Raw genomic sequence first — 112,500 nt, 5'->3', positions numbered from 1 at the left:
CATCGCAGACGCCAGATCTCCTCGCGCCGCACGTCGTTCGGATCGCCCGTGCTGTTCAACCCCAACGCGTCGATCGGCGTTCGCGTCAGCGAGCGCTGGGCGGTCGAGGCAAGCTGGGAGCATTTCAGCCATGCCGGCCTGTTTTCCAAACGGAACCCCGGGATCGACAATATCGGCCTTCGGCTCGTGCGAACGCTGGGGCGATGAAGCGCCGAGCGATCGGTGGAGCCGTCCGCCAGTCCCTGGCTACTCGGCGATGCTGAGCAACAGCGCGCCGAGCTGCTCCAGCTGCTCCGGCAGTGCGGCGGCCGAGCCCTGTAGGGCGTCCTCGCGCGCCGCCTCGGAAGGATAGACCTCGCGCAGCGTCAGTCGCGTCGCCCCGCCTTCATCCTCGAAGACCACGGTGGTGACGGCGCCCTCCTCCCCCTCGTCGTTGGTCCAGACGATCAGCGCGTCTTGCACCACGTCCAGATATTTGCCGTGGAACACCATCGTGTCCGTCCCCCCGGCGCCGAATTCCAGGCGGTACGTGCCGCCGGTTCGGACGTCGAGGTCACACGCCATCAGCGCCACGCCGGGCATCGAGTCCGGTACCCACCAGCGCCGGAACAGCGCGGGCTCGCTCCACGCCCTGTACACCGTGGCGCGTGCAGCGCTGAACCGCCGCGTGACGACGACCGCCCGGTCGCCACTGCGTTCGACCGTCACGGCGATCGTGCCAGACCCGGGATGGTCAACGCGCGTATCCATCGGCTTGTCCTTCATCCAACCGCTGATGTCGTCCAATGCTGTGAGCTGATCTTCAAAGAGCGTTCGGTCCGCGTCGATCCCCTCCCCTGCGCGCCGCGGCCGGGCCGCCGAGCCTCGCTGCCCCCGCACGTCCGACGGTCCGCAGCGCGAAGAGCACCGTCCGCTCGAGGACTAGCATGCGCGGGTCGGTTTCAGTCTGCGCCATCGGGACCGTGTCGGCAAGACTGGTGCCGCATGTCCCACGCGGCTGACGTGGCCCGATCCCGCGGCGGTCGCCGGATCCCTTGCGTCGCGCGGGACTCGCGCGGACGTCGGGGTTCAACCCCGGACAAGGCGCAACAAAAAACCCGCGCCCGCCTGGCGGCGGACGCGGCTTTCGAAAACCCTACGGGATCCCGAGGATCAGTAGCGGTAATGGTCCGGCTTGAACGGGCCTTCGACCGGCACGCCGATGTACCCGGCCTGCTTGTCCGAAAGCTTCGACAGCTTCACGCCGAGCTTCTCGAGGTGGAGCATCGCGACCTTCTCGTCGAGGTGCTTCGGCAGGACGTAGACTTCGTTCTTGTAGTTCTCGCCCTTGGTCCAGAGCTCGATCTGCGCGAGCGTCTGGTTGGTGAACGAGGCCGACATCACGAACGACGGGTGACCGGTGGCGCAACCCAGGTTCACCAGGCGACCCTTCGCCAGGATGATGATCTGCTTGCCGTCCGGGAACTTCACCAGGTCGGTGCCCGGCTTCACTTCGGTCCAGTCATAGTTCGACAGCGCGGCGATCTGGATCTCCGAGTCGAAGTGACCGATGTTGCAGACGATCGACATCGGCTTCATCGCCTTCATGTGATCGGCGGTGATGACGTCGGCGTTGCCGGTCGCCGTGCAGAAGATGTCGGCGCGGGTCACGGCCTCTTCCATCGTCACGACTTCGAAGCCCTCCATCGCCGCCTGCAGTGCGCAGATCGGATCGACTTCGGTGACCATCACGCGCGCGCCGCCGTTGCGGAGCGACTGGGCCGAGCCCTTGCCGACGTCACCGAAACCGGCGACGCAGGCGACCTTGCCCGCGAGCATGACGTCGGTCGCGCGACGGATCGCGTCGACCAGCGATTCCTTGCAGCCGTACAGGTTGTCGAACTTCGACTTGGTGACCGAGTCGTTGACGTTGATCGCGGGGAACGGCAGCTCGCCCTTCTTGGCAATCTCGTACAGGCGGTGGACGCCGGTGGTGGTCTCTTCCGAGACACCCTTCAGGTTCTTGACGGTCTCGGTGAGGTAGCCGGGGTTCTTTGCGACATACGCCTTGAGCGCACGCTGCATCTCGACCTCTTCCTCGTTCTCGGGCTCGGGCATCGTGTGGCCGGCCTCGAGCTTGGCGCCCCAGAGCGCGAACATCGTCGCGTCGCCGCCGTCATCGAGGATGATGTTGGCGGTCTGACCCTCGACGTCGCGATCCCACGAGAAGATGTCGCCGACATAGTTCCAATAGTCTGCGAGGCTCTCGCCCTTGATCGCGAACACCGGCACGCCCGATGCGGCGATCGCGGCGGCGGCATGGTCCTGCGTCGAGAAGATGTTGCACGTCGCCCAGCGGACGTCGGCACCGAGCGCGGTCAGCGTCTCGATCAGCACCGCGGTCTGGATCGTCATGTGCAGCGAGCCGGTGATGCGCGCGCCCTTCAGCGGCTGCGCTGCGCCGAATTCGGTACGCAGCGACATCAGGCCGGGCATCTCGGTCTCGGCGATGTTGATCTCGGCGCGGCCGAAATCGGCAAGGCTGATGTCGGCGACGACGTAATCCGTCTTCGCGGGCGCTAGGGTGGTGGCCACGAGGATATCTCCTGGGAATAATCTTTGATCGGCGAGCCTCATGCCCGTGCCGGATACCGCATCTTAGGCGGTTGGCGGCGCCAGATCAAATATAAAGATATCTTTATATGACGACTCGGCGCCTCACGGGTAGTTCGCGCCCCCACAAACTATCCTCCCCCGCCAGGGGGAGGATCGGCTCACGCCCGCCCCGTCTCCGCCACCAACAACCGCGGATCCACGCCCGCCTGCGCAAACGCGTGAGTCCAGCGATCCTCCGCCCCGGTATCGAACAGCAGTCCGGTATCCCCGGCCACGTTGAACCACCCCGGTCGCGACAGCTCGCCCTCGAGCTGCCCGCCGTCCCAGCCGGCATAGCCCAGCGCCACCACCCACTGCGACGGCCCGCGCCCCTCGGCGATCGCGCGCAGCACGTCGACGGTGCTCGACAGCTTCCACCGCCCGGCGACGTCGACGCTGTCCTGCCCGCCCCAGTCGGACGAGTGCACGACGAACCCGCGCCGCGGCTCGACCGGGCCGCCGAAATGCACCGGCGCGTTGGGCGCATCGCCGGGCTCGATCCCGAACTGTTCGAGCAGGTCGTGAAAGCCCAGCCCGTCGATCGTCGCGCCCAGCCCGATGCCGATCGCGCCATTCTCGTCATGGCTGCACATCGCGATCACCGCCCGGGCAAAGCGCGGGTCGCTCATCCCCGGCATCGCGAGCAGGAATTGTCCGGAAAGAAAGGCCGTCTTGTCCATGCGTTGGAACATAGCGGCGCAGACGGGCGCCCGCCACGCTTGAAATACGTACGACTGAGTCCAAGGTACGGCTCGCGCGCGACCACCTCGCGGCGACAGGAGATTTCAGATGACGATCAGCGTCGGCGACCGGCTTCCCACCACCAACCTCGTCAAGGCAACCGCAGACGGCCCCGACCAGGTCGATACGGACAGCTTCTTCAAGGGCCGCAAGGTCGCGCTGTTCGCGGTTCCCGGCGCGTTCACGCCGACCTGCTCGGCCAAGCACCTCCCGGGCTTCGTCGAGAAGGAAGCCGAGCTGAAGGCCAAGGGCGTCGACGAGATCGCCTGCGTCTCGGTCAACGACGCGTTCGTGATGGGCGCATGGGGCAAGTCGGCGGGCGCCGGCGACATCACGATGCTCGCGGACGGCAACGGCGATTTCGCCAAGGCGATCGGGTTGACGATGGACGGCTCGGGCTTCGGCATGGGCACGCGCAGCCAGCGGTATTCGATGCTCGTCAACGACGGCGTGGTCGAGCAGCTCAACGTCGAGGCCCCCGGCGAGTTCAAGGTAAGCTCGGCCGAGCACCTGCTCAGCGAGATCTGATGTAGGAGGGCGGGCGCGATGCCCGCCCTTATTCCCACCCCGGCGAAGGCCGGGGCCCAATTGGCAGGATCGAGGTAACTTCGGGCTTCCCGCCGTTATATCTCTTCCCCAATTGGGCCCCGGCCTTCGCCGGGGTGGTTTCAAACCGGAGGTCGCCCGCAGTCTTGCCAGCGTAACCTCGCCCGCGTAACACTGCGCGATGACACTCGCATCCGACCTCGTCGCCGACCTCGACCGCCTCTACCGCGCCTCCGTCGAGCGCCTCCAACAGGCCATGAGCGCCTATATCGCGGACGGCACCGTCCCCGATCCCGCCAGCCGCACCGATGGCTCGTTCGCCTATCCCGAGATCCGGCTGACCTATAAAGGCGGCGTCGACCGTCCCACCCCGCTGCGCTCGTTCGGCCGCATGGTCACGCCCGGCGAGTACAAGATCAGCGTCACGAAGCCCGCGGTCTTCGCCGAATATCTGATCGAACAGCTCACCCTGCTGATCGAGGATTACGACGTCACCGTCGAAGCGGTCGAAGGCCGCCAGGAAATCCCGTTCCCCTACGTCATCGAACCCGGCCACGCGCTGAGCCTCGACGAGGTGTCCGCGACCGAATTGTCGCGCCACTTCCCCGCCACCGAGCTCGCGCATATCGGCGACGAGATCGCCGACGGTATCTGGGTCGCGCAGGACGATACGCGCCCGCTCGCGCTGTTCGACGGCCTGCGTACCGATTTCAGCCTCGCGCGCCTGCGCCATTACATGGGCACGCCCGCCGAGCACGCGCAGCGCTTCGTGCTGTTCACCAACTATCACCGCTATGTCGACGAGTTCGTCCGCTGGGCCGGCACGCAGCTGGGTGAAGGCAGCCGCTTCACCAGCCTGTCGGGCGCGGGCGGGATCACCATCTCGTCGGGCGACGATATCGACAAGATCATCTCCGACAGCGCGTGGCGGCGGCACCAGATGCCCGCCTATCACCTGATGGCGGACGACCGCACCGGCATCACGCTGGTCAATATCGGCGTCGGCCCGTCGAACGCGAAGACGATCTGCGACCATCTCGCCGTGCTCCGCCCCGAGGCGTGGCTGATGATCGGGCATTGCGGCGGCCTGCGCCCCAGCCAGCGGATCGGCGACTATGTCCTTGCGCACGCCTATCTGCGCGACGACCATGTCCTCGACGACGTGCTGCCACCCGAAATCCCGGTGCCGGCGATCGCCGAAGTCCAGGTCGCGATGGCCAAGGCGGCCGAGATCGTCTCGGGCCAGTCGGGCGAAGAACTCAAGCGCCGCCTGCGCACCGGCACGATCGTCACCACCGACGATCGCAACTGGGAACTGCGCTATTCGAAGTCCGCGCTGCGTTTCTCGCTGTCGCGCGCGGTTGGCATCGACATGGAGTCGGCGACGATCGCCGCGCAGGGCTATCGCTTCCGCGTGCCCTACGGCACATTGCTGTGCGTCTCGGACAAGCCGCTCCACGGCGAACTGAAGCTGCCGGGCCAGGCCAACCGCTTCTACGAACGCGCGATCAGCGAGCATCTGCGGATCGGCATCGAGACGTGCGAGCAGTTGCGGCTCGAGGGCGCCAAGCTGCACAGCCGCAAGTTGCGCGCGTTCGACGAGCCGCCCTTCCGCTAAGCGCGCACATACGGAGCGGATCGCGTACCAATGCGTTACGCATCCGCAATCATTTCTGAGGGAGCATAGCCGTGGCCGACACCGACCCACCCGAGACGGACAGCAAGAAGCCCGTCACCCGGCGCCGTGCCCCTCGCAAGACCAGCGCGCCGAAGTCGGTCGCGGCAACCTCGACCGCCAAGCCTGTCGCGCCGTCGAAACCGACTCCGGTGAGGCCCATATCCGAGGCAAAGTCGTCCGCGGAGTCGACCCCGCGAAAGGCCGTGCCGAAACCCGTCCCAAAACCACGCTCGACCAAGCGCAGCACGCCGCGGCCAGCCTCGGCACGCCCGATCGTGCCGCTCGCTCCGGTCGTAAAGCCGGAGCAAAAGGCGCGCGGCAAATGGGGTGCTGCGGCGATCTTCAGCGGTGTCGCCGTCGCCGGCGCCGCGATCGGCGCGCTGCTCACGCTGCGCGGCAGCACGCCGAAGCTCCCTAGACTGCCAAAGCCCGACCCGGCCCCCGAGCACTCCCATCAGGCCGACGGAACCGACTCGTCAAAGTCGTTCGCCGCCGGCATCGCCGATCCGGGCTCAGTCCCGGAATAACCGCCGTCGGATAATTGCCCCACGCTACCACCACCCCGGCGAAGGCCGGGGTCCAAGTGGAACGTCCCGAGTAAGGACGCACATCGCTCCGTTAGCCCGGTCCCCCCCAACTGGACTCCGGCCTTCGCCGGGGTGGTGGCAAGTCTCCAAGCACTTCGCATGTTCCCCCGCGGAGGCGGGGGCCCAGCTAAAACCAAACATTGCGCGCGTGGCCCTGGATCCCCGCCTTCGCGGGGAAACAGACAGGCTGCTCACCACCCAGTCGGCTTCCCCTTGTTCTGCACATCGAGCCACGCCTTCAACGGCGCGAAATACGCGACCAGCGCCGCGCCCGACATCTGCCGGCTGCCCGTGAACACCTGCAACGCATCCGGCCAGGGCTTCGACTGGCCCATGCTCAGCATCGCGTTCAGCTTCGTGCCGACCGCCTTGTCGTCGTAGAACGAGCAGCGATGCAGCGGCCCCTTCCAGCCCGACTGGTCGCACGCCGCCTTGTAGAACTGGAACTGCAGCACGCGCGCCAGGAAGTAGCGCGTATACGGCACCGCCGCCGGGATATGGTATTTGGCGCCCGCATCGAACTTGGTCTCGTCGCGCGCGACCGGTGGTTTGATCCCCTGATATTGCAGCCGCAGCTGGTCCCACGCCGCCTGATAACCGGTCGCCGGGATCTGCCCCGAGAACACGCCCCAGCGCCACTTGTCGATCAGCAACCCGAACGGCAGGAACGCGACCTTGTCCATCGCCTGGCGCAGCAGCAGCCCGATGTCCTTGTCCGCGCTCGGCACCTTCGCCGCATCGAGCAGCCCGATCTTGACCAGGTAATCGGGTGTGATCGACAGCGCGACGGTATCGCCGATCGCCTCGTGGAAGCCGTCGTTGGCGCCGTTCTTGTAGAGGAAGGGCTGCGCCTTGTACGCGCGCTGATAGTAATTGTGGCCGAGCTCGTGGTGGATCGTGACGAAATCGTCCGCGTTCACCTTCGTGCACATCTTGATCCGGATATCGTCCTGGTTGTCGAGATCCCAGGCCGAGGCATGGCAGATCACGTCGCGGTCGGCAGGCTTGGTGATCTGCGACCGCTTCCAGAACGTCTCCGGCAGCGGCGCAAAGCCCAGCGACGAATAGAACCCCTCGCCCTGCTTCACCATCTTGAGCGGATCATAGCCCTTCGCCTTGAGCAGGTCACCGGTATCATAACCGACGTCGCCCGCCCCCTTCGGTGCGACGATGTCGTAGATATTGCCCCATTCCTGCGCCCACATATTGCCGAGCAGGTCGCTGCGGATCGGCCCGGTCTTCGCCTGCACCGCGTCGCCGTACTTCTCGTTCAGCTTCCACCGCGTATAGGTGTGGAGCGCCATGTAGAGCGGCTCGACCTCTTTCCAGATCTTGTCGGTCAGCGCCGCGAACTGCTCGGGGGTCATGTCGTAGCCCGAGCGCCACAGCGAACCGACGTCCTTGTAGCCGAGCTCGCGCGCGCCTTCATTGGAGATCGCGGTCATCTTGGCATAGTCGCCGCGCATCGGCGCGCCGACCTTGTCGTTCCAGCTCGTCCACATCTCGGTCAGCTTGGCCGGATCGCGCACCGAGCCCATCGCCGCCTCGATGTCCGACCCGTTGATCGGCTTGCCGTCTAGCGTGCCCATGCCCTTGCCATAGGACGACGACATCTTGGTGGTGAGCGTCGACAGTTCCTCCGACGCGCCCGGCCGCGTCGGCGCGGGCAGCGTCAGTCCGCCGCGCAGCAGATCGAGCTTGCGCTTGGTATCGAACGACAGCCCCGGCAGCGACGCATAGCGCGCGGCCCCCAGCGCATACTTCACGCCGAGATCGGTCATCTCCGCGCCCGACTTCGCCGCCAGCGCATCGGTGTCGTCGGTGATGTACGTCGCGTTGACCCACGCCACGCGGCTCGCGTTGATCGAGGCGGCCGCCATCACCCGCTCGGCTTCGGCGACGAACGCATCCGCCTGCGCGACGGTCGGCTTGCCCGCTGGAGTCGGGGTCGCTGCAACGGCAGCCTGCGCGCCGGCGACGGACGGCACTGCGCACAGTGCCCCAGCCAGAGCGAACATCGAAACACTGAACCGAACCATCATCATCCCCTTTTATGCGGGGCACTGATGGCGGCTCGACCGCGCCGTGGTCAACCCGCGATCGGCAATGTCAGCCTCGCCTCAGCCTCGCCCCCGCCCCGCCCGCCCCCCGTCATCCTGACGAAAGTCAGGACCCAGAGCCAAGCACGGCGGCGCCCGTGATCCTAGGTCCTGACTTTCGTCAAGATGACGGAAGAGGTGGCGGAAAGGGTGCCAATCCCTGTGCGGGTCAGCGCGCCAGGAAGTCGGCGATCGCCTGCCCCAGCTCGGGCTTCACCACCGCGCTCATATGGCCGCCGGGCGTCTCGACATACTCGCCATGCGGCAGCGCCGCGGCCAGATCCGGGGCCGATCCGTTATCCTGGTCCTCCGCCCCGCACACGACCAGCGTCGGCTGCTGGATCGCCTTGACGGACTCGATCGGCGTGTCGACGAACGTCTCGAGGATCCCGAGCAACGCCACAGGATCGCCGCCGGTGGTCTTCAGGAACGCCTCGGCCAGCCACTCGGGCGTCCCCTGCACATGCTCGCCGAGCTTGGTCAGGATGTTGCGGAAATGGCCGGCACGACGCGATGTCTGCGTCAGCCCCGCAAGCCCCATCCCCGAGAAGATCACCCGCCGCGGCGTCGCCCCCGTCGCGAGCATCCGCGACGTCGTCCGCGCGCCCAGCGAGTAGCCGCCCAAATCATAGTCCGTCAGCCCGAGATGCGCGACCAGCGCGTGCCCGTCCTGCGTCAGCGCATCCGCCGGATACGCCTCCAGCCCATGCGGCTTGCCGCTTTCGCCATGCGCGCGCAGGTCCGGCATGATCACGCGAAAGCCGTTGGCGGCGATCTTCGCGGCGTGGCCGTAGCGGATCCAGTTGGTCTTCGCGTCGGAGAAATAGCCGTGGATCAGCACCACCGGCCGTCCCTCGCCAAGCTCGCGCCACGCCAGCCGCGTGCCGTCGAAGCTGTCGAAATATTGGGTCTCGCTCGGGGTGCTGGCCACGGTCTCATCCTGATATGGTTCGCCGCCAGTTCGTAGCGCGCGCGCCGTCTGTCAACGCCCGCGAACGAAAACGGGCGACCCGAAGGCCGCCCGCTCACGCCTATCTATGGGGGGTGTCAGAACTGATAGCCGATCCCCCCCGACGCCCCGGCCTTGCCCTGCGAGTCATAGGTGCCGCTCAGCTTCACCACGGTATGGCCGTCGTGGAACGCCTTCGACATGCCGACCGCGACCGCCGATTGCCCGGCATAGGTGCCGCCGCCGATCGCGAGCATGCCCTTGCCAGCCTCGTACGCCTGCGGAAGCCCGGCGGCGGCCAGCGCGCCCGACGTCCCCGCATAGCTGTCGCGGCGGACCGATCGGAGGTCGAAGTCGAGCGCCGCGATTCGCCCATCGGTATAGGCGTTGGCCTGGGTCACCGCCGAGTTGATGCCCGAATTGAGCTGCCCGACATTGACCGCGTCGGTCGTCGACACGCCCGCCGCGACGTTGCTCAGCACGGTCGCCGCACCGCCCGCATTGAACGTCACGTTGGTCCGCGACGGACCATATTGCACCGAGTTGCCGCCCAGCGCCAAGGCAGTGTCCGCCGTCCCCTGCGCAGCTGCGACCGCCTGGTTGGTCGTGTAGAGCTGCCCGCCATTCACCGCCTCGGCAGAGCCTGCCGCCAGCGTACCCGCCGCGACGTTCGCCACGGTCACCGGTGCCGCCGCATTACCGCCAGCCAGCGTCACGGTGTTGGTCCGCGCACCGGTCGCATCGGTGTTGTACGACACGGCATTCGCGGTGGTCAGCGCCAATGCATAGACCTGCCCGCCATTGACCGCGTCGGTTGATCCCGCGGCGATCGCACCACCGGCGACGTTGTGCAGGCCTACCGGCCCCACCGCCGCGCCGACCAGCGTCAGGTCGTTGGTCCTCGTGCCGCCGTTCGGCGTGGTGGCGCTGCCGGGGTTCGAATATTGGACCGGACCAGTGCCGCCATTGCTGATCTGGTTGCCCAGGTTGGTGATCGCGGTCGTGTTGTTCGCGACCTGGACGTTGGTGGCGTTCAGCTGCGATCCGTTGACCGCATCGGTCGATCCCGCCGCGAGGCTGCCCGCCGCGACGTTGGTGATCGTCGTGCCCCCGGCGCCGCCCAGCGTGATGCTGGTCTTGGCGCCATCGTCATACTGCACCGCGCTGGTGCCGAGCGCCGCGACCTGCGCTGCGACGCCGGCGACCTGCCCGACATTGGCGGCATCGGTCGCCGCGGTGCCTGCCGCGACGTTGGTGATCTGCCGCTCCGCACCCGCGGACCCGACCGACACTTCGCCGACCGAGTTCTGCACCCCGCCCAGTCCCAGCGCCGCATAGCCGAGCGTCCCGCCGCGCAATGCCGAGGCGCCGGTGCCGATCGCAACGCTGTTGGCCGCGCTCGCAGTCGCCTCCGGGCCGATCGCGAGGCTGTCGACGCCCGTCACGCTGCCGTCGCCGCGCGTCGAGAGCACCCGGAAGTACCGGATCCCCGCCCCGCCATTGACCGCGCCGTCGACCGCATCGAACACCGACTGGACGCTGCCATAGCGCACGCCGCCAAACCCGATCGAGGCCAGCACGCTGTTGGTCGCCGCGTCATAGGTCGACGCCCCGCCAAGGCTCGCCGCGACCGACGTCCCCAGCCCGACGAGCTGCCCGCCATTGACCGCCTCGGTCGATCCCGCCGCGAGCGTTCCCGCGGCCACGTTGCCCAGCACCACCGGTGCGGCCCCCGCCCCACCAAAAGTCACGCGTGACCGGCTCGGATCGTCATATTGTACCGCCAGCGCGGCCAGATTGCCGAGCTGCCCCGACACGCTCGCCAGCTGGCCGCCATTGACCGCATCGGTCGAGCCGGCCGCGACCACGCCATCGGCCACGTTGTGCAGCCCGACCGGCCCTGCCGCCGCACCGACCAGCGCGACGTCGTTGCTCGGCACGCCACCGTTCGGCACGGTCGGCGTGGCCGCGTCCGTATATTGCACCGCGCCGATCCCGCCATTGGTGATGCTCGTCGTCAGGTTCGTGACATTGGTGTTGGTCGCGAACAGCTGGCTGCCATTCACCGCTTCGGTCGATGCCGCCCCGAGCGTTCCGGGTGCAAGGTTGTCGATCGTGGTTCCCGCGGCTCCCGCCAGCGTCACGCGATCCTGCGCGGCGCTGTTATATTGCACGGCACCGGTTGCAAGCGTGCCGATCTGCGCCTGCACGCCCGCCAGCTGCCCGACATTGACCGCATCGGTCGCCGCGGTTCCGGCGGCGACGTTGGTGATCTGGCGTTCGAGCCCTGCAGAACCGACCGACACCTCGCCGGCCGAATTCTGCACGCCCGCGAGCCCGATCGCGGTGTAGCCGGCTTGCGGCGCACGCGTGGCGACGCTGCCAGCGCCGAGCGCCACGCCGTTGACGCCGGTCGCGCTGGCATCGGTACCGAGCGCGATGGCCCCGGTCGCACCCGCGCCGACCACCGCGCGAGTCCCGAACGCGATCGACCCCGCCGCGGTCGCCGCAGTCGCCGCCGAATTGCCGAACGCCACCGAGTTCGCCTCGCCCGCCACCGCGTCGAGACCCGTCGATCCGAGCCCGGTGATCCGGTTGCCGCCGATCGCGATCCCGGCGGGCGTCCGCAGCGAGAAACTGTCCGCCTGCGTGTCGCAGCGATCCGCCGGACCGACGACCGTGCCGTTGGCGTTCAGGACCTGCAGCGTGATCGGACTGCCGTTCGCCGCATTGTCCAGCAGGCCGGTCGCGTTGATGTTGAGGTTGGACACCGTCAGCGGCGGCACGAGCGCCGAGACGAGCGGCACGGAGATGACCGCGTTGACGCTTCCCAGGATCGGGTTGACCGTCGACTGGATCGGATCGACGACGCCGTTGATCACCGGCCGCAGGATGTCTGTCACCACCGACCGCGGCAGGCTGACGCCTGAGCACGCGCTGACGATGTTGGGCGTTACCGTCTGCGCCGAGGCGGTCTGCGCGGCGAACAGCGTGGTTGCCGCCACCCCGATCAGCGACACCCCGGCGCGCAGCCGGCGCAGCGCGCGGCTGCTCCTGCCAGCCCCCGCCACGGCGCTGGCGGAAGGCATCGTCGCGACGGCGCGGGACTCGGTAGCGGCGGCATGCGGGCGAACAAACGCTTGGTACATCGAACAATCCTCCACTGGCGGCTGCACAGGCAGCGCGAACACTTCCGGATGGCCGACCGTCTTCGGGTCCGACTACCGGAACAGGGCGATGTTCGATCCAACAATACTAACAGTAAGTTACTATAATAAATAAGCAAAATTGAGGAACTCAAAACTTACACCTCTGTTATTTGACACTCAATACTACTCAAAATGGATCCAAACCGAAACCGTTCCAGGTTTTACAGGGTTAAATTCATCAGCGATGCCGGCATCTCGTCTTGCAACGCTGCTCACTAATCAGGTCGAAGTGGCAGATATCACCGCATCCGGTTTTTATGCTGGCATAAGTGGTTGGATCCGCGTCGTTTCATCGAATCGGTCCGGCCGTCGACGACTCGCAAAAACACCGCGCCTTCACCCTGGGTGAGGACGCGGTGTCGAGGTCGCTTTCGAAGGAAACGGGGGCCCGCCCCCGCGGCGGTTACGCCTTTTGCAGATGCCTGCGCCCGAGCAATTCAGCGATCTGCACCGCGTTCAACGCCGCACCCTTGCGGAGATTGTCGCTGACGCACCACAGGTTCAGCCCGTTCTCGACGGTCGGATCCTCGCGCACGCGGCTGATATAGGTCGCGAAGTCGCCGACGCATTCGATCGGGGTGATGTAGCCGCCGTCCTCGCGCTTATCGACCAGCATGATGCCGGGCGCCTCGCGCAGGATGGTCTGTGCCTCCTCGGCCGAAATCTCGTTCTCGAACTCGATGTTGATCGCTTCCGAATGGCCGACGAACACTGGCACGCGTACGCAGGTCGCGGTGACCTTGATCTTCTTGTCGAGGATCTTCTTGGTCTCGACGACCATCTTCCACTCTTCCTTGGTCGAGCCGTCGTCGAGGAAGCTGTCGATGTGCGGGATCACGTTGAACGCGATCTGCTTGGTGAACTTCTTGGGCTCGGCCGGATCGCCGACGAAAATGTTGCGGCTCTGCTCGAACAGTTCGTCCATCCCCGCCTTGCCCGCGCCCGACACCGACTGATAGGTCGAGACGACGACGCGCAGGATCTTCGCCGCGTCGTGCAACGGCTTCAACGCGACGACCATCTGCGCGGTCGAGCAGTTCGGGTTGGCGATGATGTTGCGTGCCCGGTAGCCGTCGATCGCCTCGGGGTTCACCTCGGGGACGATCAGCGGCACGTCGGGGTCCATGCGGTACAGCGACGAATTGTCGATCACGACGCAACCGGCGGCGGCGGCGATCGGCGCGTAGACGGCCGTGCCTTCGGAGCCGATCGCGAACAGCGCCATGTCCCAGCCATTCCAGTCGAAATGCTCGATATTCTGGCATTTGATTTGGCGGCCAGTGTCGCCGTAATCGACCATCAGCCCCTGGCTGCGCGACGAGGCGACGCAGGCGATCTCGTCGGCGGGAAACTCGCGCTCCGCCAGGATATTGAGCATCTCGCGCCCGACATTGCCGGTCGCCCCTGCGACCACCACCCGATAACCCATGTCATAACTCCGATTGGACTTGCCCGCGCAGTACCGACGTTGCGCGGGCAGGTCCAACGGCTTTCGACTTGTTGCGCGGATAGCGGGGGTTGGGGGGGGGGGGGCGGGNAGCGCTGCGGCGGCAAACAGGCGAAGCGCGCTCATGCGCGGCCTCCCGACGGCACGACCTGGAAGGTCTTGGGCCCAATTGGAAGGTCGCAGTAACGAAGCGCAGCGCTCCGTTAACGCCGTCCCCCAATTGGGCCCCGGCCTCCGCCGGGGTGGTGACCTTGCGCGCCCTCAATCATGCGTCCGCGCCTGCCACGTGGCATGCTCGATCCGGTGGACCTTCGCGAGGTGATCCGTAATCGCATCCAGCTCCTCCGACGGCACATTCGTCGCCACCAGAGTCACCGCGATCTCCACCCGGTCCTCGCCGCGCTCGGTCACGTCGAGTTCCGCCACCTGCAGCTGCACCGCCTCGAGATGCTCCACCACCAGGTCGCCAATCGGCCCGGCATCCGCCGCCGCCGCGGTCACCATCACGCTGTAGGTCGCCTCGATCGTCCGCCCCTCGGTCGGGATCCGGTTAATCCCGTCGACCAGCGGCCGCAGCGCAGTGTTCGCCAGCAGCACGATGAAGGTCAGCAACCCCGCCTCCGCGATCATGTCGCTCCCCGCGCAAGACCCCACCGCCGCCGAGCACCACAAGGTCGCCGCGGTATTCAGACCGCGGACGTTCATCCCCTCCTTCATGATCACGCCCGCGCCAAGGAAGCCGATCCCCGACACGACATAGGCGATGATCCGGATCGACTCGACATCCCCGCCCAGCCGCTGGCCCAGATCGACGAACGCCGCCGATCCGAGCGCGACCAGCGTGTTCGTCCGCAATCCCGCAGTCCGCTGGCGATATTGCCGCTCCGCCCCGATCAGCGTCCCGAACACGAACGCGGCGGCATAGCTCACCACCGTGTCGAGGAACGGCCACAAATGAAACGTCTCGACGAACCGCACCGGCGCTTACTTCACCGGCGCCGACGCAGCTGCCTCGGGAACCGGCTTGTCCTTCACCGTCCGGTCGAGGAAGTTCAGGATCGTCCCCCAGACATGCTCGCTGATCCCCGGCCCCGCCACGCGGTGCGTATAGCCGGGGTAGAACATCATCTCGAACGGAGTCGCGGTCGCCTGCATCCGCGCGGCGACCTTGGTCGAATTGTCGAGGAACACATTGTCGTCCGCCATGCCGTGGATCAGCAGCAGCGGATCGACGATCCTGTTCGCGTCCTCGACCGCCGCCGAGGTGGAATAGCTCGCCGGGTCCTTCGCCGGATCGCCCAGATACCGCTCGGTATAATGCGTGTCGTACAGCTGCCAGTCGGTCACCGGCGCGCCCGACACCGCCGCCGCATAGACGCCCGGCGTCTTCTCCAGCATCTTGAGCGACATATAGCCGCCATAGGACCAGCCATAGGTCGCGATCTTGCTAGGTTCGACGAACGGCAGCGACTTCAGGTAGTTCGCGCCCGACAGCTGGTCCTCGACCTCGACCGTGCCCATCGCGTGATAGATCTGGTCCTCGAACGCCTTGCCGCGATTATACGAGCCGCGATTGTCGATCTTGAAATAGATCCAGCCGCGATCGACCAGATATTGCGGCAATCCGCCCTGCCAGCCGCGCGTCACCTGCTGGCCCGTGCCGGGGCCGCCATAATGTTCGAAGAACACCGGGTATTTCTTGCCGGGCTCGAGCGGCGGGGTGATCATCTCGTAATAGAGCGTCATCCCGTTCTTGGCCTTCAGCGTCCCGAACTTGGTCTCCTGATGGCTCTGCAGATACGGGTAATAGGGATGCCCCTCGACGACCGCATTCTCGTTGATCCACGACAGCCGCTTGCCCGTCGCGTCCGCCAGATAGACCTGCGTCGGCTGTTTCGGGTTCGAGCGCGAGATGATGAACCGGCTCGCGGCCGCATCCATCGTCGCGCTGTTCCACCAGCCCGCCTCGGTCAGCTTGGTGATCACGTTCGGCTTGGCGACATCGACCGAATAGAGCTGCTGCTCGAGCACGTCGTCCTTGTTGCCAAGGAAGAACAGCCGCCCTTTTGCCTCATCGACCCCCACCAGATCGGTGACGACCCAGTCGCCCTTGGTCATCTGCGTCCACTTGCCCGACGCGAACCGGTAGAGATGGCCATAGCCGCTACGCTCGGACCGCCAGATCAGGCTGCCGTCCTTGAGCACATGATAGGCATCGGACAGGTTGAGCCAGCTCTTCGCGCCCGATTTCTCGGTAAACAGCACGGTCGACTTGCCCGTCGCCGGATCGACGCGGAGCATCTCGAGCAGCTTCTGGTCGCGGCTCTGGCGCTGGACCAGCAGCATCCGGCCATCGGGCGTCCAGTCGACGCGCGCGAGATAGATATCGGGGTTGGTGCCGAGATCGACCTTCACCTGCCCCGAACCGTCCGGCTTCATGATATACAGCTCGACCAGCACGTTCGGCGTACCCGCGGCCGGATAGCGCTGCTCGTACACCTTGGTCCCCGTCGCGCCGATCGACGCGCGCGTGGCGGTGTGCACCGGCGCCTCGTCGAACCGCTCGACCGCGACATAGCGCTCGTCGGGTGACCACCAATAGCCGGTGCGGCGATCCATTTCCTCCTGCGCGACGAACTCCGCCTCGCCGAAATGCACCGTGCCGCCGCCGCCCTTGGTGACGGCCTGCGCGGCGCCACCCGCCAGCGGCTGGACGAACACGTTCTGGTCGCGGACGAACGAGACGAAGCCGCCCTTGGGGCTGACCACCGGGTTCAGCTCGCCGCCGGGGGTGTTGGTCAGCCTTGTGACCTTCCCGTCGAGCCCGGCGAGATACAGGTCGCCGTCGAGCGGCACGAGGATCGACTTGCCGTCGGGCGCCCAGTCATAGGCGACGATCCCCTTCTGCCCGCCGATCCGCGCGCGCTCGCGCTGCATCTTCTCGGCTTCGGTGAGTTCCGCGCCGCTGCCGACGCTCTTCGAATCGACCAGCATCCGCGCCTGACCGGTCGCGGTATCGACCGCCCACAGATCGAACCGCTCCTTCTCGTCGTCGCGGTTGCGCAGCGACGTCAGCAGCGTGCCGTCGGGCGACAGCCGCACCGCGCGCGGCTGCGATCCCGACAGGTCCGGATTGCCGAACACGCGCGCCATCGTCAGGTCGCCGGGCGCCGCCGCCTCGACCGGCCGCACCGGCGCAGGCTCAGCCACAGGCGCCGCCGCCGCCGGCTTTTGGGCCGGCGTCACTTGGTCAGCGGCCATTGCGGCGGTTCCGACCGAGGCAAGCGCAAGTCCGAGCAACCATGTTCGCATCCTGTAGACTCCGTGGGATCATCCCGCCGGATACCCCCCGACGGCCCGAAGATATTCGGTGGCGCGTTATCGCGACGGCATGCCGGGACGTAAAGGGCGCATCGCAGCGTCGATTTCGGCGCGGAGGACCGCCGCAATATTCGTCACCGCGTAAACCGTGTCTTTACGCGCATCGTGTAGAGCACCGGCAGGCACCATGCCGTGGACGATCGGTCCGCGGTCCAGCACGAGCGAAGTATGATGGTCTCGACCGCGATACCACAGGGCAGCGACGCCGCGGGCGTACCCAGCGCATGGCAGGCGCTCGTCCGGCTGGGCGAGGCCGATGGCAGCGCCGCGCACCCGCATTTTCGCCGGCTGGTGGGCGGCGAGCAGGGGCAGCGCAACCTGTCCGACGCGGTCCACGCGCTATGCGCGGTGCACGGCGACCATCCCGGCCTGATCGCCGACGTGATGGCACGCGCGGTCCAGCCCGAGGCCCAGGAATGGCTCGCCGCCGCCGCCGCCGGGTTCGTCGACGAACGGACCTATCTCGCGCAGCTCACCGCCGCGGTCGGCCCGCTGCCGTCGACGCCCGGCCAGGCGGAAACCGAATCGGCGCTCGTCGGCGAACGCCACGCGCTCGAAATGCTCGCCCGGTCCGAACGGCGCGGCTGCGCGACGGGCGCGGTCGCCGCGTTGTTGCGCGACTGGGCAGCGATCCGCGCGATGCTCGATGTCGCCGCCGACTATTTCGGCCTCGACGTGCCTGCGCCGACGCTCCCCAGCACGGCCGATACCGCCGCCGCCATCACCGACCTCGGCAGCGCCCCCGGCCCGCAACGCGCGATCCTGTTCGGCGCGCAACAGCTCTTCGCGCAACATCGCGGCCTGTGGGCGCTGCTCGAAGCACGAGCGAGCGCGCGTGGCGATCTCTAACGCGCTTGCGCTGGACGACGCTTCCCCTCTATCCATACCCGGTATTCAGAACCGGACGGGATATCGCATGAAGCGCTTCGAGGGCACCCAGAGCTACGTCGCGACCGACGATCTGAAGGTCGCGGTCAACGCCGCGGTCACGCTGCGCCGTCCGCTGCTGATCAAGGGCGAACCCGGCACCGGCAAGACCGTGCTCGCCTATGAGATCGCCAAGGCGCTCGGCGCGCCGCTGATCGAGTGGAACATCAAGTCGACCACCAAGGCGCAGCAGGGCCTGTACGAATATGACGCGGTCGCCCGCCTGCGAGACGGCCAGCTCGGCGACGAACGCGTCCACGACATCGGCAACTATATCCGCAAGGGCAAATTGTGGGAGGCGTTCACGCAACCCGCCCCGCCCGTCCTGCTGATCGACGAGATCGACAAGGCCGATATCGAGTTCCCGAACGACCTGTTGCAGGAACTCGATCGGATGGAATTCCACGTCTACGAGACCAAGGAAACCGTCCGCGCGGTCGAGCGCCCGATCGTCATCATCACCAGCAACAACGAGAAGGAACTGCCCGACGCGTTCCTCCGCCGCTGCTTCTTCCACTATATCAAGTTCCCCGATCGCAGCACGATGCAGGCGATCGTCGACGTCCATTTCCCCGGCATCCAGAAAATCCTGGTGAGCAAGGCGATGGACCTGTTCTACGACGTCCGCGACGTACCCGGCCTCAAGAAGAAGCCCTCGACCAGCGAGCTGCTCGACTGGCTGAAACTGCTCCTCCACGAGGACATGCCCCTCGACATCCTCCAGAACCGCGACCCCACCAAGGCGATCCCCCCGCTGCACGGCGCCCTGCTCAAAAACGAACAGGACGTGATGCTCTTCGAACGCCTCGCCTTCATGGCGAAGCGCCAGAAGAACCAGGGGTAAGGGCGCCGGACCGATCGCGAGAACGGTCCGTCCGCGGCACCACACGCGCCGACCTGCCCGAAAACCACGGTCGACGCATGCGTTAACTATAGCGCGAAACCGGCTAGTCACCTTGATCTGGGTAAGTCTTGGGGATGAAGCGAATCCCCCGATTGCTCCTCTGCCTTACCCTTGCCGCCTCCGCGGCGACGAGTGCCACTGCCGGTTCGCTGCTCAACTATGTCGGCGAGTGCGTGCCGTTCGCGCGCGCCGCGTCGGGGATCCAGATCTATGGCAATGCCTGGACCTGGTGGAGCCAGGCCGACGGCAAATACGAGCGGACGCACAAGCCCAAGGAAGGCGCGGTCATCGTCTTCGCCAAGACCGCGCGGCTGCCGATGGGGCATGTCGCGGTCGTCAGCCGCGTCGTCGAGAAGCGGGTCGTGATGCTCACCCACGCCAACTGGTCGCGACAGAACGGCGAACGCGGGCACGCCGAACAGGACGTGACGCTGTTCGACGTCTCCCCGCGCAACGACTGGAGCGACGTGAAGGTCTGGTACAAGGACGTCGACGGCCTCGGCGGCGGGATCTACCCCGTGTACGGTTTCATCTACGGCCACGCGCACGCGGCCGCCGAACTCACCAGCCGCAACCCCGATTATGTCGGCGCACTGATCGACGCCTATGTCCCCGGCAGCGGCGAGCCGGTCGCGCGGTAAGCGCTCTTACCGTCATCCTGCCCCCCCTACCGTCATTCTGCCCCCCCCTACCGTCATCCTGACGAAAGTCAGGACCCAGAGCCAAGAACCGCGCCGCCCGTAACCCTGGGTCATGACTTTCATCAGGATGACGGTGCGAGCGGTGTTGCCGCCACCCGCCAAACCGTGCCACCACCGTCTGCGAAAAGACGGTGAGGATGACGATGCGGTTCAAGGCTTTCACGACGATCACGCTCGCCCTGCTCGCGACGTCCGCGCCCTCGCTCGTCGGCGCGCAAAAGGAAAAAACCCCGCCCCCCGGTGGCGACATCCCCGCCAAGTTCGTCCCTGCCAACGCAAGCTTCGATTTCGACCGCCGCGAGGTCGATATCCCGATGCGCGACGGCGTCACGCTCCATGCGGTCATCGTCCAGCGCAAAGGCCTCACCGACGCGCCGATCCTGCTTCAGCGCACGCCCTACAATGCCGATAGCGTCGCCAGCCGATCGTCGAGTTCCAGCGGCGCGATGAACCTGCGTGCGTCCGACGCGATGTTCTTCGACGCAGGGTACATCCGCGTGTTCGAGGACGTCCGCGGGAAGAACGGCTCGAACGGCGCGTACATCAACGAACGCCCGCTGATCGGCCCGCTGAATAAAACCAAGGTCGACCACTCGACCGACGCCTACGACACGATCGACTGGCTGGTGAAAAATCTCAAGAATTCGAACGGCCGCGTCGGCATCATCGGCGGCAGCTATGACGGCATGATGGCCGCGATGGCGCTGGTGAACCCGCACCCCGCGCTCAAGGCCTCCGTCCCGATCAACCCCGTGATCAACACCTGGAAGGGTGACGACGACTTCCACGGCGGCGCGTTCCGCCAGATCGGTTACGACTATTACTACAGCCAGGACGCCGCAAAGGGCGAGGCCGGCGACCTGTGGCGCGACGCGTACGACGATTACGACACGTTCCTGCGCGCCGGATCGGCCAGCGATTTCGTCAAGAGCCGCGGCCTCGGCCAGCTCCCCTTCGTCAACCGGATGCACGATCACCCGACCTACGACTCGTTCTGGCAGGGCCAGGCGCTCGAGACGATCCTGCCCAGGCAGCCGCAGACGGTGCAGACGCTCTGGGTCGCCAGCCAATGGGACCAGGAGGACATTTACGGCGCGGTCGCAGCGTATGAGGCGGTGTCGAAGGTCGATCCCAACCACGTCAACCACCTCGCGCTCGGCCCCTGGGCGCATGGCGGCGCGAACGGCGACGGCTCGACCTTGGGCGCGATCCGCTTCGATGCCGACACCGCGCTCTGGTTCCGCAAGAACGTCCTGCTCCCCTTCCTCGACGGCGCGCTCAAGACCGGCGCGACGCCCGCACCGCTCGCCCCCGTCACCGCGTTCCAGACCGGCACCAACCAGTGGCAGACGCTCGCCGGCTGGCCGAGCTCCACCGCCACGCAAAAACTCTACTTCCAGCCCATGAGCGGCCTCGCCCCGACTGCGCCCACGCAGGACGGCCGCGACGACTATGTTTCCGATCCCGCCAAGCCGATCCCCTACCGCCTCCGTCCGATCCGCCCGACCTATGCGACCGGCTCGACCTGGCGGCAGTGGCTCGTCGACGATCAGCGTCCCTTCTCCGACCGCACCGACGTCCTGACCTACCAGACGCCGTCGCTGACCAGCGCGGTCGCGATCGCCGGCGCGCCCGTCGCGGACCTGATTGCCAGCACCACCGGCACCGACGGCGATTTCGTCGTGAAGCTGATCGACGTCTACCCGGCGGAATATTCCGACAAGCCCGACATGGGCGGCTACCAGCTCGCAGTCTCGATGGACATATTGCGCGGCCGCTACCGCGACGGCTTCGACAAGCCGACCCCGATCGTCGCCGGCCAGCCGACGCACTTCCGCATCGTCCTGCCCAACGCCAGCCACGTCTTCCTGCCCGGCCACCGCATCATGGTGCAGGTCCAGTCGAGCTGGTTCCCGCTCTACGATCGCAACCCGCAGACCTATGTCCCCAACATCTTCGACGCCAAGCCCGCCGACTATCGCAAGGCGACGATCAGCGTCTTCCACGCGCCGACGCAGGCCAGCGCGATCGAACTGCCGATCGCAGCGGCGAAGTGAGGAAATGACCCCATGTTCCTGAACTTCCTCGACGAACTGCGCAGCGCCGGCATCCCCGCCAGCCTCAAGGAGCATCTTCTCCTGCTCGAGGCGCTCGACGCCGAGGTGATCGAGCCGACGCCAGAGGATTTCTACTACCTCTCCCGCGCGGTGTACGTGAAGGACGAGGGGCTGCTCGACAAGTTCGACCAGGTCTTTGCCAAGGTCTTCCGTGGCCTCGCCACCAGCTACGGCACCGCCCCCGGCGAGGTGCCCGAGGACTGGCTGAAGGCGGTCGCGGAGAAATTCCTGACGCCTGAGGAAATGGCCGCGATCAAGTCGCTCGGCTCGTGGGACGAGATCATGGAGACGCTCAAGAAACGTCTCGAGGAGCAGAAGGAACGCCACCAGGGCGGCAACAAATGGGTCGGCACCGGCGGCACGTCGCCCTACGGCAATGGCGGCTACAATCCCGAAGGCGTCCGCATCGGCGGCGAAAGCACGCACAAGCGCGCGCTGAAGGTCTGGGACCAGCGCGAATTCCGCAACCTCGACAACACGCGCGAGCTCGGCACGCGCAACATCAAGGTGGCGCTGCGCCGCCTTCGCCGGTTCGCGCGCGACGGCGCCGCCGACGAACTCGATATCGACGGCACGATCGCCGGCACCGCGCGCCAGGGCTATCTCGACATCGTCATGCGCGCCGAGCGTCGCAACGCGGTCAAGCTGCTGCTGTTCCTCGACGTCGGCGGCTCGATGGATCCGTTCGTCAAGCTGTGCGAAGAACTCTTCTCGGCCGCGACGACCGAGTTCAAGAACCTCGAATTCTTCTATTTCCACAATTGCCCGTACGAGGGCGTGTGGAAGGACAATATGCGCCGCTTCGCCGAACGGACGCCGCTCTGGGACGTGCTCCACAAGTTCGGCCATGATTACAAACTCATCTTCGTCGGCGACGCGTCGATGAGCCCGTACGAGATCACGCATCCCGGCGGCTCGGTCGAGCATTTCAACGAGGAGCCGGGCGCGGTCTGGATGCAGCGGTTGACGACCACCTATCCGGCGGCGGCGTGGCTCAATCCGGTGCCCGAGGCGCAATGGGGCTATTCGCAAAGCGTCCGGATCATCCGCGAGCTGATGACCGACCGGATGTACCCGCTGAGCCTTGCCGGGCTCGACGACGCGATGCGCGAACTGACTCGCAAACGCTAGGCAGGCGGCCGTAACGGAACCGTCATGGTGGCGGTCGGTTTAACGTGCATCATTTCCAACCCAAGGAACGCCTGATGTCGTCGATCCCCAACTCCGCCATGCCGCATGCCAAGGTCCATCACGACGACGATCACAAGCCGAAGCCGCCAAAGCCCCCCAAGGCTGGCGCGAGCGACTGGGTCGAGGACGCGACCGACGCGGCAAAGGCCGGGCTAGCGACCGCGACGGACGCAGTAAAGTCGCACCCGAAGACCGCGATCGCGGTCGGCGCGACGGTGATCGCCGGGATTGCAGCGGCGATTGCAGCGCCAGCCCTGCGCGCCAAGGACTCGGCCGAGAAGAAGCCCGACCCGAAGAAGCCAGCGCCGCACAAGCCCGAGCCGAAAAAGCCGGCCAAGGCGAAGAAGCCGCACTGATACGCCCGCGCCCCCTCTAACACACCACCCCGGCGAAGGCCGGGGTCCAGTTGGAAAGGTCGCAGTAACGGAGCGCCCCGTTAGTTAGCCACGTCCCCCAACTGGACCCCGGCCTCCGCCGGGGTGGAAGAAGAAGCGGTGCAAGAGACGGGGGCGAGCGCTCTAACTCAGGCTCCCCCCGCCCCCTTGTTCTCCCGCGAAGGCGGGAGCCCAGTCTGGGCTCCCGCCTTCGCGGGAGAACATACTTTCTCCGAAGGGCTCCCCCACCCCGACTCAAACCCGGTCCACGACCCCGCCAGCCATCGCCACCGGCACCCCCGTCGTCCCTGGAAAACTGATCGGCAGCCCCCTGAGCGTCCGCACCGCCATATAGGCAAAGCCCTCCGCCTCCAGCGCATCGCCGTTCCACCCAAGCGCATCGGTCGGCTCGACCACCAGCCCGGTCCGTTCCGCAATCATCTCCAGCATCGTCGGATTGTGCCGACCACCCCCCGCCACCAGCAGCCGCACCGGCCGCGCGGGGAGATGCCGCATCGCCTCCGCCACCGTCGCCGCGGTAAACGCGGTCAACGTCGCCGCGCCGTCCGCCGCCGACAACCCCCGCGCTGGCTGGATCGTGAAGTCGTTCCGATCGAGCGATTTCGGCGGCGGCGCGTCGAAAAACGGGTGGTCCAGCATCGCCGTCAGCACCGTCTCGTCGACCCGCCCCGACGCCGCCAGCGCACCCCCCGCATCGTACCGCGCGCCCGTCTCCGCTTCGACCCAGCTGTCGATCAGCCCGTTCGCCGGCCCGGTATCGAACGCCACCAGTTCTTCCGCCCCGCCGGGAATGAAGGTGATGTTCCCCACCCCGCCAAGGTTCAGCACCGCGACCGGCCCCTCGAGCCCCGCTGCCAGCGCCGCATGATAGACCGGCAGCAACGGCGCCCCCTGCCCGCCCGCCGCGACGTCCGCAGACCGAAAATCCGAGACCGTCGTGATCCCCGTCGCGCGCGCGACCGCAGCGCCGTCGCCGATCTGCCACGTCCAGCGCCGGTCCGGCCGGTGCGCGATCGTCTGGCCGTGAAAGCCGATCACGTCGACATCCGCCGCCGCCACGCCCGCATCGGCGAGCAGCTTGTGCACCGCGAACACGTGCGCGCGCGTGATGAGTTCGCCCGCCGCGACGACCGGCGGGCTCGCCCGCGGCCGTTCGAACGTCAGCGCCATCCGCGTCGCCTCCGCGAGCTGAGCGCGCGCGGCATCCGAATAGGGCTCGCCGCGGAACGCGATCGGCCGCACGAAGGCCTCGCCGTCGGTCTCGATCAGCGCCGCGTCGATCCCGTCGAGCGACGTTCCCGACATCAGTCCAATGGCCAGCATTTAAAATCCTTCCCGGGCACCGCGTATCGCAATCGGCCCTCCCATGGATGATGCCCCTTGCACCGCCTAGAAAAAACCGAACTTTGCGCCTATGTGCGCGGGCTTCATGGCAACAACACTCCCCTCCCCGCCGAAAATCGGCATGGTCTCGCTCGGCTGTCCGAAGAACCTGGTCGATAGCGAACGGATCCTCACGCAGCTGCGCGGCGACGGCTATCAGATGTCGCCGGATTATGCCGGCGCGGACATCGTGCTCGTCAACACCTGCGGCTTCCTCGATTCGGCGAAGGAGGAAAGCCTCGAGGCGATCGGCGAAGCCATCGCCGAGAATGGCCGCGTCATCGTCACCGGCTGCATGGGCAAGGAAGCCGACGCGATCCGCGCGCGCTTTCCGCAGGTGCTCGCGATCACCGGCGCGCACGAATATGAGCAGGTCGTCGGCGCGGTCCACGACGCCGCGCCGATGCCGCCATCGGCGTTCCTCAACCTGATCCCCGACGCCGGGCTGAAGCTCACGCCGCGCCACTACAGCTATCTGAAGATCTCGGAAGGCTGCAACCACCGCTGCTCGTTCTGCATCATCCCGAGCTTGCGCGGCGACCTCGTCAGCCGCCGCCCCGACGCGATCCTGCGCGAGGCCGAAAAGCTCGTCGAAGCCGGCACTAAGGAACTGCTGGTCATCAGCCAGGACACGTCAGCCTACGGCGTCGACCTGCGCCACGCCAGCTGGCCGGTAAAGGCCGGCGGCCCAATGTCGCGCGGCGAATCGCGCGAGGTGCGCGCGCACATGACCGATCTGTCGCGCGAACTCGGCAAGATCGCCCCCTGGGTGCGCCTGCACTACGTCTACCCCTATCCGCACGTCGATCACGTCATCCCGCTGATGGCGGAGGGTCTCGTGCTGCCCTATCTCGACATTCCGTTCCAGCATGCCGCGCCGTCGGTGCTGCGCCGGATGAAGCGCCCCGGCAACGACGCCAAGGTGCTCCAGCGCATCCACAAATGGCGTGAGATCGCGCCCGACATCACGATCCGCTCGACCTTCGTCGTCGGCTTCCCCGGCGAGACCGAGGAGGATTTCCAGTATCTGCTTGACTGGCTCGACGAGGCGCAGCTCGACCGCGTCGGCGCATTCCGCTTCGAACCCGTCGAGGGCGCCGCAGCCAACGCGCTGCCCGACCATGTGCCCGAAGCGCTCAAGGAAGAGCGCTACGCCCGCATCATGGAAAAGACCGCGGCAATCTCCGCGGCCAAGCTGCAGGCGAAGATCGGCCGCACGCTCGACGTGATCATCGACGCGGTCGACGAAGAAGGCGCGACCGGCCGTTCCAAGGCCGACGCGCCCGAAATCGACGGCGAAGTCTTCCTGCGCGACGCCGGCCATCTGAGCGTCGGCGATATCGTACCGGTCACGATCGAGGACGCCGACGACCACGATCTCTACGGCGTGCCCGTATAAGTCTCCCGGGGTCGGGGCATCGGGATGCTATGCTGGATCGCCGTACCAGCCCGATCGCCCTAGACCTTCCGACCCGCTGTCCCGCGCAGCGCGGCGAGCGACCCGACCGCCGTGGCGGCGAATGCACCGCCGAAGAACGCCGTCGTCGTGACGGCGGTCAACCCTTCGGGCAGCAGCGTTCGGAAGAGACCGACGGCGATGATGCCGCCAATGCTGCCGATCACCCCGATGGCGAGGTCCCACCAGGGCTCCGGGTCAGGACCGGGGCCTGGATGCGGCCAGCGCCACCAGCCTGGCCACTTCGTTCCACACCAGCCGATCATCGCAAGATAGGCGTATAGCATACAACCTCCTTAGAGCCGAAAAGCCTGCAAGGTGGCTGTAACGGATCGATGGCAATCTTTGCATCTCGCGCGAGACTTGCAACATACAATGGGTTCGATTTGGCGGTGTCTTTGCAAACACCGCCGATCTCGATAGTTTTTAGTACAACCCATCGACCAATTTCATGGCATCGGCGATTTCGATTTGGGCATGTACTTGATCTTGTAAACCGACTGGCAATAACGCCATTATGCCGGTCAGACGACGTTGCGCCCGGTGAACAGCTTCACCAGCACGACGATGACCGCGATCACCAGAAGGATATGGATCAGCCCGCCGGCGACATGGAAGGCGAACCCGGCCAGCCAGAGAATAAGCAGGATGATGGCGATGGTATACAGCATGGTTCTAGTCCCCTCGGAAGTGACGGGCTCCCGGCCCCGCCATAAAACGTCGCTATATTGATCCATGTTCCGTCAACATTTCTGCCATAGCCTAACCCCCTCTACCGACGCGGTATTAAAATCACGGCGTTGCACCGACGACCCGGTTCTGCTTCGTTGCGGCGATGTTGACCCGCCTTCTCGCCGTCGCCGCGCTGCTGCCGGCTCCCGCCATCGCCCAGTCGCTCACCCCTGCCGAGACCGCGCAGATCGACACGCTCGTCGCCGGCGCGCTTGGCGACACCGGCGTCCCCTCCGCCTCGATCGCGGTCGTGCGCGGCGGGCGGATCGTGTTCGCCAAGGCGTACGGCAAACCCTCCGAGGCGATCGCGACGGCGGACCCGAAACTCCCCTACCAGATTGCCTCGATCTCCAAGCAGTTCACCGCCGCCGCGGTCCTGCTGCTCGAGGACGAAGGCAAGCTGTCGCTCGACGACACCGTCGCCAAATACATCCCCGGCGTCACCGGCGGCGACCGCATCACGATCCGCCAGTTGCTCAGCCACACCTCGGGCCTCCAGGACTACTGGCCGCAGGATTACAGCTTCGCCGCGATGGCCAAGCCCGTCACGCCGCAGCAGATCGTCGACCGCTGGGCCAAGAAGCCGCTCGATTTCGCACCCGGCACGCAGTGGCAATATTCGAACACGGGCTATGTCGTCGCGGGGATGATCGTCGAGAAGGTGACCGGCCAACCACTCCTGTCCTTCCTCCAGCAGCGCATCTTCAAGCCGCTCGATATCCGCGCGCTCGATCAGGACAAGGCGATCGGCAAGGCGTTCCCGCAAGGCTATGGCCGGTTCGCGCTCGGCCCCGTCCGCGCCGAGACGCCCAGCGCGGATGGCTGGCTCTACGCCGCCGGCGAACTCTCGATGAGCGCGCAGGATCTCGCCAAATGGGACGTCGCACGCCTCTCCCGCACCACCCTCCCCGCCGACGACTGGGCCGCACAGGAAACCCCCGTCAAGCTCGCCGACGGATCGAGCAACGGCTACGGCCTCGGCGTCTTCACCGGCAGCGCAGACGGTCGTCGTTATGTCGAGCATAGCGGCGAGGCGGTCGGCTTCCTGTCCGAGAACATCGTCTACCCCGACGACAAGGCCGCGATCGTCGTCCTCACCAACAGCTGGTTCAGCGACGCGGTCGGCCGCATTTCGAAGGGCGTCGCAAAGATCGTCCTCCCGCCCGCGACCGCCAGCGCAGAGGACACCGCCGCCCTCACCCGCGCGCGCGCCGTCTACGACCAGCTTCGCACCGGCACGCTCGACCGCAAGGGCCTCACCGAAGACGCCAATTACTACTTCAAGCCGGTCGCGCTCGCCGACTACAAATCGAGCCTCGGCATACTCGGCGAGCCCACCGCATTCGCACAAACCGGCAAGACGCGCTTGCGCGGCGGCTTCGTCAACCGCACCTATCGGATAACCTATTCCGACCGCACGCTCTCGCTCAGCACCTATGCCGAGCCAGGCGCGAACGGCCGGTACGAACAACTTCTGGTGGCACCCGCTTCATGACCGACTTCGCTTCGATGCTCCTGCCCGACCGCGGCCAGCCCGCGCGGACGATCCACGTCGTCCATCCCGACGCCTACGATGCCTGGCTCGGCACGCAGCCGCAGCGCGTCCGCACGACCGTCGCCGCGCACCGCCTGACCGGAAAAGCCGGCGACCGCGCAGTACTTCCCGGCGACAGCGCCGACGACTGGTCGATGCTGCTCGTTTGCAACGAAGCGCTGACGTCGCCATGGCGGATAGCCTCGCTCGGTGCGTCGCTGCCCGCGGGCACCTACCGCCTCGCGGACGGCCCGGTGGGTGCCGCCGGGCTCGGCTGGATGCTCGCCCAGCACCAGTTCACGCGCTACGTGAAGCCCGAGCCGACCGGCGCTCGCATCCTGCTGACCGCCGACGCCGCGTCGATCGACGAGACCGTGCGCCTTGCCGAAGCCACCGCGATGGTCCGCGATCTGGTCAACACCGGCGCCTCCGACATGGGCCCCGCCGACCTCGAAGCCGCCGCGGAGACGCTCGCCAAGCGCCACGGCGCGACCGTGACGACCACGCGCGGCGATGCGCTGGCAACCGGCTACCCGATGATCCACGCGGTCGGCCAGGCCGCTGCCAAGGACCGCGCCCCGCGGCTGATCGAGCTCGAATGGGGCGACCCCGCCCACCCGCGCATCGCGCTGGTCGGCAAGGGCGTCACCTTCGACACCGGCGGGCTCGACATCAAGCCGTCCGCCGGCATGCGGCTGATGAAGAAGGACATGGGCGGCGCCGCGCACGCGCTCGCGCTGGCGAGCCTCGTGATGGCCGCCAAGCTCCCCGTCCGGCTCCATTTGCTGATCCCCGCGGTCGAGAATGCCATCGCCGGCAACGCCTTCCGCCCCGGCGACGTGCTCGCCACGCGCAAGGGTCTGACGGTCGAGAACACCAACACCGATGCGGAGGGTCGCCTCGTCCTCGGCGACGCGCTCACCAAGGCCGGTGAGAGCAACCCGACGCTGATCCTCGACTTCGCGACCCTCACCGGCGCGGCGCGCGTCGCGCTCGGCCCCGACCTCCCGCCGCTGTTCACCGACGACGAGACGCTCGCCGCCGACCTGCTCGCGGCCGGGATCGAGCAGACCGACCAGATGTGGCGCCTGCCGCTCTGGAACGCCTATGACGAGATGCTGCGCTCGGACGTCGCGGACATGGTCAACGCCCCCGATGGCGGCTTTGCCGGCGCGGTCACGGCCGCGCTGTTCCTCCGCCGGTTCGTGCCCAAGGGGACGACGTGGGCCCACTTGGACGTGTTCGCCTGGCGTCCATCGGCGAAACCTGGCCGACCCAAGGGTGGTGAGGCCTACGCCCTGCGTGCCACCTTCGCGATGCTGGCGAAGCGGTTCGGCTAGACCGTTCCCGCCTTCGCGGGGGAACGGGCTACTGTAGGGATCGTCCCGGCAAAACCGCCAGCCCTTACCCCGTCGCGAACTGCCCGAACGGCAGCAGCTTGTCCGCCAGCGCCTTGGTCGCATCCGCATCGCCCGCGCGCAGCGGCACGAGCACCGCTGCCGCAGCCTTGCGCACGAACCCGTCGATCGCGGTCGGCGTCGGCGCCTTGCTCGCGGTCTCGACCAGCGCGCGACCCCGCGCATCGTTCGGATCGAGCTCCAGCCGCAGCAACCCCGCCAGCCCCGCGAACATCGCGCGATTGCCGCCGAGCGCCACCGACTTGTCGAGCGCCTCGAACCCGGTCGCCTTCTGCGCCCCCGCCACCGCCCGCCCGACGAACCGACCGAGCTTGGCGATCACCCCGACATGCCACGCACCGAGCGCCGCCTGCGCCTCGGCATTGCGCGGATAGCGGGTCACCAGCGCCTCATATTGTTTCCGCGCGGCGATCGCCTGCGCGCGGTTGCCGAGCAGCTTGGCGCGATAGCCGTTCGCCATCGCCTGCATGATCGCGGCTTCCTGGTCGCCCGGCGCACGACTGAGCGCCTGCCCCGCGACCGCGGCCGCCTTGTCGATCCGCGCCAGCGCCATCCCGCGGTCGCGATCGACGAACCCTGCCTGGGTCAGCAATTCGCGCGGCGTCTCCGCGCTGGCGGGGATCGCCGCCACCACCGCGCAGACTGCGATCGAGGCACCGACGCACCCGCGAAACCACTTGGCCATATCAATCCCCGCCCGAATTACAGCGTCACGCCGCTCAACGAATCACACATTAATCATAAGAGCACAGTGTTTATCGACACTTAACGCTGTTCGACGCAAGCCGTCACAGCGAAGCCGCCGCCTCGATGATCGGCACGAACTTGGCCGCAGTCAGGCTCGCACCCCCGACCAGCGCCCCGTCGACGTTCGGCGTATCGAGGATCGACGCCGCATTCGCGCCCGTGACCGAGCCGCCGTACAGGATCCGCACCCCGGCCGCCTTCTCGCCGATCAGCATCCGCAACTTCGCGCGCGCGATCGCGTGGATCGCCGCGATCTCCTCCAGCGTCGGCGTGCGCCCGGTGCCGATCGCCCAGCGGGGCTCATAGGCCAGCGTGAACCAGCTGCCGTCCGCATTGTCCGGCACCGACTTCTCGATCTGCGCCTGCACGACGCGTTCGGCCCGGTCCGCATCGCGCTCGGCCTCGGTCTCGCCGCAGCACAAAATGACGTTCAGCCCCTGCTTGTGCGCCGCCGCCGCCTTCGCCCAGGCGTCGTGGCTGGTCTCGTGCTGGTCCGATCGGCGTTCCGAATGCCCGACGATCGTGAACGACGCGCCGACCTCCTTGACCATCGATGCCGACACGCACCCGGTATGCGCGCCCGACTCCGCCTCGTGAACGTCCTCGGCACCGATCGCGAGGGTCGGCACCCGCTCGGACGCCGCCGCGATCAGCGTGAACGGCACCGCGACCGACACGTCGATCCCGGGCGCAGCGCCCGCCGCCGCGGCGATCGCATCGAGTTCGACGAGCATCGCCCGCGACCCGTTCATCTTCCAGTTTCCTGCTACCAGCTTGCGACGCATCACTATCTCCCGGATATTTCGCCCAGCGATAGCGCCGCACCCGCCCCGCACAAGTCCGCAACGTCCCCTATACGTCCGCACGCCCTTTGCAGCGCCTGACTTGAAGAGCTGCCCGCGCGCCCGTAAAGCAACGCCGTTCCCATCCCTGTCGATCGGCTGTCCATGCTCGCTTTCTTCCGCCGCCTTACCCATTCGAAGGTCGGCGTGATCATCACCTTCCTCGTGCTCGGCGTGATCGCGCTCGCCTTCGCGGCGGGTGACGTCACGGGGCTGAGCTCGATGACCGGTGGCGCAGGGATCACCGGCGGCGACGTGGCCACGGTCGGCAAGGCCAAGGTCAGCGCGAACGAGCTCAAGACGCAGGCGCAGACCCAGCTCGAAGGCTTCCGCCAGCAGCAACCGACGCTCGACATGGCGACCTTCGTCAACCAGGGCGGCTTCGAAGGCACGCTCGACCGGATCATCTCCAGCATGGCGCTCGAACAGTTCGGCCGCGCACAGGGCATGGTCGTCAGCAAGCGCTCGGTCGACGGCCAGATCGCCAGTATCCCCGCGCTCCAGGGCCCGACCGGCAAGTTCGACGAGAATCTCTATCGGCAGGTGCTCGCGCAGCGCAAGCTGACCGACGCACAGATCCGCAGCGACATCGTCCGCGATACCTTCGCACAGCAGCTCACCATCCCCAGCACCGGTGCGACGCAGGTCTCGAGCCAGCTCGCACTTCCCTACGCCTCGCTCCTGCTCGAGAAGCGCACCGGCACGATCGGCTTCATCCCCGCCGCCGTCGTCCCCGCCGGTGCCGCGCCGAGCGATGCCGATCTCAACACCTTCTACACGCGCAACATCGCGCGCTACACCGTGCCCGAGCGTCGCATCGTCCGCTACGCGGTCGTCTCGCCCGATCAGGTCAAGACTCAGGCCGCCGCGACCGACGCCGAAATCGCCAAGGCCTATCAGCAGGAACGCGCACGCTATGCGGCCACCGAGAAGCGTACGATCACGCAGGTCGTCGTCGCCGATCAGGCCGGCGCCACCGCGCTCGCCGCCAAGGTGAAGGCGGGCACCAGCCTCGCCGATGCCGCACGCGCCGCAGGCCTCGAAGCCTCGACCCAAGCGGGCGTCGAAAAGGCTGCCTATGCCGGCACCGCATCCGCGCAGGTCGCCGATGCCGTGTTCGCCGCCGCGAGCGGAGCCGTGATCGGCCCGGTCCGTACGCAGCTCGGCTGGACGGTCGCCAAGGTCGACAAGATCGAGAACGTCGCCGGTCGCTCGCTCGACCAGGTCCGCGGCGAGATCGCTGCTGCGCTCGGGATCCAGAAGGCAGCCGCCGCGCTGTCCGACATCCACGACAAGATCGACGATTCGCTCTCGAAGAACGCGACGTTCGACGAAGTGATCGCCGACCAGAAGCTCAAGCCCGTCACCACGCCCGCGCTGATCGCCAGCGGCATCAATCCCGACGACGCGTCCAGCAAGCCCGATCCCGCGATCGCGCCGCTCGTCGCCGCCGCGTTCCAGGCGGCTGATGGCGATGGCCCGCAGTTGGTCCAGCTCGGCACCGATGGCGGCTTCGCGGTCGTCGCGCTCGGCCGCGTCGTTCGCGCCACGCCGCGTCCGCTGGCGCAGGTTCGCGCCGCCGTGCTGCAGGACGTGACCGCCGAGCGCTCGCGTCAGGCCGCGCGCAAGGTCGCCGCCGACGTGCTGGCGCGCATCAACAAGGGCATGACGATCCAGCAGTCGCTCGCGCAGACCAAGCTGCCGATCCCCGCCGCTCGCCCGCTGACCGCGTCGCGTGCGCAGATCGCCGCCGATCCGCGCGGTGCGCCGCCCGCGCTCGCGCTGATGTTCAGCATGGCGCCGAACACCGCCAAGACGCTGGCCGCGCCCGACGACAGCGGCTGGTTCATCATCAAGCTCGACAGCATCGCCAGCGGTAATGCGGCGGGCAACGATGCCGCGATCAAGGCCGCGCGCGCCAATATCGGCCGGTCGGTCGGTCGCGAATATGTCGAGCAGTTCGCCAAGGCGGTCCGCGTCGATGTCGGCGTGAAGACCAACGCGACCGCGCTCGCGCGCACCCGCGCCGAGTTGCTCGGCCAGGCCGGTACGGCGAACTGATCCTCGCATGACGCCCCGTGAAGCCTTGGCCGATGGGCGCCCCGCGCTCGTCTGGCGTCGTCAGGTCGCCGACACCGAGACGCCGGTCGCCGCCGCGCTCAAGCTCATCGAGCCGGGGCGTGGCGACTTCCTCCTCGAATCGGTCGAGGGCGGCGAGACGCGCGGCCGCCATAGCCTGATCGGCCTCGCGCCCGATCTGCTGTTCCGCGCGCACGGCCAGCGCGCCGAGATCAACCGCCACTGGGCGACGGATCGCGACACGTTCGAGCCGTGCGGCGTGCCGACGCTCGACGCGTTGCGCGCGCTCGTCGCCGAATGTCGCGCGGACGTCCCCGCCGAACTCCCCCGCGCGCTCGCCTGCCTCGTCGGCTATTTCGGCTATGCGACGATCGGCCTGGTCGAGACCCTGCCGCAGCCGCCGGTCGATCCACTCGGCCTGCCCGACATGATCTTCGTGCGACCGACCGTCGTGCTCGTGTTCGATCGCCTGACCGACGCGCTCTATCTGGTCGCGCCCGCCTGGCCCGATCCCGCGCGCGATGCCGACGCGATCGTCACCGAAGCCGAAGACCGGCTCGACGCGGTCGCGGCCAAGCTCGCCAGCACGCCCGTACCAGCCCCGGTCCGCGCCGACGTCGCCGAGCCCACCTACACGCCAGCGCTGCCCGAGGGCCGCTACGGCGAGATGGTGGCGACCGCGAAGGACTATATCCTCGCCGGCGACATCTTTCAGGTCGTGCTCGCGCAGCGGTTCAGCACGCCGTTCGCGCTCCCGCCGTTCGAGCTCTACCGCTCGCTACGCCGCATCAACCCGTCGCCGTTCCTCTATCATCTCGATCTCCCCGGCTTCGCACTGATCGGCTCGAGCCCCGAGATCCTCGTCCGCGTCCGCGACGATGAGATCACTATCCGCCCGATCGCAGGCACCCGCCCGCGCGGCAAGTCCGCCGCCGAAGACGAGGCGAACCGCATCAGCCTGCTCGCGGACCCGAAGGAACGCGCGGAGCATCTCATGCTGCTCGATCTCGGCCGCAACGATGTCGGCCGCGCCGCGTCGCCCGGGTCGGTGCGCGTGACGGCCAGCTACGGCGTCGAATTCTACAGCCACGTGATGCATATCGTGTCGAACGTCGTCGGCACGCTGTCGCCCGCCAAGGACGCGCTAGATGCGCTGTTTGCTGGGTTTCCCGCAGGCACTGTCAGCGGCGCACCAAAGGTCCGCGCGTGCCAAGTCATCGCCGAACTCGAGCCAGAGCGCCGCGGCGCCTATGCAGGCGGCGTTGGCTACTTCTCGCCCGACGGCTCGATGGACTCGTGCATCGTGCTACGCACCGCGGTGGTCAAGGACGGCACGATCCACGTCCAGGCCGGCGCCGGCATCGTCGCCGACAGCATCCCCGAATACGAACAACGCGAATGCGAAGCCAAGGCCGGCGCGATCCTGGCAGCGGCCCGCGAAGCGGTCGGCCGAGCAAAAGCGCCAAGCTTCGGACAGTAGCTCCTCTCCCCGTCATCCTGACGAAAGTCAGGATCCAGAGTTACAAGACGCGATCCTCTGTAGCGCTGGATCCTGACTTTCGTCAGGATGACACGAGAAGTTGGATTACGGCGTCGTGGTGGTCTCGCTGCTCGGCGCACGACGCTCCGCCGCATAGGCGTTGTTCCGCGCCAGGAAACAGCCCGACTGGCCACCCGTGCCGACCGCCGAACACGTATCCGGCAACCCGCCCGCGACTCGCCCGATCTGGTCCATCGACGCTGCGCGGTTGACCCAGCTCTGGTTCTGCGCGGCGATCGGCTTGTCCTCGCGGAGCGCCTTGGGAATCCGGTACGGCTGGTCGAGCGTCGAGCACACCACGACTTCGCCGTTCGTCGACGGCGGGCACTTCTGGTCCCCGGTCAGCGTGACGCTGCGGATCCGCTGCGGCGGCGAGGCGACCTGTGCATCCTGCGCGGACGCCATGGCGGGAAGCGCGATCAGTGCGGCGAGAACGACGGTACGAAACATGGGGAAAGGCTCCTTTGAAGGGATAACGTCCGTCACACAGCATTGCTCCGCACTGAATGAAGGTCGCCCGCGCCCCTCATATAGGGACGTCCGTCCCCATCCGCGACCGCCCCGCGGCACTTTGCGGCGCGCCGCCGCCGCGCGCCTTGCATGGCCCCGCGCTTCGGCTATGGCGGCGCGATGATCCTCGTCGTCGACAATTACGACAGCTTCACTTGGAACCTCGTCCATTACCTGATGGAGCTGGGCGTCGAAGTGGAAGTCGTCCGCAACGACGCGATCTCCGCCGGGCAAGCCTTGTCGTCGGGCGCGGACGCGTTCCTCATCTCCCCCGGCCCCTGCACGCCGACCGAGGCAGGCGTCAGCCTCGACCTCGTCGCCGCCTGCGCGGACGCGGGCAAGCCGCTGCTCGGCGTGTGCCTGGGCCATCAGGCGATCGGCCAGCATTTCGGCGGCAAGGTCGAGCGCGGCGGGCTGATGCACGGCAAGACCTCGCCCGTCCTCCACGACGATACCGGGCTCTACGCCGGACTCCCCTCGCCGTTCATCGCCACGCGCTACCACTCGCTGATCGTCAACGCGGTCCCCGACACGCTGGTGGTGAACGCCACCGCGCAGGACGGCACCGTCATGGGCTTCCGTCACAAGACGCTGCCGATCCACGGCGTCCAGTTCCACCCCGAGAGCATCGCCACCGAACACGGCCACGCGATGCTCGCCAATTTCCTCAAGATGGCCGACATTCCCCATCAACTCCCCTCCCGCCTGCGGGAGGGGTCGGGGGAGGGCAGCGCCGCAACCGCCGCGCCCACGAAGAGCGAAGCCCCTCCCCTAACCCCTCCCGCAGGCGGGAGGGGACTATGATCCTCCCCGACCCGTCCTCCCCCCTCTCGCGCGAATCCGCCCGCGAAGCGTTCGCCGACATCCTCGACGCGCGCGCCGGCGACGACGCGATCGCGACCTTCCTGATCGATCTGTCGGCGCGCGGCGAAACCAGCATCGAGATCGCCGAAGCCGCGCGCGCACTGCGCAACCGGATGATCCCGATCGACGCCCCCGCAGGCGCGATCGACGTCTGCGGCACCGGCGGCGATGGCCACCACACGGTCAACGTCTCGACCGCAGTCGCACTCGTCGTCGCGGCGTGCGGCGTCCCCGTCGCCAAGCACGGCAACCGCGCCGCCTCCAGCAAGGCCGGCGCCGCCGACACGCTCGAAGTCCTCGGCCTCGACATGGACCGCGCCGGCGCCACCGCCGAGGCGAGCCTCAACGACATCGGCATCGCCTTCCTGTTCGCCGCGAACCACCACCCGGCGATGAAGCGCATCACCCCGATCCGGCAGCGCATCGGCAAGCGCACCATCTTCAACCTGATGGGCCCGCTCGCCAACCCGGCCGGCACCACCCGCCAGCTGATCGGCATCGCGCGCCCCGACTACGTGACGCTCTACGCCGACGCGCTCGAACAGCTCGGCACGCAGGCCGCGCTCGTCGTCTCGGGCGAAGAAGGCCTCGACGAACTCTCCGGCGCGGGCCCCAGCATCGTCGCTTCGGTCGGCAGCGTCTCGCTCCCCGCGCGCATCGCCCCCGAAGATGCCGGCCTTACCGCCCACGCGATCACCGACATCCGTGGCGGCGACGCGCACCACAACGCCGACGCGCTCCGCCGCCTGCTCAAGGGCGAGACGGGCGCATACCGCGACGCCGTCCTGCTCAACGCCGCCGCCGCCTTGATGGTCGCCGGCACCGTCCCCACCCTTGTCGATGGCGTCGCGAAAGCCGCCACCGCCCTCGACACCGGCAGCGCCGACGCGCTGCTCGCCCGCTGGATCGCCTACTGACATGACCATGCTCGACCGTATCCTCGAGACCAAGCGCGCCGAAGTCGCCGCACGCAAGGCCACCACCTCGCTCGCCGATATCGACGCCGGGATCGCCCGCATGTCCAAACCACGCGGCTTCCGCGCGGCTCTTGACGCCAAGCCCGGCTACGCGCTGGTCGCCGAGGTCAAGAAGGCCAGCCCCTCGAAGGGCCTGATCCGCGCCGACTTCGATCCCGTCGCGCACGCCCGCGCCTATGAAGCCGGCGGTGCCGCGTGCCTGTCCGTCCTGACCGACGAAAAATGGTTCCAGGGCGCCGACGCCTACCTGACCGCCGCGCGCGACGCGGTCTCGATCCCCGTCCTGCGCAAGGACTTCATGGTCGACCCCTGGCAGTCGACCGAGGCGCGCGCGATCGGCGCCGACTGCATCCTCATCATCGTCGCCGCGCTCGACGACGTGCAGATGGCGGAGATCGAGGCGTCCGCGCTCGAATGCGGCATGGACGTGCTGGTCGAAGTCCACGACGCGCACGAAATGGAGCGCGCGCTCAAACTCAAGTCGCGGCTGATCGGCGTCAACAACCGCGACCTGCGCGACTTCACCGTCGACTTCAACCGCACCTACGAGCTGGTGAGCCGTGCCCCGAAGGACTGCACCTTCGTCGCCGAAAGCGGCCTCACCACGCGCGCCGAGCTCGACGCGATGGCCGAGCACGACATACGCTGCTTCCTGATCGGCGAAGCGCTGATGCGCCAGGACGATGTCGAGGCCGCGACGCGAGCGCTTGTAGGGTGACCGGTCTCACGCACATCGACGAAGCGGGCGCGGCACGGATGGTCGATGTCGGCGGCAAGGCGGTCACCGCGCGCGAGGCCGTCGCCTCGGGTCGGATCACCATGTCCGCCGAAGCCGCCGCCGCGATCGGCGCGGGCACGGCCAAGAAGGGCGACGTCCTCGCGGTCGCGCGCGTCGCCGGGATCATGGCGGCCAAGCGCACCAGCGACCTCATCCCACTCTGCCACCCGCTCCCGCTGACCAAGGTCGAGATCGACCTCGTCGTCGACGCGACCGGCGTCACCGCGACCGCAACCGCCTCGACCGAAGGCAAGACCGGCGTCGAGATGGAAGCGCTCACCGCCGCGACGGTCACGCTGCTGACGATCTACGACATGGCCAAAGCGATCGACAAGACGATGGTCCTCTCCGACATCCGCGTCCGCGCCAAATCAGGCGGGAAATCCGGCAACTGGACCGCCTGAAACCCTCTCCCCAACGGGGAGAGGGAAAGACGCCAAAGGCGTCGAGGGTGAGGGCAAGCCAAGCAAGACGGCCGCCCCTCAAGCCCGATCAGTCATCCATAGCCCATTCGTGATCCTCGACGATCGTCGACTCCACCGGCCGCCCCGCCGCATCGAGCGAAGGGTCATACCGAAACCGCTGCTCGATCAACCGACACGTCAGCGCATCCAGTTCCCGGCTCCCGCTGGATCCAGTCACTCGACACCGCGTAACCCGTCCATCCGTCCCGACCACATACCGCACCGACACCCGGCCACGGATCCCCGTCTCCGCCGCCTCGCGCGGATAGTCGGAGTCCTTCAGCCGCCCCTTGCGCCACCGCGGCGGCGTCTCCTCGCCACCCCCACCGTCGCCATCGCCAGACCCACCGCTCCCGGTGCCATTGCCGATCCCGCCGCTCCCGGTCCCCGGCCCGCGCACGTCCGAGGCGCCCGCCGTCGCCTGCGCGCCCAGCCCGGCCTTTTCCGCCACCACCAGCGGCGGCGGCACCACGATCGGCACCACCGGCGGCGGCGCCACGAGCTCGGTCGCCTTCGACTTGAGATTGGGCGGCGATGCAGCCCCCTCGGGCTTCCGGCTGAGCGACGGCCGCGGCTTGACCTTTTCGACCGGCGGCGGCGGCGGCGGCGGCGCCACCCCGAACACCTTCAACGCCTCCCCGACCGCCGCCGGCATCGGCACGACCAGCCCGTTGAGAAGCGCATAGCCAAGCATCCCCGGCAACACGACCGCCCCGATCGCCGCGCCGATCCTGTCTCTCGTCCGTGGCTGCGTCGCGGTCATCCTATTGATCTGGTGCGTCATTGCGCGCCAGAAAAGCCCCTCACCGCATGAACGCACGCTGGCCAGCGCCCCCACTACCTCCACCCCGGCGAAGGCCGGGGCCCAGTTGGGAAAGCCCAAGTGATAACCAGCGCCACCCGCCCCACCCTGTTTCCCCGCGAAGGCGGGGACCCAGCCTGGGCTCCCGCCTTCGCGGGAGAACAAGGAAGCAGTCGCTGAAGTTCGGTATCGACCGATGCAGCCGAAACGCGCGACCGCCGCTCCACCCCAACAACACCTGTCCTACACAACGATCGAATGGCACAGCACGGAACATACCGACCCACCCCCGCGCTTCCCCTTACGACACCCCGCCAAACGACGACCCGCCAAACACCTCCCAGCGTCTCTACTTCCTATACTTCACTTTTCCGAACCGCCCGAAAACAGAGACTTACGCATGACCCTAATCCCCGTCGCCGAAGCCCAGACCCGCCTCTTCGCCATGGCCCCCCGCGTCGGCCATGAGACCGTTCCCCTGCGCGACGCCGCCGGCCGCTGGGCCGCCGAGGATATCCTCGCCCGCCGGACCCAACCCGCCGCCGATCTCTCGGCGATGGACGGCTACGCGATCCGTTTCGCCGACCTCCCCGGCCCCTGGACCGTCATCGGCGAGAGCGCCGCCGGCCGCCCCTTCACCGGCGCCGTCGCCACAGGCCAAGCCACCCGCATCTTCACCGGCGCCGCGATGCCCGAGGGCGCTGACACCGTCATGGTCCAGGAAGAGGCCGAGCGCGACGGCGCCACGCTGATCCTCGCCGGCGAAGGCCCGCCGATGCTGGGGCGCAACACCCGCCGCAAGGGCCTAGACTTCTCGACCGGCACGCGTCTGATCGCGGCAGGCCAGCGCCTCAGCCCCGCGCGCATCGCCGTCGCCGCGACCGGCGGCCATGGCAGCGTCACGGTCAACCGCCGAGTCCGCGTCGCGGTCGCCGCCACCGGTGACGAACTCGTCCCGCCGGGCTCGACCACCGATGGCGTCGCGCTCCCCGAATCGAACGGCATCATGCTCGCCGCGATGCTCGCCGACATGCCCGTCGACGTCATCGATCTCGGCATCCTGCCCGACAATCTCGACGTCCTGCGCGACGCCTTCGCGAGCGTTCAGGCCGACCTCCTCGTCACCACCGGCGGCGCGTCGGTCGGCGATCACGACCTCGTCCGCCCGGCGATCGAGGCAGCGGGCGGAACGATCGATTTCTGGCGGATCGCGCTGCGCCCCGGCAAGCCGATGATGGCCGGCAGGATCGGCGACATGATGGTCCTCGGGCTTCCCGGCAATCCGGTCTCCGCGTTCGTCACCGCAATCCTGTTCGTGAAACCCGTCGTCGCGCACATGGCCGGCGCAAGCGATCCGCTACCGCAAGCGACGCATGCGCTGCTCGGCGAAGACCTGCCGGCCAACAACGCGCGGACCGATTATCTCCGTGCCGAACTGCGCGACGGCAAGGCCTATGCGTCGACGATCCAGGACAGCTCGATGCTGCTGACGCTCGCCCGCTCGACCTGCCTGATCGTGCGCCCCGGCAGCGCACCGGTGGCAAAAGCGGGCGAATCGGCGGAAATCCTCGTCATTGCGTGATGCGGGCGCTTGACGGGGTCAACTATGTTCCATAGAAGTTCCTCGTCTGTTCCGGACGGAGAACCGCCATGCTCACGCGCAAGCAGCACGAACTCGTCTGCTTCATCAATGATCGCCTCAACGATACCGGTGTGTCGCCGTCGTTCGAGGAAATGAAGGACGCGCTCGACCTGAAATCCAAGTCGGGCGTCCACCGTCTGATCAGCGCGCTCGAGGAGCGCAACTTCATCCGCCGCCTGCCGAACCGCGCGCGCGCACTCGAAGTGCTGCGGATGCCGGAGCGTCCGGAAAAGCCTGAAAAGAAGGTCGCCGCTAAGTCGTCGAACGTGAAGGCGGCGCCCGCTGCCGCCACGCCGCAGCCCGCCAACGACGTCATCGAGATCCCGCTCCACGGTCGCATCGCCGCGGGCGTTCCGATCGAGGCATTCGAAGGTAGCACGATGCTCGCCGTCCCCGCCGCGTTGCTGGGCACCGGCGAACATTACGCGCTCGAGGTGTCGGGTGATTCGATGGTCGAAGCCGGCATCCTCGACGGCGACTACGCGCTCATCCGCCGCACCGATATCGCCCGCGATGGCGAGATCGTCGTCGCGTTGATCGAGGACAGCGAAGCCACGCTCAAGTTCTTCCGCCGCGAAGGCGCAATGGTCCGTCTCGATCCGGCCAACCGCGCCTACGACCCTCAGCGCTATGCGCCGGCGCAAGTCCGCGTTCAGGGCAAGCTGTCGGGCATCCTGCGCCGCTACGACTGAAACCGGTACGCCGCCGGGTTAAAACGCCGGGCCTGCCCAGGTCCGGCGTCGAGCCTCGGCGGATCGCGCCAGGGATGACGGTCGCCCGGCGACAGGATGGTCTCGACCCGACCAGACCCCAACGTCACCGCCACCCCGCCGGTCCGCCGCAGCATATTTCGGTCGAGCCGCAACCATCGCGGCGTACAGCGACTCGGCAAGCTCCGCTCGCTGACGACGATATCGGCGGTCCGGCACGCGGCGAGCAACTGGTCGATCGGCACCATATACGCGCTCCGCGTCGCAAGAACCCGCCACGTCCGCCCGCCCCCCGCGATATCGGTCACGCATAGATCCCGACTGCACCGCGCATCGGGCTGGTCGGCCAGGAACAACGGTTCGCCGTCGACCCCGCCATTTTCGGCGAGCGTGGCGCGCGTATAATCCCCCGCCCGGTCCCGCAACATCGCCAGTCCCGCCGCCGTCCGCACCGCGACATGCCGCCCGTCTCCCGTCACCAGAATGTCCGGCGGCGGTGTCGTCAGCGCCCAGATCGCCCCCACCGCCAACGGCAGAGCGCCGAGCCGCCGCCACCGCGTCCGCCACAACGCAATCCAGATCCCGCCAACGACCATCAACGCAAACGCCGCACTCGGCATCGCCGGCAAGGCCCGCACCGACCCCGGCGCATCGGCCACGCGGTGCGCAAGCCACAACAGCGCGTCGAGCGACGTCTGCACCAGCCACCAGACCGGTGCGCCCATCCCCCCGACATCGAGCAGCAGCGCCAGCGCCTCGAGCGGCATCACGACGAACGTCGTCAACGGGATCGCGATGATATTGGCGAACGCACCGTACAAACCCGATTTATGGAAATGAAACACCGCGATCGGCATCAGCGCGACTTCCACCAACAGCCCGGTCAGCAGCAACGAGGCCACGCCGCGTCCCAGCTTTCGAACGCGCCCCTCGTCATGCGCCCCGAAAAAGGTCCGGATCGCCGGATGTTCGTGAAACGCCATGATCGCCGTGATCGCAGCAAACGAGAGCTGGAAGCTCGGCCCGGCCGCGGACTCGGGCAGCACGAGCATCACGCACATCGCCCCCGTCGCGACGAGTCGCAACGTCATCGCCTCCCGCCCCATCGCCAACGCCACCAACACCAGCAGTGCGGCGACGCAGGAGCGGATCGTCGGCACCTGGCTTCCGGTCATACTGTTATAGGAGTTGGAAGCCGTTAACCCCTTCCGACACAGAGTAGGGATATGACGCTTCCAGCAACGATCTACGCGCGCTTTTCCAACCAGGAGCAGGCGCAGGGCAACAGCAAAACCCGACAGCTCACCTTATGTCGCGATATGGTCGCCCGACATGGCTGGGAAGGATCAACCGACCGCGAACTGATCGATGAGGGCCTGTCCGCATACAGCGGTGCCAACCGTGCTTCTGGCGCTCTCCTGTATCGATTTGAGCAGCAGGCCGAAGCTGGCCGCTACCGCAACGGCCATGTCCTCGTAGTCGAGAATTTGGATCGCATCAGCCGCCAGGGCTATGATGCTATCCTACCCTTCCTCCAGAAGCTGACCGCATCGGGCGTCACTGTCGCAACTGTGGACGGTGATCGGGTCTATCCGGCCTACGAGCGCGTCACGATGACCAGCGTCATCGAAGCCGTGGTGAAGTCGGAACTCTCGCGCGAGGAAAGCGAGAAGAAGAGCCGACGCCTGAAAGCGGCTCAGAACAAGCGGGTGTCGGAAGCCCAAGCTAATGCCGGTCGGCACATCAGCAACACCGCGACGGTGCCTGCTTGGATCGACACCAAGCGCATCAGCAAGACCAGCGAACGTCCCGCCTATGCCATGTCGCTCAACGAAGGCCGTGTTGCCGTCCTCCGTGAGATATTCCAGCTGACCATCGACGGCTACGGCACCCCAGCCATCGCAAAGATGCTGAACGGTCGGGGTGAACCCGTTTGGAGCCACCTCAACCAGCGCAGCAATAACGGGTGGACGGTAGGCTACCTGACGAAGATCGTCGTCAATCGAGCAGTCATGGGAGAATACCACCCCATGAACCGGCCTCGTAGCGGTCCTGCGACGAGCAAGGACATCACCGTGCTCAACCACTTTCCGCAAGCCATCGATCCCGTGACGTTCGCCAAGGCCCAGGCAGCAAGGCAAGGACGCAAAGGCACCAGCGGCGCATGGCAGATCACGCACAACAATCTGTTCAGCGGCATAGCCAAGTGCAAATCGTGCGGCGGGCGAATGAAGCAGGAAGTCGTGGTGCGTAAGGGCGGAAACCGACGCAACGGCAAGAACCCCGATGCAGTTTACCAGTCTAAACAGGACATCAGCTACCTCAAGTGCCACAACGCACTCAACCGAGTGTGGGACGAGGAGAACGATCGCGTCCGGTGCGAGAACCGCAACTGGGTTCGGTATGAAAAGCTGGAAAAAGCAGTGGTCGAGTTCGCAGCTGGATGGCTGGCGCTGAACCGGCAGTCCGCACCAACCGCTGCCATCGCCGAAGTAGAAGTCCAGATTGCCGAGGCGCGACGCTTTCTGGAGGACAAACAAAAGCAAGCCGACAATGCAGCGGTCAGCTTCACCAGAACCAGCAGTGCCACGATGGAGCGGCTGATGCTCCAGCTAGAGGTAGAGGTGGTCGACCAACAGAGGGAGATCGACGCGCTAGAGAAGCGCCTGATGGCGGCGCGGACCACTGGCCCCTCCCCTGACCTACTGAACGAGATCGAACACCAGAAGCGCGCTTTGGACAGCGAGGATGACGAGGAGCGCAACCGCGCGCGTGTCGCAATGAAACAGACACTCAGGGGCATCATCACGTCCATGGAGTGCTGCACCAGTAGGGACACGATGATCGTCCTAGGCGACCGCGCTATGGGCCTTGTGTTCAACCAAGAGGGTGAACTTGTTCAATCGGTAGTGCTGCAAGAAACCATATACGGCCCTCACGGCGAGGTCGACTGGCATCCCGACTTCCCCGACGCTGATTACACCATGGCGGCCTGAAAGGACGATCATGCTCAAGATGAGTGACCCAGTAATCCAAGCCATCGTCCAGGCGCGAGTGGCTTTGCTGTTCGACGACCCATGGTATGGCAATCTTGTTACGCGCCTCGAAGTTGTTGCCGCCAATGAGGTTGACGCTGTCCACGTCGGCTATCGCGAACTCCGCTACAATCAGGAGGCCGTTCGGCACATGACGCCCCCACAGCTGACTGCATGTCTGCGGGAAGGCATTGACGCACTAATCGCAGGACTGGCCGGTCCTCCTATTTCAACCGATGACCAGGTTCCGCGACAGGAGTTCATCGCAGCGGTTATCAACGCAAACGTGGCAACGGGCCGTAAGGCTACCGACCAGCTTGCCCATCTGGATGCTAAGACCCCGAGAACATCCAGACAGGAGAAGGAAGCAATCGAATTGCCCCCTCACCTCTCAGCCCTGTGCGGGTATCTCTGACCTAGCAGCGGGGCAGATTATGCACCTCGCTACCGATGTGAATTGCAAAGTGGTTGCGCTTGCGCTCAACGTAGTAGCGCACCCCCTGGAACGTCACGGCAAACTCGTCTTCCTCAAAGTCCGCGCTGTAGTCGAACGTGTTAAGTGCGTAGTCTGCGAAAGCGTTAAGTTCGATCTGCATGTCTGCTACTCCAGTTCCTATAACTGGACTAACGACATCGCCTGACTTCCATTCCTACCACTTTCTGGCTCTACCGACCAGAAAGGTGACTAACTTAGATTTCTGGTAGATCGACCAACTCTGGCGTTGCTCTTTCTACCAGAAGAAGTCTTCTACCCGTGGGCCAACAACTAGGAGGCTCACATGGCAGAACACTACCCCGCAGCCAGCTTGGAGACAGCGTGCTGTCTTTGGGAGGAAGTGCCGGAACTTCTACGCGGTGCAAACGGCACCAAGGGGCTTCGCAAGAAGGTCGAAGCGGCGCGCGAGCGGATGGGAACAAGTCGCCTGCGCCTCACGGTGATCGGATGGACTGATGCTGCCGACGCCGATTGGGCAACGCTCAAAGAGGAGTGCTGGGACAAGCCGTTTGATTGGGAATGGATACCCGAGTGGATTGCCGCCAACGTGGACTGGACGACCGACCAACCCACGCTGCGCTCACCTCGCACCATTCCGGGAGGCAAGGCATGACCGCATGGATTGCGATGCTCGGCACCGATGTTGTCCAGCAGCTGATCGCCAACGGTAAGGAACAGGAGCCGTCGAAGGGGACGCGCGAGGAACGCGACTTTACCCCTGTTTGTAAGGTCTTCCTGCCCTGGACCTCAGGGACGTGGCTGCTCACCGAAATGGACTACGACGGGCTGGCGTTCGGCCTAGCCGACTTGGGCTTCGGCACACCAGAACTCGGCTACATCAGCTTGGACGAGATATGGGAGATCGTGGGACCGGGCGGCTTGCGAGTTGAACGTGACATCCACTGGAAGGCGACCAAGCCGCTCTCAGAGTATGCGACGGAAAGCCGACTGCACGGTTTCATTAGAGCCTAAAGAAACGAAGCCCCGGCATCACACCGGGGCTTCGCCATGTCAGGTTACTTGGCGTTCGCCTTCGCCTCGGCAACCACCTGATCGATATGGGCAGCATCGAATTTGGGATTGGCGCGAGCCGTAGCCTCTGCCTCCTCCAGGGACTTGCCGTTGCCAAGGCTGCGACCAATGCTGCTACGCACGTTGGACAGTGGATTGCGACCACTGCGAGTGCCTGAGCTGCTCGACGTGCTGGCGCGCGGTGCGGCGTCGCCATCCAGAGCAGCCTTGATTTCCTTGTCGAGGTCGCCCTTCTCGACAGCGGCCTTCAAGCCCTTGAGGAAGTCCTGGAAACGCGACTTGTGGACGAAGTTGGTTTCCTTGCCACCGATCAGCACCGGCTTGCCATCGATCTTGGGCGAGAAGCTGATGCCCTCGTTGTTGCCAGCAGCCCAGGACCGATTGGGAGCGCGCGTCGTGCCCTCGTTATGTTGCTTCGATGCCAGTTCGATCACGCGCAGAATCTTCTTGCGACCCGTCTGCGGATCATAAACCGGCGTGTGGAAGTGCGTGCCCAGCGTGTTGTCGATCAGTTCGAGAAATCCGGCCATTGTTGCCTCCGCAGTTAAGTTGCCCATGCAGTTAGGTGCAACTCCTTACTGGATTGTCAACGGCAGACGGCAAAAAGGGCGCCCCGCGAGGAGCGCCCTGGGTAGGTGCAGTGTTGCTTACTTAGCTGGTTCAGCAGCCTTTTTGGTAGCGCGCGTCTGGCGCAGCTTGTCGGTGCGTGCTGCCTTTTTCTCGGTCAGCGTAGCCAGCTGCGCGTCATACTCGCCAGCCTTGATGCGATCCGCATAGTAGTCGAGTGCTTCCGTGAAGTTGGCTTTGGGAATCGACATTTCGCGAACCTCGACCTCCGTGTCCTCGACCTTGGTCTTTTCCAGCACCAGCGGCGTGTTGGACACGCGGATCGTGAACGCCACGCGCCCGCCGTCGATTCCCTTGAAGTTGATTTTGCCTTCTGCGGCGTCGCCGGCTGCAAACTGCTCCTTCATGCGGTTGATGTTGCCGAGTGCAACGTCCTTGGCCGAGCGGGCTGCGCTGCCCTTGTCGGCTGCGAGTGCGGGAACCAGCATGGACGGGTTGAACTTGCTCATTGCGTTGTCCTTCGATCTTGTAAGCAACAGCGCCTACTCCAATCGTATGTTGTCGCCTGAAACAAAGGACAACGCCAAAGATCGGTTGATTTCACTCTTTTCTGGAGAAACGCCGACCACCTATGTCTTCGATAGGAAGGACCAGCGCGAGGTTATACAAAGTAGCTACAGAAGGTGACCACAGGGAGGACTACATGAGCGCGCAGATTATACCTTTCCCACATCGTAAGCCCGACGCCGACCGGCTCGCGCTTGTAGGCGAGAACGTCAAGACCGCTTTGCCGATTGCGGCATCCGATCCCGAATTGGACCTACTGCTCCAGATCGGCGGCAAACTGCTCGACAACCTGAACGACTATCAGGCTATCGATGTATGGCTCGCGCGGTTGGACGCGTTCGAAGCTAACTCCGGAGGCTAGTTCTGGGCGAAGTTGCCATCCACGGGTTCGTCCTTGATCGCATGGTATAGCCCAAGCGCGAGCGCCATTGCGTTGCCGTTGGCCGTGAGCATGACGGCCCGGCGCGCATAGGCAAACACCTCGTTTACGGTTTCCAGCGTGAACTCCTCGCCAGCTGGCACGTCGCCGTTTTCCCAGAGGTCGTAATATAGCGCCAGATGCTTCTTAGTTTGCAGCTTGCCTGCGTGCGCCTCCCACATAATCGCGAGATCGCGTGCGTTCACCTCTGGCATTTTTTGTCGCCATGGCTCACCATCAGCCATCAGGTAATCATATTCAGGAGCCAAGCTGTCGGCGACCAAGAGGCAGGTCAGCGCAGCTTGCTTCGTCAGGTGCTGATTGCGCCTGCGATCCTTCTTCAAGTCAGGATACATAGCTTCCCAGCGAACGAGGATGACCTTGGCAATTTCCTCGAGCGCAATCAGGCCAAGTGCGTATGCGCTCTGGTATCGCTGGTGATTTCGCAGCAACTCGGCGTCCTTGAGCAAGCGGACGAAGTTGGCGACTAGACCCTTATCGTAGTGCTGTAGATCATTGAGCATTGCCAAACGTGGCGCACCCCCGATCGCGACGCAAGCACCTCAGCCGAACAGAGCAGCGCGCTGCATCTCCGGCGTGACCTCGCAATAGGCTAGCGTGGTCATGGGATTGCTGTGGCCGAGGATGCTTTGGATGGTCAGGATGTTGACGTTCTTTTCGACCAGCCGCGTCGCGAGGGTCCGACGACCGCTATAGCAGGACGCTTGGATACCAGCCTGCTTGAAGAGGCGTCGGATGCTGTCGCTGATGAGGCTGGGCAACATGGCCTCGCCCTGCTGATTGAGGAACACGCGCCCTGTGCGTCCCTGCATGTGGGCTTCCAAGGCTTCCATGATCGCTGGGCTTACCATGATGCTGCGGGGACGCTTGCGCTTGCTCTGACCGTGCGGGATGCGGAGTTCGCCGCCCCGGAACCAGTTGCTCTCTAAACGGGCGAGTTCAATCGGCCGCAAGCCCAGGTCACGACACAACAGCAACAAGAGCCGGTAGTGAGCGGGACGCTTCATGGTCTCGATGTGCGCGAACACAGTGTCGAACTCGGTATCGTTGAGCAGCGGGGCCTTCATGTAACGTCTCCTTCCCCAACTGTATGTTGTCGTATGAAGTGTATTCCTACTGAAAAATCAGACCACAGGCGAGAAACCTGCGTCTGACTAAGTAGGGTATGAGTGAACAAGAAAGTGAAGCAACCTCGATCATCCGCCTGACCAAAGAGCAAGTGTGGTCGGCCATGAACGCTGTGGTTGATGATGTGCAGGCTGACTATCCCAACGAGGATGCCGCACTGCATGTAGCGGAAGCCCTTGGTGACATCTTTGAACGCAACCTACTGCGCGATCACGTGGTCCCGCGGATCGCGGACCATGCGGAGTTGGACTGGCTAAAAGCCAACCACGTGAACTTCGCCATTAAGAGTTCCGTGAACCAGTTTGTCGAGGGCCATTACCTCCGCATTCAAGTCCTCAACAAAGCCAATCAGCAAGCATGGAGGAAATGGCGTGAGCAATAATCCACCCCCAATCAACACGAACCAGACCTTCCAGGCCCTAGCTGCCGCAAATGCTGCCGCAGCCGCTACTGCTAATCACATTGCTGCGATATCGGGCCGAGTTTTCGGGACACAAATTGGTCCTCAACTCAAGCTGTGGGACTACGCCTACGAGCCTCAACACCCTGATGACTGGACAACAGTTAAGACGCGCGACTTGGAAGAGGGCGAACTGTTCGAAGTTCACAAGTGGCTACGGCTTATGTCGAACCAGCCCTATGACACGATCACCCACTACACGCCCGCACTCAGTATGTTGGTCTATTTTGAGCGAACACAGGACGCGGCGATGTTCAAGCTGGCATGGGGTGGGGAATGAGCGAGGAGACGCCCAATGAGCGCAAACTGGCCCTCCACGAATATCCCAGGGAGTTCACGGAGGAACAGCTAGCCAAAGCAACAGCAATGGTGGCAGAGGGAGCCACGTATGCGGCGGTGGGTAGAGAACTGAATATAAGCCATAACCGAGCGACGACGCTATGCAAGCGAGTGGACGTGATACAAGCGGCTATCCGACTGCGAGAGACAAAGCTAATCCCTGATGCGCTGATCCAGCTACAAAGTATGACGGCAACGATGCAGGACTTGCTACTCGACTTAGTGAAGCGACAAACGGCATTGGAGGTCATGCAGGGCCGTGTAGTCAAAGCTATGGTGATGAAGCGATTTAAGGCAGAGCGTCAGACTGAGACTATCAAGAAGCTGAGAAGTGAGAACAAGGAACTGCGCGACTTAATCAGGAAGCGCGGCATCGTATAAAGGGGTGCGCCATACATCAGGTGCCAAGGGCGTGGGTGCTGCGCTCTACGGCGTTGGGCGTGCTGGGTGCATGAGGGACCGCACCCTGGACCTATACCCACCAGAATTGCCGGTTTGACCCCTTTATAGAGCCACCACTTTGGCCCCAGGCTCTGGTGCAAACCTAGTGTGACAGCCCCTCAGACACCGACTCTGCACCACTCTCCCACACGGTCGCAGCACGGCAGGCGGATTGCGGTAGGTCTGAACAATCTCGAAATATCAGACCGCATGTAGGCAGGGTGCCGTGCATAGCCCCACCCTCATGCACAGGCGCGTTATGCCACGCTGCCCCTACAAGGGCCTGTGAGCGCCAGGGCCACACGCTGGGGCAGTCGGGTAGCCCCACGTATCCACGGGGCCTGTGCGAGCGTCTGTGGGGGAAACATCGGATTGCAGGGTGGTGTGAGGGCGCTGGTTACTACTCACCGAAGACGTCAACGATTTTTCCAGTTTGTCATCGCATGTCGGCACCGGAAGCGTTGGCATCCCTCGCGCACACCAATATCATGATCCCATGTCACAATTCGATAAGCAGGTTGCGGATGCCGCGACCAACGTAATGAAGCGGCTCCTGGATATGCGGCGGCTCTGGTTGGAAGCGGCAGACGCCTATTTCGATCCAGACAAATTCGTCCTCATGCTTCAGCAATGCATCACGACCTCGCGGACCGTCACGTTCATCGTTCAGAGCAATAAGGCAGCGTTCCACGACTTCGACGCTTGGTATGCTTCTTACCAGGAGCGGTGGCGTGGCGACCCCATCATGACGTGGGCGCGGGATGCTCGAAACACTATCGAGAAGCAGGGCGATTTGGAGACGCACAGCCAAGTGCGAGCCGAATTGATCGCTGGTTTTCTCCCAGGCCCAGCTACCGAATGGTCGCCTAGCGAACTGTTTGCATCTCCACTGGCGATCTGGCGAGGCATTCCTGAGGAGTATCTAGTGCCGCAGGTGATCGAAAACGGCACCCTACTAATCGAGCGCCGTTGGGTCGCGTCTTCTCTTCCCGACACTGAGGTGTTGCAGGCATTGGCTCACGTCGACGAACAGTTCTGCGACTTGATCGTGGACCTATTGCAGCGGCACGGCATGACAGCACCGTCCGGCTTAATGGAGTCGCGACCCGAGCCAATGGGCCAGCTGGCCATGGACCGGGCGCTTTATTTGTCAGTCGAGTCCGGACAGCCGGTGGGTGTTCGGTTGCGTAATCGACCCCTGATGTTCGACAAGGACAAAGCGCGAAAAAAGTCGTTGAAGCGGTATGGTATAAGTTCCGACTGGACCCGTCTAAAAAATGCGACCACGTTCCGCGAAGTTGCGGAAGCATACTTCGAACATGCGCGCGTGGTGATGGCCAAAGACGGCTTCTATCGCAGTTTGGCATTTCTACTTCGCGGAACGAAGATCGTCGAGACTGTTGGAACTGAGCATCCTGATCGCGCGAGCCGCTATGTCATGATGAGGGAACTGGCGAAATTCGCATCCGCTTGTCGTGCCGACGGGGTCATACTGTTGTCGGAGGCGTGGACGGCGCACGGCAGCGACGTTCCGGAAAGTGGCTATCCGGCTGACGCTGCCAACCGTGGCGAGGCGCTGGCGCTGATTGCAGGAAATAGCGCCGGAGAGACAGTTGCGTTCGACGCCGTGATCGTTCGCAAAAAGCCAGGAGGCAAGAAGGTCAGACGATTGGAGCCGACGCGTGAGAACAGCGGGAGGGCTCAGTTCATCCTCATGCCCTTCCAAGCGCAGTGGGGTTGCTTAACCGACGAAATTATCGAGCACTCGGTCCGGTCTCTTGATGAAATAGGCGTCGGTAAAGCGGATATAAGCGGGTGAAAAGTTAACTGTCGAATACGTCACCACTTTTTTCAACCGCCTTGGACGTCAGCGATTATTCCAACTTACCTGCCACGGAACCCGCCGTTCGGCTCAGAGCGGTCTCACTCCTTGAAGACTGTGAAATGAACATCACAGCCAAACACCTTGTCGGTGAACCCCGGCACGTTAACGGTCACTTCTTTGAACCAACCCCCTTTGATGCTGCTGTCCTCAGGGTTGGCGGCCTTGAAACCTGCGTAGACTGCGCGAGATACAAGAATGGGTGGAGTTGCCTGCCTTGTTTCCACATACTCGCTGGACAGGCGCAACGTTCGGAAGGCCGGGTTATCGAAAACGATATGGTTGACTAGCGCAGGTGAGTCGATGTGCCTGATGAACTCCCAGGACTTGTATTCGACCCAGCGCCAATTAAACTCAGGTAGCCCTGCCTTTTGAAAGGCGACGCGAACGGTATCGAGGTCTGCGCCATCAGACGGCTTGTTAGCCAAGTCCGTCAGTTTCGATGCAACGTTCGCAGGGCGACCTAACCAAACTAGGTTCTTATAGTTTTGCCGCTGCTGGCCGTTTTTGCGGATGCCAGTCTTAGTTACGAGCATCTTGCCACAGTCGACACCAATGCCGCATGTCACCTCGTTAGCGGAAAAATGCTTATTGATGACATACTTCGATACGGAGTTCATCAGGAACGCGCAGTTCATGGCATTGGTGAACGCATCGTCCGTGTCAAACAGCACCATAACTCGATCGCCAATGATACCGCGGACGTGACCGTCATACTGCCTCGCCGCTTTGGTCATCGCCCGGACAAACGAACTGTAAAGCTTCGCTACTGTCTGTGGTCGGTGCGATAGGTTGAGTTCGGTTGATCGCCGTATATCGATGTAGAGGATGCAAGTGTCGATCAGCTTACAGGACTGCTTCTTATCATCCAGGTTCGGAAAGGTGATCGCCACGTCGTCAGAGTGCGGGACATACTTCGTCGCGATTACGCCGACGGAAAATTCCTTCGACATGATGGTCGCGACTTCATCGTTCAGCTCATCCCGCAGGTCTGACATTTTCATTTTAGTTCCTCACCAACCGAGCAGATGGGTAGCAATGGCCTTCGTAGTTGGCCAAGCGAGGGCGACGAGCGCCGTGAAACAAAGCCAGCCTGCGGTTCTGAATGCCTTGAACTTACTGTTCGCTATACCGCTGACAATCCGTATCTGCTGCGCCAAGTCGCCCAGGTATTCAGATCGATACGTGTCTTTGCCGGACGGAAGGTATCGTTTTTCCATCTCCGAAGCGGCGTTACCAACGTCAACCTCCGCAATATCTCCGTAGAAGATCAGGTTTGTATCGCGGTAGCGCCGGGCAGAAGGCGCAAGGAACTTCGGTAAACTGATTTGTGGCATGAAGGACCAGACGAGCCGGATTATGGCCACCATCAAAATAGCTATCGAGAGCGGCAACATCCACTCGTAGCCATCTGGTATGCCCTCCTTGCGAACAGCTACGTTGACTGCCGCTACCGTCCATCCAGATGCCAGAGCGAGCAGCACACCGTTTTTGGTTTCGGAGAACTTCAACCAATCGATCACGCGGGCTAGGTTTGCGGTGAGAAGCTTTTCGTAGTTCTCGCTTGGTTCAGCCATGCCTTCCCCCCAACGGACCACTCGGCCGCTTTAGGGGAGGATATCAGCGAGCCACGCGGAAAACCAAGAACAAAGCAGGTTGGCTATGTCACAAGGGTGCCCTACCATCACGTTGCGAGACCAGGAGGGCCTATGAGCAACCGACAGCTTGAAGAACGCATGGAGCGCGAACACGACGCCCAGATCGCGGACGCCCTCGGGATCAGCGCCGAGGATTACGAGCTGCTGGAACCACGCATTGAGCCGGTCGATAGCGACGGTGGCACCGTCGGCCTGGATGTCTATTTCGACGAGGGATCAGACCCTGAGATAATCGCCAAAATCCCTGGAGCGGAAATCGGCGGCTTCAAGCGCATTGGCTACATCGACTTCGATGGCCCAGATGAGCCGGATCACATCTGACCGGCTTTTTTAGTCTCTAAAGAAATCAGCGCCCAACGCGGTGCCTCGTCACGATGGCGTTGACCTCTGCCCCAAAGAGCGCCTGCTCCAGCGCATCCGTTTGCGCCCGTGTGGCGATTTGCTTGCCGCAGATGCTTTGCTGCCATTCGTGTCCCTCACTCATCCGCTCAGTAAAGCGCACCAAAACACCCTCTGCGACGCTCTCAAGCTGAAACACGCCCTGGAACGCGCACCACGTATCCGGTCGGGCGATTTGCGACGGTAGCGGGCCGAATGTCGCGTCCAGGGCAGCAACGACGGCCTCGCGGTCAGCAGCCGCGAACAGCCACGTCATCTTCATATCGCGCCCGCCAGACCAGACGGTTTCCCTGATAATCGGCGCTTTCCAGTCAATTTCCTCGCGGAAATTGCCCACTCGCACGTCACAAGTGCGATCGATTGGCTCCTTGCTGACTGTGACGCAGTTCTTGACATAGAAGTTGCGTTTGAACTCCACAGTCGTGTTCATCATGCCATTCTTGTCGAACCGAGGGTAAAGTCCGTCATGCTCATACTTGCTGGCATCCTGGGCCGCTGCGCTAGTTGTCATCAGCCCTGCGATCAGTCCTAGTAACAGTTTCATAGTAAGTTCCTTCCATTGAGCGTGTCACTCAAGTGTCGTCTTTTGGGATCGTCAAGCTAAGAATGGCTCTCTGACTAAGTAGAGCTATGAGCCTACCTCCCGACGACAAAACAGCAAAGAAGCACTGGCTAAAGCAGGAAGCACCTCTTGGTCGACCATGGGGGACACCTGACCCCGGCCTCACTCAAGTATCTAGTCCTGCTGACATTCGGGAGATTGTCACGCGGGAAAGCCAGGGTGAGCAAGTTCCTACCTACCGCCAGCGCACTGCCAGCAATCTGCCCGATCCCGTTGCGCGCAGTCAGGGGATGATCCGGCAGTTCACGCAAAAGGGCATCGCCGCCGACAAGTTCATGAAGCAGTGCGAGAACGTCGAGGACATGATCCTCTTCATGGCGCTGTATGGTGACATGGAGGACGACAAAAAGGGTGCGCTGTTCGTCAAGCTGAGCAAAATCCTCTTCGACGCACAGAAGGAAGTGCAGAAGCAGAACAACATCACGTTGGACCGTGAAGCACGCCAGATCAAAAACACGCTGGAGAACCAGAAGAAGCTACAGAAGCTGTTGGAGAAGGGCGCGATTACCGTCGATGCCAAGGAGGTAAAGCCTCGGGATGGTGACGCATGACGCCACTCCAGGAACGACGCCTACTTCTTAATATCGCACGTAACCAGATGGCCAGTCTTGGCGTTCACGGCTACTATGACTGGCTCAATCAACTAGACGACGACCTATACGACCAGTTCCACGGTGCCGCATCCGATCCAGCCCTGACACTGCGACCAAAGCAGGAGATGCCTGAGGGTGACTGGTATATCTGGATGCTCCGCACGGGACGAGGCTTCGGCAAGAACCACGCCGCCAGTTGCGCGATCAATCAGCTGGTGGAGTTTGAGTTTCCCGGCAAACAGGGTCTGATCGTTGGCGCGACGTTTAAGGACGTTCGCAGCACCATCTTCGAAGGACCAAGCGGCCTCAAGAACACTGCTCGTCCTGGCATGGAGCCGATCCTAAGCGAGCATCACGCGGAAATCCGCTGGCCCAACGGCAGCAAGGCGGCGATCCGCACCGGCTACAACCCGCAGGACATTCGTGGTCTGTCGGTGCCGTGGGCTTACGCGGACGAGCTTATTAAATGGCCCAAGGGCCAGGTCAGCTTCGACAATATCGCCATGTGCGTGCGTGAAGGCGAGCGTCCTCGCATCATCCTCACGTCTACGCCGCTGCGCGGTGCCGAATGGCTCAAGCGGATCGAAGCGCGTGAGGATTGCCACGTCACCACGGGTAGCAGCCGCGAGAACGTCAACCTGCCCGACGCCTTCTTCACCGGCCAGGGACAGCTTGAGAGCAAGAAATACGCTGAGGAAGCCGACGGTGAGTGGGTCACGGAGAACGGCGCACTCTGGAGCCGTAGCCAGCTGGACGAGGTAACGGTTCTCAACAACCGCGTTCCCGATCTCAGCTTCCTCGAAACGTGCGAGCGCCGTCAGATCAGCATCGACCCCAGCCAGGGCAAGCGAGATTTGGCCGGAATGAGCCTCCAGGCCGTCAAGGATCGCACCTATTGGGTCATGGGCGACCTGACGCCCGACAAGACTATGAAGATCAGCGATTGGACGGCGCACCTTCGCAAGCAGGTGAAGCGATACCTCAAGCCCGGTGACACAATCCTCGTCGAAACCAACGGCTTCGCGGGCATTGACGAGACATTGCAGCGCGAATTCCCAGACATGCACGTCATTGGCAAGTTCCACACCGGCAAAGACAGCCAGAAGGTCGCAAGGGCAGAACGGGCGCAGATGCTCTACCAGAACGGCAAAGTGCGCCACTTCAACCCATTTCCGCAGCTAGAGCGCCAGATGATGGAGTTCTACGATGTCGTAGATAGCAGCACGGAAAGCCCTGACCGAGCGGATGCGCTCATTACCGGCCTGAACTGGCTGGAGGAGTTGCCGCCGCCGACGATCGCCGTGCTGAACCTCGGACTACAAGGCGGCTTCGCCTTCTAAGCGTCAGGGTTGTCCGGCACTACGTCCGGCCCCTCTAGGAAGAAGTGGGCTTGCTTGGCCAGCATGGTAAATCTGACCGCATCAGCTGCCGTAATATCGTCGCCATGCGCGGCGGCGTTCCGCAGTCCGTTGAGATCGGACAGCAGGGAATACGTGCTGGCGGTAATCTGTCCCGCCTGGAAAAGCATTTTTGCCGCTGCGCGGAATGCAAGTTGACCGTGATTGGAAACCGCGGCGGTCGCGTATTGGGGTAGCAACGGAAGCGCGCGTTTTTTTACCTCCGTCTCAATTGAACGCCACGCGTCAACCACCGCAGCCGCTGGCGACAAAGCAATTAGCTGAGCGGTTCGCGCGTCGGGGAGGCCGATGCCTGCCGGTTCAGGTGCCGCAGCGGGCAAAGCCGTGGTAGCTTCTGCCTCTGCCTCGTCTAGCCGTTCCCCGAAGTCGAGCGAGTTATCCCCCAGGGATAGCTTCTTCAATCGATCGACCAGTTTCCTGATTTGAGCGCGGAAAAGGAAGGCGATGGCGAAAGCCGCAATCGGCCACGCGATGGACCCGACCAACGAGGACACGAACGTCATCCAATCCATGGCGTCGTCCGGCTTTACGATCTTCAATGTCAGCATTCTGTCCCCCCACTGGAGCATAACCGAGCCGCAGCGCAAGGCAACCGCTGCAAAACGTCCAAAGCACCCCTTTGACTAAGTAGCTGACAATAGAAGTCAGAGGTAGTCATGGGAGTTTTCGATTTTTTCAGGGGCGCAGCTGGTGAGGTCTTGGCCAAGAACGCCGACGACATCCTCGCCCCGCACCTGCATGAACTACTCGACGTTGCACACAAAGACTTCGACTACAGCAATCAGCTACCGATTTCGCAGACGGCCAATCTGGGTGTCTATGTTTCCCAGCTAACCGGGACCGAATGGGGTGACTGTAAGACGTTCGCCAAGAAGGCCGAACTGCTACTGCAAAAATGTCCCGTTAGCCGCGCTTGCATCGAAATGCGCGCACAGGGAATCCAGAATGTTACGTTGAAGATCAGCGATAGCCGCGCAACCAAGAGGATGCTGGCAAGCCCCAACGCCGTCGAGCGCACCACCGGCACATTCCTAAAGAACGCCGAAATTGGCCTCAGCGTCGGCGGCGACTTGTATGTGTTCTACGACCTGAAGGTTCCTGGCCTGCCTCAGATGCACACCTTTCGACAGGACTTGATGTTCAAGAACGTCGAGAAGAAGCGTTTTGAATATGTGCCTGGGAAGCTGCGCGGCGACAACACTCCGCACTTCTGGTTTAACTACGATGCCGCAGGCAAGACGACCGCAGCGTTCAACCGCAACGGCGTGCAGTTCAACGGCGCTCTCCAGCACATCAGCTACTTTGATCCAATCAACCCGCTCCAGGGCGCAGGAGCAGGTGACAGCGCGATCCGCAGCGTCCAGAACTACCTTGCCATTGACGACCTCATCCGTCGCAAGCTGGCAAGCGGCGGCGCAAAAAACGGCTACTTCAAGACACAGGGCATCTACAGCGATGCTGACCTCGCTCGCGTTCAGACGCAGATGGCGGGCCTGACTTCGTCGGGCAGCACCCAGCTTCTAGCGGGCCTGGACTTCGAAGCCGCGCAGCTGACGTTTGCTGAACTCCAGCTCGACATCCTTCGCGACAAGGCCGCTGACGCGATCTGCACCGCGTTCGGCGTCAACAGCGCGATGGTCAACGTCGGTGAGGCAACGCACGCCAACCTGCGCGGTATGGACAAGATCTTCTACCGCAACTTCATTGGCCCTGAGGCTCATTGGCTGATTGGGCAGTTGGAGTGGGGCATCCAGCAGTATGTGGACGAAAGCGCCACCGTTGCTGTTGATGAAACCGCCATCCAGCACATTCAGGACGACTTGGACGACAAGGTAGTCAAGTGGGCGCAGAGCGGTGTCGTCACCATTGACGAATGCCGCGCAGTGATCGGCCTTCCTCCTCTGCCAAATGGCGAAGGCAAAGAACTGGCTGGCGCAAAGGCGCAGGCATCTGACGAAACAGGACTTGGACAGCCCGACGAAAAGCCGGGTGGTGAGACTTCATTCAACGCGAACGCGGGAGACCGAGGAGATAGGAACAATGGCTAAGGGCATCCAGTTTAAGTCGTTCAAGGCGGATGCCTTTGACTACGAGAATGGCACAGTAGAGGGTTACGCCAGCACCTTTGGCAACATCGACAAGGTGCAGGACGTTGTAACTCCCGGCGCGTTCAAGACCGCGCTACTCAACGGGCCTGATCGCGTCCGCTTCTTGTGGGAACATGACCGCAAGGAAGTCATCGGCGTAATCGAGAGCTTGGAGGAAGACACCAAGGGACTGCGCTTCCGCGCACGCTTTGCAGGCACCCAGCGCGCCCAAGAGACGCGCGAACTCATGAAGATGGGCGCAGTTGACAGCTTCTCGATTGGCTACCGCGTTCTCCAGGAACAAAAGGGTTCGCACAAGGGCAAGAGCGTCAACTTCCTTAAGGAGATCCAGTTGCTGGAGGTGTCGTGCGTGGCATGGCCCTGCAACGTGGAAGCGCGCATGTCCGCTATCAAGAGTGAACTGGACGAACGCTTCGACGGCCTGACACTCGATCAGCAAGCCCTCATTGAGAATTTCATCGGCTTCCTAGAAGCCGAGACGGAGCAGAAGTCAGACGAGGCTGATAAGCCGTTCATCGAACGCACCGATGCCGCTGTCCACATCGACCTGACCGCTATCAAGACGGAACAGGAATGGCTTTTCGTGGAAGATGCCGAGCAGCTGAAGTCCGAAGAGGATGCCGCAGAAGCGCCAGAGAGCGTCACTGAGGACACTGCTGAACTAGAAGCAGTCGCGGAAGCACTCGCACTGTTCAACCTCGCACAGGCCCTAAAGTCCGCGCTCTGAGGCGCGCGGACCCCAACTACCAGTCTGACTAAGTAGAGTTGCAGCCAGTCGGCAACGTCCGACCCGGCACTACGGTCCCAGGAGCCGCATTAGCACTCGTGGGCCACCCGAAAAACAAAAACAATAACAGGGAGGCTCACATGAGCACTGAAAACAAGAACATCGTGGAGGACATCCAGACTTCGCTGGCTACTCTGCGCCAGAAGGCTGAAGATGGCGCAACCAAGGGCGAACTGAGTGCTCTGGAAAACCACATCGACGGTAAGATCACCGCTCTACAGGCAGCCTTTGCAGCGGCTAACACCGTGTCGGTTGATACCGTCGTCGATACTTCTGGGATGGAGAAGGCTGCGATTGGTCGCTTCTTCGCCAAGGGCAATGACGTTCTCAGCGCAGTTGATGGTCAGGGCCGTGTCCAGGTCAAGGCGGTTGGCGATCAGGCATCGCTTAGCGTTTCCCCAGAAGGCGGCATCCTGCTTCCTAAGGTCTTCGGCCCAATGGTCGACGGCATCAACAAGAAGGCTTCGCCACTACGCGGTCTGGCTACCGTTGTTCGCGGCGGCATGGGTTACACCACCCCAATCAAGACCAAGAAGGGTGACGCTGCGACCCGTCTCGAAATGGGCAACATCCACAGCTCGCCTACTCCTCAGTATGACACTCTGGCACACACCTTCTTCGAGGTGAACGCTGAGGAAGTCGCTACTGTGTGGGCGCACCAGGGTGACACTGCTCCTTACGATCTCGTTCAGGGCATCATCCAGGACGTGCTTGAGAGCATGGCAGAGGAAGAGGACAACCAGTTCCTGAACGGCGTTCACCAGAACGCAAAGGGTTCGGGCGGCTTTGTCAACAATGGTCTACTGACCCAGACCAAGCTGACCGTTGGCGTAGACCGCTACACCAACGTCATCGGCTCTATGGGCGGCATTGAGACCAAGGCAATTGACGCAGACGCAGACGACATCCTCGAACTGCTTCACACCCTGCACGGTCGCTACACCAGCAAGGCAATCCTGGGTTCGCGTGAACTCCAGAAGACTTTGCTGACCCAGAAGGACGCGAACGGCAACTACATCCTGACGATGGGTAACATCCAGGGCGGCGCGTTCCCGCAGGTTTGGGGCGTTAGCTTCATTGCCGACGACTTCATCGGTGAGGATGCGAACATCCACGCAGTGCTGGCAGACTTCCGTCAGGCAGTCACCATCGTTGACGCTTCGGACGTTGCATGGACCGTTGATCCTTACACCGACAAGCGCGTCGTGAAGTATCTGGGTCGTCGCCGCACCAGCAGCGCGATCAAGAACTACAACGCAATCCGTGCGCTCTACAAGAAGAGCGTCTAAGTCTCAGGACTGCGAAATGGAGGCCCCGGCGGAAACGTCGGGGCTTTCCAGTCTCTGACGCTTCTCTCGCTAAGTAGACTACAACTAGCGAGGGCGCTCATGGCGGATATTGATTACAAAGCATTGGTCGTGACTGACGGCCCTGACCAAAACAGCTACATCACAATCGATGAAGCAAACCTGCTGTTCCTGACACTCGCGCCCAGCTTCCTCGGTGACGATACGGCGCAGCTTAACGATACGGATGTTCGCTTCCTGATCGAAGCAGGCCGCGATCTGGACGCACTGTGGTCATTCAAAGGACAGCCCACCAGCAACGCGCAGAATATGGCGTGGCCGCGCATCTATGTTGAGAAGCCCGGCTTTGAGGTGCCAGCCGAACCAATGGACGGTGACGCATTCCTCCAGTTCAAAATCGACTACCTCACGGCTGGCCGCACAATCATTCCTTATTTGGATCACCTGACCGTTCCGCGCCCGATCAAGGAAGCACAGGCGCTGCTCGCGCTCCTGCGTAAGCTGGGCAAGAACCCGGTTGGCGACAACCAGGGTGACGCCAAGGGCCTCCAGCTGGATAGCGGCTTCAAGGTCGATTACGTCAATGCGCTCAGGGACAGCGCAGACATCCATCGCCTGCTTTCCGGCCTGGGCGTGTTCATTGGCGACCGCCTCTTGAGGTCGCGCAATGGCTGATTTTGGCGCGACGGTCACAAAGCAGATTGAGCGTTACGGCCAGCCCTGCACGATCACCTATCCTGCGATCGGCATTGGCAGCACCGCGCAGCCTGCTTCCACGGCCAAAACATCCGTCCTGCTCAAGCAAAAGAGCGTGTTCACGGGAGGCGCGACACCGGCCTTCGTCACGATAGCGACGTTCGGCCCGACCAAGCGCAGCCTAAGCGGTGCCAAGATCACCGTGGGCGGTAAGACCTACAACGTCGTTGGCGTCGTGGAGCGTATCGCGGACGGTAAGACCTTCATCCAGCGGGTGACGCTGGGATGAGCGACGGCAGCGCGGAGTGGGTCAAGGAATTGGATCGGATGATCGCGGCGCTGGAAGGCCCTGCGATCGAGGAGGGCATGACGGCCTGGACGAACCAGATCGTTGTCCCTGCCGCACGCAGGCTCGTTCCCAAGCTGACGCGCGCTACTGAGCGCAGCATCGGCGCAGTGGCTGGCCCCGGTGGCGCAGTCGTGTTCGCTACGACCCATTACGCACCAATCATTGAGTTTGGCGGCGGCACGCGAATGGCCAGTCCATTCCTTATGCCCGCGATCCTCTTGTCACTACCACGCCTTGGTGAGTTCATCGCCCGCGCAGTCTTTAGGAGGAGCATGTGAACCCGCTCGACAACATCATTCTCGAACTGGAGCGCATCGTTGGCGAGGACGCCAACATCCAGGTGTTTCTACCCGTCCAGACGGGATGGCTCGACTATGGCCTTCCTGCCGAACAGGGTCCTTATCCCTGCCTGCGTATCGATGGCCTAACGTCACTCGATGACAAGCTAAACCGCTACTACCTGAACTTGAAGTTGTGGGGCATGGACATGGGCATTGGCTTCATTGAACAGATTGAGCAGCTTCGTGCGGCACTCGCGACTTCCGACAAGTTCCACTGCATGGGTTATATCCATCAGCCAGAGCCTGCCCGCAACTGCTCGGTTTTCGCGATGACCTTCATCCCCTAAAATCCGACCAACCGCGGAATCCCATTAAGTAGTGGACTACGACATTTGTTGGAGGACACTATGACTACACCTACTACTTCGTTTGCGCTCGGCAAGTATGCGCGCCTCAAGGTCGGCCCCGCGCCAACCGATGATGGTGTTCGCCCCGCAGACAACACGTTCAAGCTCGTTGAGACTGAGAACGAAATCGAATTGACCTGGAAGAGCGACAAGGAAAAGGTCAAGACCAAGTCCAAGGGTTCGCTTACCCTGCCAGAGGGCGATGAGGAATGGCAGATCAAGGCAACTTGTGACGCGGCTCTCGCCGATGAGGGTTACGCTGAACTACTCGCCACCATGAGCGGCGCGCGTTGGGTTCAGATTGTCGATACCAAGACGAGCAAGGTGCAGATGGAAGGCGTGTTCACCGCGTCTGACATGAGCTTTAAGGCTCCGCAGGCTGGCGTGCGTCAGTCCACCTTCACGCTCGACAACAGCGATGCAGTCAACCTGTATCTCGCAACTGGCGGTCGCGCGACCTCGTAAGGGCAGTTCACCTTACGGACTAAGTAGACTGGCAGCGGTCCTCCACTGCCAGTCTATTCTGTCTGAGGTGATTAATGCCACTACCAAGTTCGATCCGCACTTCCACTTTCCACTACAACGGTGCGTCGCTGCGCCTCCAGGCATCTTTTGCCAACTTGGAACGGCTCAAGCAGGCAACTGGTAAGTCGCCGTTCGACTACATCTTCACTGCCATGGACATGGAAGAGGTAGACGATCTGATGGAAATGATCCGCACCCTCTTTTTCAATCTACAGGCCGATGTCGAGCCATACACTGAGGCTCAAGTCCACGACTGGCTTTTTGGCGAGTTCATGGGCTTCTTCAACGAAGAGAACATCCAGCGCGTTCAAGAGACGCTGGGCAGCATCATTGGTCTGGACCTGAAAGCCAAGCTGGAGGAGTTGGCCGCAGAAGCTGCCACTAACACTCCTAGCGAGGATGCGGCCTCCCCAAAAAAGTAAGTCGGCTGGATCAGTTGGATGCAGCTTACGCCCAACTGATCCAATCAGGTGTGCAGCCAAGTGAGGTTTGGCACATGACATGGCCCGAATACTACGTCCTCCTCATCTCCAAGTATGAGCAGGAGCAAGCTGCGCCAACTAACTCTGATCCCGAGCGCGGCAATGTCATTCGTTGCGACAGCTTCGAGGACTTTGCAGCCGTCCTCGCCGGAACCCGAGGACGCATAGAATGACCCTCTAAATAGAGCACAACAAAGTGGGGTGTCTATGTGGCGCAAGGACTAAGCTACCAGATTACAGCGGACGCCAAAGCGGCGATTGCGGAACTTAAGAAACTACAGACTACCGTTAAGTCTGTTTCCGCCGCCGTTCGTCGCGACGTGCAGGGCGTCAACTCTGCACTGCGAAGCATCAATCCCACTGGTCTTAATCGCGTCCGGTCCTCGCTACAAAGCAATGTCACCAACCCGCTGAACGCCGCCGCCCGCGCAGCGCAGAACGCATCCCAGAGCATCAACAACAGCTTCCGTGGCATCGGTGCGCCGATCCGTGGTGGCTCGTCCGCCGTCGCGTCGTTCAAGGGCAACCTCGCTGCGATGATCGCCCTCCAGGTCGCGTCCTGGGTAAAGCAGGCGGCTGGCAGCTTTACGGAGATGTCCGACGCGGCAACGAACGCGCAATCGCGCCTCCAGTTGGCGATCACCGGCTGGGGCAATTACGGTCGCGCGCAGGCCGACGTTATGGCGATCTCGCGCCTCACTCGCGCCGAGTTGAATTCGACTTCCACGCTTTACGGCAAGCTGGCGACCACGGGTAAGACGCTCGACGCTTCCCAGGCACAGGTTGCCCGCGCCACGCAGACCGTCACCACCGCGCTCAAGGTATCGGGTGCGAGCGCAACAGAAACCACCTCGACCGTTCTCCAGCTGGGTCAGGCGCTATCGTCGGGCAAGCTGAACGGCGACGAATTCCGATCCCTTGCTGAGAACGCACCGCGTCTCATGCAGCTTCTCGCCGACAGCCTGAACGTGCCCAAGGGCGCGCTCAAGAAGATGGCCAGCGACGGCGAGCTAACGGCGGACAAGCTGTTCAAGGCGTTCAACGACAAGAAGTTCACGACTGCGCTCGATGAGGAATTAAAGCGCATGCCAAAGACGTTTGGCGATGCGTTCACGGCGATCCAGAACGTTGCCGGTCAGACCTTCGCAGCGTTCAACGAGGGGGGCCAGTTCAGCCAGGCGCTTTACGATTTTGCCGACCAAGGCCAGCTGAACATGCGCGACATCATCAAGGCCGCGCGTGAGGCCGGTGGCGAAATCCGCGACAGCTTTGCAGGCTTAAGCGATGCGTTCCAGCCGCTGCTCGTCGGTGCCAACAGCGTCTTCGATGCCCTTGGCATCCGCGTCCAGTCCCTGCGTTCCCAGATCGCCGGCCTGTTGGGCATGATGGATAGCATTGCGAATGCTCCCATCCGCCTACAGAACTTCGCCAACCGTTTCGACAACAAGTGGTTTGGCACCAACAAGTCAATTGCTCCGCTCCAGAACATGGAAGGCGATTTCCAGAAGGGCTATTCCGAGAACCGCAAGAACCGCGCTCGCAGCCGTCTCGTAAGTTCTGTGCAGCGTTACAGCGGCGACTACAAGTTCGACGCTAAGGGCATGACCGACGATCAGTTGCTGGCATACAGCCGCACGGTAAAGCCGTTCAAGCAAGGCGGCAGTGGCAACATCCGCAACACTCCCGGCGTCGAGACTGAGAAGAAAAAGGGCAAGGGCGACAGCGACAAGACCAAGGAGCAGCGCGAAGCAGAGCGTCAGGCAAAGAAGTATGCCGATGCACTCCAGGAACTCGTCAACAAGAAGAACGACCTCGCACTGACGGACGATCAGCGCCAGCTTGCAGACGCACTGGAAAGCGCCGGGCTTGAGCGCAACATCAATCTGACCGGCAAGAAGGCAGATGAAGTCCGCAAGCTGGTTGCCAGCCTTCAGGAAGCGCAGAAGGGAAAGAAGCTCGCTGACACCCTCAAGGAGTTGAAGGACCGCAACGAGGAACTAAGCCAGACTGAGGAGCAGCGCGCTCTAGTTGAAGCCCGCGTCGCAGCCGGATTGCCTCGCGACCTCAAGGTCATCAACGAAAAGACCAAGGCAATCGATGAGCAGGCCGCAGCCAACTACCGTTTGGAGCAGAGCAAGAAGAAGCAGGCCGAAGACAAGGGCAAGGCCGAAGGCATCGAGAGTGAACTAAAAAGCGCCAAGGAAGAGACTGACGAAAAGGCCGCAGTGCGTGCCGATGCCAACAAGTCGCCTCTTACGCAGGCTCTGAACGCAATCGATCGCGTCAAGCAGAAGCGCGTTAATCTACTCAAGAGCCTCCAGATTGAGCAGAGCCTGCGTGACAAGTTGATCGCGCAGACCAACGAGCAGGCAGAGGCGGAGCAGAAGGATGCTCGCGCAGAAGATCAGCTGAACAAGATCGAGCGTGTCTCGGACTTGCTGGTCAACCTATGGGATAACCCCAAGGAGGCGATGAAGGGCTTCTTCAAGGAGATGTTGAAGAACCTCCTCATGAACATCGCCAAGGCTACCATTCTCAAGAAGCTGATGCCCGGTGGCGGCGGCGGTTCCATTGGTAGCATTATCGGCAACGCGATCAGCGGCGCACTCGGATTTGGTGGCGGGAAGGCAGTCGGCGGCAACGTCGATAGCAGCAAGTTCTACCTCGTGGGTGAGAAGGGTCCAGAACTCTTCGCTCCTGGTCGGGGCGGCACGATCATCCCCAACCACAAGGTCGGCGGTGGCGGTGCAACCACCGTCAGCTTGGGAGCAACCAACATCACCATCATGGGTGGGGCGAACGACAACACGGCTCAGCAGCTTGCGGCGCAGATGGATGCTTACAAGCGCAGCACCGTCCAGTTGGTCCGCAAAGAGATTGAAAGGAGCAAACGCTAATGGCGGCTCTACCATATCAGGGTGACTTGAACGTTCCGATCAGTTGGAGCGTCCAGCCCATCAAGACGACTTTTACCGCAGGTTCCTATTCGCTCAGCGGCACGATTGGCTTCAAGCCTTGGAAAAGCACGGCCACGCTTTCGTGGACGCTGCCCAAGGACAAGGCCAAGGCACTGCTCGCAGAGCTAGAGGCGGGCATGTTCAATCGCGTTTACGACTACACCTGTTCGCTACGCGGTGCAGTTCGCATTCGTCCAACTGACAGCGCAGGATTTCAGGAACGTCGCGGCACTCAGTTTGTCACGATCACCTGTGCGTTCGAGCGCGTATGACCCAGCTGAACACAACCACCTGGGATGGCTATGTCCAGCTAATCACTATCGACCTGACGGCCTATGGCGATCTCAAGTATGGCTTCATCGATAGTTCGCCCAAGACGGAAAGCAACATCAGCGTTCTGCCGCAGCTGGCGTTCGTGAAGTGGAGCAATCAGGACTTTCAACCTGTGCCGTTCAGCGTGTCGGGAAGCCAGCGCGGCGGTGAGAACCTAGTCCGACCTCGCATCAGCCTGCCTGACTTTGGCGCGGCTATGTATGTAACGCTTTCCAAATACGGTTTGGCACCCGGCGCACCTGTAATTCGCTATCAGGCACTTGCCGCTGACATCCTGGCCAACGATCCCAACGCACCGTTTCAGGAAGAGCAATACCTGTTGAACAGTGTGAGCTTCGACGGCATGGCGATCCAATTGGAACTAGCCACGCACCTTGACTACCAGCGCGCCAAGTTCCCCCGCCACACTATGTATCGTGATGAGTTCCCCGGCCTGGGATCAAATCTAACGAGGTGAATGATCGAATAGTAACCTCTGTCCCTTCGACCAACGGCACGGCAGCTTTGCAGTCCATCGCAACACTCGCTTGATTGCTGCTGATGGTCACACCATCGACGAAGCTAAACTGATCGCTCAGCTGACCAATGGCCGAAAAAAGTCGCGGTGTCGCTGATGCGATCTCTCTTAGTTCGTTCAGCCGCCGCATCACGCGCCCCACGTTCATCCGCAACTCTTCATTGCGCTTTGTGGACATAGCAGGGTTCAGCGCGTTCATTGCGCTGTAGCTGCTCAGCTCGTCTTTTCCCTCTTTCGACAGACGCAGGGCCTCTTCCGCGATGTCATGGGTATTAGTCCGCTGCCTGCGTGCTGCGCGACGGTCGGCTGTTCGCGATCGACGTCGATCAAAGAAATAGACGGTTGCGGTAAAGACGACGGCACCGGCGGTGCTCACGGCGCTCAACCAATCTGCGGCGTTTGGTGCATCGACTGGCACGGGCACTGCGACCTCCTGCTAAGTATTCGGTGACCGATTTAGATGATGACACCTGGGCCGAAATCAAGCCGATCTTTCAAAGCGCGTTTCCCTGCGAAGCCGTTGTCGCCCTCTTTCAGGATGGAAGTTGGCGAGAGATCGAGAACATCAACGCGCAGCCTTGGCAGGCATTCACGATCAGCATGGCCGACAGCGCGCTCCTCGCGCTCCAGGAACCCACGCTGTTCTTGCATAGCCATCCCAACGGGCAGGCTTGGCCATCCGACATGGATACCGAGCAACAGCTAGGCACAGGTTGGAACTGGGGCATCGTCCCCGTCACCGGCAACGTCGCCGGCGACGTGTTCAACGTTGGCTACCCTGGGATTTGGGGGCCTGACGCCCCGATAAAGGCCTTAGAGGGCCGAGACTTCCTTTGGGGCATCCGCGACTGCTGGACGCTCGCATGGGACTATTACCGCGTCTCTGGGCGCGAGCTGCCCCCGATCCCGCGTGTCAGGGAGCCGGGTGGGCATCACACCGAACCGCGCAAGGTGGATCCGTTTCGCTACTGGCCGCCCAAGCTGGGTTTCGTGCGCGTCGATCGCGCCGATCGCCGGGAAGGCGACATGGCCGTCCTGCACTGGTCATCCCCAATCCCCAATCACGTCGCGATCTACCTGGGCGAAGGCCGATACCTGCATCAGCCGGAAAAGAGCCTGAGCCACATCTGGCAAGTCCCTCACGAGGAGAAATGGATCGAACGCATGGCAGCAGAATTCTGGAGGCTTCCCAATGACGATTAACGTGCGCTTCTACGGTGCAATCAAGAAGGCAATGCCACGGGACCATCAGGGAACTCACAAAGTCCATGCCCGGACCTATCAGGAAGTCCTAAGCTACTGCCAACAGCACTACGACTTGCGTTCGCATCTTGCGACCAAGGCAATCGACGTGCGTATTGGCGACGACCTTACAACGTCGCGCTATCTTACAGCCGACCAAGTTGCACGCTGGAGCATCCCCAACGGTGCGACCGTCCATGTGGTCCCCAATGCCAATGGCGCGATTACGGGTGCGATCCTCGTTACCGCGTTGGTCAGCGCAGCAATCGCCATTGGCGTCACCATTCTGGCCAACCTCCTGTTCCCCATGGACGCGGAGAAGGGCGACACCCGGAAGAGCGCGCAATACCAGAGCGGCCTCCAGACGAGCAAAGAAGGCGTGCCGGTTCCCTATTGTGCGGGCGACCGCGTGTTCTGTGGCGGCAACGTCATCGAGGGCGATTACGATTACACGAACAGTGGCGGTGCCAACGTCTACGCGGCGGGCTTTGGCGGCATCGACTTCGATAGCAGCGGCGAAATCGTCAAGAGCATCCTCAAGCAGGGCGGCTCAGCCGGTGGAATCCCTACCGACGCTAGCCAGGTCCAGGAGGGCATCACGTCCTTTAAGGGCGGCGGCGGCAAGACGATCAGCAACACGACCTACAGCGACGCGACGATCCGCTTCGCCATGGTTTACGGCTCTGGTGAAACCGGCGGCATCGTTGGCAGCAACGGCGTCGAGAAGAGCAAGAACATCCTCATCAACGAGGTGCCGCTTGTCGATCGAGGCACGGGTCAGCCCAACTATCACGGCATCAGCTGGGAAGAGCGGTTTGGCGTCGAAGGTCAGAGCGCGCTCAAGCTGACGCCTGACACGGGCGCCCCATTCAGCGTCGATATCGAGTTGAAGCAGCGCAGCGGCGCAGGCGGTGGTCAGTTCTACAGCACGCAGACGGTCACTGGTGCGGACGTGGATCGCGTCAAGCTGGACTTCCGTATCGACCAGCTCGTCAAGACAGACAGCAAAGGAAACCAGAGCCGCACGTCCGTGACGTTTGGTGCTGACGTAAAGCGCATGAGCGCAAGCGCCTGGACGCCCGCAGGCAGCTGGAGCGTCAACGAGAAGAGCACGTCCAGCTTCAACCGCATGTTCGTGATTGCCGCCCCGGCCAAGACCGCAGGCAATGACGCTGATCCCTGGATGTTCAGGGTCTACCGCACGACACCCGATAGCAGCGACGACAAGCTGGCCAACGGCACGACCTTCAAGGGTTGGGTCGAAATCAAATCCAAGGATTACCGCTACGACGGCACAGAGGTTGAAGGCGCGATCCCCGTTGCGCTGTTCGCGGCTGCGCTCGACGGTAGCCAATTCGACGTCGCGCAGAAGCCCGAAGTCGCCCTGATCGTGCAGGGTCAGAAGGTCCGCGTTCCTGACAACTATGATCCCGTGAGCCGCAGCTACGCGGGTAGCTGGAGCGGCGCGTGGAAGTATGCCGTCACAGCGAACCCCGTTTGGCACTGGCTTGAGATTGCCACCAGCACCGAAGTTGGTTGCGGTTTCCCCCTGACATTCTTCGACAAGTTCGACCTCTACCAGACTGCCAAACGTTGCGATCAAAACATCCACGGTCGTTTCCGATACACGGTCAACAAACAGTTCGCCGACGAGACAGACGGCTGGCAGTTTCTGTGCGATCTGGCGCAGACGTTCCGGTCCATTCCCTACTTCAACGGCACGCAGATTGTGTTGGCGCAGGACCGTCCTGGCGCACCCGATCACTTCATCAACAACAGCGCCGTTGAAGAAGGTAAGTTCACCTACACCAGCACTCCAGGGGATCAGCAGTTCAACGAGGTCATCGTTCAGTGGGATAACCCTGACGATTACTACCGCGTCAACAACGAGCGGTATCAGGATGTTGATAGCATTCAGCGCAACCGCAAGCATCACCTCAGCAACAATGGCATCGTCAGCAAGACGGTTTACAAGCACGGCTGCACCAACAGGCAAGAGGCATACGACTATGCCCGCGCGCTGGTGTTCGACGCTCAGAACCAGACGAACGCCGTTACCTTCGTCACCAGTATCAATGCCTGCGGCTACGCTCCTGGCCAGCGCATCCTAATCGATGACTGGAACCTCAGCGGCAAGGAAATCACGGGACGCCTCGTTAGCGTAAGAGCCAACGCCATCACCGTTGATAAGCCGATCACCTACAAGGCCAACACCAGCTACGACGCGCTGCTTATTACCGACAACCATTTGGTTCGCCGTCCGCTCGTTCAGGTCAACTCCACGTCGGTGACTGCGACGTTTGGTTGCGATACGTCTGGCATCGCAGCTGACACGCCAGTCAGCATCGTTGAGAACACGCCGACTGCCGCGCAGCCGCTGGAATACAAAATCAGCGATATTCAGGAGCAGGAAACCGGCAAGTTCCAAGTCACTGCGCTTCGCTACATTGAGGGCAAGCATGAGTGGCTGGACAACGGCACGCCGGTTCAGTTTGTGCCGTGGTCGCAGGTCAACCTAGTGACGCCAAAGCCAACTGGCATGACATTCTCGGCCTACAGCTACGTTGACGAACTTGCAGGGACCAAGCGCGGCATCGACGTTCGCTGGGATGCGATTGCAGCCGACCTGACCGGCTATGGCACGGGACTAGCTTTGGCAGGCTACACGCTTGAAGTTCAGCGCCCAGGCTCTTCCAAGTGGGAGCAGGTTTACAAGGGAGCCGACAACTTCACTACCATCCGGGATGCGGAACCTGGCCTGTATGGATTCAGTCTGCGCTCACTAAATAGTTTGGGGCGTAGCAGCGCCGCCGAAGTCGTCATGTGGACTTATGCCAACGACGGTTCGGCTGGCCTCCAGCCTCCCTCTATCACCGGATTTAAGTGAGATGCATGGCGACATTCGAGTTCCACGGCGCGGACCTAGTAGTCTACTTTAACAGCAACCCTGCGAACGTCGCAGTTGACCACTATGTCATTGAGTATGTTTGCAGGAACGCCACTGTTACGCACCGCGTCGACCAAGCCGTGTTCCAAGCCGAAGCCACCAACGGCGTTCGCAGCTACCAGGACACGCTTACCCATGCCGAGAACGACGCGGCGGGCCTAAGCCGCCATGTCCGCGTTAAGGTCTATGCTGTTGGCGATCGTGGCACATCCGCTCCCGACGTGGACGATGCGCAGAACAGCTTGCCCGTTCTACCATTTGCACCACGGATCACCAGCACTCTGACCGGCGTTGAGATTGCTTGCCCGCAGCCCGTAGACGGCGATCTAGAGGGCTTCGTCGCCTGGGTAGGCACCACTAGCGATTTCCCGCTTGATGCCCTGCATGAGCGCTACAGGGGCGCAGCTGCCACGTTCTCCCTGCAGCTTCCCGACGATGATACCTATTGTATCCGCATTGCGCCGTATGACGCCTTTGGCCTGGACACGTTTAGCGCCTGGGATCCCCAGCCGATCAAGCGCCGTCCGTTGGGTAACGAGGTTGTCAACAGCCCGCCGTGGCGTCAGCTTCCCAATTTGGTGACCGGGCTAATCACTACGCCCATTGAGCAGCTATCCGCGCTTCAAATCGGATACGGCACGTCGAACGTCAAACTCTCTCAGGCGCTCAATAAGGAAAACCTAGTCGCCATCAGCAAGTTGGAGACTCGGATTGAGGATGACGGAAGCAAGGTCGCAGAGAGCTTTCTACAGCTAACCAGCCGCCTGACTAACGCTGAGAAAGCCGTCGCGGGTATCGACATCAAGGGTCCGATTGAAGCCGGATTGAGTGAACTGCGCCGTTCGATCGCTAACGCCAATTATGCCAGCAGCGAGGTCGTAGATATCAAAATCGCCAACTACGGCGATGGCGTGACGGCATGGCAGACCAACGAGGAGCGTGTTCGCGCTGAGCGTGACAAGGCGATTAACGAAGACATCGAGAAGATGGGCGTCAGGATCACGGACGAGGTTGGCGGCGTAAAAACCTCGCTGGAAGGCTCGTTCAACGATCTGCGAAAGCTGGTCGTAGATAACGAGTTTGGCACTGCCTTGGCACTCCGCGTCGATGAAATGGGCGTCCGCATCACCACTGAGGTCGATGGCGTAAAATCGGCCAATGAAGCCGCAATTCGCAACGTCGAGAAAGCTATCGTGGATGGAGACTCCGCACAAGCTGAGAAGACTAATACTCTTAGCAGCTACGTTGATGGCATTGTTGGCCCCAATGGTCCAATTGCAAATATCAGCGGCGTTATTCAGAATATGCAACAGACATACGCTGACAATGATGGCGCCCGCGCACAGGAAATTCGCAATGTCCAATCAAAACTAGACGGACTGAATTTCGCGGCTGCCGAGGAAAAGCTCAACACCTACGCGACCAAGACAGATGGTATTGGCGCCCAATACGTCTTGAAGGTCCAGACCGACGTAAACGGCGTGAAGTCCATTGCCGGTATGGGCATCGCCGTCGAGGATAACGTATCGGCTATTGCGTTCACTGCTGACAGTTTCCGCCTCACGACTCCCGGCTCCTTCCCTCAGCAGGTATTCTATGCGGATGCCAACGGCGTTTATATGCCGAACGTAACCGTAGATACTCTGAAAGCTGGTGCAATCGACTTCGAGTTTTTGTCGAAGCAGTCAATCCGCGACCAAAACGGAGGCTACCAGATTCTACCGGGTGGACTGGTTATCATGTGGGGCCGTTTTCGGCAGAGGATTACCTACGAAGCCACGTTCTCGGTTAGCTTCCCAATCCCATTCCCAAATCAGTGTATGATGTTCAATGCAACGCCATACCTTGCTGTCTTCCATAACGAACGAGACTTGTGGATTCAGAACATCGGCCAGACCAGCCGCTTTGGTGCAACGGTTGCAACACAGGCTGCCCGTCGCGATGACCAATACCTCGACGGCTTCGACTGGGTTGCGTTCGGCTACTAACCACGACCGATACGGCCCCGCTAAATATCAGAAATGATATTCAGGGGGCCGCATGGCAACTAACTTCGAAAATAGCGGAACGATTAGCCTGACCAACGGCTCTCGCCGGGTTGTGGGTTCCGGCACGTCTTGGCTTACCAATTACGACGGCACTGCCCTTAACATCGGCGGACTCAGCTTCCCCGTTGATACCGTGGACAGCGCAAGCGAACTGACTCTGGTTGACCCTTATACGGGTCAGACTGCATCGGGCTTGAACTACACGCTGTTGCCTTTGCAGCCGCACAATTATCAGCTTGCGAAGGAAGTCCGCCAGATCATCGACATTGCGGGCGACCTCGTTGATGCGAAGGTCGGTCCAACTGGCCCAGCCGGTCCCAGCGGCCCCGCCGGTCCATCGGGCAAGAATGGCGATGCGGGCTTTGGCGCGATCATCAACCTGAGTGAAGTTGCAGGGCAGATTGCCGGCAGCAACGGCTCCTATGTGTTGGTCCCCGTCAACCTCGGTGATCCCGGTATCACGCTCACGCAGGAAGCGACCGTGTTCCTTCCTGGCGACAAGCCAACCGCTACAGCGGCCCTGTATGCGCGTGCCCGCGTCATCGGCGGCGTCTCAGGTCTCGCGATCACCATTGGCCTCGCGAACGCTCCCGAACCCCAGCCCGAAGTCCCAACCGAGCCTGTCGATCTCTCGGGTAGCAGCACCATTTACGGCTCCCCAGGCACGATCATTCCTCTGGGTATCAACCTCGGCGGCAGCAAGGCGAACTTCACCGTCAACACACCAGAAGAGCTCCCTGTGATGATTGAGCGGCGCGTTGATATCGTAACGCCAACGAGCAGCACTTGGACGCTTGGCGGTTCTGGCGCTCCTTACGCGGTCGTCGGCAATGCGGTCAGCACAACGGCTGGCCTGAACAAGAGCGGCACAGGCTTCAACTTCCGCAACGGTCACGTCGTCGTCAATCAGGGCAGCTACCTGTTCAGCGAGGCGCTGGCGATGGAGTTCAAGACCAGCACCAACGACATCATCACCCAGACACCACCGTCACTCCGAATGAGCTGGAAGGGCGTCGTTCCTGCTTCGACGTTTGAGGCTCCGATCCTGAACCTCATGGATTACGGAACGGGCGGCATGACGCTTCGCATTCACTGGGAAGGCAACACGCTCCAGCTACAGCTTCACCGCAACGGCTCCAGCGAGAACATCATCAGCCCTGAGGCGACGAACCGCGTTCTTGGCACCAACCAGCTTTACGAAGCGGAATGGAACGACAACCCCAGCGGCGACGGCGGCACGGTCACATTCTACATCGACGGCGTTCAGCTTGGATCGCCAGTGGCAACATCGAGCAAGCCTCGCATTGCGCCAGCAGCCTCGCTGGAAATCAACGCATCGGCAGGCAACACCTCGCAGGGCATCAACGATCTTGAGATTGAGTCCGTGAAGCTGTCCGTTGGCAAGCCGGACATCAAGAGCAATTACGAAGCGGTCAAGGATGGCGTTATCAGCGTTACGGACTTGCAGAATCTGGTCGTGGATGCCCGCAATATCACTGGCAACCAGACTGCTCGCCACCTGACCTACACGGCCAATGGCTTGCAGACATACGATGTCGAGATCGTCGTTGGTGAAATGCAGCTACCAGCGGGTCGCGCTTACAAGGCTGTTCTTGAGGACTGGTCGAGCGGTTCGGCTGTTGAGCATCCCAACCACCTCGTCATGACCAAGCCCAGCGCGCAGAACTGCAAGTTCGAAGACGCTTCGCTCTACGGCAGTCAGGCAACATGGACTGAGGTTTTGCCTATGGGACCAGTGCCCAGCATCAACGGCATCAACTACTATTGCGAAGGCATTCGCATCGGAACGTATGTCCAGTTCCAGTTTGGTTACGACTGGAACACGGCGACCATGCCCAATGCGCCCTTTGGCGATCCATCGGGCAAGGACAGCTACATGGTGCCGCACAAGTGGAAGATCCTAGACAGCACGGGCGCGGTTATTGCTCGCGTTGAGAAGCCCAACGGCGAACCCCTGAACGCTACCAGTTCGCCCGCGACATGGCAGGGCACGTATGATGGTCGCGGCGTGGCGCAGATCACCGCAGCCAACCCGTTCTATCCACATGGAACGACCCGCAGCGGCGTTATCTGGCGCAGTCACGATCCTGTGGAATACACCCAGCAGCAGATTTGGAGCACGGTTCCCGTTTACGACTTCCGCGTCCCGTTCGCGTCCAAAACCGGCTTCTCGGTCAACGGTGGCGACATGAGGATTTTCAGCGACGGTCAGGCAAACGGCTTTGCGAACTACCGTGTCATGTCGTGGGAGCCGACGACCTATCAGGACATTCAGGCGCAGGCCGCAGCGACCAAGGACCCTTGGAAGGGCAGCGTTTACAATCCCGATGGCGCAGTGCCGAACGCGGGTGTCTGGCTCAAATACACGCCATTCAACCAGATGGGCCGCAGTCCAATCACCGGTCCTGGTGGTGTGAGGGATGATCGTCAGGTCATGCCCGAAATGGTCGCCCTCTATGCCCGCGATGTCACGTCCAAGCGTCCGCACGACCAACGCCCCATGAAGCAAATCGCGCTCGACTACCTCACCGGCTATGTCAGCGATCCATATCACGCCTTCGAGAACGGCAGGAACAAGCCGCTCTACAAGGGCAACATGCGCCGCAACATACGATGCGTAACCACTACTATGGACCGGGACAGGCCGCGACACCCGCGAGCCAGGCCTATTACGTGCAGGGCGGTCGTCCATACGAATGGTCCAACGGCAGCAGCCCACTCAGAGTGAAAGTGCCCTATGGCGGTCTGGTGGCTTCGAAGCCGGTCTTCGGCACCAACCAGATTGACGAAGCGCACGGCCACCAGCTTCCCCATTGGGGCTCGCTGCTATTCCAGACGCCTGAATTTGCGTTCTTGGGTCATAGGTTCTTCGATCAGGTCAAACTCTACGACAACGTGATTCTGGGTAAAGCCGATAGCTGCACCGAGTTCTACGAGCGTGGTGCAGCTTGGAAGTTCCTACAGAGCGCGATGGCTTGGAAGACAGCGAGCGCAAACAGCGACCGACTCTACAGCCGCGCGGAAGTTATGGATTTCGTGACGTTCGATTTCGAGACCTTCTACGATCTCTGGTATGCCAGCACTCCCGGCTTCCTCAATCCGCCAACCAACATCATGTCGGGTGGAGAGATTGACCAGCGCAAGGCTGTGTTCGCGGGTGCGGCGCGCTTTGGCCCGGTCCAGCTTACTGACGCTGGCATTCACTGCCACGACTTCTTTAGCGGCTACTGGCTGAGCGCACTCCATGTCGCGCACCGTATTGGCTTCCTTGATGCACTTCGCGCAGCAAGCCCCAAGGTCAAGTCGGTCGTGGATTGGCTGCTGGCATGTCACCGCAACCGCATGATTGGCCGTATCAACGACGGCTATCTCATCAACGCCTATCAGGGCACTGATTACCTCACCAGCTACTGGACCGAGGCGGAAATCAGGGCTGCTGGCGGCGATGTCTCGAAGCTGCACCAGAACATGGCTCAGGTTGCAGCCGCGCGACCAGCGCCAAGCTGGGACACTTACAAGAACGGCAACGAAACAGGCATTCGCGACGGTCAGGCAATGGACCAGCTTCTCGCTGGCCCTGCGCTGCTCAAGGACATGGGCATGACAGGTGCGGATATCGACAAGGCCGTGGCAGCGGCAGAGCAGCGTTTCCAGCAGAAACTAGCCGAGGAAACCGCGAAGGGTCCAACGGTAGCTGGTTCGGATTGGTTCAAGTATCACCAAGCTACGAACAACAGGCCAGTGAGGCCCTGATAGACAGTATCTAATACGCACTCGCGATAACCGTAAGGTCACCGAATGAAGTTGGATACTGGCTCCGCTGGTGAGTCAGGCCCGGCGGGACCGACTGGTCGGATCGGTAAAGACAGCTAGCCGGCGGGCTCAAAGTCTAGCCCGGTCGCGAGGGTATAGACGGATTCGATAGTCCGCACATTAGGAGAGCCTACGGGCAGAACGGAGTTTGAAAATGAATAATAACGAGACGACCGAAAAGGTCGCAGAGACGCCCTCTTTCTTCAAGGACGTGAAGAACGGCCTAGTGCATGTCGCAAAGACCGCGTGGGCAGTGCCAGAAGCGCGCGGCATGATCGCAACGCTTCTTGTCCGCGTCGGCGTTGCCAGCCCCGCTATCGTGGCGATCGTGCTTAGCATCATCGACGGACTGGCGAAATAAGATGAGCGACGGGAATAAGGCAGAGGCCGCTACCTCGTCCAGTGGCACTCCTGTGACCACCAGCACGACCCTGACGGCCACGACTGTGGTTCCCGTCCCAAATCCGTTGCTTGAGCCAAAGAACCTCATGGAGGCTGGCGGTGTCATCCTTATGATCGCTGGCGTCTTTGCACTGATTGAGAAACGAGCCGACAAGCGCCGCAAGGAAGATCATGACTTGCACAAGCTAAGCCACGATGCGGTCAACAAGGAAATTGGCGACCTGAAGCATGATATCAAGAACAACGAAACGGCGATCAACGTGGTAGCGAACAACCGCACGTCTGACGTGGAGCGTATCGTCAAGTTGGAGATCGGGCAGCAGAACATTGAGAAGGGTCAGGTTCGCATCGAACACACGATGGAGAAGAACCACAAGGAAACGCTCGACCAGATGAAAGCCTGGGCAGATCAATTTGCTGAGAGCATCCGCGAGGTGCGGAACGTCGGCCCCAAGGGGTCGTAACGCTCCAGAGCGCCCCGGTGAGGGCTTATCCGATCTTCCGGATACAACGAAGCCCCGGCCTCACCGCCGAGGCTTCCTGTTAGTCAATGGGCTTCATTTGCCGCCGTGTGTCAGCTTGAAAAGCAGAGCCAACTTCTTGTCTCTGTCGACTCCTTCTCGATATTCCTCGTCCACGTCATCTTCCTCAAAGAACGTCATGACGACCCTGGGTTGGTAGCCGTCCCCAATCATTTCCGCATCGATGGCTGCGATTTGAAGCGTGTCGTCCCACTCGTTCGCAATCTCGCCGTGACCAATGTGGAAGTAGACGCTCGCTTGCTGATTGTGGAACCACTCTCCGAATTTAAGAGCAGCCCAAGTGCGAATGATCGAGTCCGCTGATAGCATGGCTACGATGCCATGTTGGTTAAACTGCTCTGTTAGGTCGTCCTTGATGTGGAGGTATTCCGCTAGGGGAATGGAGATGCGAACTTCAATCATGCGCCTGCCCCCTTGGCAGCTTCCCTAGCTGCTCGCTTTGCGGCTTCGCGCTTGGCCGCGACAGCCTTGAACTTTTCACGCTTCTCTTCGGACCATGTGGGCTTCGCCACGCCCTTGCAGGCCTCGCTGATATTCGCTCGGTGTTCGTCAGATAGGGTTCGCCCCTTCAAACCTTCGCTCATGTTGTGGACGTGAGAGGGACGGAGTGTATCGCCAGTTCCTGACCTGTTGATTTTGAAGCTCTCTTCGCGGGTGCAAACGAAGGCCGTTTCGCTAGTAAACTCCTCCGAGGAGCGGGCGGCGTAGCTGCGCCATGTCAGGACCAATGCGTGCTCGTTCGTCTCGTTTTGGACCTCTTTGATCTTGCCGTCCATGAGCGCGATACGAAGCTTTTGGAGTTGCTTGGTGTCGAAGAGGTTCAGGAACTCGCAAAAGGTCAGGTCAACATAGTGACCTTTGTTTCTCTGCTTCCCGGTGGAGGTGAGGTGCCATGACCTGAGATAGCCCAGCAGTGCCTTGGTCGAGTGCTTCACGCTGCACCTCCCGTTTCGGTGCTGCGCGGCAGGTAGCGAACGAAGCTGTATTCCTGCTTGGAGAAGACGCCCGACGTGTCGGACTGGATACGCAGATGCTCGGCCTCTGAGACGCGCATCTCACCGCAACGATGGCTATAGACGTAGCGGTTGGTAGCTTTGTCACTAATCTCCAGACCTTCGATATGTCCTGTTAGCTTCCCATACACGATCGAACTCGTGGGCACGCGAATGATGTAGGCGACCTGACGTTCCCCGCTTTCCGGTGGCTTGGCGTTGTTCCTGAGGTCGTAAACGTGGTCGATTGCCTCGCGCTTCGTAGCACCGCCAACATAGTCTGTGGTCGTCTCGATGATGTTGACGACCTCACCTTTGTGGTGTGCAGCGAAGCTGTGGGCTTTGGGGAGGTTCATGGTGCGCGGCAAGCCGGGGATCTTTGCATCGGTGAACACGCGGAATTTGCTGCTCTTGAGCTTTTTGTCGAAGTTGGACGAGTAGTCCTGCCAGACGCCATTCTCTTCCCAACGTAGGGCAAGAGTGATGTCGATTGTTTTTGTCATGTCGTGCTCCAAATAGAAAGAACCCCCGGAGAGCACGACCAATCCGGGGGTTCCGCGTTGATCCCACTAGGATGGGAAACTGAAACTCAAAGGCGCTATAACGTCGTGCTCGTTGCGTCCGATCTATTTAGAGGGTCTGTGGGGCAGTTAAGTGCCGCTATATGGTCACTATGCACTCTGGCATCGTGTCGCGTCTATATCCGCGTGGTCTGCTCTATATATAAACCGCGAAGCGATGCTGAACTAACTGGCGAACCAAGAGAGTAGCTACATTACTCTCGAAGAGAGTAATGAACCCACCCTATTGATCCCCCACTAAGGTCAACTTCACTTCACGACGCTGCGCGGTTTCGCGCGCTCTTCGCGCGTCTCCGACGTCAGCTCAGATCGGCTCAACCGCCAGCGTCTCGTTTCTCAGGTAGTCGTCCTGGCTTTCGCCAGAACATTCGTCTGCGACGCCATTGCTCCGCTCCTCCCCAGGAGGTGTAGAGGGACTGATGGCTGCGCCGAGGGAAGCCCGCGTCACCAGTCCGGGCGCAACTGGTCTAGTTCGTCCTGATGCTGATGGATCATCGCCATGGCGTGGGCAGTAGGCATCGCCAGTATCGTCTCGATAAAGGCTGCTATAACATGGACTGCCTTGGGCGTCAGCTTTGGATCGCGGATGCGAGGATCATCGAAGTAGGTATCGTGGGCTATGTCGTGCGCGTCGATCAGGGCTTCGACGTTGTGATGAACAAGTAGGTTGCGTCCGTCAGCACTCAGTTCATTTGTCCCCGGCTCGCGCAGGTCGCCCAGCGTTAGTGCCTTGGACAGCGCAGTGCGCGCAACGACCTTCCGGGTCACCCGATCCTTGTTCCTGATTACCAGCGACATGAAGTCGCCCAGGTTACGGCGGTTCTGAACTGCGCTGTATACGGATGGCGCGCAATAGAGGATTGACCACCGTGACGGATCGATGGCGTAGCCAGTCATCAATCGCTGAAAGCGCCCCCCTGACAGGAACGCGCTTGCGGTGTCGAAGCTAAACTGGATGTCAGGGTTGTAGAGCTTTCGCACCGTGCGCTGCACCACGGATAGCAGCACGCCAATGGGCAGCGTGGACGTGCCGAGAACGTGTATCCACTGCGCCGTCTGCAACAGCCCGTCGTCGCGCATATCGAGCAGCCGCGCCAGCATCAGCGAGAAACGGTTTTGATGGTGGCCTGCGAACGCCCAACCTTCAAACGGATAGTGCTTTACAGCCTCATACCAGAACGAACTCTCGCGCTCTGACCGGCCTTGCAGCACGTTGAGGAAGCGCGTTGCTCCAGGCGCTTTGTGCTGGAGGAAGTCGTCGTTGTTGAGTTTGGTCTGTTCCAGACAGGCGTTGTAATCCAGCCCTAGCCGATTGGTCGCGTTCAGCGCCGTCAATGCGGCATTGGCATCGAGGCGTTCGACGTGTTCGCGCATGTTGCCGCTTGCGATCCCGCCGGTGGGAAAGTCGAGGACCATGCTGTAGTCAGCAATCGCCTCCATCCATCGCAGGTTGCGAAGAACAACGGCTGGCGAGAAATAGCCAGGTGTCGTGGATACCTGATAGCCCCCGCTATCGCCCAGAACCAGCGTCTCAGCCCTGTCACGCGCGTTGACCATGTCGGGTAGCGGCGTTCCCGATCCACTGCTCTGACCCGCGCTGTAGAGCGCATACGGGTAATGGAAGAGCGGGTTGCCGGGCTTGAGGAAATCGAGATCCGTTGCGGGGAAAGGCAGCGATGTGGTCAGCTTCCCGAGGTGGATCGTGCGCGCAAACGTCTGGCTGATCGCGGGCAGATAGATCGCCCGATTGTCGTCCTGGAGCCGTTGCCTCAACGGAGTTTTAACCGGGTCGGGAGGAAGGATCATGCGGCTCTCAGATTTTTAGAGACTAAAGAAATCAGCCCCTCAGGGGCAAAGCGGGGAACGGTCCACGGTGCAGATCACAGCGAACTCACTTGAAGGTCAGCTAAGCCAACTCGACAAACAATTCCTTAATGTGGAGGCAACTGCAAAGTCCTTCGAGACGCTGGAAGGCAAGGCCAGTGCCATTCTGCACAATGCTCTGGAGCAGGTTTATACGTTTGGCGAAATGCTATTCGGGATCAAGCCGCAGGCTGGTGTTTCTCTGACGCACAAGTTCTTTGAGAAGCACAAGATACCTTACAACAGTCGCACCCAGGCCAATCCCTACATTGGCCTTTTGAAGCTGGCGTTCACAGCAAAGGGCAATGATAGCTCGCGAAGCCAGTATGCGACCGTCCTCAGTTATGCTGCGTCATTGGGGAAAACCCCTCAGGAGTTTCCTGCGTGGCTCAAAGAGAAGGGCATCGAGGGATGGCGCAGCAAAGCACTGGACGAGCAAAACAGCCGGGGCCGCGCTATCCGCGATCAGGGGCGTCAAACCCGAGTTCAGCGAGCCGAGACGATCCTTGATGCCAAGCCGCGCTCTGCCGCCGTGGCGCTTCCGGCCGGCGTGAAGGCCGGTGCAGGATATGCGCTGGTGCTGGCGAAGATCGACGGCAGTGGTTCCGCGGAGATCGTGGAGGTGGTGCATGACGACGCTGCCAAGGTCGAGCCGATCTTGCTCAGCATGGCTGGCGATGCTCCCAAGCAATCTAGCGAACCACTCGCGCCATTTTTCCGCGCCATCGATCTGATCGTCAACACGACACCCGACAAAACGCAGGGCAAGGAACGCGACCTGTTGATCCGAAACAGGGTCAAGCGCGGCAAGAAGGTAGCGACGATCGAGGCTGTGTCCGAGGCTGATAGCTTCCCCGGCGCTGTGATGACGTTGACCGATCATGTGGGCGACCTGCCTGAGGATCAGCCCTTCATCCTTACGGCTGGCGATGCACGCCACCTGCTTACTCAGGTCGAAAAGCTGACGGGCTGGACCCTGGATAGCGCGGGCGAGATCAAGGCGCAGTCGATCCAGCAGCCCATTCACCTCCACCAGATCACGAGCGCAGGCAGCTATCGGGTAGCACAAGCCGCCAAGACCCCCAGCAAGCCCCTAAAAACGCTCAGCAGTGAGTTCGAGCAGGCGGCGCGCTACATTGAGCATGAGCGACAGGATCACGCGCGTAAGAACACTAATAGGGGCGAGAGCCGGTCATTCGCGGGGTCAGCACGGCTTTCGATCCAAGACGCCAAACTCAGCTTCAAGCTGCCGCAATCTGGACGCCACGCTATCATTGGTGAAACTGGCGCAGCTTCCAAGTTCGACGGCGTAACCATTGCGGTCAAGGACATGGAAGGCTTAGCCACTACGCTGGCTAGGCACGATGTGAACGCACATGGCTGGATCATGGACGGTGACGTTGACGACGCTGCGCTGGTCTTGGAAGTTCACTTCGACAACGACCTGTTCCGCATTGTCATGCCAACGCGCACCGGCACGGATTACAACAAGGTATGCGAGGCTCTGGTTCTGTGAACTTCGCGGAAGCCTTACAGGAGTTTCTTACCGCACCGGAGGAGGGGCAGAAGGTCCGTCCACACGTTTGGGACAACACTCTGCCGTTCATCGACAGCGCGTTAGCACTGGGCGAAAAGCCGCTACTTCGCTCGAACGTGTTCGCCGCCTTCAAGGAGGGTGACGAAAAGGGATCGGTCTTCGCGCTCGTTTGGGGCTACCCCGACGGCCATACCAACTACATGACCAAGGGCGCTCCCGTCAGCCTTCAGGTGGCAATGCGGGATGCGCACTATATCGGTGATGTTTTGGGCTCGTTGCGCGAATACGGCACGACCAAGAAGAACCCGCTGTCCAGCCTTAATGAGATACCCGGTCTGTTTACAGCCAGCACAAGCAAGCTGGCCTACTTCGCCGGATTGGATCACCGTGGCGACCGCTGTCTGATCCTCGATCAGCAGGTAATGCGCGCGATCATGTCTGAGGACTATCGCGAGTTGGACGACTTGCGCGCGGCGATCCTCAAAGACCCAATGCCAGGACGTATCGAACAGGGCAGAGAGGTGCGAGCAGTCAACGCGCCCAACAGTTATCCACGCTATATCGAGGAAATGGGTAAGCTGGCTAAGTCGCTTGGAAGCGACGTTGACGCCGAGGACGTAGAGCGGTTCCTATTCGAGTTAGGCCGAGACATTCACAGAACGACGAACACGAGGAAGTGGCGCGCCTTGTCCAAGTCCGTCGTCATAGGCGAACCCCCGGCCATCTGACCGGGGGTTCTACAACATCATGACTTGAGCAGCCCGGATGAGCATCCTGAGGTTGTCTTCTACTTAATCATGCTTCGTTCTTGGACGTGCTGCCAGGGGCAATGAAGTAAGGCAACGGCACCAGCGGCGGCGTCTGACCGGCTGGCCAGCGAACCGCGACAGCGCGCGATTTCTCAATCCACGTCTCGTTGACCGCATCGCTCTGGTTGCCGCCAAGCACGCGATACCGCGTCTTGTCCTCGCCAACGAGGAAGCCGACGTGGCCGCCGCCGGGGCGCTGGAAAACCACGACTGCCCCAACAGTGGGCGCGCACTTCTGTCCCCAGGTGGACCAGCTGCTCGCACGAACCGCGATCGGTGCAGTGGGTAGTCCTGCGCTCTTGATGCAGTGCGCGACGAAGAGACCACACCAAGGAGTGCCGTCTTCGTTGTAGGCCATGCCAAGCGCCCTGTTACCAAGTGCTTTTGCCCAAGCCATGATTGTTGAACTGCTCTTAGGACCAGGAACTTCCTTGGTGCCAATAAGCGACTTTGCTGTTTCCATCCATTTCATAACTCTAGTTAGTCAGATGACTATCTGGAGTTATCTACGCACTTAACTACCTGCGGCTCTGACTAAGTAATTGTGTCGAAACAATTACACGGAGGAGCCAAACATGGCCTACCGCACCCACTTAGTAGAACGCAGCGCACTCAAGAACGCAATCCATCGCTGCCACAACGAAAACAATATCGCTTACGAGAACTATGGAGCGCGAGGCATCCGCGTATGTGATGAATGGCGTTACCAGACTTCCGGCTTTCAGTCCTTCCTAGACGAGGTTGGCCCACGCCCGACTGCCAAGCATAGCCTAGATCGCATCAACAATGACGGTCACTATGAACCCGGAAATGTCTGGTGGGCACCCGATCGTAAGACACAGCAGAACAATCGCAGGCCCAGCAAGGGCGTTCGTGAAGTCAATGATTATGGCTTCCCTCTGGGTCGATCCAAGCGCGACACGACCGGCAAGGGTGGTTCAGTAAGCCCAATGCTGCCTCACAAGGGCCGCGTCGAGACACTTTGCGATTGGGCATTTGAGTTGGGCATGAACCCGGCGACCATTCGTCAGCGACTACAGCGCGGCTTGAGTGTGGCTGAGGCTCTGAACCCCTGTGTCAGCCGCGCAGGCGAAACCAAGAACAAGAACTCTAACTTCCAGCTTTACCTCCCGGAACCCGCCGAAGACGGCAACACCAAGCTGAAATCAACTATCTCAAAAGCCATCGATGGCCTGAACAAGGCGCTCGATCAGATTGGCGGGACACTCCATTGATCCAGCTAGTCGATTGCGCCGAGGCAGAGCGGATTTACCGTCAGGACATAGTGACGCTGCTGAGCCGGAACCCTCACTGCCCGATTGCCAACCTACTTGGTCAGGCACTTGCAGACTTTGACAACGATTAACAGCACGGAGCCGGGAACGGCTCCGTCGCCATGAATGCTATCCGAGATGAAGGATGCGAGCAGCGGCTTCACGGACCATTGGATGCGCGAGCGCCAGACCGCTGATCGTAACCAACGAACGAAGGACCGTTTGCATTTGACGACGTTGATTATGCGCCATCGCGAGTTTGAACGCTTTGTCCGGTTCACCGGCGTTGACGAACATTCGCACCTGCTCGTTACCAACGTCACTTATTGGTCGAAACCGCGTTTGAACGCTCCGACCATCATCGCCGCTGTTCCCCATCAGGAAAGCCCCGCAACGAACGCCGCATCATTAGCCGCACCATTCGCCGAATTAGGAACGTTAGGAAGAACGTTGGCGATAACGTTATCGAAGCCGGGATAAAAGCCAATCGCAACGATCACCGCAATCACCATACAAAGTGTATTGACCGCAGCGTCAACAATAACGTAATCAATAGCAACGTTAAGCCGAACACCAATAATCGGTGAATGATGAAGTAGGTGAACGCGGGACATAGCGCAGCCTTTCATCCCGGCCCACGAATACGGCAGGGTTCTGGTAGAGTGGCATCGAGTGCCACTCTCAACATACCATCAACTTAGGCTGTCTGGCAATCACCCGGTAGACTGCTCTTGTTCAGGCACGCGCGTAGAAACCCGCGCTGTCCGGCGATCTGCACCCGGTCGCAAAATCGACCTAGACGAATCGGATCAAAAGGAGAACAAAGGCTGCATGACCCAGCCTGATCCCTCCAGCCTCGCCCAAAGCCTCCTCCTTGCTCCAGCGTGGGCGCGCGTCGGGCTGACAGCGCCCGTGCAACGCATCCGCGAACAGGCAGCAGCCGAACTAGCTCAGACGATTATCGGCGCTATGGAGGGTTCTGCGACACCCTATGATGCGCGGCAGATGGCGCTGCCGCTTTAGCGATTGGCAGCCTCACTGCTTCTGGTGTAATCCTGTTCCGCTATTGTTCCACGATCCAATCTTCGGAGTAGAACATGAAGGACGATTACGGCCGTTCGATCAGCTTGCAGTGCCCAACTTGCGGCGGCGAGAGCTTTGAGCACGACGAAGAAAAACCGGATATCAAATGCGTTCGTTGCGAGCGCGTGATGACCAAAGACGAACTGCGAGAAGCCAACGGTGCGCGGATCGAGGAAGAGGTCGATGCGTTGAAGGCGGAGGTTTTTAAAGACGTAAAAGCCGATATTTCGAAGATGTTCAAAAAATGGAAGTGACCATCAGCGATGTGATGGCCGTCGCCGCTTTTGGCCTCTCGGGCTACACGCTCTGGCGACAGCGAAAAGGTGACGAGCTTACGCGAAGACTAAACGCCCTCCAAATCGAGAAGGAGCAGGCCGAGAGCGTTTCATCGAAAAAGGCTGATCTGTTCGCCAATTTCGTGAAGACAGGAAAAACGAGCTATCAGTTCAAGATATTCAATCGGGGCAAGGGAACGGCTCGTAGCGTCCGCATGGACGTATTGGCTGGTAACGATTTGCTTGAGAGCCACGATCTGACAGAAAAGTTCCCTTACCCTACGCTCGAACCACACCAAGCGATCAGCCTTCTAGCTGCCGTTTACATGGGATCACCGAGACGAGCGACGGTCAAGCTGTCATGGGATGATGATGCCGGTGGCGGCGAAAAGACGATCACCGACGACGTATTCTAAAGGGGTAGGTGGATGCGGTTACAATTTGCACTGAGCGGCAGCGTGCTTTTCTCAACCGAAGCTGATGGCGTTCCGCCGATCGGATCGGTCGTCCAGATAACGACTGAGGCTTATAAGAAAGGCTTGAACGCTGGGTCGGTCATCTCGGTTCGTATCACCAATGACGATCCTCCCGTCTATGACTTCACCGAACCCGGCGGCCCAGTCGTTTACATCGATCTGAACGGATACGAGGTAATTGCTGAGGGTCCGCCCCCACCGGATGACGACTAGAAAATCGCAGAAAGCTGCGAAAAACTCTGATGTTGACTCCTATAATGCGCGGGTCAGGGCGTTGTAGCCGTAGCCTACTGCCGCGCGATTTTCTCGAACGTCCGCTGACGCCCACTTGCGGACATTCCACGGGCCGGGGTGACTGCGGGTTACGCGCCAGTTAGGTGAGACTGCTAATAGCGATCGAAAGTCGATCAGCCTTCAGGAGAGTGCCTGTGCTTTTTCACACCATGGTCGGATCGAATGACATCGAACGGTCAAAGCGCTTCTACGACACGGTGCTCGCCACCCTGGGTGCAGGCGAAGGAACGCGGAACATCGCCGACAGCGGCCATACCCGTCTGATCTACAACAATGGTAACGGAACCAACTTCATCGTCAGCCAGCCGATCAACGACGAACCGGCAAGCGTCGCTAACGGCAGCACCGTTGCCTTTTCCTGCGACTCGCCCGAACAGGTGAAGCAGCTTCACGATACCGCCGTTGCCGCTGGCGGGACCTCGATAGAAGCTCCGCCGGGACCGCGCGAAACTGCCTCCATGGGCACCATCGAGCTGGCCTATTTTCGTGACCCCGACGGCAACAAATTGTGCGGAATTCATTTTCCTGCCTGATTCGTTCGATACGGGTCCGCTTCTGTCGATAGCGGACCCGATCATGCGATCCCGCGAAGACCCGCTTTCCTCCAATCCCGGACATTCAGTAGCCGCGCAAATCTGCCAAAAATAAGGGTTTGACTCCTATAACGCACGGGTCAGCAAGGTATAGCCGATCGCCGCCGCCGCCCCCGCCAGCGCCGCGATCACCGGCAACCGCGCATGCAACGCCAGCCACGGACTGAGCGCGAACAGCCGCATCACGATCAGCATCGTCGCGGCCACCGCCGCGGTGATATGCAACCCGCTGACCGACAGCAGGTGCGCCAGTCCAGCCCGCCGCATCGCCTCCGAATCATCCTCGGTGATCGCGCCGACGTCACCCGTCGCGAGCGCCGCGGCGATACCACCGGCGCTGCCCTCCAGCCGGCTAACGATATGACGGGAAAGCGCGACTCGGATGCCCGCGCCCGATCCGCTTGCCGCCGTCACGACGACCGGGGCAAACCCCCGACCCGTCGCGCCGATCCCGCTAAACCACGCGACGCGCGCGAAATCATAGGCGCCCGGTACCGCCGGTAGCGGCGGCGGCATGAGCCGCGCACGCAGCCGGACGACCGCGCCCGTCCCAAGCCCGACCGGCGCATCTCGTTCGGCCAGATTGACGCGGATCCGGTGCGGCAAGGCGACAGCTCGCCCCGCGCTGTCCGCCCCCTCCCCGACCGGCAACAGCGTCAACCGCACGAGCTTGCGTGCCACCAACGGTTCGATCACCTCGACGCTCGCGGAAAAGCTGGCGATGGTCGGGCCGCCAAGTACAGGGGCCGCAACCAAGTCCGCGCGGAACCAGATCAGCCCCAACCCCAGCGCCGCCGCCGCCATGCCGAGGGCAACAACCCGCGCCGCTCGACCACCGCGCCCGGTCGCAACACAAGCAAGCCCGATCGCGAGCATCCCCAGGATTGCCGACCGCCACGCCGCCGCATCGGGCAACGCAAACCAGAGCGCGATTCCGCCGCCCAACATGACCGGCAACCACAATACGAGTTGGTCGCGCTCCGCCTCCAGCCAGCACTCGATCGTGCGGCCCGTTCCCGCCATCCAGGGCGGCACGCCTATTTGTCGCCGCCAAGGACGCATGCTAGGGCCGGCGACGGCTGATCCGGCCATCGTTTCTACAGTCTGGGAGCACCCGCGGTTGGGCGCAATATCTGATACGGGCACCGCCAATTCGGCCGCACCCGTGGTTACCCGTTTCGCTCCGTCGCCGACGGGGTTCCTGCATCTTGGCGGCGCGCGCACCGCGCTGTTCAACTGGCTGTTCGCAAAGGCGAACGGCGGCAAGTTCCTGCTCCGGATCGAGGATACCGACCGGGTCCGCTCGACCCAGCCCGCGATCGACGCGATTCTCGACGGGATGCGCTGGCTCGGTCTCGACTGGGACGGTGACGCGGTGATGCAGTTCGCCGGCGCCGAGCGCCACGCGCAGGTCGCGCACGAGATGGTCGCGAACGGCCACGCCTATCGCTGCTACATGACCAACGAGGAAATCGCCGCGATGCGCGCCGAGGCGCAGGCAGCGAAGAAGCCGCTGCGCATCCGCAGCCCGTGGCGCGATCGCCCGGCGAGCGAGGCGCCCGATCTTCCCCACGTCGTCCGCCTGCGCGCGCCGCAGGAAGGCTCGGTAACGATCGAGGACCGCGTCCAAGGGTCCGTCACCGTCCGCAACGAAGAGATCGACGATCTCGTCCTGCTCCGCTCGGACGGCACCCCGACCTATATGCTCGCGGTCGTCGTCGACGATCACGACATGGGCGTCACGCACGTCATCCGCGGCGACGATCACCTCAACAACGCGTTCCGCCAGCTGCCGATCTATCGCGCGATGGGCTGGCCCGAGCCGATCTACGCGCACATCCCGCTGATCCACGGTCCCGACGGTGCCAAGCTGTCGAAGCGCCACGGCGCGGTCGGCATCGAGGCGTATCGCGACGAGATGGGCATCCTGCCCGAGGCGTTCGACAATTACCTGCTCCGGCTCGGTTGGGGCCACGGCGATGACGAGATCATCAGTCGCGAGCAGGCGGTCGAATGGTTCGACCTGTCGGGCGTCGGCAAGTCGCCGTCACGCTTCGATCTCAAAAAGCTCGAAAACCTCAACGGTCACTACATTCGCGAAGCCGACGACGCACGGCTGGCAGAACTAGCCGCCGCACGTCTGGGACACGACCTCCCGACCGGCGGACTCGATCTTCTGACTCGCGCAATGCCGGTCCTGAAGCCGCGGGCAGCGAACCTGAACGAGCTGGCCGAGGGTTCGAATTTTCTGTTCAGCCAGCGCCCATTGGCGATGGATGACGCTGCGGCGAGCCTTTTACAGGGCGAAGCGAGCGCAATTTTGGTCAATGCCCATGCCGAACTTGACGCGCTCGACAAGTGGGATACGGAGGCGCTCGAAGGCGCGGTACGGCGCGTGGCCGAAGCCCGGGGCGTAAAGCTCGGCCAGGTCGCACAGCCGCTTCGCGCCGCGTTGACGGGACGCAAGACGTCGCCGGGGATCTTCGACGTGCTCGACCTGCTCGGGCGCGACGAGAGCCTGGGACGGATCGCCGACCGGATGGCGAGCTGATAAGATTTCGAGGAAGGATACAAGCATGAGCGAGACCGCAAACCTCAAGGTCGACGGCAAGGAATTCGATTATCCGGTGATGTCCGGAACGGTCGGCCCCGATGTCATCGATATCCGCAAGCTGTACGCGCAGACGGACAATTTCACCTATGATCCGGGCTTCACCTCGACGGCGTCGTGCCAGTCGAAGCTGACCTATATCGATGGTGACGCGGGCACGCTGCTGCACCGCGGCTACACGATCGGCGAGCTGGCCGAGCAGTCGAACTTCATGGAAGTCGCCTATCTGCTTCTCAACGGCGAACTGCCGAGCAAGGACGAGCTGGCCAACTTCTCGAACACGATCACGCGCCACACGATGGTGCACGAGCAGCTCGCGCAGTTCTTCCGCGGCTTCCGTCGCGATGCGCATCCGATGGCGATCCTGTGCGGCGTCGTCGGCGCGCTCTCGGCCTTCTACCACGACTCGACCGACATCCACGATCCGGCCCAGCGCGTCATCGCGTCGCACCGCCTGATCGCCAAGATGCCGACGATCGCCGCGATGGCGTATAAGTACAGCGTCGGCCAGCCGTTCGTCTATCCGGACAACACGCTGAGCTACACCGGCAACTTCCTGAAGATGACGTTCGGCGTGCCCGCCGAGAAGTATGTCGTGAACCCGATCGTCGAAAAGGCGATGGACCGCATCTTCATCCTCCACGCCGATCACGAGCAGAACGCGTCGACCTCGACCGTCCGTCTCGCCGGCTCGTCGGGCGCCAACCCGTTCGCGTGCATCGCGGCCGGCATCGCCTGCCTGTGGGGCCCCGCGCATGGCGGCGCGAACGAAGCCGCGCTCAACATGCTGCACGAGATCGGCACGGTCGACCGGATCCCCGAGTTCATCGCGCGCGCCAAGGACAAGAACGATCCGTTCCGCCTGATGGGCTTCGGCCACCGCGTCTACAAGAACTACGATCCGCGCGCGGCCGTCATGCAGACGACTGTCAAGGAAGTGCTCGGCGAGCTGGGCGTGACCGATCCGGTGTTCGACGTCGCGATCGAGCTCGAGCGCCTCGCGCTCAACGATCCGTACTTCATCGAGAAGAAGCTGTTCCCGAACGTCGACTTCTATTCGGGCGTGATCCTGTCGGCGATCGGCTTCCCGACCTCGATGTTCACCGTGCTCTTCGCGCTCGCCCGCACCGTCGGCTGGGTCGCGCAATGGAACGAGATGATCACCGATCCCGACCAGAAGATCGGCCGTCCGCGCCAGCTGTACAGCGGCCCGACGGCGCGTGACTACGTCCCGATGGACGCACGCTGATGACGACGCTCCGGCCGATCCTGATGATCGTCGGTGTGCTCTGCGCACTGATGGGTCTGCTCTGGATCGGCCAGGGGCTCGGATACGTCCATTGGCCGCAGTCGAGCTTCATGCTCGACCAGCGGCCATGGGCGGATCGCGGCGCATTCCTCGCCGCGTTCGGTCTAGCGCTGATCCTGGTGGCGCGCCGGATCCGCCGGTAGCGTCAACACGAACCGCGCGCCTTCACCCGGTGCGCTCTCGATCGTGAGATCCCCCTGCATCGCCCGCGCCAGACGCCGCGCGATGTACAGGCCGAGCCCGTTGCCGCCGGCCTCCGATGGATCGACCCGTTCGAACTTCTCGAAAATCCGCACTTGGTCCTCAGGCGCGACGCCCTTGCCCGTGTCCGCAACCACGACGGCTGCGCGACCGTCGATCTGCGTCGCGGTGACGATCACCTGCGCCCCACGTGGTGAATAGCGCACCGCATTGCCGACAAGGTTGACGAGGATCTGCAACACGCGCCGGAAATCGCCGAGCGCCGCGACGCGCACGTCGACCGCGGGCCGCGTGATCGTGACATCGGCATTGGCGGCACGCACCGACAACAGCCCCGCCGCGCGGCGGGCGACATCGGCCAGATCGATGGGCTCGGGCACGAGCGTGAAATCGGACCGTTCGACCGCCTGGAGATCGACCAGATCATCGACCAGTTCGAGCAGATGGCGCCCGGCGCTGGCGATATCGGCGGCATAGTCGGCATAATCGCCCTGCACTGGCCCATCGGCCTGCGCGTTGATGCTGTCGGCATTGGCGACGATCCGCGCGAGCGGTATCCGCAACGCCTTGTCGAGCCCGCTGGTAAAGGTCGGCGACAGCGTTTCCGTCTCGGCCGGCGGTGCGACATCGTCGACTACCATCCGCGCCGCGCCGACGAACCCGGCGAAATCGCCCGAGGCATCGTGGCGGACGCTCGCCGTCAGCGTCACGGCACGCCCCGAACTCCGCAACCGCGCAGGCTGCGCGATCAACGAGCGCCGGCGCGCGAGCGAATCGAGGATCGGCAACGTCCCGTCGGATCCGGTATCGAGCGAGAACATCGCCGTCAGCGGCTGGCCGAGCAGCGCGAACGCGTCGAAGCCATGCTTGGGCCCTGCATCGAGCGTGACGAACGTCAGCCGCAGCGCCGCATCGGTTTCCCACCGCCAGTCGGTGTCGCTGCCGAGAAACGCGTCCTGCGTATCGGGCGAGGCGCGTACCGGCCGCCATGCCGCGATCTCGCGCCAGCCGCTCACCGTCAGCCGCACATTCTCACCATCAGGTTGCGCGCGAACCCAGAGATCTACATCGGTCTCGTCATCGGCGACCACCACGCCGCGCGACACGACGATACCGAGCCGCCGCGCGAGCCGCGCGATCGTCGCGAGTTGCGGCACCGCCAGCGGCGCGCCGCGCATCCCGCCCGCGCGCTGGTTCAACGCGATCAACGCGGGGTCCGCGAACGACAGCGAACCGTCGGGCGCGACGATGGCGTGGGCGATCGGGCTTTCGGTCGAAGGGTCGAACGCGCTCATCGTCGTTCCGTACGCGCCAGCGCGCGCAACGCCATGCGAAAATCGCGGTTCAGTGCCAGCGGCGCGATGGACGCCCGCGCATCCTCAACGCCGATCGAAACGATCGCGTCCAGCGCGTCCGCAAACGCCTCGATATCGCGGCGCGGATCGGCTTCCGACAGCGCGAGCCCGATCCTGGCGATGGTCGGTCGATCCATGTCGAGCGCGCGCAAGGCGAGCCACAACCGGTCGCCCTCGGGATCGAGCGTGATCGCGCGCGCCTGATCGAACCCGATGCCCAGTGCATGCGCCAGCACCGCGACGAACAGCGACAGACGCCGATCACCGATCGATTCAACCAGCACCGCGGCCAGCTCATTGGGTCGCGCATCGAGCGCCGCCGCCAGCCGCGTGGCCACCGCATCGGGACGCTCGCCTTCGTCATGCGCCGCCAGACTGCGCTGTGCCGCATCGGTGATCGCGCGATCGCTGTCGCGTGCCGCGGCTTTCAAGCCATCGCGGATCGCCGCGGCCACCCACCAGACCAGCCGATGATGCAATTCCGCGGGCAGCTCGCTGCCCCCGACGGACCCTTGCTCGTTCGCCACCCGCCGCCGGCTTTCGGCGGCCAGCAGCGCCGAGGCCGCCGATGCGACGACGCTATCAGGCACGCCCGCCAACCGCACCAGCAGGCTCGCTTCATCGGGTTCGGCCACCTCGACCGGCAACGATGCCGCGATCAGATCATGGCGAACCCGCGCGATCAGTTCGTCCATCAGGTCTTCGTCGCGCAGCAGCCCGGCGCGCGTCAGCCGCTCGAGCACGGTCCCCGCCCCCGCCTTCAGCATCGCTTCGCCCGCACGCGTCGCGCCGCCGCCGACCAGCAGCCGCGCTGCGTGCCGCCTTATGTCCCACTCGATCGCCCCGACGATCGCGCCGAGCACCTGCGCCAGCAACAGACGCGTGCGGTCGTCGAGCCGCGCGTCCGCATCCAGGAAAAAGTCGGCGATCGTCCCCGCCAGCCGCGTCTCGGCGCGCAGACGCGCACGCTCGGCCCGTTCCATTGGATCATAGGACGGCATAGCGTCTTGCATCGTTGGGCCGGCCGACATGATCCGTGTTTAGCCCCCCGGTCGTTAAGGTCCGCCTAAGGCGCGCGACGCAATCGTTCGATCGCCGCCGCCAGCGTGGTCGTGGCATAGACCGCGGTCACGCCCAAACCGAACACCGGAAATCCGATCAGCGCGAACACCGCGACGACCAGCAGATACGCGGCTGGACTGCCCCACCACAGCCGGCGCTCGCGTTCGAGAATGGCGCGCTCCGCCAATCCGCCGAGCGCGACCGTCGCGGTCCCGATCGCCAGCGCGGTGTTGTCGCCCGCATAGCCGCTGACGAAGAAGGCGAAGACGAGAATCGCGGCCGCGACGACGCCGCCGATCGCCATCGTCTGCCAGCGCGCCATCGGTGCCTCGTCGCGAAGACCGCTCAGCACCGAACCCAGCGCCAGTGCGATACACCCGATCAACGCCAGCACCAGCCCCGCCGACGACAGGCCGAAGCCGATCGTCACCAGCCCGGCGACACCCAGCGCAAGCCCGGCCGCACCGACGGTCGTTCCCGCCGCACCGCGATCGACCAACAACGGCAGCGCCAGCCGCGCGATCGGCGCGAGCACGAACCGGTCGAACCAACCGCGCCGCCCCGACACGATCGTCATCAACACGGCGCGGCCACGTTCCTCCAGCGTCCGCGCCTGCCGCTCGATCCCGTGGCCGCCGCGCACCGCGTCGGTGGGCAGCAGCACGTGGATCGCACGCGACTGCACCGCCAATCGCAGCAGCGACGACTGGAGATCATAGTCCTGTGGGAGCGCCGCCACCTCGGCGATCCGGCTCGAACTCAGTCGCGCCACGCCGGCCCAGGCCATTTGCCCGCCGACGCGTTCGAAACCGGGCCCCGCATCGCTCTCGGGTACGACGAGCAGGCAATCCCCCTCCTCGCTCGCCATCGCCTTGACGATCGCGTCGGTCGTCACCAGCCCGTCGCCGAGCATCAGGACGCGCGCGAGCGGGTGCAATTTCTCCACCGCCTCGGTCGCGGAGCGCACCGTATCGACGCTCACGCCACGCCGGCCGATGCGGTTGATCGCACCGAGCAATTCGGGCGTCATGCGCGCAACGACGACGATCACCTGCGACACACCGGCCGCGATCAGCAACCGCGCCTGATACTCGATAAGGGTGACGCCGCTGAACGGCAGCGTCGCAGCCAGACGATCAGGGCGATCGTCGGCGTCATGAATTGCAAATAAAAGGCCGGCAAGCATCGCTGGCTGTTAGGCCGTACGCGTCGTCCTGCAAAGCCCGCGTTCGGCCGAACCACCGTGCGCCGCGGTTCGGTTCGACGTGAGGCCCGCAAAATAGGGCCGAGAAAGCGCTCTGGACTCGCGCGACCACGTCTAGGCCGCCGCTATGATAGGCCGTGCCGCCCTCATTACCCGATGGATGCGTAACGGATCGTCGCATCATCCGTTTTGTCCGGCCGCAAACCGTGATACCCCCAATGTTCATGAACGGGGGTTCGTCAATGATCGGGTTTCGTGCGGCGGCAGGCAATGCCCATCCCATTCGCGCGGACATCGTGATGGATCCGGTGATAGAAGACATGTCCGAAACCGTCGCTGAACATCAATACGACGAGGTTTATCAAGAGCCTGCACCTGAACGTGGCGCGCTGTACGCCGGCATCGCCGTCGCGATCGTGGTCGTCTGGCTTGCCGCGATGCTGTGGATCGCGCGCGGTGCGCTTGTGACGGTTGAGCCCATCGCGCTCGTCCAGTTCATCGCCGCGCTCTGCGTCGTGCCGGCGCTTGTCGGGATCGTCTGGTTGCTCGCGATGCGAACCAGCCGCGCCGAGGCGCACAGGTTCGGCATCACCGCGCAGGCGATGCGCGACGAGGCGGCCAGCCTGGAGCGCACCGTCGCCGCGCTGTCAAACACCATCGACGCAAACCGCGCGCAGCTTGCACAGCAGCTCGACGCGCTGATGGCGATGGGCGGCGGCGCGACCGAGCAGCTTGCGGCGATCGGTCGCGGCATGGTCTCCGAAATCGACCAGGCCGCCGCGCACGCGCGCAATCTCGCGACCTCGACCGCCGGCGCGCAGACCAGCCTCGGCGTCCTGATCGCCACTCTCCCCCGCGCGCAGGCGGATATCGACGACGTCGCCAAGCGCCTCGAACGCACCGGTCTGTCGGCGAGCGAACACGCCGCCGCTCTCGACGCGCAGATCGTCGCGCTCGCCGAACGCGGTCGTGAGGCCGATACGATGGCCAGCGGCGCGGCGCAGCGCCTCGCCGCGCATATCGTCCGCATGGAGGCGACCAGCCAGACCGCGGGCGCGCATCTCGAATCGGTCACCGATGGCATGTCCGGCGCGGTCGACGCGCTGCTCAACCGCACCGCCGACGCGGTCGACGAAGCACGCAAAGGTATCGCCGCACAGGGCGACGCGATGCTGGCGATGGTCGGCGCGAACCAGGCGGCACTCGACAGCGCCGCACGCGACAGTGCCGAAGCGCTCGCCCGCCGCATCGCCACCGTCGAAGATGCGATCGAGCGCGTTGCGATCCGCCTCGACCTGCAACGCGGTGCGGGTGAGCGGATCGTCGACGATCTCCACACCGGGCTCGGCGAAGTCGAGGCGCGGATCGAGGCGCTCCATACCCACGGCACCGAACGCACCCGCGGCCTCGCCGCATCGATCAGTGCGCTCGGCGGATCGGCAGATGCGATGACCGAAGCGTTGCGCGCCGGCGACGCGATGGCGCACCGGACGATCACGACGACCGAGACGCTGCTGGTCGCGCTGGACGCGGCCGCGCGCGAGATCGACGAGACGATGCCCGAGGCGCTCGGCCGGCTCGATTCGCACGTTCTCGCGAGCAAGAGCATCGTCGTCTCGGCCCGCCCCGACCTGCTCGCGCTCGTCACCGCGGCGGAGAGCACGCACGACGCGATCGAGGCGATCGCGGGGGTCATCGGCGAACAGCGCCATGTTCTCGATACGCTGTCGACCGACCTGCTCAACACGCTCAATACCGGCCGCGCCAAGGCGGATGCACTCGGCCAGATGGTAGACGAGGCAATCGGCCGTACGCAGCATTTCGCCGAAGACGCCGCGCCGCAGTTGATCGAGGCACTGCACAGGGTCCGCGAAACCGCGACGGTCGCCGCCGACAAGGCGCGCGAGACGCTCTCGAAGGTCATCCCCGAAGCCGCAGCCGCGCTCGGCGCCGCGAGCGCCGACGCGATGCGCCGCGCAACGAACGATACCGTCGAACGCCAGGTCCGCGCGCTCACCGACGCCACCGACGCGGCCGTCGACGCCGCAACCGGCGCGACCGAGCGGTTGGCGCGCGAAGTGCAGGCGATCGTCGACTCGACCGCGATCGTCGAAACACGGATCGAAGAGGCGCGCACCGAACGCGAGGAGGCGGACAGCGATACCTTCGCGCGCCGCGTGTCGCTGCTGATCGAATCGCTCAATTCGGCCTCGATCGACATCACCAAGGCGATCGCGCCCGAAATCTCGGACAGCGCATGGGGCGCGTATCTCAAGGGCGATCGCGGCGTCTTCACGCGGCGCGCCGTCCGCATCCTCGACGCGAGCGAGGTACGCGAGATCGCCGGCCTCTACGACGACGACGACACGTTCCGCGAAATGGTCAACCGCTACATCCACGACTTCGAAGCGATGCTCCGCGCGATCCTGACGCAGCGCGACGGGTCGCCGCTCGGCGTGACGCTGTTGTCGTCGGACATGGGCAAGCTGTACGTGGCGCTCGCGCAGGCGATCGAGCGGCTGCGCTAAGCCTTACCAACCAGAAGTTTTCGAAATGATCCAGCGCCACCGCTGACGCGGCCCTCGCCAGCGGAGCACTCCGCCGACCGGACTCAGGTTTCGAGACTCCTATGCCAAGATTGATCACCAAGACGTGCGTCGTCACCGGCGCAGCGCGTGGCATCGGCCGCGCCATCGCCGAGCGCTTCCATGACGAGGGCGCGGACGTCATCCTGACCGATATCGACGAGACCGCCGGCCTGCAGGCCGCCGCGGCGATCGGGTGCCGCTTCCAAAGACTCGATGTCCGGGACGAGGCCGACTGGCAGCGACTGGCGGACTACGTCCCGATCGTCGACGTGGTCGTCAACAATGCGGGTGTGACGGGTTTCGAGGGCGGCATGGGCCCCCACGATCCCGAGCATGCGAGCCTGACGGACTGGCGCGCGGTCCATGCGGTCAATCTCGACGGCACGTTTCTCGGCTGCCGTTATGCGATCGGTGCGATGAAAGCGGCGGGTAATGGCGCGATCATCAACATCTCGTCGCGCTCAGGACTCGTCGGCATCCCCCTCGCCGCCGCCTATGCGTCGTCCAAGGCGGCGATCCGCAATCATAGCAAGACGGTGGCGCTCTACTGCGCACAGCAAGGGTGGAAGATCCGCTGCAACTCGGTGCATCCCGCCGCGATCCTCACGCCGATGTGGGAGCCGATGCTGGGCACCGGCCCCGACCGCGAGGCACGGATGCAGGCGCTGGTGGCCGATACGCCGCTCAAGCGCTTCGGCATGCCGGACGAGGTCGCCGCCGTCGCGGTCATGCTCGCCTCCGACGAGGCGACGTATATCACGGGTACCGAGATCAACATCGACGGCGGCCTGCTGGCCGGCTCGGCCGCGTCGCCGGGGTGATAACCCTCCCTAATCCTCCCCCGCAAGGGGGAGGTGGCACCGAAGGTGACGGAGGGGGAGGACACGGAACAGAGGTTTGCGCCTACCGCCCCCCCCGTCTGGCAAGTGCCAGCCACCTCCCCCTGGCGGGGGAGGATTTAGCGGGTCACCATATTCCCGCGGTCGAACAGATCGACGCTCTGCGGCGTGATCCACCCATAATAATAATTGAGCTGGAACAGCACGAACAACACCGTCGCCACCACCGTCACGCGCAACGCCGTCCGCCCCGACCGAAACTCATCCGGCGCACTCTCAGCCTGACCGGGGACGAGTTCGCCCCCGGCCTCCGGCGTCGTGCGCACGCCGAACGGCAGGACCAGGAACACCGAGAACGCCCAGAACAGGACGTAGATCGCAAGTGCCGAGGTCCAGCGCACGGGATCAGCCCTCGATCAACAGGACGTCGACGATCGGCTGCTTGCCCGTCCAGCGCTTGGCGACCTTGCGCACCGCGAGCCGGATCTGCTCGCGCATCTTGTCGCTTTCGCGCTTGCCGCCGCGCACCGTGTCGCCCGCCGCCTGGACCGCGTCTGTGATGAACGCCGCACGGTCTTCCTCGACCGGCACGCCCTGCACGCGCACCTGCGGCTGGCCGACCATCCGGCCGTCCTTGCCGAGCGCGACCGCGACCGAGATCTGGCCGTTGACCGCAAGCTTGCGGCGCTCGGCGATCGTCGCGCCGTCGGCGGGCAGGATCACGTCGCCATCGAGCACGAGACGCCCGACGGTCGCGTTGCCGATCTTCACCGGGCCCTTGGGCGCCAGCCGCACGATGTCGCCATTGCTCTGCACCAGCGCGCGCGGGATCCCCTGCTCAAGACCAAAGCGCGCATGCTCCATCATGTGGCGCATCTCGCCATGCGTCGGGATCAGCACATCGGGGCGCAACCAGTCATACATCTGCGCAAGCTCGGGCCGACCCGGATGCCCCGAGACATGGACGTGCGCCTGCCGCTCGGTGATCATGCGGATGCCCTTGGCCGCCAGCGTGTTCTGGATGCGGCCGATCTGGACCTCGTTGCCCGGGATCTGCTTCGACGAGAAGATCACCGTGTCGTCGGCCTCGAGCGTGATCGTGTGGCTGCCATTGGCGACACGCGCCAGCGCCGCGCGCTCCTCGCCCTGCCCGCCGGTGGCGATGATCAGCACCTTGTTCTTGGGCAGGCGCATCGCCTCGTCGGGGCTGATCGTGTCGGGGAAGTCCTTGAGATAGCCCGTGGCGCGCGCGACCTTGATGATCCGGTCGAGCGAACGACCCGTGACGCACAGCTTGCGCCCGGTTTCCTTGGCGACTTCGCCGAACGTGTGCAGACGCGCCGCGTTCGACGCGAAGCTGGTGATCATCACCCGCCCCTTGGCCTTGCTCACTTCCTCGAACAGACCCTTGCGCACGGTGCTCTCGCTGCCCGACGCCTTGTCGTTGAGGATGTTGGTCGAATCGCAAACCAGGACGTCGACGCCCTTGTCGCCGATCGCCATGAAGCCCTCGGGCTTGGTCGGGTTGCCGATGACCGGCGTCGCATCGAGCTTCCAGTCGCCGGTGTGGAACACGCGGCCAAAGGGCGTATCGATCAGCAGCGCGTTCGCCTCGGGGATCGAATGCGACATCTCGACGAAGGTGAAGCCGAACGGCCCGAGCTGGAAGTTGCCGCCCATCGGGATCATCTTGAGCTTCACGCGGTTGGCGATGCCCTCTTCCTCGAGCTTGCCGCGGATCAGCCCCATGGTGAAAGGGGTCGCGTAGATCGGCACGCCAAGGTCTTCGGCGAGATACGGCAGCGAGCCGATATGATCCTCATGCCCGTGCGTGATGACGATGCCGAGCAGGTCGTCGATCCGGTCCTCGATAAAGGACAGGTCGGGCAGGATCACGTCGACGCCGGGATATTGCGGATCGGCAAAGGTGATGCCGAGATCGACCATCACCCACTTGCCCTGGCAGCCGTACAGGTTGACGTTCATGCCGATTTCGCCGGAGCCGCCAAGGCCACAGAAAAGCAGTTCGTTCTTCGGAGTCATTGATTACTTTCAGGATTACACAGGAATATGGCCCTCAGGCCGGTGGCGCGAGCCAAATGGCCCTAGATATGGTGACGGTCCCACATCATCGCCAGCCCCTGGATCGTCAGGTCGGCTTCGATGACGTCGAACACGTCGGTCTGTTTCTCGAATAAGGTGGCAAGGCCGCCGGTGGCGACGACCTTCACGGGGCGGCCGATCTCGCGCTTCATCCGCGCGACCAGCCCCTCGATCATCGCCACATAGCCCCAGTAGATGCCGATATGCATCTGCGAGACGGTGTTGAGCCCGATGACGCTCGTATCGGTCGGCGCCTCGATCGCGATGCGCGGCAACTTGGCCGCCGCGGTAACGAGTGCGTCGAGCGACAGGTTGATCCCTGGCGCGATGATCCCGCCCTTGTACGCGCCGCTATAGTCGACGACGTCGAACGTGGTCGCGGTGCCGAAATCGATGACGATCAGGTCGCCGGCATGCAGCGCATGCGCCGCGATCGTGTTGACCGCACGGTCCGCGCCGAGCGAGGCTGGCTCGTCGACATCGATCGCGATGCCCCATTCAACGGGGGCGTGCCCCGCGATCAGCGCGTCGGTGCCGAAGTATTTGGACGCGAGCACCTGGAGGTTGTGGAGCGCGCGCGGCACGACGGTGGCGACGATCACGCCCTTGACCGCGGTCCGATCATGCCCGCCGAGCTGCATCAGCTGGCTCAGCCACACCGCATATTCGTCCGCCGTGCGGCGAGGATCGGTCGCGATCCGCCAGCGCGCGACAATCTCGCCCCTTTCGACGAGCGCGAACACGACATTGGTATTGCCGGCATCGATCGCGAGCAGCATCAGCGGGGCCTCAAAGCAGGAAGACGTCGGCAGCGTGAATGACACGCCGCTCACCAGACGCCAAGCGGAGGATGAGCGCGCCGTCGGTGTCGAGCCCGACGAACAGGCCATCGATGCCGCTCCCGTCGGGCAGCCGTGCGGTCAATGCGGTGCCGGCCGGGTGCGCACAATCGACCCAGCGCTCACGCACCGGCGCGATGCCCTCGGTCCGCCAGCGCCCCATCCAGCGCGCAAAACTGTCGGCGAGAATATCGAGGAACATCCCCGGATCGACCACCACGCCATGCGACGCAAGGTCGGTCGTCAAGCGGTCGGGAAGATCGGGATGATGCGCGATGTTGACGCCATAGCCTATGATCACCGCATCGCCCGACCGTTCGAGCAGGACGCCCGACAGCTTGGCTTCCGCGAGCAGCAGGTCGTTCGGCCATTTGAGCACCAGCGTGGCACTCGCGTCGGTCGTGCCCTGGCAGATGCCGGCGACCAGGAAGGTCGACACGGTCTCCTGCAGCGCGACCGCGGCGACCAGCGCGAGGCTGGCGGCCGGCGGGTCGGTCGGGCGCAAACGGACGAGCGTGCTCGCGTAGAGGTTACCCTCGGGCGATTGCCACTCGCGGCCGAGACGCCCCCGCCCCGCAGTCTGCCGGATCGCACGCAGCCAAAGGCCGTCTTCGGCACCGCCGCGTGCGAGCTCCAGCAGGTCGGCGTTGGTCGATCCTGTTTCCGCGACGGTGCGGATGATGCTCAGAACAGCGCCCGTGCGGCCGCCATCGTCCACGCGCCGAGCACGGGGATGAGGAGGTAGCCGGCTGGCGAGACGAACACCGCGGCGATGGCGATCAGGCCACCCTCGACCTTGCTCTCCATCGGCGCGAAAGCCAGCGCAGGATCGTCGAAGTACATCGTCTTGACGACGCGCAGATAATAATAGGCGCCGATCACCGAGGCGGCGATGCCGACGACGGCCAGCGGGAACAGCCCGGCGTCGACCGCCGCACTGAACACCGCGAACTTCGCGTAGAAGCCGAACAGCGGCGGGATGCCGGCCAGGCTGAACATGAAGATCGCGAGCGCCGCGGCCAGCGCGGGCTTGGTCCGCGACATGCCGGCGAGGCTGTCGATCGTCTCGACCGGCTGACCGTCATCGCCACGCATCTGCACTACGACCAGGAACGAGCCCAAAGTCATCGCGACATAGATCGTCAGGTACATCAGCACCCCCGACACACCCGCGGGCGTACCCGCGGCAAGACCGATCAGCGCGAAGCCGACATTGTTGATCGACGAATAGGCGAGCAGCCGCTTGATGTTGGTCTGGCCGATGGCGGCAACCGCACCGAGGATGATCGAGGCGAGTGCCGCGAAGATCACGATCTGGCGCCACTGATCGGTGGCAGGCCCCATCGCATCGACCGCGACCCGCACCGCCATCGCGAGCGCCGCGACCTTGGGGGCCGAGGCGAAGAACGCGGTGACCGGCGTCGGTGCGCCCTCATAGACGTCAGGCGTCCACATGTGGAACGGCACTGCGCTGATCTTGAACGCGAGCCCGGCGAACACGAACACCAGCCCGAACAGCAAGCCCAGCGACTTGGTGCCCGCATAGGCGTCGGCGATCCCCGAGAACAACGTCGTGCCGCTGAACCCGTAAACCAGCGAGATGCCGTACAACAGGATGCCGCTGGCCAGCGCGCCGAGCACGAAATACTTGAGGCCCGCTTCGGCCGACCGCCCGTCGCGCCGCATGAAGCTGGCAAGGACATAGGCGGCAAGGCTCTGGAGCTCCAGGCCGACATAGAGCGTCAGCATGTCGCTGGCCGAGACCATGATGCCCATGCCGCACGCCGACAACAGGATCAGCACCGGATATTCCGGGCGCAGATCGTCGCCATGCGAGCGCGCGAAGAAGCTCGGCGCCATCACGATCGCAACCGCCGAGGCGATATAGATCAGCACCTTGGCGAACGCACCGAACGCATCGGCACGGTACAGCCCGTCGAACGCATAGCCGCCCGACGATGCCGGACCGACCAGCGCGATCCCTGCGCCCACCAAAACGAACACGGAGGCGATCGACACGGCGCGCGTCGACTTGTCCCCGCCCCAGGCGGAGACGAGCATCAGGGCGATCGCACCCAACGCCAGCACCAGCTCGGGCAGCGTCATTGCGATGTTAGCGGCGTAGGTCATCAGTGTGCCTCCCCGTGCGCGGCGTCATGCACGGTGGCGGGCTTCCCCGCAGTTGGGTTCGAATCGCTGGCGGGCTTGGCGCGGTCGACGCGGGCGAGCAACACGCTCACGTCCTTGCGCATCGGTGCCAGGAAGCTCTCGGGATACACGCCCATCCACAGCACGACGGCCGCGATCGGCGCGAGCAGCCAGAACTCACGGGCCGACAGATCGACCATGCCGCGAACCTCGTCCGACTTGATCTCACCGAACACCACACGACGGTACAGATACAGCATGTACGCAGCGCCAAGGATGATGCTGGTCGTGCAGAGCAACGCCGTCCAGGTCGAGACCTGATAGGTGCCCATCAGCGACAGGAACTCGGCGACGAAGCCGCTGGTACCCGGAAGGCCGATCGACGCCATCGTGAAGAACAGGAACAGGATCGCATAGCGCGGCATATTGATCGCGAGGCCGCCATAGCGCGAGATCTCGCGGGTATGGAGCTGGTCGTAGATCACGCCGACGCACAGGAACAACGCACCCGATACCAAGCCGTGGCTCAGCATCATGATCATCGCGCCTTCGATCCCCTGCCGGTTGAACGCGAACAGGCCGATCGTGACGATCGCCATATGCGCGACCGACGAATAGGCGATCAGCTTCTTCATGTCCGACTGCACGAGCGCGACGAGGCTCGTGTAGATCACCGCGACCGCCGACAGGCCGAAGATCAGCCAGGTCAGCTGACCCGACGCCTCGGGGAACATCGGCAGCAGGAAGCGCAGGAACCCGTATCCGCCGAGCTTGAGCAGCACGCCCGCCAGGATCACAGACCCTGCGGTCGGCGCCTGCACGTGCGCGTCGGGCAACCAGGTGTGGACCGGCCACATCGGCACCTTGACCGCGAACGATGCGAAGAACGCCAGCCACAGCCACGTCTGCACATGCGCCGGGAAGTCGTAGTTCAGCAACGCCGGGATGCTGGTCGTGCCCGCCGTCTTCGCCATGTACAGCATCGCGATGAACATCAGGACCGAGCCGAGCAGCGTGTACAGGAAGAACTTGTACGACGCGTAGATGCGGTTCGCCCCGCCCCAGATGCCGATGATCAGATACATCGGAATGAGGCCGGCTTCGAAGAACACGTAGAACAGGAACAGATCCTGCGCCGCGAACGTGCCGATCATCAGCACTTCGGTGAACAGGAACGCCGCCATATACTCCGGCACGCGCGTCGTGATCGAACGCCAGCTGGCGCCGATGCAGATCGGCATGAGGAACACGCTGAGCATGATCAGCATCAGCGCGAAGCCGTCGATGCCGAGCGACCAGCCGAACGGCCCGAAGATGCCCGGGGCATGCTCGACGAACTGCCACTGCGCGCCGCCGATGTCGTAATTCATCCACAGCATGATGCCGAGAACGAAGTCGATCAGCGTCGCCGCCAGCGCGAGCATCCGCGCCGTGTTCGCCGAAACGAACAGGCATGCGATGGCCGCGACCATCGGGACCGCGATCAGGACGGAAAGGATAGGAAAGCCGGTCATCAATAGAGTCCGATCGCCCAGGTGACGGCTGCGGTCAGGCCGATCAGCATGACAAAGGCATAGGTGTAGAGATATCCCGTCTGGAAGCGGCCAGCGACGCGCGCGCCGATCTGGACCAGCCATGCCGACCCGTCGGGGCCGAACCGGTTGATCGTCTTCTCGTCGCCACGGTGCCAAAGGAACCGGCCGATCGCGAAGGCGGGACGGACGAAGATCAGGTCGTAAAGCTCGTCGAAATACCACTTATGCAGCAGGAAGTCGTAGAGCACGCCGAACTGTTCGACGACCTTGGCCGGGAACGAGGGGTTCTTGATATAAGCGTACCAGGCGGTCAGCAGGCCGAGCAGCATCGCGATCGTCGCCGACAGCTTGATGATGAGCGGAACGCCGTGCATCTCGTGCATCAGATGTTCGCGGAACGCGAGTGCGCCCTTCCAGAACTCTTCGCCCGCGGTCGGTTCGATGAAGTAGCCGTGAAACACGAAGCCCGCCAGCACCGCGCCGATCGACAGGACGATCAGCGGGATCAGCATCGGCAGCGGACTCTCATGCGGGTGATACCCGCCATCGCCTTCCGCCGGCGCATGCGCTGCGTCGTGATGATCGTGCGGCGCATGCCCTGCGTCCTCGGCCTTGGCCGGGTTCGCATGATGGTCATCTACGTGATGAGCATCGTCATGATGACCGTGCGCGTCGTGGAGCGCATGCTGGATATGCTCCGATGCGGCCCAGCGCGGCTTGCCCCAGAAGGTGAGGAACATCACGCGCCACGAATAGAAGCTGGTGAGCAGCGCGACGAGCACGCCGACGAACCAAACACCCGGCTGACCGGCCGCCCAGCTCGCCTCGATGATCGCATCCTTCGAATGGAAGCCTGCGAACCCGAACGCGGTGTTGCCGAAGATGCCGGGGATGCCGACGCCGGTGATCGCGAGCGTACCCGCCATCATGCCCCAGAACGTCACCGGGATCTTCTTACGCAGGCCGCCATAATAGCGCATGTCCTGCTCGTGGTGCATCGCATGGATCACCGAGCCGGCACCCAGGAACAGCAGCGCCTTGAAGAAGGCGTGCGTGAACAGGTGGAACATCGCCGCGCCATAGGCGCCGACGCCGGCTGCAAAGAACATATAGCCGAGCTGCGAACAGGTCGAATAGGCGATCACGCGCTTGATGTCGGTCTGGACGAGGCCGCAGGTCGCCGCGAACAGGCAGGTCGCGGCACCGACCGAGGTGACCACGGTCAGCGCGACCGGGCTCATCTCGAACATCGGCGACAGGCGGCAGACCATGAAGACGCCCGCGGTGACCATCGTCGCCGCGTGGATCAGCGCCGACACCGGCGTCGGGCCCTCCATCGCGTCCGGCAGCCACGTGTGCAGGCCGAGCTGCGCCGACTTGCCCATCGCGCCGACGAACAGCAGCAGACAGAGCACCGTCATCGTATCGAGCCGGTAGCCGAGGAACCCTATCGTCGAGCCCGCCATGCCAGGTGCGGCCGCGAGGATCTCGGGGATCGAGACCGTGCCGAACACGAGGAACGTGCCGAAGATGCCGAGCATGAAGCCGAGATCGCCGACGCGGTTGACGACGAACGCCTTGATCGCGGCCGCACTGGCCGATGGCTTGCGGAACCAGAACCCGATCAGCAGGTAGGAGGCGAGCCCCACGCCTTCCCAGCCGAAGAACATCTGGACGAGGTTGTTCGCGGTCACGAGCATCAACATCGCGAAGGTGAACAGCGACAGATACGCAAAGAAGCGCGGCTGGTCGGGATCCTCGTCCATATAGCCCCAGCTATACAGATGGACGAGCGCCGAGACCGACGTGACGACCACGAGCATCACTGCGGTCAGCGCATCGACGCGCAGCGACCACGCGACGTTCATGTTCCCTGAGTGAATGAAGTCGAGCAGCGGCGCGACGGTCGCGGTGCTGGTACCTGCCATGAAGCCGAGGAAGATCGGCCAGGACAACAGGCACGACGCGAACAGCGCAGCCGTGGTGACGATTTTCGCCGGCACGTTGCCGATCGCGCGATTGCCGAACCCGGCAACGATCGCGGCCAGTAACGGCAGGAAGACGATAAGCTGGATCAACCGTATTACCCCTTCATCCGGTTGACGTCGTCGACCGCGATGGTGCCGCGACCGCGGAAGTAGATGACGAGAATGGCGAGCCCGATCGCGGCCTCACCCGCGGCGACCGTCAGCACGAACATCGCGAACACCTGTCCGACGAGATCGTGGAGGAACGCCGAGAACGCGACGAGATTGATGTTCACCGCCAGCAGGATCAGCTCGATTGCCATCAGGATGACGATGAGATTCTTCCGGTTCAGGAAGATGCCGAGCACCCCCATGGTGAACAGGATCGCCGCGACGACCAGATAATGGACGAGACCGATCGTCACAGTTCGACTCCCTGCCCGACGACCGGGCTCGTGTTGCGCGTGGCGTCCTGTGGACGGCGGGCGTTCTGGCGCGCTACATTCTGCGCCTTGACGCCGCCACGCTGGCGGTGGGTCAGGACGATCGCACCGATCATCGCGACGAGAAGCACAAGACCTGCGCCCTCGAATACGAACAGATAGCGCGTGTAGAGCAGGTTTCCGATCGCCTGGATGTTGGGCACCGTATCGTCGATCGGTGCCGCGCGCCGCGCCAGCTGGATAGGCCCCGTGCTCCAAGCGCCGATCGCGATCATCACCTCGGCCGCCAAGGCGACTGCGAGCGCCAGACCGATCCCGAAATACCGCGCCACGCCGGCACGCATCTCGGCAAAATCGATGTCGAGCATCATGACGACGAACAAAAACAGCACCGCGACCGCGCCGACATAGACGATGACGAGCAGCATCGCGATGAACTCGGCACCCACCAGGATCATCAGACCCGCGGCGTTGAAGAACGCCAGGATCAGCCACATCACCGAGTGAACCGGATTGCGCGACGCGATCGTCAGCGCCCCCGAAAGGACGACGACGAAGGCGAAGAGGTAAAAAGCCAAGGCCTGGATCACGCAATCACCCTCCCCGTCACCCCAGCGAACGCCGGGGTCTTAACGTTGGTGAGTGCGCCCGTGCGGCACGAGATCCCAGCCTGCGCTGGGATGACGGAGTTGATCTGTGTCATCGCGGCGCTCGCTTAACGGTACGGCGCATCGGCGGCAAGGTTCGCCGCGATCGCGCTTTCCCAACGGTCGCCATTATCGAGCAGCTTCGACTTGTCGTAGATCAGCTCTTCGCGCGTTTCGGTCGCGAACTCGTAGTTCGGGCCCTCAACGATCGCATCGACCGGGCACGCCTCGGCGCAGAGGCCGCAATAGATGCACTTGGTCATGTCGATATCGTAGCGCGTCGTGCGGCGCGACCCGTCGTCGCGCGGCTCGGCCTCGATCGTGATCGCCTGGGCAGGGCACACGGCCTCGCACAGCTTGCACGCAATGCACCGCTCTTCGCCATTAGGATAACGCCGCAACGCATGCTCGCCGCGGAACCGCGGGGACACAGGGTTACGCTCGTACGGATAGTTGATCGTCGCCTTCTCCTTGAAGAAATAGCGAAGCGTCAGCGCATGCGCCTTCACGAATTCCCACAAGGTGAACGACTTGATGATCTGAGCAACGCTCATGAACCCACTCCAACGCGCGTCAGCATGAGATAGCCCGACACGAGGAAAACCCAGAACAACGACACGGGCAGGAAGACCTTCCAGCCGAGCCGCATCAGCTGATCGTAGCGATAGCGCGGCACGGTCGCCTTCACCCAGCTGAACAGGAAGAAGAAGAACAGGATCTTGGCGAACAGCCAGATTATCCCCGGCACGTAGTAGAGCGGCGCCCAGTCGACCGGTGGCAGCCACCCGCCCCAGAACAGCGTCGCATTCAGCGCGCACATCAGCAGCACGTTGGCATATTCGCCGAGCCAGAACAGCGCGAACGACATCGACGAATATTCGGTCTGGTACCCGGCGACGAGCTCGCTCTCCGCCTCGGTCAGATCGAACGGCGCACGCTGCGTTTCCGCGAGCGACGAGATGAAGAACATCACCGCCATCGGGAACATCAGCGGATTGAGGATATAGCCGTTGAAGATCCAGACATGCGATTTCTGGGCGAGCACGATCGCCGAAAGGTTGAAGCTGCCGGTCCACAGCACGACCGAAATCAGGATGAAGCCGATCGCGACTTCATACGACACCATCTGCGCGGCTGCACGAAGCGCCGAGTAGAACGGATATTTCGAGTTCGACGCCCAGCCCGACAGGATGATCCCGTACACCCCGAGCGACGACGCCGCGAGCACGTAGAGCAGGCCGACATTGATGTCCGCGAGCACGACGCCGACGCCGAACGGCACTACCGCCCAGACGATCAGCGCGACCGTGAAGGTGATGATCGGTGCCAAAAGGAACAGCGCCCGGTTGGCGGCAGCCGGAACGATCGTCTCCTGAAGGAACACCTTCAGGCCGTCGGCAAAGCTCTGCAGCAGGCCGAACGGCCCGACGACGTTGGGGCCGCGACGCAGCGCCATCGCCGCCCAGATCTTGCGATCGGCATAGATGATCATCGCGACCGCCAGCATCAGCGGCAGCGCGATCACGAGGATGTCGATGATCGTCGCGAGGAAGAACGCCCAGTCGTAACCGAGCGAGGATTCGAACCAGGAGATCATTCAGCCGCCTCCGCAAAGTCTTCCCCGTGGAGAAGTTCTGCCGAACAGCGCTGCATCGTCGGCGACGCACGGCCGATCGCGTTGGTCAGGTAGAAGTCCTTGATCGGGTATCCAGCAAGAACCCCCTCACCCGCGCCGCTGAGCGCCGGCGGGTTCCATTCGAACGTCGCGAGCGCCTGATGACGCAGCGCGGGAACGGCGGCGAACATCTCTTCGCGAAGCCCCTCGAAGCTGTCGAACGGCAGCGTGTGGCCGAGCGTGTCGGACAGCGCGCGGAAGATCGACCAGTCGTCGCGCGCATCCCCGGGAGCAAACACGGCGCGCTCGCCGCGCTGGACGCGACCCTCGAGGTTCACCCACGTTCCCGACTTCTCGGCATAGGTCACGCCTGGCAGGATGACGTCGGCAGCCGCCGCGCCCTTGTCGCCATGATGACCCACGAACACCTTGAAGCCCGCAAACTGACTGAAATCGACCTCGTCGGCGCCGAGGAAGAAGCCGAGCTTCGCCCCCATCACGTCGGCGATCCCGCCCGTCTGCGCATAGCCGAGCATCAGCCCGCCCATCCGCGACGCCGCCATATGAACGACGTTGAAGCCGTTCCAGTCAGCCTTGATCAGACCCAGCGTATCGACAAGCTTCAGCGCAGCCGCATGGCCGCCCTTCAGCGCGCCGCCACCGACGATCACCATCGGACGTTCTGCTTTCGCGAATGCCTCGGCGACTGCGTCGGGCAGGTTGCCAAGCAGTGCCAGATCGTCGCCGAGCCACTCGACCTTATACGTCAGGTCCGTTTCCGGCCCGATCGCAAAGACCTTCGCGCCCTTCTTGATCGCCTTGCGCACCCGCGTGTTCACCAGCGGCGCTTCCCAGCGCAGGTTGGTGCCCACCAGCAGGACCGCGTCGGCGCGCTCGGTGCCGGCAATCGTCGTGTTGAAATTGACCGCAGCGATGCTCGATGCGTCATAGGCCATGCCGGTCTGGCGGCCCTCGAGCATCGTCGAGCCCATCTTGGCGAGCAGCGCCTTGGCGGCGTACATCGTCTCGCAGTCGACCAGATCGCCCGCAACGGCAGCAACGCTCGACCCGGCGTTCACCGCCTTGATCGCCGCAAAGGCCTCGTCCCAGGTAGCCGGAACCAGCTTGCCGTTCACGCGGACATAGGGCTTGTCGAGACGACGACGCACGAGACCGTCGATCGCGTGGCGCGTCTTGTCGGTCGCCCACTCCTCGTTCACGTCCTCGTTGATCCGCGGCACGCAGCGCAGCACCTGGCGACCACGGCTGTCGAGCCGGATGTTGGTGCCGACCGCGTCCATGACGTCGATCGTCAGAGTCTTGCGAAGCTCCCACGGACGCGCCTCGAACGCGTAGGGCTTCGACGTCAGCGCGCCGACCGGGCACAGATCGACGACATTGCCCGACAGCTCGCTCTTGACCGCATTCTCGAG

General features: G+C 63.1%; 115 protein-coding genes (2 of these 115 running past the window's edge). 65 read left to right on the top strand and 50 right to left on the bottom strand.

Translation table 11 applies throughout. From position 1 onward, the window contains the following. Positions 1-207 carry the 3' portion of an acyloxyacyl hydrolase gene (locus ASE79_RS15290; RefSeq protein WP_056418359.1) on the top strand. 432 nt of this gene lie to the left of the window's left edge, so 207 of the gene's 639 nt are visible here — the last part of the coding sequence; its start codon lies beyond the left edge, outside the window; it ends in the stop codon at positions 205-207. Positions 208-246: 39 nt separating this feature from the next. Here the strand turns inward: ASE79_RS15290 and ASE79_RS15285 are convergent, their stop codons facing one another. The 3 genes from ASE79_RS15285 to ASE79_RS15275 form a co-directional block, all read right to left on the bottom strand. After that, positions 247-750 (bottom strand): SRPBCC domain-containing protein, encoded by a 504-nt coding sequence (locus ASE79_RS15285; protein ID WP_056418635.1) that lies wholly within the window; start codon positions 748-750, stop codon positions 247-249. 402 nt (positions 751-1,152) lie between these two features. Continuing rightward, positions 1,153-2,616, bottom strand: a complete 1,464-nt coding sequence (gene ahcY, locus ASE79_RS15280) for an adenosylhomocysteinase (protein WP_407818125.1) — start codon at positions 2,614-2,616, stop codon at positions 1,153-1,155. 137 nt (positions 2,617-2,753) lie between these two features. Next, positions 2,754-3,314, bottom strand: a complete 561-nt coding sequence (locus ASE79_RS15275; RefSeq protein ID WP_056418633.1) for a YqgE/AlgH family protein — start codon at positions 3,312-3,314, stop codon at positions 2,754-2,756. Positions 3,315-3,423: 109 nt separating this feature from the next. Here ASE79_RS15275 and ASE79_RS15270 point away from each other — a divergent pair, with 109 nt between their 5' ends. From ASE79_RS15270 to ASE79_RS20440, 3 genes are all read left to right on the top strand, one after another. Continuing rightward, positions 3,424-3,903, top strand: a complete 480-nt coding sequence (locus ASE79_RS15270) for a peroxiredoxin (RefSeq protein ID WP_055877594.1) — start codon at positions 3,424-3,426, stop codon at positions 3,901-3,903. A 199-nt stretch (positions 3,904-4,102) separates the two neighbouring features. Beyond that, on the top strand, positions 4,103-5,539 hold the full coding sequence (locus ASE79_RS15265; RefSeq protein ID WP_056418356.1) for an AMP nucleosidase: 1,437 nt from the start codon (positions 4,103-4,105) through the stop codon (positions 5,537-5,539). A gap of 71 nt (positions 5,540-5,610) precedes the next feature. Beyond that, positions 5,611-6,126 carry a hypothetical protein gene (locus ASE79_RS20440; RefSeq protein WP_082445339.1) on the top strand — a complete coding sequence of 172 codons (516 nt, stop codon included), beginning with the start codon at positions 5,611-5,613 and terminating at the stop codon, positions 6,124-6,126. Between the two features lie 251 nt (positions 6,127-6,377). Here the strand turns inward: ASE79_RS20440 and ASE79_RS15255 are convergent, their stop codons facing one another. The 6 genes from ASE79_RS15255 to ASE79_RS15230 form a co-directional block, all read right to left on the bottom strand. Next, entirely contained in the window at positions 6,378-8,225 is a 1,848-nt protein-coding gene (locus ASE79_RS15255; RefSeq protein ID WP_056418628.1) for a M2 family metallopeptidase, read from the bottom strand. Between the two features lie 229 nt (positions 8,226-8,454). Continuing rightward, a complete protein-coding gene (locus ASE79_RS15250) occupies positions 8,455-9,216 on the bottom strand; it encodes an alpha/beta fold hydrolase (protein WP_056418352.1) in 762 nt (253 codons plus the stop codon). Between the two features lie 116 nt (positions 9,217-9,332). Next, positions 9,333-12,383, bottom strand: a complete 3,051-nt coding sequence (locus ASE79_RS15245; RefSeq protein WP_056418349.1) for a YadA family autotransporter adhesin — start codon at positions 12,381-12,383, stop codon at positions 9,333-9,335. Positions 12,384-12,846: 463 nt separating this feature from the next. Next, positions 12,847-13,872 (bottom strand): aspartate-semialdehyde dehydrogenase, encoded by a 1,026-nt coding sequence (locus tag ASE79_RS15240; RefSeq protein ID WP_056418346.1) that lies wholly within the window; start codon positions 13,870-13,872, stop codon positions 12,847-12,849. 279 nt (positions 13,873-14,151) lie between these two features. Beyond that, positions 14,152-14,868, bottom strand: a complete 717-nt coding sequence (locus tag ASE79_RS15235) for an MgtC/SapB family protein (RefSeq protein ID WP_056418344.1) — start codon at positions 14,866-14,868, stop codon at positions 14,152-14,154. 6 nt (positions 14,869-14,874) lie between these two features. Further along, positions 14,875-17,202: a DPP IV N-terminal domain-containing protein gene (locus tag ASE79_RS15230; RefSeq protein WP_082445338.1), complete on the bottom strand. Its 2,328-nt coding sequence runs from the start codon at positions 17,200-17,202 to the stop codon at positions 14,875-14,877. Between the two features lie 237 nt (positions 17,203-17,439). On the opposite strand from ASE79_RS15230, the gene ASE79_RS15225 reads away from it, so the two are divergent. The 6 genes from ASE79_RS15225 (at position 17,440) to ASE79_RS15200 (ending at position 23,467) form a co-directional block, all read left to right on the top strand. After that, complete coding sequence (locus ASE79_RS15225; RefSeq protein WP_056418341.1) at positions 17,440-18,120, top strand: DUF6975 family protein; 681 nt, start codon at positions 17,440-17,442, stop codon at positions 18,118-18,120. 67 nt (positions 18,121-18,187) lie between these two features. After that, positions 18,188-19,042: an AAA family ATPase gene (locus tag ASE79_RS15220; protein ID WP_056418338.1), complete on the top strand. Its 855-nt coding sequence runs from the start codon at positions 18,188-18,190 to the stop codon at positions 19,040-19,042. Positions 19,043-19,176: 134 nt separating this feature from the next. After that, entirely contained in the window at positions 19,177-19,743 is a 567-nt protein-coding gene (locus ASE79_RS15215) for a CHAP domain-containing protein (RefSeq protein WP_056418334.1), read from the top strand. Between the two features lie 203 nt (positions 19,744-19,946). Continuing rightward, entirely contained in the window at positions 19,947-21,860 is a 1,914-nt protein-coding gene (locus tag ASE79_RS15210; protein ID WP_056418330.1) for a CocE/NonD family hydrolase, read from the top strand. Positions 21,861-21,872: 12 nt separating this feature from the next. Beyond that, the gene (locus tag ASE79_RS15205) at positions 21,873-23,051 is read left to right on the top strand and encodes a vWA domain-containing protein (RefSeq protein WP_056418327.1); all 1,179 of its coding nucleotides are present in this window, start codon (positions 21,873-21,875) and stop codon (positions 23,049-23,051) included. A gap of 74 nt (positions 23,052-23,125) precedes the next feature. After that, entirely contained in the window at positions 23,126-23,467 is a 342-nt protein-coding gene (locus tag ASE79_RS15200) for a hypothetical protein (protein ID WP_156359717.1), read from the top strand. 273 nt (positions 23,468-23,740) lie between these two features. Here ASE79_RS15200 and ASE79_RS15195 read toward each other — a convergent pair whose 3' ends face one another. Then, entirely contained in the window at positions 23,741-24,829 is a 1,089-nt protein-coding gene (locus ASE79_RS15195) for an anhydro-N-acetylmuramic acid kinase (protein WP_200910390.1), read from the bottom strand. A 106-nt stretch (positions 24,830-24,935) separates the two neighbouring features. Here ASE79_RS15195 and rimO point away from each other — a divergent pair, with 106 nt between their 5' ends. Continuing rightward, positions 24,936-26,288 (top strand): 30S ribosomal protein S12 methylthiotransferase RimO, encoded by a 1,353-nt coding sequence (gene rimO, locus ASE79_RS15190; protein ID WP_056418616.1) that lies wholly within the window; start codon positions 24,936-24,938, stop codon positions 26,286-26,288. A gap of 59 nt (positions 26,289-26,347) precedes the next feature. On the opposite strand, the gene ASE79_RS15185 is transcribed toward rimO, so the two are convergent. Continuing rightward, a complete protein-coding gene (locus tag ASE79_RS15185; protein ID WP_056418322.1) occupies positions 26,348-26,632 on the bottom strand; it encodes a hypothetical protein in 285 nt (94 codons plus the stop codon). Between the two features lie 237 nt (positions 26,633-26,869). Next, positions 26,870-27,016, bottom strand: coding sequence for a lmo0937 family membrane protein (locus ASE79_RS21055; RefSeq protein WP_107957518.1), 147 nt, complete (start codon positions 27,014-27,016; stop codon positions 26,870-26,872). A gap of 164 nt (positions 27,017-27,180) precedes the next feature. Here ASE79_RS21055 and ASE79_RS15180 point away from each other — a divergent pair, with 164 nt between their 5' ends. Then, positions 27,181-28,572 carry a serine hydrolase domain-containing protein gene (locus tag ASE79_RS15180; protein ID WP_056418318.1) on the top strand — a complete coding sequence of 464 codons (1,392 nt, stop codon included), beginning with the start codon at positions 27,181-27,183 and terminating at the stop codon, positions 28,570-28,572. Continuing rightward, entirely contained in the window at positions 28,569-29,951 is a 1,383-nt protein-coding gene (locus ASE79_RS15175; protein ID WP_056418316.1) for a leucyl aminopeptidase family protein, read from the top strand. The genes ASE79_RS15180 and ASE79_RS15175 overlap by 4 nt, the downstream gene beginning before the upstream one ends. A gap of 64 nt (positions 29,952-30,015) precedes the next feature. On the opposite strand, the gene ASE79_RS15170 is transcribed toward ASE79_RS15175, so the two are convergent. Beyond that, positions 30,016-30,714: a hypothetical protein gene (locus ASE79_RS15170; RefSeq protein WP_056418313.1), complete on the bottom strand. Its 699-nt coding sequence runs from the start codon at positions 30,712-30,714 to the stop codon at positions 30,016-30,018. A 103-nt stretch (positions 30,715-30,817) separates the two neighbouring features. After that, a complete protein-coding gene (gene tpiA / locus ASE79_RS15165) occupies positions 30,818-31,561 on the bottom strand; it encodes a triose-phosphate isomerase (protein WP_416354514.1) in 744 nt (247 codons plus the stop codon). 162 nt (positions 31,562-31,723) lie between these two features. On the opposite strand from tpiA, the gene ASE79_RS15160 reads away from it, so the two are divergent. Next, positions 31,724-33,679, top strand: coding sequence for a peptidylprolyl isomerase (locus tag ASE79_RS15160; protein WP_056418309.1), 1,956 nt, complete (start codon positions 31,724-31,726; stop codon positions 33,677-33,679). Positions 33,680-33,686: 7 nt separating this feature from the next. Further along, the gene (locus ASE79_RS15155; protein WP_056418306.1) at positions 33,687-35,177 is read left to right on the top strand and encodes an anthranilate synthase component I family protein; all 1,491 of its coding nucleotides are present in this window, start codon (positions 33,687-33,689) and stop codon (positions 35,175-35,177) included. 105 nt (positions 35,178-35,282) lie between these two features. Here the strand turns inward: ASE79_RS15155 and ASE79_RS15150 are convergent, their stop codons facing one another. Next, a complete protein-coding gene (locus ASE79_RS15150; RefSeq protein WP_056418303.1) occupies positions 35,283-35,687 on the bottom strand; it encodes a hypothetical protein in 405 nt (134 codons plus the stop codon). A 180-nt stretch (positions 35,688-35,867) separates the two neighbouring features. Here ASE79_RS15150 and ASE79_RS15145 point away from each other — a divergent pair, with 180 nt between their 5' ends. From ASE79_RS15145 to moaC, 4 genes are read left to right on the top strand one after another with little or no spacing between them, the layout of a single operon-like run. Next, positions 35,868-36,551, top strand: a complete 684-nt coding sequence (locus tag ASE79_RS15145) for an anthranilate synthase component II (protein WP_082445359.1) — start codon at positions 35,868-35,870, stop codon at positions 36,549-36,551. Beyond that, positions 36,548-37,528 (top strand): anthranilate phosphoribosyltransferase, encoded by a 981-nt coding sequence (gene trpD / locus ASE79_RS15140; protein ID WP_056418299.1) that lies wholly within the window; start codon positions 36,548-36,550, stop codon positions 37,526-37,528. The genes ASE79_RS15145 and trpD overlap by 4 nt, the downstream gene beginning before the upstream one ends. Position 37,529: 1 nt before the next feature. Next, positions 37,530-38,306, top strand: coding sequence for an indole-3-glycerol phosphate synthase TrpC (gene trpC, locus ASE79_RS15135; protein ID WP_056418296.1), 777 nt, complete (start codon positions 37,530-37,532; stop codon positions 38,304-38,306). Continuing rightward, the gene (moaC, locus tag ASE79_RS15130) at positions 38,303-38,770 is read left to right on the top strand and encodes a cyclic pyranopterin monophosphate synthase MoaC (protein ID WP_056418293.1); all 468 of its coding nucleotides are present in this window, start codon (positions 38,303-38,305) and stop codon (positions 38,768-38,770) included. The genes trpC and moaC overlap by 4 nt, the downstream gene beginning before the upstream one ends. An 88-nt stretch (positions 38,771-38,858) precedes the next feature. Here moaC and ASE79_RS15125 read toward each other — a convergent pair whose 3' ends face one another. Beyond that, on the bottom strand, positions 38,859-39,593 hold the full coding sequence (locus ASE79_RS15125) for an energy transducer TonB (RefSeq protein ID WP_082445358.1): 735 nt from the start codon (positions 39,591-39,593) through the stop codon (positions 38,859-38,861). A 439-nt stretch (positions 39,594-40,032) separates the two neighbouring features. Here ASE79_RS15125 and ASE79_RS15120 point away from each other — a divergent pair, with 439 nt between their 5' ends. Continuing rightward, the gene (locus ASE79_RS15120) at positions 40,033-41,214 is read left to right on the top strand and encodes a molybdopterin molybdotransferase MoeA (protein WP_056418286.1); all 1,182 of its coding nucleotides are present in this window, start codon (positions 40,033-40,035) and stop codon (positions 41,212-41,214) included. A 68-nt stretch (positions 41,215-41,282) separates the two neighbouring features. Next, on the top strand, positions 41,283-41,966 hold the full coding sequence (gene lexA, locus ASE79_RS15115) for a transcriptional repressor LexA (protein WP_056418284.1): 684 nt from the start codon (positions 41,283-41,285) through the stop codon (positions 41,964-41,966). Here lexA and ASE79_RS15110 read toward each other — a convergent pair. Then, positions 41,957-43,252, bottom strand: coding sequence for a ComEC/Rec2 family competence protein (locus ASE79_RS15110; protein ID WP_321163343.1), 1,296 nt, complete (start codon positions 43,250-43,252; stop codon positions 41,957-41,959). The two genes, lexA and ASE79_RS15110, sit on opposite strands and share 10 nt — an antisense overlap. Between ASE79_RS15110 and ASE79_RS15105 the strand changes: the two genes are divergently transcribed. Both ASE79_RS15105 and ASE79_RS15100 read left to right on the top strand, forming a co-directional pair. Further along, entirely contained in the window at positions 43,211-44,980 is a 1,770-nt protein-coding gene (locus ASE79_RS15105) for a recombinase family protein (RefSeq protein WP_056418278.1), read from the top strand. The two genes, ASE79_RS15110 and ASE79_RS15105, sit on opposite strands and share 42 nt — an antisense overlap. Positions 44,981-44,990: 10 nt before the next feature. Next, a complete protein-coding gene (locus ASE79_RS15100; RefSeq protein ID WP_056418277.1) occupies positions 44,991-45,434 on the top strand; it encodes a hypothetical protein in 444 nt (147 codons plus the stop codon). A gap of 1 nt (position 45,435) precedes the next feature. Here ASE79_RS15100 and ASE79_RS15095 read toward each other — a convergent pair whose 3' ends face one another. Further along, positions 45,436-45,615, bottom strand: a complete 180-nt coding sequence (locus tag ASE79_RS15095) for a hypothetical protein (RefSeq protein WP_056418273.1) — start codon at positions 45,613-45,615, stop codon at positions 45,436-45,438. A 183-nt stretch (positions 45,616-45,798) separates the two neighbouring features. Here ASE79_RS15095 and ASE79_RS21050 point away from each other — a divergent pair, with 183 nt between their 5' ends. Both ASE79_RS21050 and ASE79_RS15090 read left to right on the top strand, forming a co-directional pair. Beyond that, positions 45,799-46,128, top strand: a complete 330-nt coding sequence (locus tag ASE79_RS21050) for a hypothetical protein (protein WP_156359716.1) — start codon at positions 45,799-45,801, stop codon at positions 46,126-46,128. Next, positions 46,125-46,487 (top strand): DUF2958 domain-containing protein, encoded by a 363-nt coding sequence (locus ASE79_RS15090; RefSeq protein ID WP_235516956.1) that lies wholly within the window; start codon positions 46,125-46,127, stop codon positions 46,485-46,487. Before ASE79_RS21050 ends, ASE79_RS15090 begins: the two co-directional genes overlap by 4 nt. 44 nt (positions 46,488-46,531) lie before the next feature. Here the strand turns inward: ASE79_RS15090 and ASE79_RS15085 are convergent, their stop codons facing one another. Then, positions 46,532-47,077, bottom strand: coding sequence for a hypothetical protein (locus ASE79_RS15085; protein WP_056418270.1), 546 nt, complete (start codon positions 47,075-47,077; stop codon positions 46,532-46,534). 117 nt (positions 47,078-47,194) lie between these two features. After that, positions 47,195-47,623 carry a hypothetical protein gene (locus tag ASE79_RS15080; RefSeq protein WP_056418266.1) on the bottom strand — a complete coding sequence of 143 codons (429 nt, stop codon included), beginning with the start codon at positions 47,621-47,623 and terminating at the stop codon, positions 47,195-47,197. 194 nt (positions 47,624-47,817) lie between these two features. Between ASE79_RS15080 and ASE79_RS15075 the strand changes: the two genes are divergently transcribed. Then, positions 47,818-48,042 carry a hypothetical protein gene (locus tag ASE79_RS15075; RefSeq protein WP_156359715.1) on the top strand — a complete coding sequence of 75 codons (225 nt, stop codon included), beginning with the start codon at positions 47,818-47,820 and terminating at the stop codon, positions 48,040-48,042. Here ASE79_RS15075 and ASE79_RS15070 read toward each other — a convergent pair. Continuing rightward, positions 48,039-48,623: an AbiV family abortive infection protein gene (locus ASE79_RS15070; protein WP_056418260.1), complete on the bottom strand. Its 585-nt coding sequence runs from the start codon at positions 48,621-48,623 to the stop codon at positions 48,039-48,041. The two genes, ASE79_RS15075 and ASE79_RS15070, sit on opposite strands and share 4 nt — an antisense overlap. A 39-nt stretch (positions 48,624-48,662) precedes the next feature. Continuing rightward, positions 48,663-49,187 carry a tyrosine-type recombinase/integrase gene (locus tag ASE79_RS15065; protein WP_056418258.1) on the bottom strand — a complete coding sequence of 175 codons (525 nt, stop codon included), beginning with the start codon at positions 49,185-49,187 and terminating at the stop codon, positions 48,663-48,665. Between the two features lie 98 nt (positions 49,188-49,285). Here ASE79_RS15065 and ASE79_RS15060 point away from each other — a divergent pair, with 98 nt between their 5' ends. The 4 genes from ASE79_RS15060 (at position 49,286) to ASE79_RS15050 (ending at position 52,307) form a co-directional block, all read left to right on the top strand. Beyond that, entirely contained in the window at positions 49,286-49,630 is a 345-nt protein-coding gene (locus ASE79_RS15060) for a hypothetical protein (protein WP_156359714.1), read from the top strand. Further along, positions 49,620-49,988, top strand: coding sequence for a hypothetical protein (locus tag ASE79_RS21045; protein WP_156359713.1), 369 nt, complete (start codon positions 49,620-49,622; stop codon positions 49,986-49,988). Before ASE79_RS15060 ends, ASE79_RS21045 begins: the two co-directional genes overlap by 11 nt. Next, a complete protein-coding gene (locus ASE79_RS15055; RefSeq protein ID WP_056418252.1) occupies positions 49,985-50,428 on the top strand; it encodes a hypothetical protein in 444 nt (147 codons plus the stop codon). Before ASE79_RS21045 ends, ASE79_RS15055 begins: the two co-directional genes overlap by 4 nt. 556 nt (positions 50,429-50,984) lie before the next feature. Further along, a complete protein-coding gene (locus ASE79_RS15050; protein ID WP_056418247.1) occupies positions 50,985-52,307 on the top strand; it encodes a hypothetical protein in 1,323 nt (440 codons plus the stop codon). A 104-nt stretch (positions 52,308-52,411) separates the two neighbouring features. On the opposite strand, the gene ASE79_RS15045 is transcribed toward ASE79_RS15050, so the two are convergent. Then, positions 52,412-53,374, bottom strand: coding sequence for an adenylate/guanylate cyclase domain-containing protein (locus ASE79_RS15045; RefSeq protein WP_056418245.1), 963 nt, complete (start codon positions 53,372-53,374; stop codon positions 52,412-52,414). Between the two features lie 9 nt (positions 53,375-53,383). Next, positions 53,384-53,947, bottom strand: a complete 564-nt coding sequence (locus ASE79_RS15040) for a Pycsar system effector family protein (protein ID WP_056418242.1) — start codon at positions 53,945-53,947, stop codon at positions 53,384-53,386. A gap of 132 nt (positions 53,948-54,079) precedes the next feature. On the opposite strand from ASE79_RS15040, the gene ASE79_RS15035 reads away from it, so the two are divergent. After that, complete coding sequence (locus tag ASE79_RS15035; RefSeq protein ID WP_056418239.1) at positions 54,080-54,349, top strand: hypothetical protein; 270 nt, start codon at positions 54,080-54,082, stop codon at positions 54,347-54,349. 25 nt (positions 54,350-54,374) lie between these two features. Here the strand turns inward: ASE79_RS15035 and ASE79_RS15030 are convergent, their stop codons facing one another. Then, a complete protein-coding gene (locus tag ASE79_RS15030; protein WP_156359712.1) occupies positions 54,375-54,971 on the bottom strand; it encodes a hypothetical protein in 597 nt (198 codons plus the stop codon). Positions 54,972-55,057: 86 nt separating this feature from the next. Between ASE79_RS15030 and ASE79_RS21040 the strand changes: the two genes are divergently transcribed. Together ASE79_RS21040 and ASE79_RS15020 are read left to right on the top strand one after the other, a co-directional pair. Then, entirely contained in the window at positions 55,058-55,600 is a 543-nt protein-coding gene (locus tag ASE79_RS21040) for a hypothetical protein (protein WP_156359711.1), read from the top strand. Further along, positions 55,597-56,982, top strand: coding sequence for a terminase large subunit domain-containing protein (locus ASE79_RS15020; RefSeq protein ID WP_082445335.1), 1,386 nt, complete (start codon positions 55,597-55,599; stop codon positions 56,980-56,982). Before ASE79_RS21040 ends, ASE79_RS15020 begins: the two co-directional genes overlap by 4 nt. Here ASE79_RS15020 and ASE79_RS15015 read toward each other — a convergent pair. Beyond that, the gene (locus ASE79_RS15015; protein WP_156359710.1) at positions 56,979-57,608 is read right to left on the bottom strand and encodes a hypothetical protein; all 630 of its coding nucleotides are present in this window, start codon (positions 57,606-57,608) and stop codon (positions 56,979-56,981) included. The genes ASE79_RS15020 and ASE79_RS15015 overlap by 4 nt on opposite strands. 108 nt (positions 57,609-57,716) lie before the next feature. Between ASE79_RS15015 and ASE79_RS15010 the strand changes: the two genes are divergently transcribed. The 12 genes from ASE79_RS15010 to ASE79_RS14955 all read left to right on the top strand — a co-directional run bounded on the left by ASE79_RS15010 (position 57,717) and on the right by ASE79_RS14955 (position 67,749). Further along, the gene (locus tag ASE79_RS15010) at positions 57,717-59,108 is read left to right on the top strand and encodes a phage portal protein (protein ID WP_056418226.1); all 1,392 of its coding nucleotides are present in this window, start codon (positions 57,717-57,719) and stop codon (positions 59,106-59,108) included. Beyond that, positions 59,101-59,895 (top strand): HK97 family phage prohead protease, encoded by a 795-nt coding sequence (locus ASE79_RS15005; RefSeq protein ID WP_056418224.1) that lies wholly within the window; start codon positions 59,101-59,103, stop codon positions 59,893-59,895. The genes ASE79_RS15010 and ASE79_RS15005 overlap by 8 nt, the downstream gene beginning before the upstream one ends. A 140-nt stretch (positions 59,896-60,035) precedes the next feature. Continuing rightward, entirely contained in the window at positions 60,036-61,244 is a 1,209-nt protein-coding gene (locus tag ASE79_RS15000) for a phage major capsid protein (protein ID WP_056418221.1), read from the top strand. Positions 61,245-61,343: 99 nt separating this feature from the next. Next, positions 61,344-61,937 carry a DnaT-like ssDNA-binding protein gene (locus ASE79_RS14995; RefSeq protein ID WP_056418219.1) on the top strand — a complete coding sequence of 198 codons (594 nt, stop codon included), beginning with the start codon at positions 61,344-61,346 and terminating at the stop codon, positions 61,935-61,937. Continuing rightward, positions 61,930-62,247: a hypothetical protein gene (locus ASE79_RS14990; RefSeq protein ID WP_056418216.1), complete on the top strand. Its 318-nt coding sequence runs from the start codon at positions 61,930-61,932 to the stop codon at positions 62,245-62,247. Before ASE79_RS14995 ends, ASE79_RS14990 begins: the two co-directional genes overlap by 8 nt. Then, positions 62,244-62,585: a hypothetical protein gene (locus tag ASE79_RS14985; RefSeq protein WP_056418213.1), complete on the top strand. Its 342-nt coding sequence runs from the start codon at positions 62,244-62,246 to the stop codon at positions 62,583-62,585. Before ASE79_RS14990 ends, ASE79_RS14985 begins: the two co-directional genes overlap by 4 nt. Next, entirely contained in the window at positions 62,582-62,935 is a 354-nt protein-coding gene (locus ASE79_RS14980) for a hypothetical protein (protein WP_056418211.1), read from the top strand. The genes ASE79_RS14985 and ASE79_RS14980 overlap by 4 nt, the downstream gene beginning before the upstream one ends. 60 nt (positions 62,936-62,995) lie before the next feature. Further along, positions 62,996-63,460, top strand: coding sequence for a hypothetical protein (locus tag ASE79_RS14975; protein ID WP_056418207.1), 465 nt, complete (start codon positions 62,996-62,998; stop codon positions 63,458-63,460). 74 nt (positions 63,461-63,534) lie between these two features. Continuing rightward, positions 63,535-63,942, top strand: coding sequence for a hypothetical protein (locus tag ASE79_RS14970; protein ID WP_056418204.1), 408 nt, complete (start codon positions 63,535-63,537; stop codon positions 63,940-63,942). A gap of 269 nt (positions 63,943-64,211) precedes the next feature. Continuing rightward, on the top strand, positions 64,212-66,899 hold the full coding sequence (locus ASE79_RS14965) for a tape measure protein (protein ID WP_156359709.1): 2,688 nt from the start codon (positions 64,212-64,214) through the stop codon (positions 66,897-66,899). Next, positions 66,899-67,231 carry a hypothetical protein gene (locus ASE79_RS14960; protein WP_056418198.1) on the top strand — a complete coding sequence of 111 codons (333 nt, stop codon included), beginning with the start codon at positions 66,899-66,901 and terminating at the stop codon, positions 67,229-67,231. The genes ASE79_RS14965 and ASE79_RS14960 overlap by 1 nt, the downstream gene beginning before the upstream one ends. Then, the gene (locus ASE79_RS14955; protein WP_056418194.1) at positions 67,228-67,749 is read left to right on the top strand and encodes a hypothetical protein; all 522 of its coding nucleotides are present in this window, start codon (positions 67,228-67,230) and stop codon (positions 67,747-67,749) included. Before ASE79_RS14960 ends, ASE79_RS14955 begins: the two co-directional genes overlap by 4 nt. Here ASE79_RS14955 and ASE79_RS21035 read toward each other — a convergent pair. Next, the gene (locus tag ASE79_RS21035; RefSeq protein ID WP_156359708.1) at positions 67,700-68,233 is read right to left on the bottom strand and encodes a hypothetical protein; all 534 of its coding nucleotides are present in this window, start codon (positions 68,231-68,233) and stop codon (positions 67,700-67,702) included. The two genes, ASE79_RS14955 and ASE79_RS21035, sit on opposite strands and share 50 nt — an antisense overlap. Positions 68,234-68,256: 23 nt before the next feature. Here ASE79_RS21035 and ASE79_RS14950 point away from each other — a divergent pair, with 23 nt between their 5' ends. The 7 genes from ASE79_RS14950 (at position 68,257) to ASE79_RS14920 (ending at position 78,746) form a co-directional block, all read left to right on the top strand. Next, the gene (locus tag ASE79_RS14950; RefSeq protein ID WP_056418190.1) at positions 68,257-69,012 is read left to right on the top strand and encodes an NlpC/P60 family protein; all 756 of its coding nucleotides are present in this window, start codon (positions 68,257-68,259) and stop codon (positions 69,010-69,012) included. Then, positions 69,002-71,938: a phage tail protein gene (locus ASE79_RS14945; RefSeq protein WP_156359707.1), complete on the top strand. Its 2,937-nt coding sequence runs from the start codon at positions 69,002-69,004 to the stop codon at positions 71,936-71,938. Before ASE79_RS14950 ends, ASE79_RS14945 begins: the two co-directional genes overlap by 11 nt. A gap of 5 nt (positions 71,939-71,943) precedes the next feature. Continuing rightward, positions 71,944-73,986, top strand: coding sequence for a gp53-like domain-containing protein (locus tag ASE79_RS14940; RefSeq protein WP_056418184.1), 2,043 nt, complete (start codon positions 71,944-71,946; stop codon positions 73,984-73,986). Between the two features lie 52 nt (positions 73,987-74,038). Then, positions 74,039-76,795: a collagen-like protein gene (locus ASE79_RS14935; RefSeq protein WP_156359706.1), complete on the top strand. Its 2,757-nt coding sequence runs from the start codon at positions 74,039-74,041 to the stop codon at positions 76,793-76,795. Further along, complete coding sequence (locus ASE79_RS14930; RefSeq protein WP_056418179.1) at positions 76,792-77,820, top strand: hypothetical protein; 1,029 nt, start codon at positions 76,792-76,794, stop codon at positions 77,818-77,820. The genes ASE79_RS14935 and ASE79_RS14930 overlap by 4 nt, the downstream gene beginning before the upstream one ends. Before the next feature lie 214 nt (positions 77,821-78,034). Further along, the gene (locus tag ASE79_RS14925; protein WP_056418176.1) at positions 78,035-78,241 is read left to right on the top strand and encodes a hypothetical protein; all 207 of its coding nucleotides are present in this window, start codon (positions 78,035-78,037) and stop codon (positions 78,239-78,241) included. A 1-nt stretch (position 78,242) separates the two neighbouring features. After that, the gene (locus ASE79_RS14920) at positions 78,243-78,746 is read left to right on the top strand and encodes a hypothetical protein (RefSeq protein WP_056418173.1); all 504 of its coding nucleotides are present in this window, start codon (positions 78,243-78,245) and stop codon (positions 78,744-78,746) included. Positions 78,747-78,839: 93 nt separating this feature from the next. Here the strand turns inward: ASE79_RS14920 and ASE79_RS14915 are convergent, their stop codons facing one another. From ASE79_RS14915 to ASE79_RS14900, 4 genes are all read right to left on the bottom strand, one after another. Continuing rightward, positions 78,840-79,226, bottom strand: a complete 387-nt coding sequence (locus ASE79_RS14915) for a hypothetical protein (protein WP_056418171.1) — start codon at positions 79,224-79,226, stop codon at positions 78,840-78,842. Further along, positions 79,223-79,759, bottom strand: a complete 537-nt coding sequence (locus tag ASE79_RS14910) for a hypothetical protein (RefSeq protein ID WP_056418168.1) — start codon at positions 79,757-79,759, stop codon at positions 79,223-79,225. Before ASE79_RS14910 ends, ASE79_RS14915 begins: the two co-directional genes overlap by 4 nt. Further along, complete coding sequence (locus ASE79_RS14905) at positions 79,756-80,319, bottom strand: hypothetical protein (protein WP_156359705.1); 564 nt, start codon at positions 80,317-80,319, stop codon at positions 79,756-79,758. Before ASE79_RS14905 ends, ASE79_RS14910 begins: the two co-directional genes overlap by 4 nt. A 522-nt stretch (positions 80,320-80,841) precedes the next feature. After that, positions 80,842-82,203: a hypothetical protein gene (locus ASE79_RS14900; RefSeq protein ID WP_156359704.1), complete on the bottom strand. Its 1,362-nt coding sequence runs from the start codon at positions 82,201-82,203 to the stop codon at positions 80,842-80,844. A gap of 67 nt (positions 82,204-82,270) precedes the next feature. Between ASE79_RS14900 and ASE79_RS14895 the strand changes: the two genes are divergently transcribed. Both ASE79_RS14895 and ASE79_RS14890 read left to right on the top strand, forming a co-directional pair. Beyond that, positions 82,271-83,776: a hypothetical protein gene (locus ASE79_RS14895; protein ID WP_056418159.1), complete on the top strand. Its 1,506-nt coding sequence runs from the start codon at positions 82,271-82,273 to the stop codon at positions 83,774-83,776. Continuing rightward, positions 83,773-84,525: a hypothetical protein gene (locus ASE79_RS14890; RefSeq protein WP_056418156.1), complete on the top strand. Its 753-nt coding sequence runs from the start codon at positions 83,773-83,775 to the stop codon at positions 84,523-84,525. Before ASE79_RS14895 ends, ASE79_RS14890 begins: the two co-directional genes overlap by 4 nt. A 67-nt stretch (positions 84,526-84,592) precedes the next feature. Here ASE79_RS14890 and ASE79_RS20435 read toward each other — a convergent pair whose 3' ends face one another. Further along, positions 84,593-85,078 (bottom strand): TIGR02594 family protein, encoded by a 486-nt coding sequence (locus tag ASE79_RS20435; RefSeq protein ID WP_082445334.1) that lies wholly within the window; start codon positions 85,076-85,078, stop codon positions 84,593-84,595. A gap of 103 nt (positions 85,079-85,181) precedes the next feature. Between ASE79_RS20435 and ASE79_RS21030 the strand changes: the two genes are divergently transcribed. Further along, complete coding sequence (locus ASE79_RS21030; protein WP_156359703.1) at positions 85,182-85,841, top strand: hypothetical protein; 660 nt, start codon at positions 85,182-85,184, stop codon at positions 85,839-85,841. A 168-nt stretch (positions 85,842-86,009) separates the two neighbouring features. On the opposite strand, the gene ASE79_RS21025 is transcribed toward ASE79_RS21030, so the two are convergent. Next, positions 86,010-86,177, bottom strand: coding sequence for a hypothetical protein (locus ASE79_RS21025; protein WP_156359702.1), 168 nt, complete (start codon positions 86,175-86,177; stop codon positions 86,010-86,012). An 80-nt stretch (positions 86,178-86,257) separates the two neighbouring features. Then, the gene (locus ASE79_RS21020; RefSeq protein ID WP_156359701.1) at positions 86,258-86,494 is read right to left on the bottom strand and encodes a hypothetical protein; all 237 of its coding nucleotides are present in this window, start codon (positions 86,492-86,494) and stop codon (positions 86,258-86,260) included. 217 nt (positions 86,495-86,711) lie between these two features. Here ASE79_RS21020 and ASE79_RS21735 point away from each other — a divergent pair, with 217 nt between their 5' ends. The 5 genes from ASE79_RS21735 to ASE79_RS14855 all read left to right on the top strand — a co-directional run bounded on the left by ASE79_RS21735 (position 86,712) and on the right by ASE79_RS14855 (position 88,541). After that, on the top strand, positions 86,712-86,903 hold the full coding sequence (locus ASE79_RS21735) for a DUF6771 family protein (protein WP_056418148.1): 192 nt from the start codon (positions 86,712-86,714) through the stop codon (positions 86,901-86,903). Between the two features lie 74 nt (positions 86,904-86,977). Beyond that, the gene (locus ASE79_RS14870) at positions 86,978-87,217 is read left to right on the top strand and encodes an ECs_2282 family putative zinc-binding protein (protein ID WP_056418145.1); all 240 of its coding nucleotides are present in this window, start codon (positions 86,978-86,980) and stop codon (positions 87,215-87,217) included. Continuing rightward, on the top strand, positions 87,208-87,654 hold the full coding sequence (locus tag ASE79_RS14865; protein ID WP_056418144.1) for a hypothetical protein: 447 nt from the start codon (positions 87,208-87,210) through the stop codon (positions 87,652-87,654). The genes ASE79_RS14870 and ASE79_RS14865 overlap by 10 nt, the downstream gene beginning before the upstream one ends. Before the next feature lie 12 nt (positions 87,655-87,666). Then, the gene (locus tag ASE79_RS14860; protein WP_056418139.1) at positions 87,667-87,927 is read left to right on the top strand and encodes a hypothetical protein; all 261 of its coding nucleotides are present in this window, start codon (positions 87,667-87,669) and stop codon (positions 87,925-87,927) included. Positions 87,928-88,142: 215 nt separating this feature from the next. Continuing rightward, entirely contained in the window at positions 88,143-88,541 is a 399-nt protein-coding gene (locus ASE79_RS14855) for a VOC family protein (RefSeq protein WP_056418136.1), read from the top strand. Between the two features lie 126 nt (positions 88,542-88,667). On the opposite strand, the gene ASE79_RS14850 is transcribed toward ASE79_RS14855, so the two are convergent. Next, entirely contained in the window at positions 88,668-89,636 is a 969-nt protein-coding gene (locus tag ASE79_RS14850; protein WP_235516955.1) for a ComEC/Rec2 family competence protein, read from the bottom strand. A 25-nt stretch (positions 89,637-89,661) separates the two neighbouring features. Here ASE79_RS14850 and gltX point away from each other — a divergent pair, with 25 nt between their 5' ends. The 3 genes from gltX to ASE79_RS14835 are packed head-to-tail and all read left to right on the top strand — an operon-like array spanning position 89,662 to position 92,664. Next, entirely contained in the window at positions 89,662-91,152 is a 1,491-nt protein-coding gene (gene gltX / locus ASE79_RS14845; RefSeq protein WP_082445333.1) for a glutamate--tRNA ligase, read from the top strand. A gap of 25 nt (positions 91,153-91,177) precedes the next feature. Further along, positions 91,178-92,461: a citrate synthase gene (locus tag ASE79_RS14840; RefSeq protein WP_056418127.1), complete on the top strand. Its 1,284-nt coding sequence runs from the start codon at positions 91,178-91,180 to the stop codon at positions 92,459-92,461. Further along, positions 92,461-92,664, top strand: coding sequence for a hypothetical protein (locus tag ASE79_RS14835; RefSeq protein WP_056418125.1), 204 nt, complete (start codon positions 92,461-92,463; stop codon positions 92,662-92,664). Before ASE79_RS14840 ends, ASE79_RS14835 begins: the two co-directional genes overlap by 1 nt. Here ASE79_RS14835 and ASE79_RS14830 read toward each other — a convergent pair. The 3 genes from ASE79_RS14830 to ASE79_RS14820 form a co-directional block, all read right to left on the bottom strand. Beyond that, complete coding sequence (locus ASE79_RS14830; protein WP_056418120.1) at positions 92,626-94,017, bottom strand: sensor histidine kinase; 1,392 nt, start codon at positions 94,015-94,017, stop codon at positions 92,626-92,628. The genes ASE79_RS14835 and ASE79_RS14830 overlap by 39 nt on opposite strands. After that, positions 94,014-95,060 (bottom strand): DUF2336 domain-containing protein, encoded by a 1,047-nt coding sequence (locus tag ASE79_RS14825; RefSeq protein ID WP_235516953.1) that lies wholly within the window; start codon positions 95,058-95,060, stop codon positions 94,014-94,016. Before ASE79_RS14825 ends, ASE79_RS14830 begins: the two co-directional genes overlap by 4 nt. 83 nt (positions 95,061-95,143) lie before the next feature. After that, a complete protein-coding gene (locus ASE79_RS14820) occupies positions 95,144-96,325 on the bottom strand; it encodes a hypothetical protein (protein WP_056418114.1) in 1,182 nt (393 codons plus the stop codon). A 260-nt stretch (positions 96,326-96,585) separates the two neighbouring features. Between ASE79_RS14820 and ASE79_RS14815 the strand changes: the two genes are divergently transcribed. Together ASE79_RS14815 and ASE79_RS14810 are read left to right on the top strand one after the other, a co-directional pair. After that, positions 96,586-98,871, top strand: coding sequence for a hypothetical protein (locus tag ASE79_RS14815; RefSeq protein WP_200910389.1), 2,286 nt, complete (start codon positions 96,586-96,588; stop codon positions 98,869-98,871). A gap of 101 nt (positions 98,872-98,972) precedes the next feature. After that, positions 98,973-99,752 (top strand): SDR family oxidoreductase, encoded by a 780-nt coding sequence (locus ASE79_RS14810; protein ID WP_056418111.1) that lies wholly within the window; start codon positions 98,973-98,975, stop codon positions 99,750-99,752. 137 nt (positions 99,753-99,889) lie between these two features. Here ASE79_RS14810 and ASE79_RS14805 read toward each other — a convergent pair whose 3' ends face one another. The 12 genes from ASE79_RS14805 to nuoG form a co-directional block, all read right to left on the bottom strand. Beyond that, on the bottom strand, positions 99,890-100,171 hold the full coding sequence (locus tag ASE79_RS14805) for a DUF1467 family protein (RefSeq protein WP_056418108.1): 282 nt from the start codon (positions 100,169-100,171) through the stop codon (positions 99,890-99,892). A gap of 4 nt (positions 100,172-100,175) precedes the next feature. Next, a complete protein-coding gene (locus ASE79_RS14800; RefSeq protein WP_056418105.1) occupies positions 100,176-101,813 on the bottom strand; it encodes a ribonuclease J in 1,638 nt (545 codons plus the stop codon). 62 nt (positions 101,814-101,875) lie between these two features. Next, on the bottom strand, positions 101,876-102,652 hold the full coding sequence (locus tag ASE79_RS14795) for a type III pantothenate kinase (protein ID WP_056418103.1): 777 nt from the start codon (positions 102,650-102,652) through the stop codon (positions 101,876-101,878). Between the two features lie 10 nt (positions 102,653-102,662). Then, positions 102,663-103,394: a biotin--[acetyl-CoA-carboxylase] ligase gene (locus tag ASE79_RS14790; protein ID WP_056418605.1), complete on the bottom strand. Its 732-nt coding sequence runs from the start codon at positions 103,392-103,394 to the stop codon at positions 102,663-102,665. Positions 103,395-103,396: 2 nt separating this feature from the next. Continuing rightward, positions 103,397-104,842: an NADH-quinone oxidoreductase subunit NuoN gene (nuoN, locus tag ASE79_RS14785; protein ID WP_056418100.1), complete on the bottom strand. Its 1,446-nt coding sequence runs from the start codon at positions 104,840-104,842 to the stop codon at positions 103,397-103,399. Then, positions 104,842-106,374 (bottom strand): NADH-quinone oxidoreductase subunit M, encoded by a 1,533-nt coding sequence (locus ASE79_RS14780; RefSeq protein ID WP_056418096.1) that lies wholly within the window; start codon positions 106,372-106,374, stop codon positions 104,842-104,844. The genes nuoN and ASE79_RS14780 overlap by 1 nt, the downstream gene beginning before the upstream one ends. Then, positions 106,374-108,473, bottom strand: coding sequence for an NADH-quinone oxidoreductase subunit L (gene nuoL / locus ASE79_RS14775; protein WP_056418093.1), 2,100 nt, complete (start codon positions 108,471-108,473; stop codon positions 106,374-106,376). The genes ASE79_RS14780 and nuoL overlap by 1 nt, the downstream gene beginning before the upstream one ends. Positions 108,474-108,478: 5 nt before the next feature. Next, positions 108,479-108,787, bottom strand: coding sequence for an NADH-quinone oxidoreductase subunit NuoK (gene nuoK / locus ASE79_RS14770; RefSeq protein ID WP_082441002.1), 309 nt, complete (start codon positions 108,785-108,787; stop codon positions 108,479-108,481). After that, a complete protein-coding gene (locus ASE79_RS14765; protein ID WP_056418090.1) occupies positions 108,784-109,395 on the bottom strand; it encodes an NADH-quinone oxidoreductase subunit J in 612 nt (203 codons plus the stop codon). Before ASE79_RS14765 ends, nuoK begins: the two co-directional genes overlap by 4 nt. A gap of 125 nt (positions 109,396-109,520) precedes the next feature. Next, positions 109,521-110,006 carry an NADH-quinone oxidoreductase subunit NuoI gene (nuoI, locus tag ASE79_RS14760; protein WP_055877898.1) on the bottom strand — a complete coding sequence of 162 codons (486 nt, stop codon included), beginning with the start codon at positions 110,004-110,006 and terminating at the stop codon, positions 109,521-109,523. Further along, positions 110,003-111,049: an NADH-quinone oxidoreductase subunit NuoH gene (gene nuoH, locus ASE79_RS14755; protein WP_056418087.1), complete on the bottom strand. Its 1,047-nt coding sequence runs from the start codon at positions 111,047-111,049 to the stop codon at positions 110,003-110,005. Before nuoH ends, nuoI begins: the two co-directional genes overlap by 4 nt. Then, positions 111,046-112,500 carry the 3' portion of an NADH-quinone oxidoreductase subunit NuoG gene (gene nuoG, locus ASE79_RS14750; RefSeq protein ID WP_056418083.1) on the bottom strand. Its footprint extends 540 nt past the window's final position, so the window shows 1,455 of its 1,995 coding nt (coding positions 541-1,995); its start codon lies off the right edge, out of view; its stop codon occupies positions 111,046-111,048. The genes nuoH and nuoG overlap by 4 nt, the downstream gene beginning before the upstream one ends.

It is taken from the genome of Sphingomonas sp. Leaf28 (genome assembly GCF_001421685.1).
GTDB classification, from domain to species: Bacteria; Pseudomonadota; Alphaproteobacteria; order Sphingomonadales; family Sphingomonadaceae; genus Sphingomonas; species Sphingomonas aurantiaca.
This window is presented reverse-complemented; position numbering and strand designations above follow the sequence as displayed.

What these genes read in the sequence shown, in the direction of transcription:
- ASE79_RS21030 (WP_156359703.1), top strand. Translation starts at nt 85,182, where the DNA reads ATGGCCTACCGCACCCACTTAGTAGAACGCAGCGCACTCAAGAACGCA.
- ASE79_RS15265 (WP_056418356.1), top strand. Translation starts at nt 4,103, where the DNA reads ATGACACTCGCATCCGACCTCGTCGCCGACCTCGACCGCCTCTACCGC.
- ASE79_RS15185 (WP_056418322.1), bottom strand. Translation starts at nt 26,632, where the DNA reads ATGCTATACGCCTATCTTGCGATGATCGGCTGGTGTGGAACGAAGTGG.
- ASE79_RS14945 (WP_156359707.1), top strand. Translation starts at nt 69,002, where the DNA reads ATGACGATTAACGTGCGCTTCTACGGTGCAATCAAGAAGGCAATGCCA.
- ahcY (WP_407818125.1), bottom strand. Translation starts at nt 2,616, where the DNA reads ATGAGGCTCGCCGATCAAAGATTATTCCCAGGAGATATCCTCGTGGCC.
- ASE79_RS14935 (WP_156359706.1), top strand. Translation starts at nt 74,039, where the DNA reads ATGGCAACTAACTTCGAAAATAGCGGAACGATTAGCCTGACCAACGGC.
- ASE79_RS15000 (WP_056418221.1), top strand. Translation starts at nt 60,036, where the DNA reads ATGAGCACTGAAAACAAGAACATCGTGGAGGACATCCAGACTTCGCTG.
- ASE79_RS14865 (WP_056418144.1), top strand. Translation starts at nt 87,208, where the DNA reads ATGGAAGTGACCATCAGCGATGTGATGGCCGTCGCCGCTTTTGGCCTC.
- ASE79_RS15060 (WP_156359714.1), top strand. Translation starts at nt 49,286, where the DNA reads ATGAGTGAACAAGAAAGTGAAGCAACCTCGATCATCCGCCTGACCAAA.
- tpiA (WP_416354514.1), bottom strand. Translation starts at nt 31,561, where the DNA reads ATGCGTCGCAAGCTGGTAGCAGGAAACTGGAAGATGAACGGGTCGCGG.
- ASE79_RS14900 (WP_156359704.1), bottom strand. Translation starts at nt 82,203, where the DNA reads ATGATCCTTCCTCCCGACCCGGTTAAAACTCCGTTGAGGCAACGGCTC.
- ASE79_RS15040 (WP_056418242.1), bottom strand. Translation starts at nt 53,947, where the DNA reads ATGGCTGAACCAAGCGAGAACTACGAAAAGCTTCTCACCGCAAACCTA.
- ASE79_RS14995 (WP_056418219.1), top strand. Translation starts at nt 61,344, where the DNA reads ATGGCGGATATTGATTACAAAGCATTGGTCGTGACTGACGGCCCTGAC.
- ASE79_RS15275 (WP_056418633.1), bottom strand. Translation starts at nt 3,314, where the DNA reads ATGGACAAGACGGCCTTTCTTTCCGGACAATTCCTGCTCGCGATGCCG.
- ASE79_RS15120 (WP_056418286.1), top strand. Translation starts at nt 40,033, where the DNA reads ATGACCCTAATCCCCGTCGCCGAAGCCCAGACCCGCCTCTTCGCCATG.
- ASE79_RS21025 (WP_156359702.1), bottom strand. Translation starts at nt 86,177, where the DNA reads ATGTTCGTCAACGCCGGTGAACCGGACAAAGCGTTCAAACTCGCGATG.
- ASE79_RS14920 (WP_056418173.1), top strand. Translation starts at nt 78,243, where the DNA reads ATGAGCGACGGGAATAAGGCAGAGGCCGCTACCTCGTCCAGTGGCACT.
- ASE79_RS15150 (WP_056418303.1), bottom strand. Translation starts at nt 35,687, where the DNA reads ATGTTTCGTACCGTCGTTCTCGCCGCACTGATCGCGCTTCCCGCCATG.
- ASE79_RS15180 (WP_056418318.1), top strand. Translation starts at nt 27,181, where the DNA reads ATGTTGACCCGCCTTCTCGCCGTCGCCGCGCTGCTGCCGGCTCCCGCC.
- ASE79_RS21055 (WP_107957518.1), bottom strand. Translation starts at nt 27,016, where the DNA reads ATGCTGTATACCATCGCCATCATCCTGCTTATTCTCTGGCTGGCCGGG.
- ASE79_RS15055 (WP_056418252.1), top strand. Translation starts at nt 49,985, where the DNA reads ATGAGCGAGGAGACGCCCAATGAGCGCAAACTGGCCCTCCACGAATAT.
- ASE79_RS14830 (WP_056418120.1), bottom strand. Translation starts at nt 94,017, where the DNA reads ATGAGCGCGTTCGACCCTTCGACCGAAAGCCCGATCGCCCACGCCATC.
- ASE79_RS14840 (WP_056418127.1), top strand. Translation starts at nt 91,178, where the DNA reads ATGAGCGAGACCGCAAACCTCAAGGTCGACGGCAAGGAATTCGATTAT.
- ASE79_RS14825 (WP_235516953.1), bottom strand. Translation starts at nt 95,060, where the DNA reads ATGGAACGGGCCGAGCGTGCGCGTCTGCGCGCCGAGACGCGGCTGGCG.
- ASE79_RS14815 (WP_200910389.1), top strand. Translation starts at nt 96,586, where the DNA reads ATGATCGGGTTTCGTGCGGCGGCAGGCAATGCCCATCCCATTCGCGCG.
- ASE79_RS15195 (WP_200910390.1), bottom strand. Translation starts at nt 24,829, where the DNA reads ATGCTGGCCATTGGACTGATGTCGGGAACGTCGCTCGACGGGATCGAC.
- ASE79_RS15155 (WP_056418306.1), top strand. Translation starts at nt 33,687, where the DNA reads ATGACGCCCCGTGAAGCCTTGGCCGATGGGCGCCCCGCGCTCGTCTGG.
- ASE79_RS14990 (WP_056418216.1), top strand. Translation starts at nt 61,930, where the DNA reads ATGGCTGATTTTGGCGCGACGGTCACAAAGCAGATTGAGCGTTACGGC.
- ASE79_RS14870 (WP_056418145.1), top strand. Translation starts at nt 86,978, where the DNA reads ATGAAGGACGATTACGGCCGTTCGATCAGCTTGCAGTGCCCAACTTGC.
- ASE79_RS15125 (WP_082445358.1), bottom strand. Translation starts at nt 39,593, where the DNA reads ATGACCGCGACGCAGCCACGGACGAGAGACAGGATCGGCGCGGCGATC.
- ASE79_RS15075 (WP_156359715.1), top strand. Translation starts at nt 47,818, where the DNA reads ATGAGCGCGCAGATTATACCTTTCCCACATCGTAAGCCCGACGCCGAC.
- ASE79_RS15220 (WP_056418338.1), top strand. Translation starts at nt 18,188, where the DNA reads ATGAAGCGCTTCGAGGGCACCCAGAGCTACGTCGCGACCGACGATCTG.
- ASE79_RS15225 (WP_056418341.1), top strand. Translation starts at nt 17,440, where the DNA reads ATGATGGTCTCGACCGCGATACCACAGGGCAGCGACGCCGCGGGCGTA.
- ASE79_RS14835 (WP_056418125.1), top strand. Translation starts at nt 92,461, where the DNA reads ATGACGACGCTCCGGCCGATCCTGATGATCGTCGGTGTGCTCTGCGCA.
- ASE79_RS15170 (WP_056418313.1), bottom strand. Translation starts at nt 30,714, where the DNA reads ATGGCCAAGTGGTTTCGCGGGTGCGTCGGTGCCTCGATCGCAGTCTGC.
- ASE79_RS15240 (WP_056418346.1), bottom strand. Translation starts at nt 13,872, where the DNA reads ATGGGTTATCGGGTGGTGGTCGCAGGGGCGACCGGCAATGTCGGGCGC.
- ASE79_RS15205 (WP_056418327.1), top strand. Translation starts at nt 21,873, where the DNA reads ATGTTCCTGAACTTCCTCGACGAACTGCGCAGCGCCGGCATCCCCGCC.
- rimO (WP_056418616.1), top strand. Translation starts at nt 24,936, where the DNA reads ATGGCAACAACACTCCCCTCCCCGCCGAAAATCGGCATGGTCTCGCTC.
- ASE79_RS15245 (WP_056418349.1), bottom strand. Translation starts at nt 12,383, where the DNA reads ATGTACCAAGCGTTTGTTCGCCCGCATGCCGCCGCTACCGAGTCCCGC.
- ASE79_RS14820 (WP_056418114.1), bottom strand. Translation starts at nt 96,325, where the DNA reads ATGCTTGCCGGCCTTTTATTTGCAATTCATGACGCCGACGATCGCCCT.
- trpD (WP_056418299.1), top strand. Translation starts at nt 36,548, where the DNA reads ATGATCCTCCCCGACCCGTCCTCCCCCCTCTCGCGCGAATCCGCCCGC.
- ASE79_RS15100 (WP_056418277.1), top strand. Translation starts at nt 44,991, where the DNA reads ATGCTCAAGATGAGTGACCCAGTAATCCAAGCCATCGTCCAGGCGCGA.
- ASE79_RS15270 (WP_055877594.1), top strand. Translation starts at nt 3,424, where the DNA reads ATGACGATCAGCGTCGGCGACCGGCTTCCCACCACCAACCTCGTCAAG.
- ASE79_RS21040 (WP_156359711.1), top strand. Translation starts at nt 55,058, where the DNA reads ATGAGCCTACCTCCCGACGACAAAACAGCAAAGAAGCACTGGCTAAAG.
- ASE79_RS15255 (WP_056418628.1), bottom strand. Translation starts at nt 8,225, where the DNA reads ATGGTTCGGTTCAGTGTTTCGATGTTCGCTCTGGCTGGGGCACTGTGC.
- ASE79_RS15105 (WP_056418278.1), top strand. Translation starts at nt 43,211, where the DNA reads ATGACGCTTCCAGCAACGATCTACGCGCGCTTTTCCAACCAGGAGCAG.
- ASE79_RS15050 (WP_056418247.1), top strand. Translation starts at nt 50,985, where the DNA reads ATGTCACAATTCGATAAGCAGGTTGCGGATGCCGCGACCAACGTAATG.
- ASE79_RS15160 (WP_056418309.1), top strand. Translation starts at nt 31,724, where the DNA reads ATGCTCGCTTTCTTCCGCCGCCTTACCCATTCGAAGGTCGGCGTGATC.
- ASE79_RS15285 (WP_056418635.1), bottom strand. Translation starts at nt 750, where the DNA reads ATGGATACGCGCGTTGACCATCCCGGGTCTGGCACGATCGCCGTGACG.
- ASE79_RS14780 (WP_056418096.1), bottom strand. Translation starts at nt 106,374, where the DNA reads ATGACCGGCTTTCCTATCCTTTCCGTCCTGATCGCGGTCCCGATGGTC.
- ASE79_RS15215 (WP_056418334.1), top strand. Translation starts at nt 19,177, where the DNA reads ATGAAGCGAATCCCCCGATTGCTCCTCTGCCTTACCCTTGCCGCCTCC.
- ASE79_RS14915 (WP_056418171.1), bottom strand. Translation starts at nt 79,226, where the DNA reads ATGATTGAAGTTCGCATCTCCATTCCCCTAGCGGAATACCTCCACATC.
- ASE79_RS15070 (WP_056418260.1), bottom strand. Translation starts at nt 48,623, where the DNA reads ATGCTCAATGATCTACAGCACTACGATAAGGGTCTAGTCGCCAACTTC.
- ASE79_RS15020 (WP_082445335.1), top strand. Translation starts at nt 55,597, where the DNA reads ATGACGCCACTCCAGGAACGACGCCTACTTCTTAATATCGCACGTAAC.
- nuoN (WP_056418100.1), bottom strand. Translation starts at nt 104,842, where the DNA reads ATGACCTACGCCGCTAACATCGCAATGACGCTGCCCGAGCTGGTGCTG.
- ASE79_RS15230 (WP_082445338.1), bottom strand. Translation starts at nt 17,202, where the DNA reads ATGCGAACATGGTTGCTCGGACTTGCGCTTGCCTCGGTCGGAACCGCC.
- ASE79_RS15085 (WP_056418270.1), bottom strand. Translation starts at nt 47,077, where the DNA reads ATGGCCGGATTTCTCGAACTGATCGACAACACGCTGGGCACGCACTTC.
- ASE79_RS15030 (WP_156359712.1), bottom strand. Translation starts at nt 54,971, where the DNA reads ATGAAACTGTTACTAGGACTGATCGCAGGGCTGATGACAACTAGCGCA.
- ASE79_RS15145 (WP_082445359.1), top strand. Translation starts at nt 35,868, where the DNA reads ATGATCCTCGTCGTCGACAATTACGACAGCTTCACTTGGAACCTCGTC.
- ASE79_RS14800 (WP_056418105.1), bottom strand. Translation starts at nt 101,813, where the DNA reads ATGACTCCGAAGAACGAACTGCTTTTCTGTGGCCTTGGCGGCTCCGGC.
- ASE79_RS14955 (WP_056418194.1), top strand. Translation starts at nt 67,228, where the DNA reads ATGACCCAGCTGAACACAACCACCTGGGATGGCTATGTCCAGCTAATC.
- ASE79_RS14925 (WP_056418176.1), top strand. Translation starts at nt 78,035, where the DNA reads ATGAATAATAACGAGACGACCGAAAAGGTCGCAGAGACGCCCTCTTTC.
- ASE79_RS15035 (WP_056418239.1), top strand. Translation starts at nt 54,080, where the DNA reads ATGAGCAACCGACAGCTTGAAGAACGCATGGAGCGCGAACACGACGCC.
- ASE79_RS14795 (WP_056418103.1), bottom strand. Translation starts at nt 102,652, where the DNA reads ATGCTGCTCGCGATCGATGCCGGCAATACCAATGTCGTGTTCGCGCTC.
- ASE79_RS14975 (WP_056418207.1), top strand. Translation starts at nt 62,996, where the DNA reads ATGACTACACCTACTACTTCGTTTGCGCTCGGCAAGTATGCGCGCCTC.
- ASE79_RS15095 (WP_056418273.1), bottom strand. Translation starts at nt 45,615, where the DNA reads ATGCAGATCGAACTTAACGCTTTCGCAGACTACGCACTTAACACGTTC.
- ASE79_RS14860 (WP_056418139.1), top strand. Translation starts at nt 87,667, where the DNA reads ATGCGGTTACAATTTGCACTGAGCGGCAGCGTGCTTTTCTCAACCGAA.
- ASE79_RS15005 (WP_056418224.1), top strand. Translation starts at nt 59,101, where the DNA reads ATGGCTAAGGGCATCCAGTTTAAGTCGTTCAAGGCGGATGCCTTTGAC.
- ASE79_RS15010 (WP_056418226.1), top strand. Translation starts at nt 57,717, where the DNA reads ATGGGAGTTTTCGATTTTTTCAGGGGCGCAGCTGGTGAGGTCTTGGCC.
- ASE79_RS14810 (WP_056418111.1), top strand. Translation starts at nt 98,973, where the DNA reads ATGCCAAGATTGATCACCAAGACGTGCGTCGTCACCGGCGCAGCGCGT.
- ASE79_RS14970 (WP_056418204.1), top strand. Translation starts at nt 63,535, where the DNA reads ATGCCACTACCAAGTTCGATCCGCACTTCCACTTTCCACTACAACGGT.
- ASE79_RS15210 (WP_056418330.1), top strand. Translation starts at nt 19,947, where the DNA reads ATGCGGTTCAAGGCTTTCACGACGATCACGCTCGCCCTGCTCGCGACG.
- ASE79_RS15080 (WP_056418266.1), bottom strand. Translation starts at nt 47,623, where the DNA reads ATGAGCAAGTTCAACCCGTCCATGCTGGTTCCCGCACTCGCAGCCGAC.
- ASE79_RS20435 (WP_082445334.1), bottom strand. Translation starts at nt 85,078, where the DNA reads ATGAAATGGATGGAAACAGCAAAGTCGCTTATTGGCACCAAGGAAGTT.
- ASE79_RS14905 (WP_156359705.1), bottom strand. Translation starts at nt 80,319, where the DNA reads ATGACAAAAACAATCGACATCACTCTTGCCCTACGTTGGGAAGAGAAT.
- ASE79_RS21735 (WP_056418148.1), top strand. Translation starts at nt 86,712, where the DNA reads ATGACCCAGCCTGATCCCTCCAGCCTCGCCCAAAGCCTCCTCCTTGCT.
- ASE79_RS15090 (WP_235516956.1), top strand. Translation starts at nt 46,125, where the DNA reads ATGACCGCATGGATTGCGATGCTCGGCACCGATGTTGTCCAGCAGCTG.
- ASE79_RS15175 (WP_056418316.1), top strand. Translation starts at nt 28,569, where the DNA reads ATGACCGACTTCGCTTCGATGCTCCTGCCCGACCGCGGCCAGCCCGCG.
- ASE79_RS21020 (WP_156359701.1), bottom strand. Translation starts at nt 86,494, where the DNA reads ATGTCCCGCGTTCACCTACTTCATCATTCACCGATTATTGGTGTTCGG.
- nuoI (WP_055877898.1), bottom strand. Translation starts at nt 110,006, where the DNA reads ATGAGCGTTGCTCAGATCATCAAGTCGTTCACCTTGTGGGAATTCGTG.
- ASE79_RS15015 (WP_156359710.1), bottom strand. Translation starts at nt 57,608, where the DNA reads ATGCTGACATTGAAGATCGTAAAGCCGGACGACGCCATGGATTGGATG.
- lexA (WP_056418284.1), top strand. Translation starts at nt 41,283, where the DNA reads ATGCTCACGCGCAAGCAGCACGAACTCGTCTGCTTCATCAATGATCGC.
- ASE79_RS14940 (WP_056418184.1), top strand. Translation starts at nt 71,944, where the DNA reads ATGGCGACATTCGAGTTCCACGGCGCGGACCTAGTAGTCTACTTTAAC.
- ASE79_RS14960 (WP_056418198.1), top strand. Translation starts at nt 66,899, where the DNA reads ATGGCGGCTCTACCATATCAGGGTGACTTGAACGTTCCGATCAGTTGG.
- ASE79_RS15045 (WP_056418245.1), bottom strand. Translation starts at nt 53,374, where the DNA reads ATGAAAATGTCAGACCTGCGGGATGAGCTGAACGATGAAGTCGCGACC.
- gltX (WP_082445333.1), top strand. Translation starts at nt 89,662, where the DNA reads ATGCTAGGGCCGGCGACGGCTGATCCGGCCATCGTTTCTACAGTCTGG.
- nuoH (WP_056418087.1), bottom strand. Translation starts at nt 111,049, where the DNA reads ATGATCTCCTGGTTCGAATCCTCGCTCGGTTACGACTGGGCGTTCTTC.
- trpC (WP_056418296.1), top strand. Translation starts at nt 37,530, where the DNA reads ATGACCATGCTCGACCGTATCCTCGAGACCAAGCGCGCCGAAGTCGCC.
- ASE79_RS14985 (WP_056418213.1), top strand. Translation starts at nt 62,244, where the DNA reads ATGAGCGACGGCAGCGCGGAGTGGGTCAAGGAATTGGATCGGATGATC.
- ASE79_RS15200 (WP_156359717.1), top strand. Translation starts at nt 23,126, where the DNA reads ATGTCGTCGATCCCCAACTCCGCCATGCCGCATGCCAAGGTCCATCAC.
- ASE79_RS21050 (WP_156359716.1), top strand. Translation starts at nt 45,799, where the DNA reads ATGGCAGAACACTACCCCGCAGCCAGCTTGGAGACAGCGTGCTGTCTT.
- ASE79_RS15065 (WP_056418258.1), bottom strand. Translation starts at nt 49,187, where the DNA reads ATGAAGGCCCCGCTGCTCAACGATACCGAGTTCGACACTGTGTTCGCG.